The organism is Nakamurella endophytica (assembly GCF_014646215.1).
Classification (GTDB): Bacteria; Actinomycetota; Actinomycetes; order Mycobacteriales; family Nakamurellaceae; genus Nakamurella; species Nakamurella endophytica.
Map to the genome: position 1 here is coordinate 256827 of NZ_BMNA01000004.1, position 81253 is coordinate 338079.

86 protein-coding genes and 1 pseudogene (1 of these 87 running past the window's edge) are annotated in these 81253 nt (G+C 74.2%); 19 read left to right on the top strand and 68 right to left on the bottom strand.

Annotated features, from left to right (window positions below):
* Positions 1–75, top strand: partial view of a magnesium transporter CorA family protein gene (locus tag IEY37_RS11665; protein ID WP_188941728.1) — the 3' end only. Its footprint begins 987 nt before the window's first position; 75 of the gene's 1062 nt are visible here — the last part of the coding sequence; its start codon lies beyond the left edge, outside the window; its stop codon occupies positions 73–75.
* Here IEY37_RS11665 and IEY37_RS11670 read toward each other — a convergent pair.
* The gene (locus tag IEY37_RS11670; RefSeq protein ID WP_188941729.1) at positions 72–1301 is read right to left on the bottom strand and encodes a YihY/virulence factor BrkB family protein; all 1230 of its coding nucleotides are present in this window, start codon (positions 1299–1301) and stop codon (positions 72–74) included. The genes IEY37_RS11665 and IEY37_RS11670 overlap by 4 nt on opposite strands.
* A 165-nt stretch (positions 1302–1466) precedes the next feature.
* Here IEY37_RS11670 and IEY37_RS11675 point away from each other — a divergent pair, with 165 nt between their 5' ends.
* Positions 1467–3815 carry an MMPL family transporter gene (locus IEY37_RS11675; RefSeq protein WP_188941730.1) on the top strand — a complete coding sequence of 783 codons (2349 nt, stop codon included), beginning with the start codon at positions 1467–1469 and terminating at the stop codon, positions 3813–3815.
* A 6-nt stretch (positions 3816–3821) separates the two neighbouring features.
* Here the strand turns inward: IEY37_RS11675 and IEY37_RS11680 are convergent, their stop codons facing one another.
* Positions 3822–5006 carry a GuaB3 family IMP dehydrogenase-related protein gene (locus tag IEY37_RS11680; RefSeq protein ID WP_188941731.1) on the bottom strand — a complete coding sequence of 395 codons (1185 nt, stop codon included), beginning with the start codon at positions 5004–5006 and terminating at the stop codon, positions 3822–3824.
* A gap of 237 nt (positions 5007–5243) precedes the next feature.
* Here IEY37_RS11680 and IEY37_RS11685 point away from each other — a divergent pair, with 237 nt between their 5' ends.
* Positions 5244–5642, top strand: a complete 399-nt coding sequence (locus tag IEY37_RS11685) for a VOC family protein (protein ID WP_188941732.1) — start codon at positions 5244–5246, stop codon at positions 5640–5642.
* A gap of 122 nt (positions 5643–5764) precedes the next feature.
* Here the strand turns inward: IEY37_RS11685 and IEY37_RS11690 are convergent, their stop codons facing one another.
* Positions 5765–7105 (bottom strand): MFS transporter, encoded by a 1341-nt coding sequence (locus IEY37_RS11690; RefSeq protein WP_188941733.1) that lies wholly within the window; start codon positions 7103–7105, stop codon positions 5765–5767.
* Positions 7106–7194: 89 nt separating this feature from the next.
* On the opposite strand from IEY37_RS11690, the gene IEY37_RS11695 reads away from it, so the two are divergent.
* Positions 7195–7554 carry an ArsR/SmtB family transcription factor gene (locus IEY37_RS11695; RefSeq protein WP_188941734.1) on the top strand — a complete coding sequence of 120 codons (360 nt, stop codon included), beginning with the start codon at positions 7195–7197 and terminating at the stop codon, positions 7552–7554.
* A 24-nt stretch (positions 7555–7578) separates the two neighbouring features.
* Here the strand turns inward: IEY37_RS11695 and guaB are convergent, their stop codons facing one another.
* The 3 genes from guaB to shbA form a co-directional block, all read right to left on the bottom strand.
* Positions 7579–9183: an IMP dehydrogenase gene (gene guaB / locus IEY37_RS11700; RefSeq protein ID WP_188941735.1), complete on the bottom strand. Its 1605-nt coding sequence runs from the start codon at positions 9181–9183 to the stop codon at positions 7579–7581.
* 86 nt (positions 9184–9269) lie between these two features.
* A complete protein-coding gene (locus tag IEY37_RS11705) occupies positions 9270–10862 on the bottom strand; it encodes a hypothetical protein (RefSeq protein ID WP_188941736.1) in 1593 nt (530 codons plus the stop codon).
* Positions 10859–11401, bottom strand: a complete 543-nt coding sequence (shbA, locus tag IEY37_RS11710; protein ID WP_229674325.1) for an RNA polymerase sigma factor ShbA — start codon at positions 11399–11401, stop codon at positions 10859–10861. The genes IEY37_RS11705 and shbA overlap by 4 nt, the downstream gene beginning before the upstream one ends.
* Between shbA and IEY37_RS22120 the strand changes: the two genes are divergently transcribed.
* On the top strand, positions 11354–11596 hold the full coding sequence (locus tag IEY37_RS22120; RefSeq protein ID WP_229674427.1) for a hypothetical protein: 243 nt from the start codon (positions 11354–11356) through the stop codon (positions 11594–11596). The two genes, shbA and IEY37_RS22120, sit on opposite strands and share 48 nt — an antisense overlap.
* Positions 11597–11765: 169 nt before the next feature.
* On the opposite strand, the gene IEY37_RS11715 is transcribed toward IEY37_RS22120, so the two are convergent.
* Positions 11766–12362, bottom strand: coding sequence for a response regulator transcription factor (locus IEY37_RS11715; RefSeq protein ID WP_188941738.1), 597 nt, complete (start codon positions 12360–12362; stop codon positions 11766–11768).
* Between the two features lie 730 nt (positions 12363–13092).
* On the opposite strand from IEY37_RS11715, the gene IEY37_RS11720 reads away from it, so the two are divergent.
* On the top strand, positions 13093–13383 hold the full coding sequence (locus IEY37_RS11720) for a WhiB family transcriptional regulator (protein WP_188941739.1): 291 nt from the start codon (positions 13093–13095) through the stop codon (positions 13381–13383).
* Between the two features lie 98 nt (positions 13384–13481).
* On the opposite strand, the gene groL is transcribed toward IEY37_RS11720, so the two are convergent.
* From groL to tsaB, 6 genes are all read right to left on the bottom strand, one after another.
* A complete protein-coding gene (gene groL / locus IEY37_RS11725; protein ID WP_188941740.1) occupies positions 13482–15107 on the bottom strand; it encodes a chaperonin GroEL in 1626 nt (541 codons plus the stop codon).
* A gap of 256 nt (positions 15108–15363) precedes the next feature.
* The gene (gene groES, locus IEY37_RS11730; RefSeq protein WP_188941741.1) at positions 15364–15663 is read right to left on the bottom strand and encodes a co-chaperone GroES; all 300 of its coding nucleotides are present in this window, start codon (positions 15661–15663) and stop codon (positions 15364–15366) included.
* A 246-nt stretch (positions 15664–15909) separates the two neighbouring features.
* Positions 15910–16338, bottom strand: coding sequence for a DUF4259 domain-containing protein (locus IEY37_RS11735; RefSeq protein ID WP_188941742.1), 429 nt, complete (start codon positions 16336–16338; stop codon positions 15910–15912).
* 78 nt (positions 16339–16416) lie between these two features.
* Positions 16417–17526 carry a tRNA (adenosine(37)-N6)-threonylcarbamoyltransferase complex transferase subunit TsaD gene (gene tsaD, locus IEY37_RS11740; RefSeq protein ID WP_229674326.1) on the bottom strand — a complete coding sequence of 370 codons (1110 nt, stop codon included), beginning with the start codon at positions 17524–17526 and terminating at the stop codon, positions 16417–16419.
* Positions 17523–18059 carry a GNAT family N-acetyltransferase gene (locus IEY37_RS11745; RefSeq protein ID WP_229674327.1) on the bottom strand — a complete coding sequence of 179 codons (537 nt, stop codon included), beginning with the start codon at positions 18057–18059 and terminating at the stop codon, positions 17523–17525. Before IEY37_RS11745 ends, tsaD begins: the two co-directional genes overlap by 4 nt.
* Positions 18056–18811: a tRNA (adenosine(37)-N6)-threonylcarbamoyltransferase complex dimerization subunit type 1 TsaB gene (tsaB, locus tag IEY37_RS11750; RefSeq protein ID WP_188941743.1), complete on the bottom strand. Its 756-nt coding sequence runs from the start codon at positions 18809–18811 to the stop codon at positions 18056–18058. Before tsaB ends, IEY37_RS11745 begins: the two co-directional genes overlap by 4 nt.
* A 93-nt stretch (positions 18812–18904) precedes the next feature.
* On the opposite strand from tsaB, the gene IEY37_RS11755 reads away from it, so the two are divergent.
* From IEY37_RS11755 to IEY37_RS11770, 4 genes are read left to right on the top strand one after another with little or no spacing between them, the layout of a single operon-like run.
* On the top strand, positions 18905–19645 hold the full coding sequence (locus IEY37_RS11755; RefSeq protein ID WP_188941744.1) for an SDR family oxidoreductase: 741 nt from the start codon (positions 18905–18907) through the stop codon (positions 19643–19645).
* A gap of 58 nt (positions 19646–19703) precedes the next feature.
* Positions 19704–22598 (top strand): FAD-binding and (Fe-S)-binding domain-containing protein, encoded by a 2895-nt coding sequence (locus IEY37_RS11760; RefSeq protein WP_229674328.1) that lies wholly within the window; start codon positions 19704–19706, stop codon positions 22596–22598.
* Positions 22599–22623: 25 nt separating this feature from the next.
* Entirely contained in the window at positions 22624–23715 is a 1092-nt protein-coding gene (locus IEY37_RS11765; protein WP_188941746.1) for a LacI family DNA-binding transcriptional regulator, read from the top strand.
* On the top strand, positions 23712–25418 hold the full coding sequence (locus tag IEY37_RS11770; RefSeq protein ID WP_188941747.1) for an amidohydrolase: 1707 nt from the start codon (positions 23712–23714) through the stop codon (positions 25416–25418). Before IEY37_RS11765 ends, IEY37_RS11770 begins: the two co-directional genes overlap by 4 nt.
* A 69-nt stretch (positions 25419–25487) precedes the next feature.
* Here IEY37_RS11770 and IEY37_RS11775 read toward each other — a convergent pair whose 3' ends face one another.
* Genes IEY37_RS11775 through IEY37_RS11785 form a run of 3 tightly spaced genes read right to left on the bottom strand, consistent with a single transcriptional unit; the run spans position 25488 to position 29250 of the window.
* Complete coding sequence (locus IEY37_RS11775; RefSeq protein WP_188941748.1) at positions 25488–27623, bottom strand: xanthine dehydrogenase family protein molybdopterin-binding subunit; 2136 nt, start codon at positions 27621–27623, stop codon at positions 25488–25490.
* A complete protein-coding gene (locus IEY37_RS11780) occupies positions 27620–28636 on the bottom strand; it encodes an FAD binding domain-containing protein (protein WP_188941749.1) in 1017 nt (338 codons plus the stop codon). Before IEY37_RS11780 ends, IEY37_RS11775 begins: the two co-directional genes overlap by 4 nt.
* A complete protein-coding gene (locus tag IEY37_RS11785; RefSeq protein ID WP_188942340.1) occupies positions 28633–29250 on the bottom strand; it encodes a 2Fe-2S iron-sulfur cluster-binding protein in 618 nt (205 codons plus the stop codon). The genes IEY37_RS11780 and IEY37_RS11785 overlap by 4 nt, the downstream gene beginning before the upstream one ends.
* A gap of 213 nt (positions 29251–29463) precedes the next feature.
* On the opposite strand from IEY37_RS11785, the gene IEY37_RS11790 reads away from it, so the two are divergent.
* Positions 29464–29856 (top strand): hypothetical protein, encoded by a 393-nt coding sequence (locus tag IEY37_RS11790; protein ID WP_188941750.1) that lies wholly within the window; start codon positions 29464–29466, stop codon positions 29854–29856.
* Positions 29857–29925: 69 nt separating this feature from the next.
* On the opposite strand, the gene tsaE is transcribed toward IEY37_RS11790, so the two are convergent.
* The 9 genes from tsaE to glmS all read right to left on the bottom strand — a co-directional run bounded on the left by tsaE (position 29926) and on the right by glmS (position 39019).
* The gene (gene tsaE / locus IEY37_RS11795) at positions 29926–30585 is read right to left on the bottom strand and encodes a tRNA (adenosine(37)-N6)-threonylcarbamoyltransferase complex ATPase subunit type 1 TsaE (RefSeq protein WP_188941751.1); all 660 of its coding nucleotides are present in this window, start codon (positions 30583–30585) and stop codon (positions 29926–29928) included.
* Entirely contained in the window at positions 30582–31694 is a 1113-nt protein-coding gene (locus IEY37_RS11800) for an alpha/beta fold hydrolase (protein WP_188941752.1), read from the bottom strand. Before IEY37_RS11800 ends, tsaE begins: the two co-directional genes overlap by 4 nt.
* On the bottom strand, positions 31691–32905 hold the full coding sequence (alr, locus tag IEY37_RS11805; RefSeq protein ID WP_188941753.1) for an alanine racemase: 1215 nt from the start codon (positions 32903–32905) through the stop codon (positions 31691–31693). Before alr ends, IEY37_RS11800 begins: the two co-directional genes overlap by 4 nt.
* Before the next feature lie 58 nt (positions 32906–32963).
* Positions 32964–33173 carry a hypothetical protein gene (locus tag IEY37_RS11810; protein ID WP_188941754.1) on the bottom strand — a complete coding sequence of 70 codons (210 nt, stop codon included), beginning with the start codon at positions 33171–33173 and terminating at the stop codon, positions 32964–32966.
* A gap of 76 nt (positions 33174–33249) precedes the next feature.
* On the bottom strand, positions 33250–34683 hold the full coding sequence (locus IEY37_RS11815) for an NAD(P)H-hydrate dehydratase (protein WP_188941755.1): 1434 nt from the start codon (positions 34681–34683) through the stop codon (positions 33250–33252).
* 112 nt (positions 34684–34795) lie between these two features.
* On the bottom strand, positions 34796–35755 hold the full coding sequence (sigJ, locus tag IEY37_RS11820; RefSeq protein WP_188941756.1) for an RNA polymerase sigma factor SigJ: 960 nt from the start codon (positions 35753–35755) through the stop codon (positions 34796–34798).
* Positions 35752–36543 (bottom strand): SDR family oxidoreductase, encoded by a 792-nt coding sequence (locus tag IEY37_RS11825; protein WP_229674330.1) that lies wholly within the window; start codon positions 36541–36543, stop codon positions 35752–35754. The genes sigJ and IEY37_RS11825 overlap by 4 nt, the downstream gene beginning before the upstream one ends.
* A 169-nt stretch (positions 36544–36712) precedes the next feature.
* On the bottom strand, positions 36713–37123 hold the full coding sequence (locus IEY37_RS11830) for a holo-ACP synthase (protein WP_229674331.1): 411 nt from the start codon (positions 37121–37123) through the stop codon (positions 36713–36715).
* A 36-nt stretch (positions 37124–37159) separates the two neighbouring features.
* Positions 37160–39019 carry a glutamine--fructose-6-phosphate transaminase (isomerizing) gene (gene glmS, locus IEY37_RS11835; protein WP_188941757.1) on the bottom strand — a complete coding sequence of 620 codons (1860 nt, stop codon included), beginning with the start codon at positions 39017–39019 and terminating at the stop codon, positions 37160–37162.
* A 174-nt stretch (positions 39020–39193) separates the two neighbouring features.
* Here glmS and IEY37_RS11840 point away from each other — a divergent pair, with 174 nt between their 5' ends.
* Complete coding sequence (locus IEY37_RS11840; protein WP_188941758.1) at positions 39194–39757, top strand: 2'-5' RNA ligase family protein; 564 nt, start codon at positions 39194–39196, stop codon at positions 39755–39757.
* A 24-nt stretch (positions 39758–39781) separates the two neighbouring features.
* Here IEY37_RS11840 and IEY37_RS11845 read toward each other — a convergent pair whose 3' ends face one another.
* Positions 39782–41434: a Ycf46 family AAA ATPase gene (locus IEY37_RS11845; protein WP_188941759.1), complete on the bottom strand. Its 1653-nt coding sequence runs from the start codon at positions 41432–41434 to the stop codon at positions 39782–39784.
* A gap of 166 nt (positions 41435–41600) precedes the next feature.
* On the opposite strand from IEY37_RS11845, the gene IEY37_RS11850 reads away from it, so the two are divergent.
* Complete coding sequence (locus IEY37_RS11850; RefSeq protein ID WP_188941760.1) at positions 41601–42473, top strand: dienelactone hydrolase family protein; 873 nt, start codon at positions 41601–41603, stop codon at positions 42471–42473.
* A gap of 124 nt (positions 42474–42597) precedes the next feature.
* Here IEY37_RS11850 and glmM read toward each other — a convergent pair whose 3' ends face one another.
* From glmM to infA, 12 genes are all read right to left on the bottom strand, one after another.
* Complete coding sequence (gene glmM, locus IEY37_RS11855) at positions 42598–43947, bottom strand: phosphoglucosamine mutase (protein ID WP_188941761.1); 1350 nt, start codon at positions 43945–43947, stop codon at positions 42598–42600.
* Between the two features lie 6 nt (positions 43948–43953).
* Positions 43954–44400, bottom strand: coding sequence for a 30S ribosomal protein S9 (gene rpsI, locus IEY37_RS11860; RefSeq protein ID WP_373298330.1), 447 nt, complete (start codon positions 44398–44400; stop codon positions 43954–43956).
* Between the two features lie 185 nt (positions 44401–44585).
* Positions 44586–45029: a 50S ribosomal protein L13 gene (rplM, locus tag IEY37_RS11865; RefSeq protein WP_188941762.1), complete on the bottom strand. Its 444-nt coding sequence runs from the start codon at positions 45027–45029 to the stop codon at positions 44586–44588.
* A gap of 281 nt (positions 45030–45310) precedes the next feature.
* Positions 45311–46732: a DUF7373 family lipoprotein gene (locus IEY37_RS11870; RefSeq protein ID WP_188941763.1), complete on the bottom strand. Its 1422-nt coding sequence runs from the start codon at positions 46730–46732 to the stop codon at positions 45311–45313.
* 125 nt (positions 46733–46857) lie between these two features.
* Positions 46858–47697, bottom strand: a complete 840-nt coding sequence (truA, locus tag IEY37_RS11875) for a tRNA pseudouridine(38-40) synthase TruA (protein ID WP_188942346.1) — start codon at positions 47695–47697, stop codon at positions 46858–46860.
* Between the two features lie 168 nt (positions 47698–47865).
* On the bottom strand, positions 47866–48690 hold the full coding sequence (gene rplQ / locus IEY37_RS22665) for a 50S ribosomal protein L17 (RefSeq protein WP_188941764.1): 825 nt from the start codon (positions 48688–48690) through the stop codon (positions 47866–47868).
* A gap of 131 nt (positions 48691–48821) precedes the next feature.
* Positions 48822–49892, bottom strand: coding sequence for a DNA-directed RNA polymerase subunit alpha (locus IEY37_RS11885; protein ID WP_188941765.1), 1071 nt, complete (start codon positions 49890–49892; stop codon positions 48822–48824).
* Positions 49893–50117: 225 nt separating this feature from the next.
* Positions 50118–50723: a 30S ribosomal protein S4 gene (gene rpsD / locus IEY37_RS11890; protein ID WP_188941766.1), complete on the bottom strand. Its 606-nt coding sequence runs from the start codon at positions 50721–50723 to the stop codon at positions 50118–50120.
* Between the two features lie 19 nt (positions 50724–50742).
* Entirely contained in the window at positions 50743–51153 is a 411-nt protein-coding gene (gene rpsK, locus IEY37_RS11895) for a 30S ribosomal protein S11 (RefSeq protein ID WP_188941767.1), read from the bottom strand.
* A gap of 6 nt (positions 51154–51159) precedes the next feature.
* The gene (rpsM, locus tag IEY37_RS11900) at positions 51160–51537 is read right to left on the bottom strand and encodes a 30S ribosomal protein S13 (RefSeq protein ID WP_188941768.1); all 378 of its coding nucleotides are present in this window, start codon (positions 51535–51537) and stop codon (positions 51160–51162) included.
* Positions 51538–51733: 196 nt separating this feature from the next.
* Entirely contained in the window at positions 51734–51847 is a 114-nt protein-coding gene (rpmJ, locus tag IEY37_RS11905) for a 50S ribosomal protein L36 (RefSeq protein ID WP_188941769.1), read from the bottom strand.
* Between the two features lie 198 nt (positions 51848–52045).
* Positions 52046–52267, bottom strand: a complete 222-nt coding sequence (gene infA / locus IEY37_RS11910) for a translation initiation factor IF-1 (protein ID WP_029136093.1) — start codon at positions 52265–52267, stop codon at positions 52046–52048.
* Between the two features lie 376 nt (positions 52268–52643).
* Between infA and IEY37_RS11915 the strand changes: the two genes are divergently transcribed.
* Positions 52644–53723: a phosphatase PAP2 family protein gene (locus tag IEY37_RS11915; RefSeq protein ID WP_188941770.1), complete on the top strand. Its 1080-nt coding sequence runs from the start codon at positions 52644–52646 to the stop codon at positions 53721–53723.
* 4 nt (positions 53724–53727) lie between these two features.
* Here the strand turns inward: IEY37_RS11915 and IEY37_RS11920 are convergent, their stop codons facing one another.
* The 26 genes and pseudogenes from IEY37_RS11920 to rpsJ all read right to left on the bottom strand — a co-directional run bounded on the left by IEY37_RS11920 (position 53728) and on the right by rpsJ (position 69479).
* Positions 53728–54129 (bottom strand): YbjQ family protein, encoded by a 402-nt coding sequence (locus IEY37_RS11920; RefSeq protein ID WP_188941771.1) that lies wholly within the window; start codon positions 54127–54129, stop codon positions 53728–53730.
* Positions 54130–54141: 12 nt separating this feature from the next.
* Positions 54142–55806, bottom strand: a complete 1665-nt coding sequence (locus tag IEY37_RS11925; protein WP_188941772.1) for a glycosyltransferase family protein — start codon at positions 55804–55806, stop codon at positions 54142–54144.
* Between the two features lie 147 nt (positions 55807–55953).
* Entirely contained in the window at positions 55954–56805 is an 852-nt protein-coding gene (map, locus tag IEY37_RS11930) for a type I methionyl aminopeptidase (RefSeq protein WP_229674333.1), read from the bottom strand.
* Positions 56806–56808: 3 nt separating this feature from the next.
* Positions 56809–57372, bottom strand: coding sequence for an adenylate kinase (locus tag IEY37_RS11935; protein WP_188941773.1), 564 nt, complete (start codon positions 57370–57372; stop codon positions 56809–56811).
* Positions 57372–58715, bottom strand: coding sequence for a preprotein translocase subunit SecY (gene secY, locus IEY37_RS11940; protein ID WP_188941774.1), 1344 nt, complete (start codon positions 58713–58715; stop codon positions 57372–57374). The genes IEY37_RS11935 and secY overlap by 1 nt, the downstream gene beginning before the upstream one ends.
* A 188-nt stretch (positions 58716–58903) precedes the next feature.
* Positions 58904–59350, bottom strand: a complete 447-nt coding sequence (gene rplO, locus IEY37_RS11945) for a 50S ribosomal protein L15 (RefSeq protein WP_188941775.1) — start codon at positions 59348–59350, stop codon at positions 58904–58906.
* The gene (rpmD, locus tag IEY37_RS11950; protein ID WP_188941776.1) at positions 59347–59559 is read right to left on the bottom strand and encodes a 50S ribosomal protein L30; all 213 of its coding nucleotides are present in this window, start codon (positions 59557–59559) and stop codon (positions 59347–59349) included. Before rpmD ends, rplO begins: the two co-directional genes overlap by 4 nt.
* 1 nt (position 59560) lies before the next feature.
* The gene (rpsE, locus tag IEY37_RS11955; RefSeq protein WP_188941777.1) at positions 59561–60208 is read right to left on the bottom strand and encodes a 30S ribosomal protein S5; all 648 of its coding nucleotides are present in this window, start codon (positions 60206–60208) and stop codon (positions 59561–59563) included.
* Between the two features lie 103 nt (positions 60209–60311).
* Positions 60312–60680, bottom strand: a complete 369-nt coding sequence (gene rplR, locus IEY37_RS11960) for a 50S ribosomal protein L18 (RefSeq protein ID WP_188941778.1) — start codon at positions 60678–60680, stop codon at positions 60312–60314.
* Positions 60680–61216 (bottom strand): 50S ribosomal protein L6, encoded by a 537-nt coding sequence (gene rplF / locus IEY37_RS11965; protein WP_188941779.1) that lies wholly within the window; start codon positions 61214–61216, stop codon positions 60680–60682. The genes rplR and rplF overlap by 1 nt, the downstream gene beginning before the upstream one ends.
* 11 nt (positions 61217–61227) lie before the next feature.
* On the bottom strand, positions 61228–61626 hold the full coding sequence (gene rpsH / locus IEY37_RS11970) for a 30S ribosomal protein S8 (protein ID WP_188941780.1): 399 nt from the start codon (positions 61624–61626) through the stop codon (positions 61228–61230).
* A 178-nt stretch (positions 61627–61804) separates the two neighbouring features.
* Positions 61805–61990, bottom strand: coding sequence for a type Z 30S ribosomal protein S14 (locus IEY37_RS11975; RefSeq protein WP_188941781.1), 186 nt, complete (start codon positions 61988–61990; stop codon positions 61805–61807).
* Positions 61991–61992: 2 nt separating this feature from the next.
* Positions 61993–62577: a 50S ribosomal protein L5 gene (gene rplE / locus IEY37_RS11980; protein WP_188941782.1), complete on the bottom strand. Its 585-nt coding sequence runs from the start codon at positions 62575–62577 to the stop codon at positions 61993–61995.
* A complete protein-coding gene (gene rplX / locus IEY37_RS11985; RefSeq protein WP_188942350.1) occupies positions 62577–62897 on the bottom strand; it encodes a 50S ribosomal protein L24 in 321 nt (106 codons plus the stop codon). The genes rplE and rplX overlap by 1 nt, the downstream gene beginning before the upstream one ends.
* A gap of 2 nt (positions 62898–62899) precedes the next feature.
* Positions 62900–63268 (bottom strand): 50S ribosomal protein L14, encoded by a 369-nt coding sequence (rplN, locus tag IEY37_RS11990; protein WP_188941783.1) that lies wholly within the window; start codon positions 63266–63268, stop codon positions 62900–62902.
* A gap of 473 nt (positions 63269–63741) precedes the next feature.
* On the bottom strand, positions 63742–64068 hold the full coding sequence (gene rpsQ / locus IEY37_RS11995) for a 30S ribosomal protein S17 (protein WP_188941784.1): 327 nt from the start codon (positions 64066–64068) through the stop codon (positions 63742–63744).
* Positions 64065–64322 (bottom strand): 50S ribosomal protein L29, encoded by a 258-nt coding sequence (gene rpmC / locus IEY37_RS12000; protein ID WP_188941785.1) that lies wholly within the window; start codon positions 64320–64322, stop codon positions 64065–64067. The genes rpsQ and rpmC overlap by 4 nt, the downstream gene beginning before the upstream one ends.
* Positions 64322–64741 carry a 50S ribosomal protein L16 gene (rplP, locus tag IEY37_RS12005; RefSeq protein ID WP_188941786.1) on the bottom strand — a complete coding sequence of 140 codons (420 nt, stop codon included), beginning with the start codon at positions 64739–64741 and terminating at the stop codon, positions 64322–64324. Before rplP ends, rpmC begins: the two co-directional genes overlap by 1 nt.
* A 3-nt stretch (positions 64742–64744) precedes the next feature.
* Positions 64745–65587: a 30S ribosomal protein S3 gene (gene rpsC, locus IEY37_RS12010; RefSeq protein ID WP_188941787.1), complete on the bottom strand. Its 843-nt coding sequence runs from the start codon at positions 65585–65587 to the stop codon at positions 64745–64747.
* Entirely contained in the window at positions 65587–66054 is a 468-nt protein-coding gene (rplV, locus tag IEY37_RS12015) for a 50S ribosomal protein L22 (protein ID WP_188941789.1), read from the bottom strand. Before rplV ends, rpsC begins: the two co-directional genes overlap by 1 nt.
* A 13-nt stretch (positions 66055–66067) precedes the next feature.
* Positions 66068–66349, bottom strand: a complete 282-nt coding sequence (rpsS, locus tag IEY37_RS12020) for a 30S ribosomal protein S19 (protein WP_188941791.1) — start codon at positions 66347–66349, stop codon at positions 66068–66070.
* A 68-nt stretch (positions 66350–66417) separates the two neighbouring features.
* A complete protein-coding gene (gene rplB / locus IEY37_RS12025; RefSeq protein ID WP_188941792.1) occupies positions 66418–67257 on the bottom strand; it encodes a 50S ribosomal protein L2 in 840 nt (279 codons plus the stop codon).
* Positions 67258–67275: 18 nt separating this feature from the next.
* The gene (gene rplW, locus IEY37_RS12030; protein WP_188941794.1) at positions 67276–67569 is read right to left on the bottom strand and encodes a 50S ribosomal protein L23; all 294 of its coding nucleotides are present in this window, start codon (positions 67567–67569) and stop codon (positions 67276–67278) included.
* A 158-nt stretch (positions 67570–67727) separates the two neighbouring features.
* Positions 67728–68414: pseudogene (rplD, locus tag IEY37_RS12035) on the bottom strand (50S ribosomal protein L4); the annotation flags it as partial.
* A complete protein-coding gene (rplC, locus tag IEY37_RS12040; RefSeq protein WP_188941798.1) occupies positions 68414–69100 on the bottom strand; it encodes a 50S ribosomal protein L3 in 687 nt (228 codons plus the stop codon). The gene rplC and the pseudogene rplD, both read right to left, overlap by 1 nt.
* Before the next feature lie 73 nt (positions 69101–69173).
* Complete coding sequence (gene rpsJ, locus IEY37_RS12045; RefSeq protein ID WP_003938093.1) at positions 69174–69479, bottom strand: 30S ribosomal protein S10; 306 nt, start codon at positions 69477–69479, stop codon at positions 69174–69176.
* Between the two features lie 551 nt (positions 69480–70030).
* Here rpsJ and IEY37_RS12050 point away from each other — a divergent pair.
* Genes IEY37_RS12050 through IEY37_RS12060 form a run of 3 tightly spaced genes read left to right on the top strand, consistent with a single transcriptional unit; the run spans position 70031 to position 72830 of the window.
* Positions 70031–72070, top strand: coding sequence for a glycosyltransferase family 2 protein (locus IEY37_RS12050; protein WP_188941800.1), 2040 nt, complete (start codon positions 70031–70033; stop codon positions 72068–72070).
* Positions 72067–72399, top strand: a complete 333-nt coding sequence (locus tag IEY37_RS12055; protein WP_188941802.1) for an STAS domain-containing protein — start codon at positions 72067–72069, stop codon at positions 72397–72399. The genes IEY37_RS12050 and IEY37_RS12055 overlap by 4 nt, the downstream gene beginning before the upstream one ends.
* A complete protein-coding gene (locus IEY37_RS12060; RefSeq protein WP_188941804.1) occupies positions 72396–72830 on the top strand; it encodes an ATP-binding protein in 435 nt (144 codons plus the stop codon). Before IEY37_RS12055 ends, IEY37_RS12060 begins: the two co-directional genes overlap by 4 nt.
* A gap of 455 nt (positions 72831–73285) precedes the next feature.
* Here the strand turns inward: IEY37_RS12060 and tuf are convergent, their stop codons facing one another.
* From tuf to rpsL, 4 genes are all read right to left on the bottom strand, one after another.
* A complete protein-coding gene (gene tuf / locus IEY37_RS12065) occupies positions 73286–74479 on the bottom strand; it encodes an elongation factor Tu (RefSeq protein ID WP_188941806.1) in 1194 nt (397 codons plus the stop codon).
* A 200-nt stretch (positions 74480–74679) separates the two neighbouring features.
* The gene (gene fusA / locus IEY37_RS12070) at positions 74680–76776 is read right to left on the bottom strand and encodes an elongation factor G (protein WP_188941808.1); all 2097 of its coding nucleotides are present in this window, start codon (positions 76774–76776) and stop codon (positions 74680–74682) included.
* Positions 76777–76918: 142 nt separating this feature from the next.
* Complete coding sequence (gene rpsG / locus IEY37_RS12075; RefSeq protein ID WP_188941811.1) at positions 76919–77389, bottom strand: 30S ribosomal protein S7; 471 nt, start codon at positions 77387–77389, stop codon at positions 76919–76921.
* Between the two features lies 1 nt (position 77390).
* Complete coding sequence (gene rpsL, locus IEY37_RS12080; protein WP_188941813.1) at positions 77391–77765, bottom strand: 30S ribosomal protein S12; 375 nt, start codon at positions 77763–77765, stop codon at positions 77391–77393.
* A gap of 877 nt (positions 77766–78642) precedes the next feature.
* On the opposite strand from rpsL, the gene IEY37_RS12085 reads away from it, so the two are divergent.
* Together IEY37_RS12085 and IEY37_RS12090 are read left to right on the top strand one after the other, a co-directional pair.
* Positions 78643–79422, top strand: coding sequence for a DeoR/GlpR family DNA-binding transcription regulator (locus IEY37_RS12085; protein ID WP_373298316.1), 780 nt, complete (start codon positions 78643–78645; stop codon positions 79420–79422).
* A gap of 197 nt (positions 79423–79619) precedes the next feature.
* On the top strand, positions 79620–81197 hold the full coding sequence (locus IEY37_RS12090; RefSeq protein ID WP_188941817.1) for an ABC transporter substrate-binding protein: 1578 nt from the start codon (positions 79620–79622) through the stop codon (positions 81195–81197).
* Positions 81198–81253: the final 56 nt, after the last annotated feature.

Sequence of the window (81253 nt, forward strand, 5' to 3'; positions counted from 1 at the left end):
CTGGCCGCGATGGTGGTGATCATCGTCGCGGTGATCGGGCTCTACGTGGTGTTCAAGCGCAAGGACTGGCTCTAGCCGGCGGGCGGAGACCCCGCCGCGGGCGGCACCGGTCGGCCGTTCGACCGCGCCGCCCGGTCGGCATGCCGGTCGGGCACGGCCACCGCGCCGGCACGGTCGGGTGCGCGGTCGCGGTCGGGTGCGCCGTCGCCGTCGGGTGCGCCCTCGCCGTCGGGTGCGTGCGCTCCGCCGCCGGCGCCGGCGGTCGCCGGCGCCTCCCCGGTCAGCCGCCGGCGGGCCCGCGGCCGCAGCGGGTAGTGCTCGAGCAGGGCGTTGTTGAACTGGGCGCCGACGATGATCGCCATCGCGGCGAAGTAGTAGAAGAGCAGGAAGGTGATCGGCGTCGCGAGCGCCCCGTACGTCAGGCCGTGCGCGTAGACGTACGCCAGGTACAGCCGGAGCCCCAAGCTGGCGACCAGGAACACCACTGCGGCCAGCAGCGCGCCGGGCAGCCCGCGTGCCCACGGGTGCCGGCGTTTCGGCGCGACCTTGTAGAGGGTGGCCAGCGCCAGGATCAGCAGGACCGCCGTCACCGGGTAGTAGCTCACCGAGATCGCGGTGGTCACCGTGTCCCGCAGCCGCTCCGGGAACAGCCGGACCAGGTACTCCGGGCCGATGGCGAGCAGCGGCAGCACCACCAGACCGATCACCAGGGCGCCCAGGTACAGCCCGAGCGCGAAGAACCGCTCGACGACCGGGTGCCGCACCTCGTGCTGGCGGTAGGCGATCGTGATGGCCTCGACGAACGCCGACATGGCCGACGACCCGGCCCACAGCGCGACGACCAGGCCGACCGAGACGACGTCGCCGCGACCGGCCTGCAGGATCGTCCGGACGGTGTCCCCGACCAGGTCGTTGGCCACCTCGGGATTGAAGACGCCGTGCAGGAACCGGTCGATCTGGGTGTGCAGGATGTCGAGGGTGTCCGGCCCGAACAGCGGTGCGATGAAGCCGGACAGCCCGAGCAGCGCCAGCAGCATCGGCGCGGTGGACAGCGCGCACCAGAACGCCGCCTGCGAGCTCAGGCCGAAGAGCGAGTCGCCCCAGGCCTTGGACAGCGTCCGGGCCGCCACCCGCCGGTAGCGGTGATGCCGCGCCGGCGGCTCGTCGCCCTCCCGGAACTCGTGCCAGGCGACGATCGGCCGGCCCTCGGCCTGGGGCGGATCGTTCGGCAGCAGCGGGCGGGACCCGCGCACCCGCCGGGCGATCCCGGACGAACCGTCACTCACCGCGGCGCCGGACATGTCCTGATCATCCTCGGGACCGCTCACGGGTGCGCGCCGGGTCTCTCACCCCGACCCGGCCCCTGCCGGCACCCGGCCGAGGTCAGGGTCGGTTCCGGGACGCTCGGGGTTGCCCCGGCCGCCACCGACCCGGTCTGCTGGACCGGACCAGGAAAGGGGTAGGCGATGGCGCGACAGGGACGGTCCGAACAGCACCGGGGCGACGGCGCGAGCGACGGCGCACCGGGCGGCGGCGCACCGGCGCGCCGGGCCGGCCGGCTGCCGCGTGGCGTGCCGTACTTCGCCGTGCTGGCCCTCGCGGTCGTCGCGCTGCTGGCCGGGGGCGCCGGAGGCGTGTTCCAGGGCAAGCTCTCCGAGGTCCAGCAGAACGACAACACCGCCTACCTGCCGGCGTCGGCCGAGTCCACGGTGGCGGGCAACGAGGCGGCGCGCTTCTCGGCGTCCACCACCCTGCCCGGCTTTGTCGTCTTCCACCGGGACGGCCGGCTGACCGCGGCCGACCGCGCCGCCGTCCAGGCCGCCGTCACCGCCATCCGGTCCGTCCCCGGCGTCGCGGCCGACACGGTGTTCGCGAGCTACTCGGCGGACGGCACCGCCGCCGCCGTCTACGCGCCACTGATCGCCAAGCAGGGCGGGACCGCGGTGTCCGGCGACGACCTGTCCGCCACGGAGAACGCGGTGATCGACGCCGGCCGCCGGGCACCGCCGGCCGGGCTGCAGGTCGACCCGGCCGGTCCCGCCGGCCTGCTCGTGGCGTTCATCGGCGCCTTCGCCGGGCTGGACGGCACGCTGCTCTACACCGCCGGCGGCATCGTCGTGCTGATCCTGCTGCTGGTGTACCGGTCCCCGGTGCTCTGGTTCTTCCCGCTGTTCTCCGCGGTGCTCGCTTTGGGCCTGTCCGCGATGGTGGTCTACGCGCTGGCCCGCAGCGGCGCCGTCACGCTCACCGGGCAGAGCCAGGGCATCCTGTCGGTGCTGGTGCTCGGCGCCGGCACCGACTACGCGCTGCTGTTGATCTCCCGCTACCGCGAGGAGCTGCACCGCTACGAGCGCCGCTCCGACGCGATGATCCGGGCCTGGCGGCAGTCCGCCCCGGCGATCTTCGCCTCGGGCGCCACGGTGATCATCGGCGTGCTGTGCCTGAGCTTTTCGGAGCTCAACTCCAACAAGAGCCTGGGGCCGGTGTCGGCCATCGGCATCGCCTGCACCCTGCTGGTGATGACGACGTTCCTGCCGGTCGCGCTGGCCCTGGCCGGGCGGTGGGTGTTCTGGCCCCGCCGGCCGACGGTGACGGCGCCGGTCGCGCCCGGGGCCACCGGCGCGGAGCCCGGTGACCCGGCCGAGCTGTCCGGCGGCCTCTGGGGCAGGATCGCCGGGTTCGTCGGCCGGCACGCACGCCCGGCCTGGATCACCGCGCTGGTGCTGCTGGCGGTCTGCCTGATCGGCCTCGGCGGGCTGAACACGGGGGGTTTGTCGACGGCCCAGGGCTTCACGAACCGGCCGGACGCGGTGGTGGGCCAGGAGATCTACGACGCCCGCTTCCCGCGCGGCACCGGCGCCCCCGCGGTGGTGGTCACCGACGTGGCGGCCGTCGAGCAGGTGCGGGCGGCCGCGGCCCGGGTCCCGGGCGTCTCGACGGCCGCGGGCAGCGTATGCGTCCGCACCGATCCCGCGAAGCTGTCCCGGATTCCGATTACCAGGGGCATCCAGGGGCTGTCCGGCAGCCCGCAGGACTGTCCCCCGCCCGCCTTGCAGGTCACCCCGATCGACGGCCGCACCGTCGTCGACGTCGTCCTCGCCGACGCCTACGACTCCCCCGCCGCGTTCGACACCGTCGCCCGGCTGCGCGCGGCGGTGCACGCCGTCCCCGGCGCGGACGCGCTGGTCGGCGGGACGACCGCCGCCGACCTCGACGTGCGGCAGGCGTCGGTGCACGACCGCAACCTGATCATCCCGATCGTGCTGGCCGTCATCCTGGTGATGCTCGCCCTGCTGCTGCGGGCCGTGCTGGCGCCGGTGCTGCTGGTCGCCACCGTGGTGCTGTCGTTCCTGGCGACCCTGGGCGTCTGCGGGTGGCTGTTCGGGCCGGTCTTCGGCTTCGCCGGCGCGGACCAGTCGTTCCCCTTGTTCGCCTTCGTCTTCCTGGTGGCGCTGGGCATCGACTACAACATCTTCCTGATGACCCGGGTGCGCGAGGAGACGCTGCACGTCGGGACCCGGCGCGGCGTGCTGCGGGGGCTGGCCGTCACCGGCGGCGTGATCACCTCGGCGGGCGTCGTGCTGGCGGCCACCTTCGCGGTGCTCGGCGTGCTGCCGCTGGTGTTCCTGGCCGAGCTCGGCTTCGCGGTCGCCTTCGGGGTGCTGCTGGACACCCTGCTGGTGCGGACGGTGCTGGTGCCGGCGCTGGTGCACGACATCGGCCGCGCCGTGTGGTGGCCGTCCCGGCTGTCCCGGGGCAGGCACCGGTCCGCCACCGGCGGGACGGAGCCCGAACTGGTCACCGCCGGCCGGTAGCCGGGCTCAGCGCAGCACGGTCAGGCCGACCTTCTGGAACTCCTTGAGGTCGGAGTAGCCGGCCTTGGCCATCGCCCGCCGCAACGCGCCGAACAGGTTGGTGGTGCCGTCGGCGCTGGTGGCCGGCCCGAGCAGGAGCCGCTCGAGCGGCACGTCGGCCAGCCCGCACGGCCCGCCGAACCCGCGCGGCAGCACCGGGTGCGCCGCGGTGTTCGGCCAGTACCACCCCCGCCCGGGCGCCTCGGCCGCCTCGGTCAACGCCTCGCCGAGCATGACGGCATCGGCGCCGCAGGCCACCGCCTTGGCGATGTCGGCGCTGGTCTCCAGGTCGCCGGCGGCGATGACGTGCACGTAGCGGCCGCCGGTCTCGTCCAGGTAGGACCGGCGGGCGGCCGCGGCGTCGGCGATGGCGGTGGCCATCGGGACGGTGATGCCCAGCACGTCCGACGTGGTCGAGTGCGAGCCGCTGCCCATCCCGACGATCACGCCGGCGGCGCCCGTCCGCATGAGGTGGGTGGCGGTCTGGTAGTTCGTCGCCCCGCCGACGACGACGGGCACCTCGAGGTCGGCGATGAAGCTCTTGAGGTTGAGCGGCTCGCCGCCCTGCTGGACGTGCTCGGCGGAGACGATGGTGCCCTGGATGACCAGGATCTCGGCGCCGGCGGCGAGGACCGGCCCGGCCAGCGTCCCGGCGTTCTGCGGCGAGACCCGTACCGCCACCGTGCCGCCCGCCGCCCGCACGCTGCCGATGGCCTCGGCCAGCAGGTCGGGCTGCACCGGCGCCGAGTACGCCTGCTGCAGCGCCGCGAGCACCGCGTCCGCGTCGAAGCCGTCCTCGTCGTCGATGTCGTCGGTGCCGTGCGTACCACCCGCGCCGTCCGGGTCCCCCGGATCCCGGCCGACGATCGATGCGATGACCGCCGCCGGATCGGCGTGCCGGGACCACAGCCCCTCGGCGTCGAGCACCCCGAGGCCGCCCAGCCGGTTCACCTCCGCCACGCTGGCCGGCGAGGCGACCGCGTCGGTCGGCTGGGTGAGCAGCGGGATCTCGAACCGGTAGGCGTCGATCTGCCAGGCCGTGGACACCTGCGACGAGGACCGGGTCCGGCGCGACGGCACGATCGCCACGTCGTCCAGCCCGTACACCCGCCGGGCCGTCCGGCCCATGCCGATCTCCACGGTGTCCTGCACGCCACTCCCCTGTCGTCCGTCCGGCTCACGGCCGTCCGCATCCGGACTGCCCGGAGCCTGGGCCGGGACCCGGACGGCCCTCCACACCCAACACCATGGGGGACGGCCGGTGCACCTGCCGCCCCGCCCGCCGGGCGGCCATCCGGCGGCCGGGACGGCGGTCCTGGCAGTCCGGCGGTCCGGCGGTCCGGGTCGACCGATCCGTCGGTACGCCGGCCGCGGTCGTCGCGTGACCCCATGGTGCGGGACCCGCAGATCAACCTGTACGTCGCCGACATCCCCGCCGCGGTCGCCTTCCACCGGGACCTGCTCGGCTTCACCGAGACCTTCCGGACACCGGTCGACGGGCCGCCGGTGCACGTCGAGCTGCGGCTGGGCGCGCTCGTCCTCTGCCTGGCCCATCCGGACAATGCGCTGCGGATGCACGGCCTGAGGGTCGGCGCTGGCGGGTCGCCGCGCGCCGAGGTGGTCCTGTGGTGCGACGGCGTCGACGCCGACCACGCCCGGCTGGTGGCGGCCGGTGCACCGTCGCTCGGCCCGCCGCACGACTTCCTCGGCCGGCTGCGCGCGGCCTGGGTGGCCGATCCGGCCGGCAACCCCGTCGAGCTGGTGCAGCAGCGGCACGAGGGACACTGACCGGCACCTCGCGCCGGGACGCATCCGGCCCGAGCGCCGCCGGTCCGGCACCGGGTCGGGCGGCACCGCACCGCACCGCACCGGCGACGGATTCGGAACGGCGGCGACCTGGAACGGCCGGGTCAGCCCCGGGCCGCTGTCGCCGGCCGCCGGGCCGCGCGGGACGCCAGCAGCAGGCTGACCACGGCGAGCACGCCGACCAGGCCGGCGTACCAGAGTGCGGTGGCCCGCAGGCCCAACTCGGCGATCAGCTCGCCGGCCACCACGGCCGGGACGCTGAACGCCAGGTAGCTGACGACGTACACCGCGGACAGCAGGCCGGCCCGCTCGTGCGGCTGGGCGAGCCGGGTCACCGACCGCAGGGCGCCGAGGAACGCCGCGCCGAACCCTCCGCCCGCCACCACGGCCGACACGACGAACAGCGGCAGGGACCCGGCGGCCAGCGCGGCGGCGAACATCCCGGTCCCCGCGGCCAGCGCGGCGCTGCCCGACAGCGCGGTGACCGCCGGTCCGAGGTCGCGGGCCAGCACGGCGGCGACCGCGCCGAAGGCGGCGAACAGGCCGAGGACGGCGCCCACCACCGCGTGGTCGGTCTGGCCGAACACCACCCCGAGCAGCGACCCGCCGACCGAGAGCACCAGGCCGCCGAGCGCCCAGGTGGCGACCATCGTCGGGACCGCGCCGAGGAACGCCCGGCGGGCCGCCCGCGGCACGGACACCCGCGGCCGCAGCGCCGACCACGCCCCGGGCACCGGCGCGACGGTCTCGGGCAGCACCGCGACCAGCGCGGCGAGCACCAGGAACAGGCCGGTGAAGACGGCGAAGACCAGGTGCGTTGGGCTGGGCGCGTACTGCACCAGCAGCCCGGTCACGGCAGCGCCCACCCCGAGGCCGGCGGTCGGCGCGGCGCTGTTGACCAGCGAGCCGAGCCGGGACCCGTCCGCGGGTTGCAGGTCCAGCAGGTACGCCCCGACGACGCCGACCGCGGCCCCGGTGGCCACGCCCTGCACCACCCGCGCGACGACCAGAGCGCCGACGCCGTCCGCCGACAGGAACACCACCATCGCGGCCGCGTCCACCAGCAGCGCCGCGGCGAGCAGCGGCCGCCGGCCGACGTGGTCGGACAGCCGGCCGACGGTCAGCAGGCTGGCCAGCAGCGCGAGCACGTAGACGGCGAAGACCACGGTGAGCGTCGACGAGGAGAACCTGAACCGCGCCTGCAGCACCGGGTAGAGCGGGCTCGGCGCGCTGGAGGCGGCGAGCAGGGTCGACGTCGTGACGGCGACGAGCCAGAACGCCGCCCGACGGGACAGCACGCCGCGCCGCGGGCGCGTTGCCCCGGTGCCGCCGCGGGCGGCCGAGGTCCGCGTCGGCGCGCCGCCGGCGACCCGGGGATCCCGTGTTCGGGTGGCGGGTGCGACCGCACCGGCGGCAGGGTGTGAGCTGGACAGCACACCGGACATGACGGGCTCCGATCGACGTACCGTTCGAGTTGTATCGAACGGTCGCAACCGTGCGGCCCGGAGATTAGTTCCAAGAAAGTCGAACTGTGATGGCCGCCACGCGGATGCTGCCCCACCCCGACGCGCACGACGTGCACCTGACCGACGTCCTGTTCGCCCTCAGCGACCCGGCCCGACTGGACCTGGTCCGGCTCATCGCGCAGGACGGGCCGCAGACCGTGGCGCAGTGCCAGGGACTGGAGCCCGGTACGCCCAAGTCGACGCTCTCGCACCACCTCAAGACGCTGCGCGAGGCCGGCGTCGTCCGCAACGTCCCGTCCGGCCGGCAGCGCACCATCTCGCTGCGCCGGGACGACCTGGACGGGCGGTTCCCCGGCCTGCTGGACGCCGTGCTGGGCACCGCCGGCGACGCCGACCTCGCAGACAGCGGCCGCGGGCAGCAATCCTGACCAGCTGCCCGGACGGGTGTCCGGTCAGTGGTCGAAGTAGTTGGGCGCCTCGGTCGTGATGGTGACGTCGTGCGGGTGCGACTCCTTGAGTCCCGCCGAGGTGATCCGCACCAGCTTGGCCTGCTGCAGCCGCGCGATGGTGCGCGAGCCGGTGTAGCCCATCGCGGCGCGCAGACCACCGACCAGCTGGTGCGTCACGCCGGCCAGCGGGCCGCGGTAGGGCACCCGACCCTCGATGCCCTCCGGGACCAGCTTGTCGTCGGACAGCACGTCGTCCTGGCCGTAGCGGCCCTTGGAGTACGCCTTGGTCTGCCCGCGCGAGCGCATGGCGCCGAGCGACCCCATGCCGCGATAGGCCTTGTACTGCTTGCCGTTGACGAAGATCAGCTCGCCGGGCGACTCGGCCACGCCGGCCAGCAGGGAACCCAGCATCACGGTGTCGGCGCCGACCGCCACCGCCTTGGCGATGTCGCCGGAGTACTGCAGCCCGCCGTCACCGATCAGCGGCACGCCCGCCGGGCGGCACGCCTTGGCAGCCTCGTGGATGGCCGTGACCTGCGGCACGCCGATGCCGGTGACGACGCGGGTGGTGCAGATCGAGCCGGGCCCGACGCCCACCTTGACGGCGTCCGCGCCGGCGTCGATGAGCGCCTGCGCGCCGGCCCGGGTGGCCACGTTGCCGCCGACGATGTCGACCCGCCGGCCCACCTCGCGCTGCAACCGGGCGACCTGGTCGGCGACCGCCCGCGAGTGCCCGTGCGCCGTGTCGACCACGAGCACGTCCACGCCGGCGTCCGCCAGGCCCATGGCACGCTCGAACGCCGGCTGCCCGACGGACACCGCGGCGGCCACCAGCAGCCGGCCGTCGGCGTCCTTGGTGGCCATCGGGTACTGCTCGGTCTTGGTGAAGTCCTTGACGGTGATCAGGCCGCGGAGCCGGCCGTCGCCGTCGACCAGCGGCAGCTTCTCGATCTTGTGCTTGCGCAGCAGGTTCAGCGCCACCTCGCCGGTGCATCCGACAGGGGCCGTCACCAGGGGCATCGGTGTCATGACCTCGCGCACCGGCCGGCTGAGGTCCACCTCGAAGCGCATGTCCCGGTTGGTGATGATGCCGACGAGCCGCCCGGACGGATCGGTCACCGGGACGCCGGAGATCCGGTAGAGGCTGCACATGGCGTCGGCCTCGGCGATGGTCGCGTCGGGCGAGCAGGTGATCGGGTCGGTGATCATCCCGGCCTCGGACCGCTTGACGATCTCGACCTGGGTGGCCTGGTCCTCGGCCTGCATGTTGTAGTGCAGGACGCCGATGCCGCCCTGCCGGGCCATGGCGATGGCCATCCTCGACTCGGTGACGGTGTCCATGGCGCTGGAGACCAGCGGGATCCGCAGGCTGACGTTGCGGGTGAGGCGGGTGCCGGTGTCGGCCTCGCTGGGCACCAGGTCGGAGGCGTCGGGCAGCAGCAGCACGTCGTCGTAGGTGAGCCCGACGAGCGCGAACTTGTCGTCGCTGGGCGGGGTCCGGTCGAGTTCGGGTTCCGCTCCGGCACCGGCGGCACCATCAGCACCGGTCAGGCTCCGCAGGTCGTCGGCACCCAGCTCCGGCGTGTCCAGCTCCCGTACCACCGACATCCCGCTACCTCCCGAACACTGCCGACCGGCGGCACCGGATCCGCTGCCGTCCATGGTAGGTGAGCCGGAGGGGCTCCCCCGCGCCGTCAGGAGCCGTCGGTGTCGTCCTGGACGCCGTCCTGGACGCCGTCCTGGTCGCTGCCGTCCGACCCGTCGGGCGGCGGTGTGGTGGTCGCCACGGTCTCCTGCTGCAGCGTCGCGCCGCCGTCGGGCCGGTCGCCGTTCCCGGCGCCGCCGAGCCCGAGACCGGGGCCGCTCCCGTCGCCCTGGCCGTTCCCGTCGCCCTGGCCGGGGCCGTTCCCGTCGCCCTGGCCGTTCCCGTTCCCGTTGCCGTTCCCGTCGCCCTGGCCGTTCCCGTTTCCGTTCCCCTGGCCGTTTCCGTTGCCCTGGCCGTCGCCCGGGACACCACCCTCCGGCGTGTCCAGTCCGCCGGACGTCGGCACGCCCGGGGACGTCTGGGTCGACGGCGGCGGGGACGTCGGCACGTCGGTGTCGGTCTGGTCGCCGCCGCCGCCGGGCAGGGACGGGTCGGACGGCTGCGACTGGCTCGGCGGGGTGGTGACGCCGCCCTGGTCGCCGGGATCGGTCGTGGTCGGCGGCGGGGTCGTGGTGGTCGGCGGCTCGGTGGGCCCCGTGGGGGTCGGCGGGACCGGCGGCGTCGTCGGGGTGCCCACCGGAGCGGTCGGGGTGGGTGCGGGTGGCATGACGCCGCCGCTGGTCAGCGGTACCGACGGCGCCGGCGCGGTGGCCGGCGCGGTGGTCGGCGCGGTGGCCGGCGCGGTGGGCCGCGGCCGCGGGACGGTCGGCGTCGACGGGCGGGCCGTGGTGCCCGGCGCGGACGACGCGGTCCCGCCGGTGGTCCCGGACGGTCGCGCCGCCGACGAACCGGCGGTGGTGCCGGGATCGGCCACGCCCGGCAGCGTCGTGCCCGGTGCGTCCGTGGACACCGTGCCGTCGGCACCGCCCGCCGTGGTCCCGGCGAGGCTGGACGACGCCTGGCTGACCAGGTCCTGGTAGGTCTTCCGGATCTCCTCCGAGCCGTCCTGCGGCTGCACCTGGGCCAGCACCGGGGACACCGACGTCAGCACCACGATCGCCTTGTCGGGTGCCCCGGTGGCCAGCTCGCGCTGCGCCCGGGTGAGCTCCGTCCGGACCTGCTGCCCGGCCTCGACCGACGCGACCCGGTCGGTCCACAGCATGGCCGTCACCGGCCACAGGATGTCGCCGGGCTGCGCCGCGCGGGACCCGAACGCCGCGCTGCCGATCATCAGCAGGCCGATCGAGGCCGCGATGGCGACCGCCGACCGGGCGCTGCCGCGACGCGCCCGGCGGATGACCCAGTCGGCCCGGCCGACGGACGGCACCGGGGGCAGGTCGCCGAGCCGCAGAGCGGCCCGCCAGTCGGTCAGCAGCTGCTCGAGATCGTCGGGCGTGTCCAGGATGTCGGCCCCCGCGCGACCGGTGCCGGCCCCGTCCAGGGCACCGGCGCCGAGCAGGTCGAGCAGCCGGTCGTCGGCGACGACGGCCGCCACGTCCACCGAGCGGTCCTCGGGCACGTCGGCCGGTACCCGGCGGTCGTCGGAGTGCCGTCCGGTCGGGACGGCGCCCTCGGCGGCCGGTCCGGTCGGATGCGGCGGGGTCTGCCGTCCGGGCGGCGGGGTGGGGCGGTGCGCGCTCACAGCAGTTGCTCGCTGAGGGATCGGTCCGCGTCGACCAGCGCGCGGAGCTTGGCAAGGGCACGGTGCTGGGCGACCCGGACGGCTCCGGCCGTCATGCCGAGCGCGTCCGCGGTCTCCTCCGCGCTGAGCCCGACGGTCACCCGCAGCCGGAGGATCTCCTGCTGCGCCCTGGGCAGCCGGGCCAGCAGGGCGTCCATCGTGCCGGCCACCGAGCGGCTCACCGCCTGGTGCTCCGGACCCGGCTCGACCGCGGGGCCCTCGGGCACCTCGGCGACCGGCACGGACCGTGAGCGGCCGCCGGAGCGGTGCGCGTCGATCACCTTGTGACTGGCGATGCCGTACACCAGCGCCAGGAACGGCCGGCCGTCGCGCCGGTAGGTGGGCAGCGCGGTGATGACGGCCATGCACACCTCCTGGGCGACGTCGTCGGCGGTCGACAGGGACCGGTGCCCGGCGGCGAGCCGGGCGCGGCAGTAGCGCACCACCAAGGGATGGAGCACCTGGAGCAGACGGGCGAGAGCGGCGCGGTCCCCGGCCACGGCACCGTCGACGAGCCCGTCGACGGCATCGAGGTCGACTCCCGTGTGCTCGGCCCGCCGGCCACCGCCGGTGCCGGCCCGGACAGCGTGTCGGCCCGATCCACCGGCGAGGTCCGAAAGCCGCCCAGCACGGACGGGCCCGTCGTTCTCACTCTGTTCCATCGTGTCGACAGACTCGTCCGTTACAAATCGTGAGGGACCGTGTGTCCGGCGACACCCGCCGACGGGGTCGCCGCCCCGGAAGGGCTCCCCGATGGTAGCCAGCACCGGCGCCGGGGCGCCCGGCCCGGCGCGGGCGTACCCCGAACGGGACTCGACCAGGCGCGTCCGGGTCCCCCGGTCAGCGCGCGGGCACGAGAGGTGGTCAGGCCACCAGGCCCCGGCGGAAGCCCACGGCCACGGCCTGCGCCCGGTCCCGCGCACCCAGCTTGCGGAACAGCCGCCGCGCGTGCGTCTTGATGGTGTCCTCGGACAGGAACAGCTCCTTGCCGATCTCCCCGTTGGACTGCCCCTGGCTCATGCCGCGCAGCACCTGCAGCTCACGCTCGGTCAGCTGCGACTGGCCCTCGCCGGCGTCCCGCGGGAAGGGCAGCCGGGGGCTGGTCAGGGTGTCGGCCAGGGCTGCCACGATCTCCGGCTGCGTCGCGTCCCACCGCAGGAAACCCCTTGCGCCGCAGGCGATCGCCGCGGCGATCGAGGCGGTGTCGTCCGGCGACCCGAACACGATGACCACCGCGGACGGGTGGATCGCCAGCAGCCGGCGGGTGGCCTCGATACCGCTGGTGAGCGCCCGCTGGGTGCCGATGAGCACCACGTCGGCCGCCTCGCGCCCGTACCGGCTCAGCAACTCGTCGCCGCTGCCCACGGCGTCGACCGAATCCACGGAGGGGACCGAGGCCATCACGCGGTTCAGGCCGTCCCGGGCGCTCCGCCTTTCGTCACAGATCAGCACGCTCGTCACGTCAGACCGTCTCCCTCTCACTCCACGGTCCACCGGTGCCGGACCGCTGCCCCAAACCCCTCAGCGCGCGCACCGCACGATTCTGTAACACCCGATGGAGGCATGATCCCCGAATCGGCGTACTCCACACCCCGACAACGAAGTTGTGATCCGCCAGCAGCCCCTGGTCTGACGGAGTGTAGCCAGGCACCAACGATGGGTTCGCCGAGAGTGGCCGCCGATACTCAATCGTGATCAAAGAGCCCGCCATGCTCCACCCGCGGAGTGATGTGCACCTGACCGGCGAAGCGGTGCGCTTCGGCACGAAGAGAACCACCGGATCGACGACCCGGCCGTCCGGGCGCGCGCGCCCCGCCGACGGCCACCACCGACGGCGCACCGGCGCGGGCGGCGTCCCCCGGTGGTGGCAGCGTCGCCGCCCGGTCCGGTGACGGTCGGTGCAGGTGGGGTGGCCCGCAGCGGCCCCGCCGACGCGCTGGGGACCCACCCGCACAGCGGCGCGGGTCGCGGCAGGGGCACGCCACCCGTTCGCGCCGCCCAAGATCCACGACGGGACCCTTGATAGGCACCGGCCGGGCCTCTAAGGTCATGATCACAGAAGGGTCGACGATCAACGGGGATCGCCGCCCGCTGGCAGGTGTCCGGCCGTCGCCGGCCACCTGCCACGTCGGCATCCCCGTGCTTTCGACACACAGTGCGAATCACTTAGTGCGAATGCGGAGGCGACGACATGGCCGACACCCGGCGACTCCCCGGGCCCAACGCCGATCTCTGGGACTGGCAGCTGCACGCCGCCTGCCGCGGCATGGCCAGCTCCTACTTCTTCCATCCCGAGGGCGAACGCGGGCCGGCCCGTGCCCGGCGGGAGGCCAAGGCCAAGGCCGTCTGCCAGCAGTGCCCCGCACTGCAGGCCTGCCGGGCCCACGCCTTGGAGGTGCACGAGCCCTACGGCATCTGGGGCGGGCTGTCCGAGGGCGAGCGCCAGCAGATCCTCGGCGCCTCCGTCCGCGCCGCGGGCTGACCGCCCCGCCGGACGACCGGGGGCGGCGCCGCGACGGCGCCGCCCCCGATGTGCCCGTGTGCCGGCCGGACCGGCCGCCGGGTCCCCTCAGGGTCGCGTCAGTGCGCGTGCCCGTGATGGCCGCCGGCCGGCGCCGCCGGCTCGGCCTTGGGGATGTCGGTGACCGTGGTCTCCGTCGTCAGCACCATGCCGGCGATGGACGCGGCGTTGGCCACCGCCGCCTTGGTCACCTTGACCGGGTCGATGATCCCGGCGGCGACCAGGTCGCCGTAGGTGCCGGTGGCGGCGTCGAAGCCCTGCCCCGGGGGCAGGTCCGCGATGCGGGACACCACGACGGCGCCCTCCTCGCCGGCGTTGGCGGCGATCCAGTAGGCCGGCGCGGTCAGCGCCTGGCGGACGATGGTGACCCCGGTGGCCTCGTCGCCGGACAGCTCCTGCTCGAGCTCGCCCAGTTCCGCGGCGGCGTGCACGAGAGCGGAACCGCCGCCGGCGATGATGCCCTCGGCCACGGCCGCCTTGGTCGCCGCGACGGCGTCCTCGATGCGGTGCTTGCGCTCCTTGGCCTCGGTCTCCGTGGCCGCGCCGACCTTGACGACGGCGACGCCGCCGGCCAGCTTGGCCAGCCGCTCCTGCAGCTTCTCGCGGTCCCAGTCCGAGTCGGTCCGCTCGATCTCCTGCTTGATTTGCTCGGCCCGCTCGCGGACCGCGTCGGCGCTGCCGCCGCCGTCGACCAGGGTGGTGTCGTCCTTGGTGACGGTCACCCGGCGCGCGCTGCCGAGCACGTCGAGGCCTGCCTCGGAGAGCTTGAGACCGACCTCGGGCGAGACCACCTCGGCACCGGTGACGACCGCCAGATCTTGCAGGAAAGCCTTGCGGCGGTCGCCGAAGTACGGCGACTTGACCGCGACGACCTGGAAGGTCTTGCGGATGGTGTTGACCACCAGGGTGGACAGCGCCTCGCCCTCGACGTCCTCGGCGACGATCAGCAGCGGCTTCTTGGCCTCGAGCACCTTCTCCAGCAGCGGCAGCAGATCGGCCAGCGCGGAGACCTTGTCGCGGACCAGCAGTACCAGCGCGTTCTCCAGGACGGCCTCGCCGGCCTCCGGGTCGGTGGCGAAGTACGGCGAGACGTAGCCCTTGTCGAACTGCACGCCGTCGGTGTAGTCCAGCTCGACGCCGGTGCCGCTGTGCTCCTCGACGGTGACGACGCCGTCCGCGCCGACCTTGGAGATGGCGTCGCCGAGCAGGGCTCCGATGGCGCTGTCCCGGCTGGCGATGGTGCCGACGTTCGCGATGGCCTCGGTGTCGCCGGCCACCGGGGTGGCGCGCGAGTCCAGCACCTCGGCGACCTTGGCGGCGGCCTTGGCGATGCCGGACCGCAGCGCCAGCGGGTCGGCGCCGGCAGCGACGTTGCGCAGGCCGCGGGTCACCAGCGCCTGGGCCAGCACGGTGGCGGTGGTGGTGCCGTCGCCGGCGACGTCGTTGGTCTTGGTGGCGGCGGTCTTGGCGAGCTGGGCGCCGAGGTTCTCCTCGGGGTCGTCGAGCTCGATGTCGCGGGCGATCGTCACGCCGTCGTTGGTGACGGTGGGGCCGCCGAACTTCTTGTCCAGGACCACGTACCGCCCGCGGGGGCCGAGGGTGATCTTGACGGCGTCGGCGAGGTGGTCGACCCCGCGCTGCAACGCCGACCGGGCGGTGGCGTCGAAAGTGATCTGCTTGGCCATGTGTGCCTCTTCTGGTGTCGCTCGGGGAGGTCGGACGCGCGCGGGTGCACCGCCGGCCGGCAGGACCGCACGGGTCGCGCACACCGGTGGCGCACGGTGCCGGCGCCGGGGCCGCCGAGGTCGGTGGAAAGCAGCTCGCCCCGGCCCGCGATGCGCAGGACCGGGGCGAGCGGGACGTTCGAGGTCCGGCACCGGGCCGGACCGGGGCCGCGCGGACGGGGGCCGGCGGAGCCGGCCCCGGTTCACGCGGCAGGGGTCACTTGGTGACCTTGGCCAGCACGTCGCGGGCGGACAGGATCAGGTACTCCTGGCCGGAGTACTTGACCTCGGTCCCGCCGTACTTCGAGTAGATGACGACGTCGCCCTCGGCGACGTCCAGCGGGACCCGGTTGCCGTTGTCGTCGACGCGGCCGGGGCCGACGGCCAGGACCGTGCCCTCCTGCGGCTTCTCCTTGGCGGTGTCCGGGATGACGATGCCGGACGCGGTCGTCGTCTCGGCCTCGTTGGCCTGAACGAGGATCTTGTCCTCGAGCGGCTGGATGTTCACGCTCGCCACGGTGTACCTCCCCTTCGGGGGTTGTCGCGTACCTGTTGAGTACTCGCTGCCTGTGTCGGATGACCAGCTGCGCGCAGCTGGGTAGCACCTGCCGGCCGGCGGGTCCGCGGACCCGGCGATCGGTCGGGAACGTCACGCGCGCAGGGCCGTCGTCGCGGGTGCCGGCCTGCGCTGCACCGTTCGACTAGCACTCTAACCATGCGAGTGCCAGAGCTCAACCGGGGGCCGGCCGGCGTGGCGGGCCGGTCAGGCGGGGTCGGCCAGCAACGCCGCGATACGTCGCGCGGCGGCCACCGACGGGCCGTCGCCGGCCGCGGCGAGCCAGGCGTTCGCCTGCGGCAGCAGGATCCTGGACAGCGCCGCCTCGGCCACCAGACGGCGGCCCGGGGTCAGCGTCACGTCGAGGGCGGCGAACCACTGCGCGACCGGGTCCCGGTCGGGCAGGCCGTCGAGCAGGTCCGGCTCGGTGTCGGCGAGCAGCAACGCGGCCGCCGCCAGCGCGGTGACCGCCGTCTCCGGCGACAGGTCGCCCTCCTCGTGGTGGGCCGCCGCCTGCAGCGCCGCGGACACCCGGTCCCCCACCTCGGTCTCCGGCCCGGACCGCAGCCGCTCGACGAAGGCGCCGGCCGCCGGCTCGCCGAAGATGCCCGTCCCCACGCCACCGGGGTTGCCCATGTCGCCTCCGTGCTGCTCCGTCGGTGCGCGGCCGCCGCCGGCGGCCGCCCTGCCCAGGGTAGGGACCGTCCCCAAGGGTCAGGCCACGAGCACCGTGGACACCGGCAGCGCCGGATCCCCGCCCAGGTACGGGCCGGACGGCGCGCCGCCCGCCCTTGCCACGTGTGCCCCTACCGCGGCGATCATCGCGCCGTTGTCCGTGCAGAGTCCCGGGCGGGGCACCCGCAGGGAGAGCCCCGCCGCCGCGCACCGCTGGGCGGCGAGTGCCCGCAACCGGCCGTTGGCCGCCACCCCGCCGGCGACGACCACGGTCCCGATCCCCAGGTCCGTGGCCGCGCGCACGGTCTTGCCGGTCAGCACGTCGACCACCGCCTCCTGGAAGGAGGCGCAGACGTCGGCCACCGGGACCGGCCGCCCGGCGGCCAGCAGTCCCTCGACGTGCCGGGCGACGGCCGTCTTCAGCCCCGAGAACGAGAAGTCGTACGGGCTGTCGCGCAGGTCGCGCGGTCCGGTCAGGCCCCGCGGGAACGGGATGGCGGCGGGGTCGCCGTCGGCGGCCATGCGGTCGATCACCGGGCCGCCCGGGTAGCCGAGGCCGAGCAGCCGGGCCACCTTGTCGTAGGCCTCGCCCGCGGCGTCGTCCAGCGTGGTGCCGATCTCGGTGATCGGCGCGGGACCCCGGCCGCCCAGGTCGTCGATGCGCAGCAGCTGCGTGTGCCCGCCCGAGACCAGCAGGGCCAGGGACGGTGTCGGGAGCTCGCCGTGCTCCAGGGTGTCCGCGGCGACGTGGCCGGCCAGGTGGTTGACGCCGAACACCGGCACCCGCCAGGCGGCGCCGTAGGCCTTGGCCGCCGCGACGCCGACCAGCAGGGCGCCGGCCAGGCCGGGACCGGCGGTCACCGCGACGGCGTCGACGTCGGCGTGCCGCAGCCCGGCGGCGTCGAAGGCGCCGCGGACGATCCCGGTCATCGACTCCAGGTGCGCACGCGAGGCGATCTCGGGCACCACGCCGCCGAACCGCGCGTGCTGGTCGGAGCTGGAGGCCAGGGCGTGGCCGAGCAGTTCCGGCGCCCCGTCGGTGATCCGCACCAGCCCCGCGCCGGTCTCGTCGCAGGACGACTCGATGCCGAGGACCACGGCACCCGGACCCAGCGAGGGCGTCGGCCCGGCGTGCCGGGGGCCGGTCACCGCTCGCCCCCGGAGGCGGCGGAGGCGCCGGCCGGACGCTCCATCGTCCAGGCGTCCGCGCCGCTGGGCTGGTAGTAGCCCCGCCGCACGCCCATGCGCCGGAAGCCCTCCGACTCGTACAGCGCGATGGCCGGGGCGTTGTCGGTCCGCACCTCGAGCAGCACCCGGCGCGGGCCGGCCGCCCGCAGCAGGTCCCGGAGCAGCACCCGGCCCAGCCCGGCGTGCTGCCGGTCCGGCCGCACCCCGATCGTCTGCACCTCGGCCTCGTCGTCCGTGCGGGCCAGGCCGGCGTAGGCCAGCACGTCCCCGGTTCCGTGCGCGCTGCCGTCCGCACTGACCTCCGCGCTGCCCTCTGCGGCTCCTGCCGGTTCGCGCACCACCACGTAGTGGTGCCCGGCGGCCAGCTCGGACCAGAACATGGCCGCCGTCCACGGCGAGTCACCCGGGAAGAGCAGCTCCTCCAGCCGGACCAGGGCCGGGATGTCCCACCAGCGCACGGGTTCCGGCCGCAGCGTCACGGCGGTCGCGGTCACGACGCGGCTCCGGCCGGCGCGACGCCGATCGGCGTCCTCGGGACCGTGGCGTCCGGCCGGCGCAGGTAGAGCGGCACCAGCGGGCCGGGCACGGCGCCGGTGACCAGGGCGCGGGCCGCGGCGGCGGCCAGCCCGGCCGGCAGGTCCAGCAGGGCGTCCCACCCGGGCAGCTCGAGGTGGCCGTCGAGCAGGCCGGCACCGCGGCCGGCGGCGAGCACGGGCCGGATGCCGTGCTCGGCCAGCACACCGGCGACCGCGGCCGGGGAGAGCACCTGCGGCCCGAGCAGCCGGCGACCGTCCGACCCGTACGCCGACAGGTACACCTCGCGCCGCCGGGCGTCGGTGACCACGACGAACGGCCCCGGGACCGCAGCCGGCGCGGCGGTGCCGCCGCGCCCGGCGAGCACCGCGCGGGCCACGCCGTCGTGTCCCGGGACGCCGTGCACGGCCACCCCGAGCCCGTCGCCGAGCGCCTGGGCGGTGGCGATGCCGACCCGCAGGCCGGTGTACGGACCGGGCCCCAGCCCGACGACGACGGCGTCCACCTCGCGCAGGTCGCGGCCGGCGCCGTCCAGCACCCGGGTGACCAGCGGCAGCAGCTGTTCCGCGTGCCCGAAGGCGTCCACCACCTCGGCGGCGGACACCGTCTCGACCGGGCGCCCGGCGCCGCCGACCAGTTCGTGGGGATGGCGCACCGTGACGGCGCCGGCGGTGATCGCCGGTGTCGAGGTGTCCACGGCCAGCACCAGCACGGAGCCGATCCTAGGTGCCCGCGCCGGACCTCCGTGGCGACGCCGCCGGCACCGTCCCTGCGGCCCGGCCCGGCCCCGTGGGACAGTGGGCCGATGCCTGCCGAGAAACGCGACCTGACCGGCTCCGTCGTGCTGGTCACCGGCGCCGGAGCCGGCATCGGCGGCGCCGTCGCGGACCTGCTCGTCGAGGCCGGCGCGTGCGTCGTGGCCTGCGACGTCGACGCCGAGCGGGCCCGGCAGCGGCTCGCCGCGCTCCCGGCGGACCAGGTCCTGGTGCAGCGCACGGACGTCCGCTCCCCCGCCGACCTGGCCGCCGCGGTGCAGGGTGCCGTGCAGCGGTGGGGGCGGCTGGACTCCGTGGTGGCCAACGCCGGTGTGGGGGTGTTCGGCAGCATCCTGGACTACCCGGACGAGACCCTGCAGCGCATCGTCGACACCAACCTGCTCGGCACGGTGTGGGCCGTGCGCGCCGCGGTCCGCGAGTTCGACCGCGGCGGGGCGGGCGGCGACGTCGTCGTGCTGGCCTCGGTCGCCGGGCTCGGCACCGCCGGCGGCAACGAGACCGTGTACGCCGCCAGCAAGTTCGGTCAGGTCGGCTTTGCCATCTCGCTCGACCGCGAGGTCCGGCACCGCGGGATCCGGGTCAGCACCATCGCTCCCGCGGCGGTCGACACCGGTTTCGCCGACGGCGTCGGCAGGGTGTCCGGCGACCCGGTCAAGCAGAGCTACCTGCGGCCGGCGGACGTCGCGGCTGCCGTGGTCACCGTGCTGGAGCAGCCGCGCCGCATGCGCACCGCGCTGTGGAGCATGTGGAGCATGTCCGAGGACAGCTGATGCCGTCCCGTCCCTGCTCCCGGAGCACCCGGTGCCGCCGGTGCCGCCGGTGGGATCCGTGACGGACCCCGGAACGGCCGACGTGGTGGCCGCCCTGCGCCGGGTGGTGCGCGGCGACGTCGACGCCGGCACCCGGCGCCGGGCCGAGTACTCCACCGACGCCAGCAACTACCGGGTCGTGCCGCAGGTGGTCGTGCAACCGCTCGACACCGACGACGTGCTCGCGGTTCTCGACGTCGCCCGGACCACCGGGACCCCGCTCACCTGCCGCGGCGGTGGAACCTCCGTCGCCGGCAACGCCGTCGGTCCGGGCATCGTGCTGGACCTCTCGCGGCACCTGCACCGGGTGCTGGAGGTCGACCCGGAGGCCGGGACCGCCCGCGTGGAACCGGGTGTCGTCCTCGCCGCGCTGCAGCGCCGGGTGGCGCCGCACGGACTGCGGTTCGGGCCGGACCCGTCCACCCACGCCAGGGCCACGCTCGGCGGCATGATCGGCAACAACGCCTGCGGGCCGCACGCGGTGGCGCACGGCCGGACCGCCGACAACGTCGCCGCTCTCACCGTCGCCGACGGCCGCGGCCGGGTCCTCGACACCCGGACACCGGACGCCGTCCCGGGTCTGGCCGAGCTGGTCGACCGGAACCTGGCCACCGTCCGCACGTCGTTCGGCCGGTTCGGCCGCCAGGTGTCGGGCTACTCGCTGGAACACCTGCTGCCGGAACGCGGACGCGACCTGTCCCGGGCGCTGGTCGGCAGCGAGGGCACGCTGGCCGTCGTCCTGGACGCCACGGTGCGCCTGGTCCGGCGGGTGCCCGCCACCGCGCTGGCCGTCCTGGGCTACCCCGACATGCCGGCCGCGGCGGACGCCGTGCCGGCGCTGCTGCGGCACCGCCCGGAGGCGGTGGAGGGCCTGGACTCCCGGCTGGTCGACGTCGTGCGCCGGCACCGGGGCGCCGCCACGGTGCCGGCGCTGCCGCGCGGCGCGGGGTGGCTGATGGTCGAGACGGCCGGGGCCACGGAGGCCGAGGCGGTGGCCGGGGCGCGGGCGGTCGCGGCCGCCGGTGCGCCGCTGGACAGCCTGGTGGTGCCGGCCGGGCCGGTGGCGACGGCGCTGTGGCGCATCCGCGAGGACGGCGCCGGGCTCGCCGGCCGCACGCCGGGCGGGCGGCCGGCGTGGCCGGGGTGGGAGGACGCGGCGGTACCCCCGGACCGGCTGGGCCGCTACCTGCGGGAGTTCGACGAGCTCGCCGCCGCAGCGGGTCTCACCGGGATCCCGTACGGGCACTTCGGCGACGGCTGCGTGCACGTGCGTCTCGACCTGCCGCTGCACGACCCGGCCCGGGCCGCCGGCGACCTCACCGGTTTCGTCCGGGCGGCCGCGGAACTCGTGGTGCGGCACGGGGGTTCGCTCTCCGGCGAGCACGGCGACGGCCGGGCCCGCGGCGACCTGCTGCCCCTGATGTACCCGCCGGCGGCGATCGAGCTGTTCGGCGCGGTCAAGGCGCTGTTCGACCCGGCCGACGTCCTGAACCCGGGCGTGCTGGTCCGTCCGGACCCGGTGGGCGCGGCGCTGCGGCGGCCCGCCGCCCGGCCGACCGTCCCGGTCGGCGGCTGGGCGCTGCGCGAGGACGGTGGCGACCTGACCACCGCCGTGCACCGCTGCGTCGGGGTCGGCAAGTGCCGGGCCGACAGCACGGCCGCCGGCGGCTTCATGTGCCCGTCCTACCTGGCGACCCGGGACGAGCGGGACAGCACCCGCGGCCGGGCGCGGGTGCTGCAGGAGCTGACGAACGGCACCCTGGTCCGGGACTGGACGGGTCCGGAGGTGCAGGAGTCGCTGGAGCTGTGCCTGTCCTGCAAGGCCTGCGCCACCGACTGCCCCGCCGGGGTGGACATGGCCCGCTACAAGTCCGAGGCGCTGTACCGCCGGTACCGGGGCCGGCGCCGGCCGGCGAGCCACTACAGCCTGGGCGCGCTGCCCCGCTGGCTGGCGGTCCTGGACCGGTTGCCCCGCGGCACCGCCGCGGTGGCGAACCGGGCGCTCTCCGGCGCCCGCACCGGCGCGTTGCTGCGTCGCGCGGCCGGCATCGACCCGCGGCGGGCCCTGCCCGCGCTCCCGGCGCGGAGCTTCCGCCGGCGCGGCGGGGGACGGCGCGACGCGGCGGCCGGCGGCCCCGCACCGCTCGGGCCGGCGCTGCTGTGGGTGGACACCTTCTCCGGCGGGCTGGACCCGGACGCGGCCGCGGCGGCCGTCACCGTGCTGACCCGCGCCGGCCACCGCGTCGAGTCCCCGGCCAGGGCGGCCTGCTGCGGGCTGACCTGGATCACCACCGGGCAGCTGGACACCGCCCGCCGCCGGCTGCGCGGCCTGCTCGACGTGCTCGGTCCGGCCGTCGCCGACGGTATCCCGGTGGTCGGGCTGGAGCCGTCCTGCGTCGCCGCGGTCCGCTCCGACCTGCCCGAGCTGCTGCCCGACGACCCGCGCAGCGCCGCGGTGGCCGGCGCCGTCCGCACCCTGGCCGAGCTCCTCGCCGGGGCACCCAGCGCCGCCGGCTGGCGGCCGCCGGACCTGTCCGGGCTGCGCCTGGTCGTGCAGCCGCACTGCCACCACCACTCGGTGCTGGGCTGGGACGCCGACCGGGCGCTGCTGGCCCGGACCGGGGCCGAGGTGGAGGAGCTGGCCGGCTGCTGCGGACTGGCCGGTAACTGGGGCATGGAGCGAGGGCACTACGAGACCTCGGTCGCCGTGGCCCGGACCGCGCTGCTGCCCGCCCTGGAGCGCCGGTCGGGCAGCACCGGGCCGGGCGGCGGGACCGTCGTGCTGGCCGACGGCTTCTCCTGCCGCACGCAGATCGACCAGCTCGCCGGCGTCCCGGCGCTGACCCTGGCCCAGCTGCTGGCCGCACCACCCGGGCCGCCGGGACCGCCGGGACCGGCAGGACCCGCAGGGTGAGCGACCTGGCGTCTACGGTGGGCCGATGCCCGGACCCGTCACGCTCGCCGACGTGGCGAGGGCGGCCGGTGTCTCGCTGGCGACGGCGTCCCGAGCGCTGAACGGCGCGCCCGGCCGGCGGGTCGGCGGCGAGCTGCGGTCCCGGGTGCTGCTGGCCGCCGCCCGGCTGCACTACTCGCCGAACGCCAATGCCCAGGCCATGGCCCGGGGCACCAGCGCCACCGTCGGCCTGGTCGTGCACGACATCGCCGACCCGTTCGCGGCGTCGGTGGCCAGCGGGGTGATCGAGGCGGCGGCCGAGCGGGACCTGCTGGTCAGCGTCTCCGCCACGCAGTGGGACCCGGAGACCGAGATCCGGCACGTCGAGGCGCTGCGCCGGCAGCGGGCCCGGGCGGTGATCCTGGCCGGCAGCCGGTGGGCCGACGACGAGGTCGAGGAGCGGCTGGTGGCCCAGCTGGCGGGCGTGGTGGCCGCCGGCGGGCACGTCGCCGTCGTCGGCCAGCGGCTGGCGTCGGTGAACAGCCTGGCGCTGGGCAACGCCGCCGGCGCCCGGCGGCTGGCCCGGGTGCTGTGGACCCTGGGCTACCGGCGGTTCGCGGTCCTCAGCGGCTCCGAGCGGCAGGTGACCAGCGAGGAGCGGCTGACCGGTTTTCGCGACGGGCTGGCCGACTGCGGTCACCGGCTCCCGGACGAGAACGTGATCGCCACCCAGCCGACGCGGGACGGCGGCTACGTGGCGATGACCGAGCTGCTGGACCGGGAGATCGACGTCGAGGCGGTGTTCGCGATCAGCGACGTGATGGCCGTCGGCGCCATGGCCGCGCTGCGCGAGCAGGGCTACCGGGTGCCGCAGGACATGGCGCTGGCCGGCTTCGAGGACATCCCGGCCCTGCGCGACCTGCAGCCGCCGCTCACGTCCGTGCGGATCCGGCTGGACCAGCTGGGCCGCCGGGCCCTGGACCTGGCGCTCGGCGCACCGTCCACCGGGGCGCCGGCGCCGACGAGCTCGCCGCCGTCCGCGGGGTCCGCCGCCGACCCCGTGCACCTGGTGGTGCAGGGCGAAGTGGTCGTCCGGGCCAGCACCCCGGTGCGCACCGTCGCGGGGGGTGCCGGATGACCGCCGACGGCGGGCCGGCCGACCTGGTGGTGCTGGGCCCGGTGCACCGGGTCGACGCGGCGGGCAGCCGGACCGACGCCCTCGCCGTGCGCGGCGACCGGATCGTCGCCCTCGGCAGCGCGGACGTCCGGCCGCTGGTCGGGCCGCGCACCGACGTGGTCGACGCCACCGCGGGTCTCGTGCTGCCCGGGTTCGTCGACGCGCACGTGCACCCGGCCACCGCGGGCCGCAACACGCTGACCGCGGACCTGGCCGGGCTCGACGGCCCGGAGGCCTACCTGGCGGCGGTGGCCCGGTACGCCGACGCCCATCCGGACCGGCCGTGGATCACCGGCGGCGGCTGGAGCATGGAGCACTTCCCCGGCGGCCTGCCGCGGCGCGAGGACCTGGACCGGGTGACCGGCGACCGGCCGGCATTCCTGTTCAACCGCGACGTGCACGGCGCCTGGGTGAACACGGCCGCACTCCGCGCCGCGGGCATCACCGCCGCCACCCCGGACCCGGTGGACGGCCGGATCGAGCGCGACCCGGACGGAGAGCCGACCGGGATGCTGCACGAGGGAGCCGCCTACAGCCTGGAGACCGACGTGCTGCCCGCGCCGGGGCACCGGGAGTGGTGCGCCGCCGTGCTGGCGGGTCAGGCACACCTGCACCGGCTCGGCATCACCGGCTTCCAGGACGCCTGGGTGACCCCGGACCTGGAGCGGGCCTACCGCAGCGTGGACGCCGACGGTGCCCTCACCGCCCGGGTGGTGGGCGCGCTGTGGTGGGACCGGCACCGCGGGCTCGACCAGGTCGACGACCTGCTCGACCGGCGGGCGGCGGGTCCCGGGCGGCCGGGCGGCGCCTTCCACCCCGGCACCGTCAAGATCATGATCGACGGGGTGCTGGAGAACGGCACCGGCGCGCTGCTCGCCCCGTACTGCGGTCACCACCACGGCCCGGACGGTGCGGCCGCAGCGGCGGGCGCAGCGGCGGGCACGGGCGGTACGGACGGCGGGGACGGCGCGAACAGCGGGCTGGTCTACGTCGACCCTGCCGTGCTGCAGGAGGCGGTGACCCGGCTGCACGGCCACGGATTCCAGGTGCACCTGCACGCCATCGGCGACCGGGCGGTGCGGCTGGCGCTGGACGCCGTGGCCGCGGCCCGCCGGCGGCACGGCCCCGGCGACCACCGCCACCACGTCGCGCACGTCCAGGTCGTCGACCCGGCCGACCTGCCGCGGTTCCGGGACCTCGGGGTGACGGCCACCCTGCAGGCCTTCTGGGCGCAGCACGAGCCGCAGATGGACGAGCTGACGGTGCCGTTCCTGGGTCCGCGGCGCAGCGCCTTGCAGTATCCGTTCCGGTCGCTGGCCGCATCCGGGGCGACGCTGGCGATGGGCAGCGACTGGGGCGTCACCACCGCCGACCCCCTGGCCCAGCTCGAGGTGGCGGTCACCCGCCGCGGGCCCGACCGGCGTGACGGCCCGAGCTTCCTGCCCGCGGAACGGTTGTCGCTGCCCACGGCGGTGCGGGCATTCACCGCGGGCTCGGCCTGGGTCAACCACGACGACGACGCCGGCACGCTGTCGGTGGGACGGCGGGCCGACCTGGCGGTGCTGGACCGCGACGTGTTCGCCGACCCCGACGCCCGGGTCGCCGACGCCCGGGTCACCTGCACCGTGGCCGCCGGCCGCGTGGTGCACCGCGACGGCCGCTGAGGCCGGTCCGCACCGCACCGGGAGCGCCGAGGTCGGCCCGTCCACCGCACCGGGCGCAACCCGGCCCGATCACCTCGCCCAGGACGCGACGTCCTCGAGGTGGACGGGCAGCGACCGCACCCGGATCCCCGTCGCATGGTGCACCGCGTTGGCCACCGCCGCCGCCGCGCCGACGATGCCGATCTCGCCGATGCCCTTGGTCCCCATCGGGTTGACCTGCTCGTCGTGCTCGTCGATCCACTCCACGTGGATGTCCCGGATGTCCGCGTTCACCGGCACGTGATACGTGGCCAGGTCGTGGTTGGCGTAGTCGCCGAAGGCGGCGTCCATGACGCCTTCCTCCAGCAGCGCCATCCCGACGCCCATCGTCATCCCGCCGAGGAACTGCGACCGGGCGGTGACCGGGTTGACGATCCGGCCGGCGGCGAAGACGCCGACCATCCGGTCCAGGCGGATCTCGCCGGTGACGTCGCTGACCCGCACCGTGGCGAACTGCGCGCCGAAGGCCTGCCGGGTCACGTCGGCCCGGTCCTGCAGGTCCTCCTCGGTGGACGCCTGCACGGTCAGGTCCTCCGCCGGCCCGTCGGGGAAGCGGTCCTCGAGCTCCGCGCGCAGGGCGGCGCAGACCTTGGTCACGGCCCACCCCCAGCTGGCCGTGCCCATCGACCCGCCGGCCACCCCGGCCTCGGGCAAGTCCGAGTCCCCGATCAGGATCCGCACCCGGTCCCGGGCGGCGCCGAGGGCCTCGGCGGCCAGCACCAGCAGCGCGGTGCGGGCCCCGGTGCCGATGTCCGTCGCGTTGACCCGGACGGTGTACCCGCCGTCGGGGTGCGCGGTGGCGCTGGCCGAGGCCGGTGAGGCGTACGCCGGGTAGGTCGACGACGCGACACCCGTCCCGATCCACCACTCGCCCTCCCGGCGGCTGCGGGGACGCGGGTCCCGGTCCGCCCAGCCGACCAGATCCGCACCCCGACGCAGGCACGCCACGAGGTTGCGACTGGAGAACGGCGTGCCGCGCTCCGGGTCGGTCGCCGGTTCGTTGCGGATCCGCAGCTCGACGGGGTCCATGCCCAGCCGGACGGCGAGCTCGTCCATGGCGGACTCGAGCGCGTACATGCCGGGGCACTCGCCCGGCGCCCGCATCCACGACGGGATCGGCACGTCCAGGACGGCGACGTGGTGGTCGGTGCGGCGGTGCCGGGCGGCGTACATGACCCGGGTGGCGACGCCGACCTGTTCGGCGAACTCCTGGTGCGTCGCCGTCTGGACGACGGCGCGGTGGTCGATGACCTGCAGCCGCCCGGTGCGGTCCGCGCCGAGCCGGACCCGCTGGATCGTCGGCGTGCGGTAGCCGACGAGCGCGAACATCTGCTGCCGGGTCAGTGCCATCCGCACCGGGCGGCCGACGTGCCGCGCGGCCAGCACCGCCAGCACCACCTGTGGGCGGGGGGTGCCCTTGGAACCGAAGCCGCCACCGACGTGCGTGCTCACCACCCGCACCCGGTCGCGCGGCAGCTCGAACACCTGGCAGACCGCGTCGCGCACCGGCGTGCTGCCCTGGTTGGAGTCCCACAGCGTGACCCGGTCGTCCGTCCAGACGGCCGTGGTGGCATGCGGTTCCATGGCGTTGTTGTGCAGACCCGGTGTCCGGTAGACCTCGTCGACCCGGACCTCGCTGCGCTCGAAAGCAGCGTCCGGGTCACCCATCTCGCTGGTCGTCGGGATGCCGGCGTTGAGCTGCTCGGGCCGGTACAGCGACGGGTCGTCCTCGGTCAGCACGCTGCGGTGCGGCTCGGTCGCGTAGTCCACGCGCACGAGGCCGGCGACCTCCCTGGCCTGCTCGGCGGTCGTGGCCACCACGACCGCCACGACCTCCCCGCGGAAGTGCACCCGGTCGGACTGCAGCTGGTCCTGCATGGCGTCGCCGGTCGAGGCCATCCTGGGCGCGTTGCCGTGCCAGAGCACGGCCAGCACGCCCGGCAGCCCCATGGCGGCGTCGACGTCGACGTGCCGCACCCGCCCGTGCGGAACGTCGGCGCACACCGCCCAGGCGTAGGCCACCTCGTCGACCGGGTACTCGTAGGCGTAGTGCGCCCGCCCGGTCACCTTCTCGCGTCCCTCGACCCGGTGCGCCGGCGCGGAGGTGCGCCCGCCGGTCTGCTCGGCGGTCTGCTCGGTGCTGGGCGCCGCCACGGTCCCGGTCATGCGCCGTCCTCCGTCCGTCCGCCGTCGGTCCCGAGCCCGGCGAGCCGGCTCAGCTCCGCCACCGCCACCGCCCGGATCAGCGGCACCTTGAAGGCGTTGTCCGGCAGGGGTGTGGCGGCCGCCAGCTCCCGGTCCAGCGCCGCGCCGAACGCCGCCGCGGTGGCCGGGCCGCCGCGCAGCGCCGCCTCGGCGACCCTGGCCCGCCACGGCCGGTGCGCGACCGCCCCGAAGGCCAGCGCCACGTCGACGACCGTGCCGCCGTCGACCACCAGGCCCGCGGCCACCGACCCGACGGCGAACGCGAAGGACGCCCGGTCGCGGACCTTGCGGTACACCGACGAGGACGAGAGCGGGGACGGCGGTGGCAGCTGCACCGCCGTGACGAGTTCGCCGTGCTGCAGGACGGTGTCGCGGTCGGGTTCGTCCCCCGGCAACCGGTGGAAGTCGTCGAGCGCGAGGGTCCGGTCCCCGGCGGGACCGGTGGTGAGCACGGTCGCGTCCAGGGCGGCCAGCGCCACCGCCATGTCCGACGGGTGGGTGGCGATGCACGCCTCGCTGGTGCCCAGCACCGCGAGATCCCGGTGCACGCCCTGCCGGGCGGGACAGCCGCTGCCCGGGACGCGCTTGTTGCACGGCTTGGTGACGTCCTGGAAGTACAGGCAGCGGGTGCGCTGCAACAGGTTCCCGGCGGTCGTCGCCATGTTGCGCAGCTGCCCGGTCGCGCCCGCGAGCAGGGCCTGGCTCAGCGCCGGGTAGTCGCGGCGGACGGCGGGATGGGCGGCGAGGTCGCTGTTGCGCACGGCGGCACCGATGCGGAGGCCGTCCGGGCCGTCCTGCACGGTGTCCAGCGGCAGCCCGGAGACGTCGACCAGGCGGCCCCGCCGCGCCACGCCCAGCCGCAGCAGGTCGACGAGATTGGTCCCGCCGCCGAGGAACTGGGCCTCGTCGTCGTCGCGGAGCGCGCCGACGGCCTCGGCCACCGACGCCGCGCGGACGTACTCGAACGCCCTCACGACCGGGCGCCGACCGCACCGCCGTCGGAACCGTCCGCACCGGCACCGGCGGTCGCCGCCGCCGCGTCGAGGACGGCCGGGACGATGTTGGCGTAGGCGCCGCACCGACAGATGTTGCCGCTCATCCGCTCCCGGACCTCGGCGGCATCGAGGCCGGCTACCGACCCGTCGGCGCCGTCGCGCCCGGGCGGCGTCACCGCGCTGGGCCACCCGGCGGCCGCCTCGGCGAGGACGCCGACGGCGGAGCAGATCTGGCCGGGCGTGCAGTAGCCGCACTGGTAGGCGTCCCGGTCGAGGAACGCCTGCTGGACCGGGTGCAACCGGTCGCCGGCGGCCAACCCCTCCACGGTCGTCACCGGACGGCCGGACGCCGCGACGGCGAGGACCAGGCAGCTGTTCACCCGGCGGCCGTCGAGCAGGACCGTGCAGGCGCCGCACTGCCCGTGGTCGCACCCCTTCTTGGAACCGGTCAGCCGCAGCTCCTCGCGCAGCGCGTCCAGCAGCGAGGTGCGGTTGTCCAGCCGCACGGTGCGGGACCGCCCGTTGACCACCAGCTCGACGGTCGAGGCGGGCGGCCCGCCCGATCCGGAACGCGGGGACGGGGAGGGCGGCATGGCGGCGGTCACCCGTGCACGGTCACCCGACCGCGCCGCGGGGAAACGGCCGGACCGGCGATCGTCGCGCGGGACCGGCGAGCCGCGGTCGGAGCCGCACGGGAGCCGGCCATCCGGTGTGCTCGGCCGTCCCTGCCCTCGCCGTCGGCGCGCACAGCGACCGCTCAGCGGAGCGACAGCGGCCACCCGGCACGGCCGACCACCGTCGTCCGCATGGACACCACCACCGCTCCCACCGCCCCGCCGGCCACCATCGCCAACCCCGCCCGGACCGTGCTGCGCCGGCTCCCCGCCGGCTCCGTCGCGGCACCGATCCCGCGACCCGCGGCCGGCGCCGTGCCGACCGCAGGGCCGGCAGCCGGCGCCGTGCCGACCCCACGCCCGGTGGCGGACCCGCCGCGGCGCCCGGCCCGGTGGCGCCGGCTGTCCGCCGGACTCGCCGCCGGAGCCCTGCTCGCGGTCGCCCCGCTGGCCACCGCCGCGACCGTCACCGCCGCCGCGCCGGCGCCGAGCCCGGTGCTGGTGTCCGCGGTCGACGGCCCGAGCTCGACCGCCCCGTCGAGCACGGTGCTGACCACCCGACGCACCGGCTCCGTGCTGCTCTGACGGCGGGCAGGGCCGGCGGTGGGACGGGCGCGCGGGCGCGCCGCCGCGCGGGGCGGGACACGCCGCCGGTCAGTCGCCGGCGAGCACGTCGCCCTCCGGCACGCCGGCGCCCGTCCCACCCGCCGGCTCGTCCGCGACCGTCAGCTGCGCCGCCGCCACCACGGCGGCCACCCGCTCCGGCCAGTCGCCACCCACCGCGGACACGGTGGCCAGCCGGGTGTCGTCGGGCCGCCGGTCCAGGTCGACGTGCAGGTACACCGGCCCGAGCCGCTCGGCCAGCCCGCTGCCCCACTCCACGACGACGGCCGCCTGCGCCAGGTCGGTGTCCAGGTCCAGGTCGTCCAGCTCCGCCGCCCCGCCCAGCCGGTAGGCGTCGACGTGCACCAGCACGACGCCGCCGGGCTCCGCCGGCGGGTGCACCCGCGCCAGCACGAACGTCGGCGAGGCCACCGTGCCGCGCACCCGCATCCCCGCCCCGATCCCGCGGGTCAGCGCCGTCTTGCCGGCACCGAGCGCCCCGGACAGCAGCAGCAGGTCACCGGCCCGCAGCACCGCGCCGAGCCGGCGGCCGAGCCGGTCGGTGTCCGCGGCCGTGGCGAGCCACCAGCGGCCCAGCAGCCGCTCCGCACCGGGATCGGCACCGGGACCGGCACCGGGATCAGCACCGGGATCAGCACGGTGATGGTCACGGGGATCGGCACCGGGATCACGGCCGGGGACGGCGGTCATGCCGACACCGGCCGGTGGGTCCGCTCGGCGTAGGTCACGGCCCGCACACACATCCGGCGCAGCGCGGCGTTGACCTCCTCCGGCGCCTCCAGGGTCGCCATGTGCCCGGCCTTGGCGATGATCACCAGCTCGGCGTCGGGCAGCGCGTGCGCGAGGAACTCCGACCGGACGGCGGGCGTCATCCGGTCCGAGTCGCCGCAGACGATGACCGTCGGGATGCCGGCCAGCGCCGGCAGCGAATCGGCTTCGTCCATCATCACCAGCGCGGGTGCGAAGTCGGCGATGACGTCCACCGGCGTCCCGGAGATCATCTCGTCCAGGTAGTCGACGACCGCGGCGGGCACGTCGGTGCGGGCGAAGCCCAGGGTCCGGGTGAGCAGCCAGACCGCGTCGTGGGTGCCGGCCCGGCCACGCTCGATCAGCGAGGTGTAGCGGCCGGCGGTGAGCGACAGCAGGCGCAGCAGCGGGCTCGTCGTCCCGGCGAGCAGGGTGTTGCCCAGGCCCGGGATGCCGAAGCGCTGGGCGGCGGTGGACACCAGCCCCACCCCGACCACCCGGTCGGCGAACAGCTCCGGCTGCCGCCCGGCCAGCGCGATCAGGGCCATGCCGCCCATCGAGTGGCCGACGAGGACCAGCGGTCCCTCGGGCGCCGCCGTGGCGATCACCGCCGCCAGGTCGCCGGCCAGCGCGTCCAGCGTCGAGCGGCCCGGTGCCGCCCGGGACGACCGGCCGTGCGACCGCTGGTCGTAGAACACCATGCGCGGGGTCGGGCCGTCACCGGTGCCGAACCCCGGACCGGCGAGCCCGAGCCGCTGGTAGTGCCACGCCCCGGAGCGCAGGGTCCAGCCGTGCGCGAAGACCATGGTGATCGGCGCGTCCGCCGGCCCGGCCTCCTCGACGTGCAGCGCGACGCCGTCCTCGGCGACCACCGAGTAGGTGCGGTCGGCGACCAGCGCCCCGTAGGCCTGCTGCGGGTCCGCGTCGCCGGCCGCGCTGCCGTGGAGTCGCCGCACCGCACGCCGCTGGGCGGTGATCCCGCCGAGCGCCGCGGCCCCGAGGACGCCGGCGGTGATCGAGGCGGTGCCCAGCACGCGACCCCAGGTGCTCACCAGCGTCCTCCTTGCTCCGTCCGGTGCGCCCCGCGGTCGCTGCCGGACACGTGGCGGCGCGGCACCCGGGGTCCGACCCGGGTGACGATCTCGTAGTCGATCGTGCCGCACGCCACCGCCCACTCCGACGCGGTGGGCTCGCCGCGGTCGCCGGGGCCGAACAGCAGGACCTCGTCGCCCGCGGCCACCGGGTCGTCCCCGCAGTCGACGACGAACTGGTCCATGGCCACCTGGCCGGCGACGGTGCGGCGCCGGCCGGCCAGCCACACCTGGGCCCGGTTCGACGCGGCCCGCGGGATGCCGTCGGCGTAGCCCAGCGGCACCAGGGCCAGGGTGGTCTCCCGCGTGGTCCGGTAGGTCCACCCGTAGGACACGCCGTGGCCGGCCGGGACCCGCTTGACCAGCGCGACGGCGGCCCGCAGCGTCATCGCCGGCCGCAGCGCCACCGGATGCTGCCGCTCGCCGCCGCCCGGCGGCACCGGGTCGAGCCCGTACAGCCCGATGCCGCAGCGCACCAGGGTGCCGACGGTGGCCGGGTGCACGAGCGTCGCGCCGGTGTTGGCCAGGTGCTCCCAGCGCGGGGCCAGCCCGGCGGCGCGCACGGCGCGCCGGGCGCGGTCCCACACCGCGAGCTGGTCGGCGACCGACGGGTCCTCGGGCACCTCGCCGTTGGCCAGGTGGCTCATCAGGCCGACCACCTCGACCCGGCCGGCGAGCCGGGCCGCCGTCACCGCGGCCAGCAGCTCGGGCAACGCGGCCGGCGCGACACCGCCCCGGCCGAGGCCGGTGTCCACCTTGACGTGCACCGGCACCGGCCCGCCACCGGCCGCGGCACCGGCCTGGTCGAGCAGCGCGGCGAGCTGCTGCGTCGACGACACGGTCAGCTGCACCCCGGCGGCCAGCGCCGGCCGCAGGTCCTCGCCCGGGACCCACAGCCAGGCGACCACCGGAGCGGCGATGCCGGCGTCGCGCAGCTGGACCGCCTCGCCCGGCGTGGCCACGCCGAGCACCGCCGCGCCGGCCGCGACGGCCTCCCGGGCGACGGGGGCGGCGCCGTGCCCGTACCCGTCCGCCTTGACCACCGCCATCAGCTCCGCACCGGGGGCGGCGCGCCGCGCGGCCGCCAGCAGGGCCCGGGTGTTGGCCCGCACCGCCCACAGGTCGACGACCGCGACGGCACGCTCGCGCGAGCCGGGCGGCGGGGTCTCCATGACCAGATTCGACCACGAGCCACGGAGGACGGTCGCCGGCCGCGCCGCCGCCCGGGTCCTACCCGAGGTCCCGGAGGGTGAGTGCGGCACCGACGACCGAGGCGCCGATCAGCACGACCAGGGTGACGACGTAGATCCACGCCGGCCAGTGGGTCGTCATCACCAGCACCGTCTCGGCGATCAGGCACGCCACCACCAGCAGCCCGCCGGCCAGCACGGTGCGCTTGCGGGCGCGTTCGAACGCGGCCTCGTCGTGCGGCTCGGGCATGGGCGCACGGTCACCGCACGGGGACGGACGGAAACGTCGCGGGACGGTCGGCGCCGCTCCGGCCGCATCCGCGGGATCAGCGCTGCACCGGCACCCGGAGCAGGTCCCACAGCTGGTGGGCACCGGCGGCGCGCAGCGCGGCCGCCCGCTCCCCCGCGCGGCCGTGCAGGTGCGCGCCCGCCGCGGCGGCGGTGGCCGGCGATAGGCCGGCCGCCAGCAGCGAACCGATCACACCGGACAGGACGTCGCCGGACCCCGCGGTGGCCAGCCACCCCGACCCGGTGGTGTTGACGGTGACCGTCCCGCCCGGCTCGGCGACCAGCGTCCGGTGTCCCTTGAGCAGCACCGTCACGCCGGCCAGGGCGGCCGCCCGGCGGACCGCCCCGAGCCGGTCGGCCAGGTCCAGGTCGGGGAAGATCCGCGCGAACTCCCGCTCGTGCGGGGTTAGCACGGTGGGCCGGTCCCGCCGGGCGGCCAGCAGCTCCGGGTGGCGGGCGAGCAGGGTCAGGCCGTCCGCGTCGACGAGCACGGGCGCGTCGGCGTCCACCACCGTGCGGAGCCGGTCCAGCGCGGCCTCGTCGGTCCCCATCCCGGGACCGGCCACCCAGGCCTGCACCTGGCCGGCCCGGGACGGGTCGTCCCCGGCCACCACCTCGGGCCAGCGCGCGACGACCGCCGCGGCCTGGGGCCCGGCGTAGCGGACCATGCCGGGCCGCACCCGGACGGCGCCGCCGACGCACAGCAGCGCAGCGCCCGGGTACTGCGCCGAGCCGGCGACGATGCCCGGCACCCCGCCGGTGTACTTGTCCGAACCCGTCCGCGGGTCCGGCAGCAGGGCCTCGACGTCCAGGTCGGTGAGCACCTCCACCCGCGCGTCCGCGGGCTTGGGCGCGAACCCGACGTCGGCCACCAGCACTGTCCCGGCCACGTCGTCGGCCAGCAGCAAGCCGGGCTTGAGACCGCCGACGGTGACGGTGACGTCGGCGGTGAACACCGGACCGGCGTGCGTCCCGGTGTCGGGGTCCAGCCCGCTGGGCACGTCGACCGCGACCCGCAGCGCCGCCGCCGGCACCAGGTCCACCCACCGGGCGGCGTCCGGCCGCAGCGGTCCGCGGGCGCCGATCCCGACGATCCCGTCGACGACGACGTCCGCCCGTTCCAGCACCCCGGCGACGGCGCCGCCGCCCGCGCCGTCGACGGCGAGCACCCGGCCACGGCGCGCCCGGAACGCGGCCAGCCCGCCGGCGTGCGCCCGGCCCGGGTCGAGCAGCACCGCGGTGACGGCCATCCCGCGCCGGCGCAGCAGCGCGCCGGCGTGCAGCGCGTCGCCGCCGTTGTTACCGGCGCCGACGAGCAGCACCGCTTCCGCACCGGTGACCGGGTCCAGGCGGTCGCACACCGCCCAGGCGACGTGCCCGGCGGCACGCCGCATCAGCTCCTGGTCACCGGTCCTGGCCAGCGCCGCGGACTCGGCGGCGCGGATCTGCTCGACGGTCCAGGCGTGCAGCACGGGCGACCTCCGGTTCACGGGGCCGGCGGCCCCCGCGGCATTGTGCCCGCGGGGTGGCGTCCCGATGCGCGGCGGCCGGCGGGCGGCGGCCTCCCGGTGCGAGCGGGCTCGCCTACCGCCCGTCGCCGCCGGCGGTCCCGACGCCCGGCGCGACCCGCGGCAGCTTGACCGGTGAGCGGATCATGTCGACCCGCCGGACCAGCCCGCCGGAGACCGTCAGCGACAGCACCGTGGTCAGCGTCCGGTCGGCGAACAGCGCCAGCCCGAGGGCGCCGTTGACCGACACCAGCTCGGCCTGCTGCCCCTGGCCGAAGCGGTGCTGGGTGCCGAGCAGGAAGCGCGCCACCTTGTCGCGGCCGCGCACCGGCCGGCGGGCGGCGCTGACGTGCCCGCCGCCGTCGCTGGTCAGCACCACGTCCGGGTCCAGCGCACGCATCAGCGCCGCCAGGTCTCCGCCGGCGGCGGCCTCGAGGAACCGGGTCACCGCCGCCGTGTGCTCGGCCCGGTCGACGCCCACCCGCGGAGCGCCGGCGGCGACGTGCCCGCGGGCCCGCGCGGCCAGCTGCCGGACCGCGGCGGGCGTCCGGCCGACGGCGGCGGCGACGTCGGTGAACGGCAGGCCGAACAGGTCGTGCAGCACCCAGGCGGTGCGCTCGGCCGGCGTCAGGGTCTCCAGGACGACGAGCAGGGCGTACCCCACCTCGTCGTCCAGGGTGACCCGGTCGGCCGGGTCCGCACCGGCGTCGGCTCCCCCGGCCGGCGGCCAGCTGCCCAGCACCGGCTCGGGCAGCCACGGACCGGTGTAGACCTCGCGGCGGACCCGGGCCGACCGGAGCGCGTCCAGGGCGGCCCGGGCGACGGCCACGGTGGCCCAGGCCTCGACGTCCAGCACGGGGTCGCGACGGTCGGCCGCCACCAGGCGCAGCCAGACGTCGGACACCACGTCCTCGGCCTCGGCCCGGCTGCCCAGGATCGCGTACGCCACCCGGACCAGGTGGTCGCGGGAGGACTCGTAGTCGGCCGCGAGCGCGGCCGACCGGTGGGCCGGATCCGCGGCCGGGTGACCGCTCACCCGGCCCGGCCCTCGGTCGACGGCGCGACGCCGGGCACGCCGGCGGCAACGCGGGCGTCGCTGCACAACCAGTCGTCGAAGGTCTGCGTGCCCAGGGTGGCGCCGCCCGTCGGCAGCAGCCCGGTGCCGGCCATCTCGCGGCCGACCGCGCCGGGGAAGCGCAGCCGCAGCACCGGCCGGCGGTCCCGGCGCAGGTGCGCCAGCCGGCGGATCATCGCGTCCATCCACTCGGGCTGCGGGCCGGCCAGGTCCGGGGCGTGGCCGACCGGCGCGGCGGCGGCCAGCTCGACCAGCCGGCGGGCCACTTCCCGGGCGGCCACCGGCTGGCTGTGCATCCGCGGCGCCAACACCAGCGGCCCGCGCCGGGCCAGCATCTGCGCGGCGAACTCGTGGAACTGGGTGGCCCGCAGCACGGTGGCCGGCACCGGGCCGGACAGCGCCGCCGCCTCCTGCGCCTGCTTGCCGTGGTAGTAGCCGGACGGCACCCGGTCGATGCCGACGATCGACAGGCTGACCAGGTGCCCGACGTCCGCCCGGGCGCCCGCGGCGGACAGCCGGTCGGTGACCGTGCGGAAGAAGGTCTCGGCGGACCGGCGCCGCAGCGTGGCGATGTTGCTGACGTCGACGACAGCGTCCGCACCGGCCAGCGCGGCGTCGAGTCCGGACCCGGTGACCAGGTCGACGCCGGTCGACCGGGCGACCACCACCGGCGTGTGCCCGGCCGCCCGCGCCTCGTCGACGACGAGCCGCCCCACCCAGCCGGTGCCACCGGCGATCGCGATCCTCATTCCGACACCTCCGGGTGCTGCGCGCCGGCGGTGCCGGCGGCGGGTCGGGTACCAGGGTGGACCGGCCGGTCCGGGCCGGCGAGCGGGGTCTGTACGTGGGTCATACGGACAGGACGGTGCAGGGCACCCGCGGTGTGACATCGCCGCCGGGCGCGCCCGCCCACGCGGGTCAGCCGGCCGCCGGCCCGAGGCCCAGCACGACGGCCGCGGCGATCCCGGCGTCGTGGGACAGCGAGATCCGCCAGTCGGCCACGCCCGCGGCGTCGGCGGCCGCCCGGACCGTCCCGCGGGTCGCCAGCACCGGCCGTCCCGAGGCCTGCGAGACCACCGAGCAGTCGTGCCAGTCCATGCCGCGCGGCACCCCGAGCGCCTTGGCCACCGCCTCCTTGACCGCGAACCGGGCGGCCAGCGACGCGGACCCGCGCGGCGCTCCGGACGGCGTGACGAGCTCGTCGGGCCGGAACAGCCGCGCCGCCAGCGACGGGGTGCGGCGCAGCGACTCGGCGAACCGCTCGACGGCCACCACGTCGATGCCCACGCCCACCACCGCGGCGCCGGCCGGGACGTCCGGCACGGTCACCGGTCCCCCGCCCGCGGCGCGGGGATCACCGGCGACTCACTCGACCGTGACGGACTTGGCCAGGTTCCGCGGCTTGTCGATGTCGTACCCGCGGGACCGCGCGATCTCGGCCGCCAGCACCTGCAGCGGGACGGTGGCCACCAGCGGCTGCAGCAGCGACGGCACGCGGGGCAGGCTGACCAGCACGTCGGCGAACGGGGCCACGGTGTCGTCGCCCTCCTCGCTGATCACGATCGTGCGGGCGCCGCGGGCCTGGATCTCGCGGATGTTGGACAGCAGCTTGGCGTGCAGCAGCGGCATGGACTTGGGCGACGGCGTCACCACGACGACCGGCAGCCCCTCCTCGATCAGAGCGATCGGGCCGTGCTTGAGCTCGCCGGCGGCGAAGCCCTCGGCGTGCATGTACGCCAGTTCCTTGAGCTTGAGCGCGCCCTCCAGCGCCACCGGGTACCCCACGTGCCGGCCCAGGAACAGCACCGCCCTGGACCCGCCGATCTCCCGGCCGAGCTCGCGGACCGGATCCATGAGCTCCAGGGTCTGCTCGACCGCGGCCGGCATCTCCTGCAGCGTGGCGAACTCGCGGGCCACCTCGTCGGGGTACTTGGTGCCGCGGGCCTGGGCGAGCGCCAGCCCGACGAGGTAGTTCGCGGTCACCTGGGCCAGGAACGCCTTGGTGGACGCCACCCCGACCTCGGGTCCGGCGTGCGTATAGAGCACGCCGTCGGACTCGCGCGGGATCTGCGACCCGTTGGTGTTGCACACCGCCAGCACCCGGGCGCGCTGGCGGCGGGCGTGCCGGACGGCCTCCAGGGTGTCGGCGGTCTCGCCGGACTGGCTCACCGCGACGACCAGGGTGTCCCGGTCCAGCACCGGGTCCCGGTAGCGGAACTCGCTGGCCAGCTCGACCTCGACCGGCAGCCGCGTCCAGTGCTCGATGGCGTACTTGGCGACCAGCCCGGAGTGGAACGCGCTGCCGCAGGCGACGACGAACACCTTGTCGACGGTGCGCAGCTCGTCCTCGCCCAGGCGCTGCTCGTCGAGCACGATGCGCAGGCCGTCGAAGTGGCCCTGCAGGGTCTGCCGGACCGCGGCGGGCTGCTCGGCGATCTCCTTGTCCATGAACGTCGGGTAGCCGCCCTTCTCGGCGGCGGCCAGGTCCCAGTCGACGGTGAACGCCCGGTAGTCCGGCTCGCCGCCGCTGAACGACTCGACCCGGTAGCCCTCGGCGGTCAGCGTGACCAGCTGGTCCTGGCCGAGCTCCACGGCGTCCCGGGTGTGCGCGATGAACGCGGCGACGTCGCTGGCGACGAACATCTCGCCGTTGCCGACACCGACCACCAGCGGCGAGTTGCGGCGGGCGGCGACGAGCACGCCCGGCGCGTCGGCGTGCACGGCGACCAGGGTGAAGGTCCCCTCCAGCCGTCGGCACACCGCGGCCAGCGACGCCGGGAGGTCCCCGGCCGTCGGGCCGGTCGCGAAGGTGGCGCCCAGCAGGTGAGCGACGACCTCGGTGTCGGTGTCGCTGGACAGCTCGACACCGTCCCGCTCGAGCTCGGCGCGCAGCGGCGCGAAGTTCTCGATGATGCCGTTGTGGATGACCGCGGCGCGGCCGGCGGTGTCGGTGTGCGGGTGGGCGTTGCGGTCCGTGGGGCCGCCGTGCGTCGCCCACCGGGTGTGCCCCATGCCGGTGTGACCGTCCAGCGGGACCAGCCCGGCGTCCACCTCGGCGACGAGGTTGCGCAGCTGGCCGGCCTTGCGGGCGGTGTGCAGCTCGGACCGGTCGTCGACGACGGCGACGCCGGCCGAGTCGTAGCCCCGGTACTCGAGCCGCTCCAGCCCGCCGAGCAGCAGGGGGAGCGCCTGACGGGGGCCGGTGTAGCCGACGATGCCGCACATAGCGGCCAAGGCTATCGGCGCGCGGGGTGACGCCGGGGTGTACCGATGCCGGGACACCCGTCCGCGCGTCGCGGCCACGGGCGGTGACCGGGACAGGCGTCCCGTGGCCGGCGCCGCGCGGCCGGGCGCGTCCCCCGTCGTCCGGGGACGGTGCGACCGGGGGAGGATGCCGCGGTGGTGCACTCCGTGGAGCTCCTGCTCGATCCGGCCCTCGACGCGGCGGTGCGCGAGCAGTGGGCCGCGCTGGAGGGCGCCGGGGTCCGCAACGCCGGCCGGCACACCGGGCCGAGCAACCGCCCGCACGTGACGCTGGCCGTGGCGGCACGGGTGCCGGCGGACCGCGAGGAGGTCATCGCGGCGGCCGCGGCCGGTGTCCCCCGTGCGACGGCGGCGACCGCGGCCGGGGTCGGAGCCGAGCCGGGCCTCGACCTCCCGCTGCTGCTCGGCGGCCTGGTGCTCTTCGGCCACCGGGACGAGTTCGTGCTGGCCCGGCTGGTCGTGCCCTCGGCCGAGCTGCTCGAGCTGCAGCGCCGGGTCGTCGCCGCGGTCGGCGACGACGGGCTCGGTCACGTCCGCCCCGGCGAGTGGACGCCGCACGTGACGCTCGGCCGCCGGCTGCGGCCGCCGGACGTCGCGGCCGCGCTGGCGGTGCCGGGACTGGCCGCCGAGCGCCGCGGCACCGGGGTCGCCGTGCGGCGGTGGGACTCGGAGGCCCGCCGGGACTGGGTGATCGCGTGACCGGCCCCGGCGGGTCCCGCCGGGTCAGCTCGGCACCGGCCGCCCGCCGCGGCTGAGCACCGCCTCGGGGGACACCGCGGGGCGCTCGGCCTCCGCCGGGGTGACGTAGCCGGTGCGGTCCTCCGGCGCGGACGCCGCGACCGCCCGCACGTCGGCCCACTCGCGGAGCGCGGTGATCTGCTCGGCCTGGGTGACGGACAGCGGGACGGTGTTCCGGACGGCGTGGAACAGGTCGTCGGCGGTGAGCGCCCGGCGGCCGTCGAAGGCGTCGAAGCAGGCCGCGACCACGGCCTGCTCGATCTCGGCGCCGGAGAAGCCCTCGGTGGCGTCGGCGAGGCCGCCCAGCAGCCCGTCGTCGACGGCGAGCCGCCCGAGCGCCGGTCCGGCCTGCAGCCGGGCCGCCAGGTGGACGGCGAAGATCTGCCGGCGCTCGCTGTCGGTCGGCAGGTCGACGAAGAAGATCTCGTCGAACCGGCCCTTGCGGAGGAACTCCGGCGGCAGCAGGCCGATCTGGTTGGCGGTCGCCATGACGAAGACCGGCGCCGTCTTCTCCTGCAGCCAGGTCAGGAAGGCCCCGAACACCCGGGCGGACGTGCCCGAGTCGCCGCCCCCGGACGCGCCGGACGCGAAGCCCTTCTCGATCTCGTCGATCCACAGCACGCACGGGGCCACGGCCTCGACGGTGCGCATGGCGGTACGCATGTTCTGCTCGCTCTGCCCGACCAGGCCGCCGAACACCCGGCCGATGTCCAGCCGGACGAGCGGCAGCGACCACGCCGAGGCCATCGCCTTCGCGGTGAGCGACTTGCCGCAACCCGGGACGCCGGTGACGAGCACGCCCTTGGGTGCCGGGAGGCCGTAGTCCCTGGCCTCGTCCAACCACGAGCCGCTGCGCTTGACCAGCCAGGTCTTGAGGTTGCCCAGGCCGCCGATGTCGTCGAGCCGGACCGTGCCGGAGACCATCTCGAGCACCCCGGACTTGCGGATCGTCTGGGCCTTCTCGGCGGTGACCACGGTGACGTCGGCGGCGGTGAGCCGGCCGTCGTCGACCATCGCCCGGGCGAAGGCGTTCTCCGCTTCGAACAGGGTCAGGCCGCGCGCCGCCTTGGTCAGCCGCTCCCGGGCGTCGTCGGACTCGTCGACCGTCAGGGCGCCGTTGCGGGTGTTCCGCTCGATCATCCGGTCCAGCAGCGCCCGCAGCTCGGCCTCGTCGGGCAGCGCGAAGTCGACGACGGTGACCAGCGCCTCGAGCTCCGGCGGGATGTGCGGCGTGACCGAGACCAGGATCAGCGTGCGCGGCACCGACCCGTCGCGGTACAGCCGGACGGTGTCCTTGAGGGCCCGCACCACCTGGGTGTCCGCGGGCGCCTGCCCGGCGCCCAGCCACGGGTGCAGGTCCAGCAGGACGACCGCGCTGGGCACTGTCAGCGCCGTCGCGGCGGCCAGCGCCGCCAGCGGCGTCCGGGTCTCCGGGGACCCCGGCTGACCCAGCGCCGCGAAGCCGTCCGACGTGGACCACAGGTACACCTGCCGCGGCGGGACGACCTGCGACCGGTCCCCCAGCACCCCGGCGATCACGGCCAGCACCCGGGACTCCTCGGCCGTCTGGACGGACAGCAACGGGAAGCGGGCCCGGACCAGCCGGCGCAGGGTTGCGGTGAAGTCGCTGCTGCTCATGACCCTTCCCGGGTGTCGGGCCGGCCGGCGGTCTCCGGCCGTCCGGGGAGCGGTACCCCGGCGCTACTCTACGAACGCCCGACACGGCCCGGTCGCGGGTGTGCGCCGCAGCCGGTGGCGGGCACGCGCGACGCACCCGCGGCCGTGCCCCGCCGAGGAGAGGACCGTGGTGGCCGGATCGAAGGCGCCGAGCATCGACCGGCCCACGCTGGACTACTTCGAGTTCCGGGGTCCGCACCGGGTCGCCGGCGGGCGGCTGGAGACGGCCGGCATGCCGGGGCTGGTGTTCGCCCCGGCCAGCGGCCGGGACCTGCCGGTGGTGGCGCTGGCGCACGGCTGGCTGCAGCCGGTGCACCGCTATGCCGACACGCTGCGGTTCCTGGCGTCGTGGGGCATCGTCGCGGTAGCGCCGGACACCCAGCGGGGACCCGTGCCGGCGCCGGCCGAGCTGGCGCAGGACCTGCGGACCGCGGTGGACCTGGTGGCGTCGGCGCGGCTGGCCGGCGGCCGGCTGCGGGTGGACGCCGCGCGCTACGGCGTGCTGGGCCACTCCATGGGCGGCGGCGCCGCGGTGCTGGCCGCCGCCTCGGACTTCGACGTGGCGGCCGTGATGACGGTGACCGCGTCGGCCGGGCAGCCGTCCGCGGTGAGCGCGGCGGCCCGGGTCCGGGTGCCGGGGCTGCACGTGGTGGGTGGCGACGACGAGATGGCCGAGGGCGACGGCGCGTCCATCGCGGCCGCCTGGGCCGGACCGTGCCAACTGCGCACCGTCAAGGGTGCCGGCCACCTGTCGCTGGCCGAGGGCAAGCACTGGACGTCGACCTTCAGCGGCTCGTCCCCGCAGACCAAGCTGCAGCGGGCCGTCCGGTCACTGGCCGCGGCGTTCTTCCTGCGGCACCTGCGCGCCCAGGACCAGCTCGACGACGACCTGAAGGGCAAGATCAAGCGCACCGCGCTCGAGGACCTGGCGCAGGTTCGCCACGAACTCGACCGGGGCAAGGGCCCGTCGGCCGCCGTGGAGCTGCGCAAGCAGGCCTGATCCGGGACGGAGCCGCACCGGCAGACCGGAGCCGGCAGCGGACCGCGCCCACGGCCCTGACCCGGACGGTCCGTGCAGGTCGACCGGACCCGGAGCGGTGCCGCCCGCTCCGACCCGACGGGTGTCAGGCCGGCGACGTCCCGGCGACCACCCGGGCCACCCGGTCCGCGACCTCCTGCGCCTGGTCCGCCGTCGGCGCCTCCACCATGACGCGGACCACCGGCTCCGTGCCCGACGGCCGCAGCAGCACCCGGCCCGCACCGTCCAGCTCGGCGACGGCGGCCCTGACCGCGTCCTGCACCGCCGGGCTGTCGGCCACGGACTTGTCGGCGGTCCGGACGTTGACCAGCACCTGGGGGAAGCGCTGCACCACGCCGGCCAGCTCGGCCAGGGACCGGCCCGTCTCCGCCATGCGGGACATGACCTGCAGCGCGGTGAGCACGCCGTCACCGGTCGTCGCATGGTCGGCGAGGACGACGTGCCCGGATTGCTCGCCGCCGAGGGTGTAGCCGCCGGCGCGCATCTGCTCCAGGACGTACCGGTCGCCGACCGCGGTGGTCACCACGGCGATGCCGGCGGCCTCCATCGCCTTGTGGAATCCGAGGTTGGCCATGACGGTCCCGACCACCGTCCCGCCGGCCAACCGGCCGGCTCCGTGCAGCGCGCCGGCGAGGATGGCCAGGATGGCGTCGCCGTCGACGGTGGACCCGTCCGCCGCGACCGCCAGGCACCGGTCGGCGTCGCCGTCGTGGGCGATCCCCAGGTCGGCGCCGTGCTCGACGACCGCGGCCCGCACGTGGTCCAGGTGCGTCGACCCGACGCCGTCGTTGATGTTCAGCCCGTCCGGCTCGCCGGCCACCACGTGCACGGTGGCGCCGGCGCGGCGGTAGGCCAGCGGGGCCACGTCGGAGGCCGCACCGTTGGCACAGTCGACGACGACCGTCAGGCCGGTCAACGGGTGCGGGGTCGCGGCCACCAGGTGGTCGACGTAGCGGGCCACCTCGTGGTGGGCCGGGCGCAGCCGGCCGACGGCAGCCCCGGTCGGCCGGGCCGCGGTGTCCGTCGGCAGGGCCATGTCGGCCTCGATCGCGTCCTCGACGGCGTCCTCGAGCTTGTGGCCGCCGCGGGCGAAGATCTTGATGCCGTTGTCCGGCATCGGGTTGTGCGACGCCGAGATCACCACACCCAGGTCGGCACCGAGCTCGCCGGTCAGATAGGCGATGCCGGGCGTCGGGACGACGCCGAGCTGCAGGACGTCCACGCCGGCCGAGGCCAGACCGGCGGACACCGCGGCCTCCAGCATCTCGCCGCTGGCCCGCGGGTCACGCCCGACGACGGCGACCGGACGGCCCGGGCCGCGGTGCGACGGGCGCAGGACGCGCGCCGCCGACGCCGCGAGCCGCAGGGCCAGGTCCGGTCCCAGTTCGGCGTTCGCCAGCCCTCGGACGCCGTCGGTGCCGAAGAGCCGTGGCACGCCGGGTCAGCGCTTGGAGTACTGGGGCGCCTTGCGGGCCTTCTTCAGGCCGTACTTCTTGCGCTCCTTGGCCCGGGCGTCGCGGGTCAGGAACCCGGCCTTCTTCATGGCCGGCCGGTCGGTCTCGTCGAGCTCGACGAGCGCCCGGGCGATGCCGAGCCGCAGCGCGCCGGCCTGGCCGGTCACGCCGCCGCCGGACAGGCTGGCGAAGACGTCGTACATCCCGTCCTTCTCCAGGGTCACCAGCGGCTCCTTGACCAGCTGCTGGTGGACCTTGTTCGGGAAGTAGCCGTCCAGCGTCCGCCCGTTGAGGGTGAACGTGCCGGTGCCGCGGACCAGGCGCACCCGGACCACGGCCTCCTTGCGGCGGCCGACGGTCTGCACCGGACGCTCGCCGGCGCGGACGACCGACGGCACCACGACCGGCACCTCGACCTCGACGCCGTCGGGGATGTCCAGCACGTCGACCAGGTCCTCGACACCGCCGTCGGTGTCGGGACCGACCTGGTCGGCGTCCTGCTCCGGCAGGTCGTACTCGGCGTTCTCGCTCACGTACTCGCTCTTCTCACTGATGGTGGTGGTGACGACGGTGGGGTCCGGCGGACCGTCCGGGCCGCCCCGGGCGGGGCGGCCGGCGGTCACTGGGCGATCTGGTGCAGCTCGAACGGCTGCGGCTGCTGCGCGGCGTGCGGGTGCTCGGGACCGCTGTAGACCTTGAGCTTGCGGCCCATGGCCCGGCCCACCGAGTTGTGCGGCAGCATGCCCAGCACGGCCTTCTCGATGAGCTTGTCGGGGCGGGTGTCCAGCAGCTGCCCGGCGGTCTGCGCCCGGAGGCCGCCCGGGTAGCCCGAGTGCCGGTACAGGATCTTGGTGTCCCGCTTGTTGCCGGTCAGCGCGACCTTGTCCGCGTTGACGATGACGACGAAGTCGCCGGTGTCCATGTGCGGGGCGTAGATCGGCTTGTGCTTGCCGCGCAGGAGCTGCGCGGCGTGGCTCGCCAGCCGCCCGAGCACGACGTCCGTCGCGTCGATCACGTGCCAGGCGCGGGTGATGTCGCCGGGCTTGGGGCTGTACGTGCGCACGGTTCTGCCTCTTCGTCTGTTGCCGGTCGGGGTGCGTCCCGAGCCAGCCCGGGCCGCGGGCTGCCACCATCGGTGGCAGCACGTCGCGTGCCGCGCCAGGTCCACCGAGGGGCGGGCCGTCGCGCACAGCACAAAGGAGCCGCGTGAGCGGCACTCCGACCTTCGAGGTTACCGCGCAGTCCCGGCAGGTGCAAAAAGCTCGGCCACCGTCACGGGACCGCCTCCGCTCCGGCCTTTGCCCGGGACGCCGGCCCGACGGCCCGGCGGGCGGTGCACCGGGATCAGAACGTGCCCAGCAGGTCGTACTGGGCGGCCAGCGCGGCCTCCAGGTCGGACTCGCTCGACGCGCTGACCTCCATGGCGTACCGGTCCCGGGTCGACATGCAGTAGAAGACCGAGTTGAGGGTCTGCTGCAGGCACCGGGTGCCGGGCACCGGGCCGGTGTAGTCGAAGTCCTCCCAGGGGTCCTGCCCCTGCGCCTGCGCCTGCGCCACGGACTGTGCGATGAACGAGTCCCGGACGGCCCGCGCACCGGCCGCGTCCCGGGCCCGGTAGACGTTCACCCGGCCCAGGCTCACCCGGTCGACGCCGGTGGCGTCGAACAGCTTGCGCGTGCCGACCGGGTCGGTGTCGTAGTTCAGCTCGCCGGCCCCGGAGTACAGCCCGTCGACGACTGTCAGGTCCTCCCCCACGTTCGGGACGGTGCGCGCCAGCAGGCCGTCCGGATCCACCTGCTGGTCGGCCAGCTGGGACTTGCGCAGCGGCTTGAAGGCCTTGGCGGCCGCCACCTCGACGGTGAACGCCGACCGGGCCAGGGCAGGCAGCGAGGACGCGGCGGACGTCGGACCCTGCGTCCACACGTAGAGGACCAGCGACCCCTGCGGCAGGAAGGCGTGCAGGTAGGCCCGCGTGCCGCTGCTGGTGGTGCTGCGGCCGGTCCAGCCGGCCGCCCCGGCGAAGCCCGGGACGGCGGCCTTGCCGGTGTCGCCCTTCTTGTCCTGGGCGGCGCCGACGAGGGCCTTGGCGCCGGCGGTGGCCGCGGCCGGGGTGTCGAACTCGAAGAGCGCGACGACCATGGACGCGGAGCCGTCGGTGGTGCTGCGGCTGCTGGCGAACCCGGCCAGCATGCCGGCCCGCGCGGCGACCGAGTCGGCGGGCGAGACCAGGATCTGGGTGATCGCGGCGGGGCTCTTGAAGGGCAGCGTGGACAGCGACGCCAGCTTGGTGAACCGCGGGTCGATCAGCGTGGGCGGGACGACGGCGCCGGCCAGTCGCTGCGACTCGAGCAGGGTGGCCCCGGCGGCGGACGGTCGCTCCGGGATGCTGCGCGGGGTGGTCGCGTAGGAGCCGGTCCCGGACCCGGACGACCCGCTGGTCGAGGTGGAGGTGTCCGAGCTGCTGGTCGAGCTGCCGGTGCTGCCGGTGCTCCCGGTGCTCTCCGTGCTGCCCGTGCTGCTGCTGTCCGTGGTCTCCGTGCTGTCCGTGGAGCTGGTGTCGGCCGTGGTGTCCGGCGTCGACGTGTCCGTGCTGTCGCCGGTCGACGGCACCGTCACCGACGGCGTGCTCGCCGCCGTCGACGGGATCGTGGCGCCGGCGACGGTGGTCGGTGAGCCGGCGATCGTCGACGCGCACCCGGCGACCAGTGCCGCGGTCAGCGCCGCCGCCGCGGCGGCCACCAGTCTGTTTCTGCCGCTCGCCCGCACGTCCGCCTCCTCGCCGGCGTCCCGCCACCGACGGCGGACCGCACGGCCGTGACGGTACCCGGCGGGACCGGGCGCGGGCTGCGGACCGAGCGATGGGCGGCCGACCTCCGGGCTGCCCGACGGGCTCACGACCCGACGGGCGACCGGACGGCTCGGGTGGCGGCGGCCCGGGCGGCCAGACCGTCCGGGGCCGGGTAGTCGACGGCGACCAGCGTCAGGCCGCGGGCGGGTGCGACGGTGATCTCCGCCGTGCGCAGCCCGGCCGCCAGCAGCGCGGCCGGGCGCTCGACCGGGGCCCGGCCGGACCCGACGGCCAGCAGGGCACCCACCAGCGCCCGCACCATCGAGTGGCAGAAGGCGTCGGCCGAGACGTGCAGCACCACCTCGTCCGGCGCACCGGTGACGACGTCCAGCCGCTGCAGGTCCCGGACGGTGGTCGCGCCGGGCCGCGGCCGGCAGTAGGCGGCGAAGTCGTGCAACCCCGTCAACGCTGCGGCCGCGCGCTGCATGAGCGCCGCGTCCAGCGGCCGGCGGTACGCCAGCACGTCGGCCCTGGCCAGCGGGTCGACGCCCCACTCGGCCGTCGACACCCGGTAGCGGTAGTGCCGGCGCAGCGCGGAGAACCGGGCGTCGAAGCCGTCCGGCGCCGCGGTGACGGCCCGGACGCGGACGTCCGGCGGCAACAAACCGGACAGCCGCCGCAGCAGTCCGAGCAGGCCGGCGGACTCCTCCGCCGGCCGGTCCCGCGGCGTCAGGCCGGGTAGCAGGTCCGACGGCACGTCGACGTGCGCCACCTGGCCGGTCGCGTGCACGCCGGCGTCGGTGCGGCCGGCCACGACCATCGGTACCGGCCGGCGCACCACCAGCTCGAGCGCGTCACCGAGCAGGCCGGCGACGGTGCGCCGGCCCGGCTGCACCGCCCAGCCGGCGAAGTCCGTGCCGTCGTAGGACACGTCCAGCCGCAGCCGCGTGCACCCGGGTGGGACGGCCGACGTCCGGACGCCCGCCGCCCCGTGGTGCGGAGACGACGGATCCCGGCCCGCAGCGACCGTGGTCTGCTGCGGAGCCGGGATCGGCGGTGCGTCGATGTCGGTCGGCGGGTCGTGGTCCGCGCGGGCGCGGACCGGCGGCCGTCAGGCCCGCGAGGTCCCGGCGGTGTCGTCGCCCTCGGCCTGCGCCTCGGTGCCGGCCTGCTCGGTCTGCGCCGACGTGGTGTCCTCGGCCGGGGTCTCCCCCGCCTCGGTGGCGGTGCCCTCGGCGTCGACCGCGGGACCCTCCTCGACCGGCGCGGCGGTGCTGGCAGCCGGGGTGCTGGCAGCCGGGGTGCTGGCGACCGGGATCGCCGGGGCGGCCGGCACGGCGGCGGCCGCGGTGTCGCCCGCGGTGTCGTCGCCCTCGGCCTGCGCCTCGGTACCGGCCTGCTCGACCTGGGCCGACGTGGTGTCCTCGGCGGGGGTCTCCCCCGCCTCGGTGGCGGTGGTCGAGGCCGGCGCCACCAGCGGCGCGGCGACCGCGGCCGTGGCCGGGGTGCTGCCGGTGCGCGCGGAGGACCGGGTCCGGGCCGCACGGCGGGCCGTCCGGGTCGCCGCGGCGGAGACGGTCTCCTCGGCGATGAGCTCGATCAGCGCCATGGGTGCGTTGTCGCCCTTGCGCGGCGCGGTCTTGATGATCCGGGTGTAGCCGCCCTCGCGGGTGGCGAACGACGGGCCGATCTCCGCGAACAGCTTGTGCAGCACATCCTTGTCACGGATGACCTTGAGCACCTCCCGCCGGGAGTGCAGCGTGCCGCGCTTGGCCGAGGTGATCAGCTTCTCGGCGAACGGACGCAGCCGCTTGGCCTTGGCCTCCGTCGTGGTGATCCGGCCGTGCTCGAACAGCGACTGGGCCAGGTTGGCCATGATCAGCCGCTCGTGCGCCGGCGACCCGCCGAGTCGGGGACCCTTGGTGGGCGTGGGCATCTGCTGCTCCTTGCGGTGGTGATGTCTGGTGGTCCGCCGCCGGTGCGGCCGGGCGGCCTGGGAGGGTGCCCGGCCGGAGGCCGGACAGGTCCGCCGGCGCGCCGCCTGGACGGTGCACCGGCGGACCGGGGTCAGATCTGCTCGGTCTCGGCGTAGTCCTCGTCGGTGCCCGACGAGAACCCGGAGAACGTGCTGCTGGAGTCGTCCCCCTCGCTCCAGTCGTTGTCGCCGTAGGCCTGCGCGGCGGCCACCGGGTCGAAGCCGGCCGGCGAGTCCTTCAGCGACAGGCCCAGGCCGTGCAGCTTGACCTTGACCTCGTCGATCGACTTCTGCCCGAAGTTGCGGATGTCGAGCAGGTCGGCCTCGGTGCGCGAGACGAGCTCGCCCACGGTGTGGATGCCCTCGCGCTTGAGGCAGTTGTAGGAGCGGACGGTCAGGTCCATCTCCTCGATCGGCAGCGCGAACGCGGCGATGTGGTCGGCCTCGGCCGGGCTCGGCCCGATCTCGATGCCCTCGGCCTCGGAGTTCAGCTCGCGGGCGAGACCGAACAGCTCGACCAGGGTGGTGCCGGCGGACGCCACCGCGTCGCGCGGGGTGATCGACGGCTTGGTCTCGACGTCCAGCACCAGGCGGTCGAAGTCCGTGCGCTGCTCGACACGGGTCGCCTCGACGCGGTAGGTGACCTTGAGGACCGGCGAGTAGATCGAGTCGACCGGGATGCGGCCGATCTCGGCGCCGACGACCTTGTTCGGGGCGGCCGGGACGTAGCCGCGGCCGCGCTCGACGACCAGCTCGATCTCGAGCTTGCCCTTCTTGGTCAGGGTGGCCAGCGCGAGGTCGGGGTTGTGCACCTCCACGCCGGCGGGCGGGGCGATGTCGGCCGCGGTGACCGGGCCAGGGCCCTGCTTGCGCAGGTACATCGTCACGGGCTCGTCGTCCTCGGACGAGACCACGAGCTCCTTGAGGTTCAGGATGAGCTCGGTGACGTCCTCCTTGACGCCCGGCACGGTGGTGAACTCGTGCAGCACGCCGTCGATGCGGATGCTGGTGACGCTCGCGCCGGGGATGGAGGACAGCAGGGTGCGCCGGAGCGAGTTGCCCAGCGTGTAGCCGAAACCGGGCTCGAGCGGCTCGATGACGAACCGGGAGCGGGTCGGGGTCAGCGGTTCCTCGGTGAGGACGGGACGCTGCGAGATGAGCACGGGGTACCTCTTTCGGACAGGTGGCGACCGCCATATGACGCCACACGGGGTACTGCTGCCGGTCGCCGCACGGTGACGACGACCGGGTGCTGCCGCGACCGCCGGGGAGCCGGCCGGTCGGGTGTCCCGCGGACCCGGCGGAGCCCGGCCCCGCGCGCCGCACCGGAGTGTCCGGGGTGGCGCGCGGGTGACCGGGATGCCGCCGTGGTCAGCGGGCCGGGCAGGTCACTTCGAGTAGTACTCGACGATCAGCTGCTCGGTGATCTGGGAGTCGATCTGCTGCCGGACCGGGAGCTGGTGCACCAGGATCTGCAGCGAGTTCGGGACCACCTGGATCCACGCGGGGACGGGACGGTCGCCGAACGTCTGGCGGGCCAGCTCGAACGGGAACGTCTCGACCGACTGCTTGCGGACGGTGATGATGTCGTACTGCTCGACCCGGTAGGACGGCACGTCCACGCGCTGGCCGTTGACCTCGAAGTGGCCGTGGGTGACCAGCTGCCGGGCCGCCCGCCGGGTGCGGGCCAGGCCCGCGCGGTAGACGACGTTGTCGAGCCGGGACTCGAGGATCTGCAGCAGGGTCTCGCCGGTCTTGCCGGGACGGGACGCCGCCTCCTTGTAGTACCGGGCGAACTGCTTCTCCATGACGCCGTAGGTGAAGCGGGCCTTCTGCTTCTCCTGCAGCTGCGTCAGGTACTCCTTCTCCTTGGTCCGCGCACGGCCGTGCTGGCCGGGCGGGAAGGGACGGCGCTCGAACGCGACGTCGCCGCCGACCAGGTCGGTCTTCAGACGCCGGGAGATCTTGGTGACAGGTCCGGTGTATCTCGCCATTTCTCTTCTCCTCCCGGTGTCAGACCCGGCGCCGCTTGGGCGGCCGGGTGCCGTTGTGGGCCTGCGGGGTGATGTCGGCGATCGCCCCGACCTCGAGGCCGGCGGCCTGCAGGGAACGGATCGCGGTCTCGCGGCCCGAGCCCGGGCCCTTGACGAACACGTCGACCTTGCGCATGCCGTGCTCGATCGCCTTGCGGGCCGCGTTCTCGGCGGCCATCTGCGCGGCGAACGGGGTCGACTTGCGCGACCCCTTGAAGCCGACGTGGCCGGCGGACGCCCAGGAGATCACGGCACCCGTCGGGTCGGTGATGGAGACGATGGTGTTGTTGAACGTGCTCTTGATGTGCGCGTGGCCGTGGGAGACGTTCTTCTTCTCCTTGCGGCGGACCTTCTTGACGGCCGCGCCGCCCTGGCGGGTCTTCGGGGGCATGGCGGATTACCTGGCCTTCTTCTTGCCGGCGATGGTCTTCTTGGGGCCCTTGCGGGTGCGGGCGTTGGTCTTGGTCCGCTGCCCGCGCACGGGCAGGTGCCGGCGGTGGCGCAGGCCCTGGTAGGACCCGATCTCCATCTTCCGGCGGATGTCGGACTGCACCTCGCGGCGCAGGTCACCCTCGACCTTGATCTCCGCGGCGTCGATGGCGTCGCGCAGGGCGAGCACGTCGTCGTCGGTCAGATCCCTGGATCGCAGGTCCGGGCTGATCCCGGTGGCCTTCAGGAGCTCCGCCGCACGCGTGCGGCCGATCCCGTAGATGTAGGTCAGTGCGACCTCCATCCGCTTGTCGCGGGGGAGATCCACACCGGACAGTCGTGCCATCAGGCGCGTCCTCGTCTCGTCGTGTCACAGGTGTCGGACGCGTCCCGTCCCCCACCCGCGGGCGAGGGCCCCGGCCTGTGGTCCGGGGGTGGACCCGGCCTCACGGGCCGGGATGGTGACGCGCTGTTCTCGTGGTGCCGCCCCGCGGTGTGGTGCGGTGCGGCGGTCGCGGCGCGGTGGCCGCGGACGCCCGGGGTCAGCCCTGGCGCTGCTTGTGGCGCACGTTCTCGCAGATGACCATGACGCGGCCGTGGCGACGGATCACCTTGCACTTGTCACAGATCGGCTTGACGCTCGGCTGGACCTTCACGTCCGTGCCTCTTTCTCTCCCTGACCCGCCGGATGACGGGTCACGCGCACCGGTCGGGTGCGCTCCCTACCGGTCCCCGGTCGGGGCCGGTCGAAGCCGGGCCATCCGGGCCCGGCCCCACCCCCGAGGCGGGGGCGGATTTCGGTGGTGCGGTGGTGCGGTGGTGCGCGGTGGTGCCGGTGCGGCTGCCGGACCGGCCTACTTGTAGCGGTAGACGATCCGGCCGCGGGACAGGTCGTAGGGCGACAGCTCGACGACCACGCGGTCCTCCGGGAGGATGCGGATGTAGTGCTGCCGCATCTTGCCGCTGATGTGCGCGAGCACGCGGTGCCCGTTCTCCAACTCCACCCGGAACATGGCGTTGGGGAGCGGTTCGACCACGCGGCCCTCGACCTCGATGGCCCCGTCCTTCTTGCCCATGCCCCTCCAGAGTCGTGTCGACAGGTACCGGTGCACCTGCTCCGACCACGGCACCGGACACCGTCGACCGTGGTCGCGGTTTCCAGGGCTCGGCCACCAGGAGGATCCGCGCGGGACGCGGCTCCGACGGCGGGCGGCACGCCGTCCGAACCTGGACAGCACGCAGCGCCGGGCAGAAATGCACCGACCGTCTACTGTACGCCGGGATGACGTCGGCTTCAATTTCGCCCGGACGGCGGCAGGGTGCGGCGGCCGGATCCCGGCCGCGAGGCCCCGCTCCGCGCGGCGGCCGGACCCATGGTCACCCAGCGGACCCGTCGCGGCAAGGGCACGCGCCGGACCGGGCGGACCGGCCGGTGCGGACGGGGGTGCCGCGGTGAACGCCTACGGCTACGTCTGGATCTCCTACGCCGTGGCGGCCGCCGTACTGGTCGCGCTGGGCGCCACGGTGCTGGTACGCCGCCGCCGCGGCGTGCCCGGTGCGGCCGAGGTGCTGGTGCTCCGCGGTCTGGTCCTCGGCGTGCTGGCGGTGGTGATCCTGCGGCTGGCCGACGCCGCCGAGGAGGACGACGGGCTGGCGTCCTACGACCGGCCGGTGTGGCACTGGGCCGTCGACCACCGCTCCCCCGCACTGACCGGGGCGTTCCGGGTGGTCACCACCGTCGGCAGCACGCTGGTCATGTCCGTGCTGGCGACGGTGGCGGTGGCCGTCCTGGCGGCGCGCCGGCGGTGGTGGGACGCCGGGCTGGTGGCCGTGGTCGGCGTCGGCGCCGCGCTGCTGGTCACCGTGGGCAAGCACGTGGTCGGCCGCACCCGGCCGCCGGTCGCCGAGCGCCTGGTCGTCGAGACCAACCAGTCGTTCCCGTCGGGGCACGCGCTGGCGTCGGCGGCGGTGCTCGGCGTGCTGGTGGTGGTCCTCGGGCGGTGGTGGGCGCCGGCGACCCGGCTCGCCGCGACGGTCGCCGCCGTCCTCGCGGTGCTGCTCATCGGTGCCAGCCGGGTCTACCTGGGCGTGCACTGGGCGACGGACGTCCTCGGCGGCTGGCTCACCGGGGCCGCGTGGCTCTTGCTGTGCTGCACGGTCCGGCTGGTCCTCGCCCGCCGCAGCGCGGTCGGGTTGCCCTCCGGCGGGACCACCCCGGCGGACGATGCGCGCCCGCTGCCCGCCACGCTCCGGCCGGCCGCCGACGGGAGCCTGCAGCGCGACGGCGCCGACATAGCCCGGGGCGGGGAGCAGGCACGGCCGGCCGGCCGGGATCGGGCGTCGCGGGCCGGGAGCCGGCCGGCGGGGACCCCGGGCGCCCCGGCCGGACCGCCCGGTGCCGCCGGTGCTCGCGATGCGGGCCCTGCGGCGGATGCCTCCGTTGCGGCACCGCCGGGTGACGGGCCGGGTGCCACGCCGACCCGGGACGCCGGCGCAGCGCCGGTCCGCGAGGACGGCGCCGGCGCACGGTGACCGGTCAGCCCTGCTGGTAGCCGCCCTGCTGGTACCCGGCCGGCTGGCCGTAGCCGAGCTCGGCCGCCGTCTGCCGGGCGCCGTCCGTCACCGGGACGGCGACGACGGCGGTGCCGTACGCGCAGATCTCGGTCCAGACATCGCCGATCTCGCTGGTGTCGAACCGCATGCCGACGATGGCGTTGCCGCCGCGGGCGCGCGCCGCCTCCAGCAGCCGGCCCATGGCCTCGTTGCGGCTGTCGCCGAGGTTCTTGGTCATGCCCTGCAGCTCGCCGCCGAACATGGCCTTGAAGCCGGCGCCCATCTGCGAGAACGCGTTGCGCGAGCGGACGGTGAGGCCGAACACCTCGCCGCAGACCCGCTGGATCTCCCAGCCGGGGAGGTCGTTCGTCGTCACTGCCAACATCGGGGACTCCTGCTAGGTCGAAGGTGCCGCCGGCCCGCTGACCGGCTGCGGCCGGCGCTCCGGATCCGTCCCGGCACTGTCGGCGAGCTGATCGTGGCACGCGGTGACCGCGCTGTCCGGCGTTGTGCCGAGCTGGTGCCCCTTGCCGCGCGGGCCCGGAGTCCGGGCCCTGCCCGTCCCGTCCGCCGAGCTGTCCACCGCCCCGCCCGCCGGACCCTTCCGGCAGGTCGGGCGGCCGCTCGCCCACACCGGCCGCGGCGCCGCCTCGGCCCCGAGGAAGGCGACGAAGAGTCCCACCAGCAGCGCCGCTCGTCCCCACACGCCGATCATCAGGGCCTGCGCCGCCAGGGAGTCGTACACGCCGCTGGGCTTGCCCTGGTAGAGCAGGTACTGCCAGCGGAAGAAGCCCACGCCCATCGCGACGTCCGCGACGAGATAGGCCAGGATCCAGCCGGCCCGCACCCGCAGCAGCACGAAGAACGGCAGCAGCCACAGCACGTACTGCGGCGAGTGCACCTTGTTCAGCAGGAGGTAGGCGGCCAGCATCGCGGCGCCGACCTGCAGCCACGGGTAGGCGCCGACCCGGCGCGCCCGCCAGGCACCCCCCAGCAGCGCCAGCACCATGCCGACCGCGGTGCTCACCGTGGACAGCGTGCCGAGCTTGCCCTGCAGCGCCAGGTTGTCCGCGTTGCCGTCCGGGCGCGCGCCCCAGAACCAGATCGAGTTGGTCGTGACGTCGATCGGCCGGGACCACTGAAACCGGAACGAGGCCCACCAGCCGTCGAACCCGGCGATCATGAACGGCAGGTTCGCCAGGGCGAAGACGGTGGCCGTGGTGAGCAGCACCCCGACCGCCCAGGTCCAGCGGACCTGCCGCTCCCCCGACCCGTCCAGCACGCTGCGCCGGGCCGGTGCCGTGGCCGGCAGCGCAGGCCTCCCGGGTGTCGAGCTGGCCGCGCCGGCGTCCGGGCCGTCCAGTCCGTCCGCGGCGGCCGGTGCCGGCACCCGGGTGCGCGCCGACCGCTCCGGCGCCAGTCCGGCGCCGACCCACAGCGCGATGGGGGCGGCGAACATCAACGGGTAGAACTTCAGGGCGCCGCCCACGCCGAGCAGCACGGCGCAGCCCAGCAGCCGGAGTCCGGGGTGTCGCGACCGGTCCAGTCCGGACAGCAGCGCGAACGCGCCGACCACCGCGGCGACGGCGAGCAGGTCCCAGTTCAGGTACGCGTACAGCACCAGCGGCGGCCCGAGCGCGTACCACCAGGCCCGGATCCCGGCCAGGCGGTGCAGCAGCACCGCCACCAGCAACCCGCACAGGGCGAGCACCGGGGCATTCCAGGCCAGGAACTCCGCGTCGTCGTGCGACGGCAGCGAGGTGAGCCAGATGACCACGCCGGTGAGCACCGGGTACTCCAGCGTCCCGCCGGAGATCTGCCGGGTGACCGGGTCGTACGAGCCGTGCAGGTACGGGAACCGGTGCAGGTACAGCTCCCGACCGGTCCACAGGTACTGCAGGTCCGTGTAGCAGACGTCCCGGGTGATGCGCAGGGTGAGGTCCGGCTCGCTCTGACCGACGGCGGTGAACTCGGGACCCACGCAACGCTGCTTGTTGACGTACCCCAGGGTCAGCGTCAGACCGGTGAACAGCAGGGTGAGCACCAGCAGCGCCGCGGGCACCGCCCGGCGGACGGGCGGCCGGTCAGCGCGCTCCCGGACACCTGGTGTGCCAGCGCCCGGGGGCACCCGGGTTCGCGGGGACGTGGCCGTGCCGGGTCCGCCGCGGCCGTCGTCCGTCCCGGCCGGCGGCCGCCCCGACGCCACCCGTCAGTCCAGCGACACGGGCACGACGCCGTAGGGCGCCAGGCCGGCGGCGCCGCCGTCCCTCGCGGTCAGCACGCACACGCCGTCCGCGAGCACCGCCACCGAGTGCTCGAAGTGCGCGGAGCGGGCGCCGTCCCGGGTGGACACCGTCCAGCCGTCGGGCAACTCGACGGTCGAGGCCTTGCCCAGGGCCAGCATCGGCTCGATGGCCAGCGCCATGCCGGCCGCCAGCCGCGGTCCCTTGCCGCGCCGGCCCTGGTTGGGCACGAACGGCTCCATGTGCATGGCGCGGCCGATCCCGTGACCTCCGTAGCCCTCGACGGAGCCGTAGCGCCGGCCGTCCAGGTGCCCGGACCGTTCGGCCGAGGACTCGATGGCGTGGGAGACGTCGCCGAGCCGGCCACCGTCCCGGATGGCGGCGATGCCGGCCCACATCGCGGACTCCGTGGCCCGCAGCAGGTCGACCTCCGCCACCGACGGGGGCTCGCCCACGTGCACGGAGAAGGCGGAATCGGCGTGCCAGCCGTCGAGGACGCAGCCCGCGTCCACCGACAGGAGGTCGCCGTCGACCAGGATCCGTGACCGCGACGGGATGCCGTGGACGATCTCGTCGTTCACCGAGGCGCAGATCGTGGCCGGGAACGGGTTGTCCGGGTCGCCGTAGCCCAGGAAGTTGCTGGTGGCGCCGTGCTCGGCGAGGACCGCGGCGACGGCGTCGTCCACGTCGGCGGTGGAGACACCGGGCCGGATCACCGCCCGCGCCGCCTCCAACGCCTCCGCGAGCACCAATCCGGCCGCACGCATGGACTGCAGCTCGGTGCGGGTCTTGTACTCCACTCCGCCGGACCGGCCCACGGGTCAGTCCCCCGCGTGGAGCGCGGCGTCGATCGCCTTGCGCAACCGCTGCTGGACCTCGTGCACCTCGCCGACCCCGTCCACCCGGACGGTCTTGCCATCGTAGTAGTCGATCATCGGCACGGTCTCGCGGTGATAGATCGCCAGCCGGCGGGAGATGGCCTCGGCGGTGTCGTCCGACCGCCCGCGGGATAGCAGCCGGTCGAGCAGCACCTCGTCGGGCGCCTCCAGCAGCACCGCCAGGTCGAGCGGCTCCTCGCGCTCCTCCAGCAGCGCGTCCAACCACCGGGCCTGGGTCAGGTTCCGCGGGAACCCGTCGAGCAGCCAGCCGGCGTGCGCGTCCGGGGCGGCCAGCCGCTCGGTGACCATCTGCTGGGTCACCTCGTCCGGCACCAGCGCGCCGGAGTCGGTGAAGGCCTTGATCGCCAGACCGAGCTGCGAGCCCGACGCGATGTGCTCGCGGAACAGGTCACCGGTGGACACGTGCGGGATCCCGTACCCCTGGGCCAGCAGCGTGGCCTGCGTCCCCTTGCCCGCACCCTGCGGCCCGATGATCAGCAGGCGCATCAGCGGAGGAACCCTTCGTAGTTGCGCTGCATCAGCTGGGTCTCGATCTGCTTCACGGTGTCGAGGCCGACACCGACCATGATCAGCACCGCCGTGCCGCCGAACGGGAAGTTCTGGTTGTTCCCCTCCCCGGTGATGGACAGGAACATGTTCGGCAGGATCGCCACGATGCCCAAGTAGAGCGAGCCGGGCAGGGTGATGCGGGACAGCACGAACTGCAGGTACTCGGCCGTCGGCCGGCCCGGGCGGATGCCGGGGATGAAGCCGCCGTACTTGCGCAGTTCCTCGGCCCGCTCGGTCGGGTTGAAGGTGATCCCGACGTAGAAGTAGGTGAAGAAGATGATCAACGCGAAGTACAGCAGGACGTGCACCCAGCTGGACTGGTTGATGATGTATTGGTTCAGCCACTGGGCCACGCCCGAGTAGGTGGCGACCCCGGTCACCGCGTCGGCGGTCGGCGTCCCGAACAGCTGCACCAGCAGCGACGGGATGTACAGCAGCGACGTGGCGAAGATGACCGGGATGACGCCGGCCTGGTTGACCTTGAGCGGCAGGTAGGTCGAGGTGCCGCCGTACATCTTGCGGCCGATCATGCGCTTGGCGTACTGCACCGGCAGCCGGCGCTGGCCCTGCTCGACGAAGACCACCGCGGCGATGATCGCCAGGCCGATGAACAGCACGACGGTGAAGACCAGGCCGCCCTGGCTGGCCAGGATGTTCTGGCCCTCGGCCGGGATCCGCGCGGCGATCGAGGTGAAGATCAGGATCGACATGCCGTTGCCGATGCCGCGGTCGGTGATCAGCTCACCCATCCACATGATCGCGGCGGTGCCGGCGGTCATCGTGATCACCAGGGTGATCAGGGTGAAGGCGCCGGTGTCCGGGACGATCTGGTCGGCCACGCTGCAGCCGCTGAACAGGCCGCCGTTCAGCGCCAGCGCCAGGAACGCCGTCGACTGCAGGATGCCCAGCCCGATCGTCAGGTACCGGGTGTACTGCGTCATCCGCGACTGGCCGGCCTGGCCCTGCTTCTTCAGCTGCTCGAACCGCGGGATGACCACGGTGAGCAACTGGATGATGATCGACGCGGTGATGTACGGCATGATGCCGAGCGCGAACACGGACAGTTTCAGCAGCGCCCCGCCGGAGAACAGGTTGAGCACCGTGGTCAGGCTCGTGTCCTGCCCGTTGGACTCCGTGAGGCACTGGTTCACCGCGGAGTACGAGACCCCCGGCGAGGGCAGGGTCGCACCCAGCCGGTAGATCGCCACCAGCGCCAGCGTGAAGAGGATTTTCTTCCGCAGATCTGGGGTCTTCAGCGCCGAGACGAAAGCGGCGAGCAAATGGTCCTCCTGTGCACGGACGCCGAACGCGTGCACGCCGGTGCACCGGCGTCGCTCGACGGGTGGGCAGCGTGCAGGCAGGAGCCGACAGGACGGCCCTGGCCTGCACGACTCTAACGCACGATCCCCCGGACCCGGCCGCCCTCGAGAGGGCGGTCCCGGTCCGGGGGATCAGCCGACAGCCGAACTCAGTCGGCGACCTGCGTGCTCCCGCCGGCGGCGGCGATCTTCTCGCGCGCCGAGCCGGAGAAGGCGTCCGCGGTGACCTGCAGCGCGACACCGGCCAGGTCCCCGTCGCCGAGGACCTTCACCGGCTCGCCGGAGCGCACCGCGCCGGCGGCGACCATGTCCGTCACGGCGACGGCGCCGCCCGCCGGGAACAGCGTCGCCAGCTGGCCGACGTTGACCACCTGGTAGGTGGTGCGGAACGGGTTCTTGAAGCCCTTGAGCTTCGGCAGCCGCATGTGCAGCGGCAGCTGGCCGCCCTCGAAGCCCGGGGACACGCCCTTGCGGGCGCCGGTGCCCTTGGTGCCGCGACCGGCGGTCTTGCCCTTGGAGCCCTCACCGCGACCCACGCGGGTCTTGGCGGTCTTGGCGCCCGGGGCCGGGCGCAGGTGGTGGACCTTGATGCTCACTGTTCGTCACTTCCCTGGAGACGCTCGCCGGCGACCGGCTCGACCACCAGCAGGTGCGTGGCCGACCGGATGTAGCCGCGGACCGCCGGGCTGTCGTCGACGACGACGCTGTGGTGGATCCGCTTCAGGCCGAGCGAGCGCACCGACTCGCGCGCGTTGCGCTTGTTGCCGATGGTCGAGCGGACCTGGGTGATCTTCAGCTGGGCCATGTCACGCCCCCTGTCCGGCTCGGGCACGGAGCATGGCGGCCGGGGCGACGTCCTCGATCGGCAGCCCACGGCGGGCGGCGATCGACTCCGGACGCTGCAGGCCCTTGAGGGCCGCGATGGTCGCGTGCACGATGTTGATCGGGTTGTCCGAGCCGAGCGACTTGCTCAGCACGTCGTGGATGCCGGCGCACTCGAGCACGGCACGCACCGGCCCACCGGCGATGACACCGGTACCGGGGGACGCCGGGCGCAGCAGCACGACGCCGGCCGCGGCCTCGCCCTGGATCGGGTGCGGGATCGTGGAGGCGATCCGCGGCACCTTGAACATGTGCTTCTTGGCCTCCTCCACGCCCTTGGCGATGGCGGCCGGGATCTCCTTGGCCTTGCCGTAGCCGACACCGACGCTGCCGTCGCCGTCACCGACGACGACCAGCGCGGTGAAGGAGAACCGCCGGCCGCCCTTGACGACCTTGGCGACGCGGTTGGTGACGACGATGCGCTCGAGCAGCGGGTTCTTCTCCGCGACGGCGTCCCGACGGCCGTCCCGGCGGTCGCCGCGGCCGCCACGGCGGTCGCCGCGGTCGGAACCGCCGCGGTCGCCGCCGAAGCCGCCGCCGAAGCCGCCGCCCTGTCGTGCGGGTCCGGGCATCAGATGTCCCTCTCGATCTGCTGGTACTGCGGGCGCACGGTCGCGGCGGCCGAGGGGACGGCCACCGTGCCGGACGCGCGGGTGGGGGTGGGTCGGGTCATGGTCAGAACTCCAGCCCGGCGCCGCGGGCGCCGTCGGCCAGGGCCGCGATCCGGCCGTGGTACTTGTCGCCACCGCGGTCGAACACCACCGAGGTGACCCCGGCGGCCTTGGCCCGCTGGGCGATCAGCTCGCCGACCTGCTTGGCCTTGGCGCTCTTGTCGCCCTCGCCGGACCGCAGGTCCGCCTCGAGGGTGGACGCCGAGGCCAGCGTGCGGCCGGCGGAGTCGTCGACCAGCTGGGCGGCGATGTGCCGGGCCGACCGGTTGACCACCAGACGCGGCCGCGCGGCCGTGCCCACGACCTTCTTGCGCAGCCGGAAGTGACGCGTGGCACGCGCCTGCCGACGTGCGGCGGAGACACTGTTCGCCATCACTTGCCCTTCTTCCCTTCCTTGCGCCGCACGACCTCGCCGGCGTACCGCACGCCCTTGCCCTTGTAGGGCTCCGGCTTGCGGATCCGGCGGATGTTGGCGGCGACCTCACCGACCAGCTGCTTGTCGATGCCCTCGACCCGGAACCGGGTCGGCGTCTCGACGACGAACGAGATGCCCTCCGGCGCGGTCACCGGCACCGGGTGCGAGAAGCCCAGCGCGAAGACCAGGTTCCGGCCGTCGGCCGTGACCCGGTAACCGGTGCCCTGGATCTCCAGGCTCTTGGTGTAGCCGGTGGTGACGCCGATGACCATGTTGTTGACCAGGGTCCGGGTCAGCCCGTGGCGCGCGCGGGAGTCGCGCTCGTCGTCGGGCCGGGTCACCAAGAGCTCGCCGTCCTGGCGGGCGACCGAGATGGGCTCGACCACCGTGTGGGTCAGGCTGCCCCGCGGGCCCTTGACCGTCACCTGCGAGCCGTTGATCGTCACGTCGACCCCCGCGGGAACGGGGATCGGCAGTCTTCCGATTCGCGACATGTGGTCCTGCCTTACCAGACGTAGGCGAGGACTTCCCCGCCCACCTTCTTCTTGGCGGCCTGCCGGTCGGTCAGCAGACCGGTCGAGGTCGAGATGATGGCGATGCCCAGGCCGCCGAGGACCTTGGGCAGCTCGGTCGAGCGGGCGTAGACCCGCAGGCCCGGCTTCGAGACACGCCGCACACCGGCGATCGAGCGCTCGCGGTTCGGGCCGTACTTGAGCTTGACGACCAGCGACTTGCCGACGGGCGCCTCGCCCGTCGTCCAGGAGCCGATGTAGCCCTCCTTGACCAGGATGTCGGCGATGTTGCCCTTGAGCTTGGAGTAGGGCATCACCACCTCGTCGTGGTAGGCGGTGTTGGCGTTGCGGATCCGGGTCAGGAAGTCCGCGATCGGGTCGGTCATGACCATGGTGGGTGGTGCCTTTCTCGCCCGGTTCCGCTGCCGGTGGCAGGGCCTGTGACGTGGCCGCTCGCGCCCGGTGGCGCGGCGAGGTCCGAAGAGGGGTGCGGCGCCGGGCGCCGTGACGGCGCCCGGCCGGTGGCCGGGAGGGCGGCAGGGGTGGCGGTGGCCGGCCCCTGCCGCGCGGTCACCAGGAGCTCTTGGTGACGCCGGGCAGCTCGCCGGCGTGCGCCATCTCGCGGACGCAGATCCGGCACAGGCCGAACTTGCGGAACACCGAGTGCGGCCGGCCGCAGCGGTTGCAGCGGGTGTAGGCCCGCACCGCGAACTTGGGCTTGCGCTTGGACTTGTTGATCAGGGCGGTCTTGGCCACTGTCAGTTCTCCTTGAACGGGAAGCCGAGGTGCCGCAGCAGCGCCCGACCCTCGTCGTCGGTGGTGGCCGTGGTGACGACCGTGATGTCCATGCCGCGGGGCCGGTCGATCCGGTCGATGTCGATCTCGTGGAACATCGACTGCTCGTTCAGGCCGAACGTGTAGTTGCCGTTGCCGTCGAACTGGGCCGGCGACAGCCCGCGGAAGTCGCGGATACGGGGCAGCGCGATGGTGACCAGCCGGTCCAGGAACTCCCACATGCGGTTGCCGCGCAGGGTGACCTTGGCGCCGATCGGCATGCCCTCGCGGAGCTTGAACTGGGCGACCGACTTGCGGGCCCGGCGGACCAGCGGCTTCTGGCCGGTGATCAGCGACAGGTCGCGGACGGCGCCCTCGATCAGCTTGGCGTCCCGGGCCGCCTCGCCGACGCCCATGTTGACGACGACCTTGACCACGCCGGGGATCTGCATGACGTTGGCGTACGAGAACTGCTCGTTCAGCGCGGGCCGGATCGTCTCGACGTAGCGGGCCTTCAACCGCGGCGCCGGGGCGGCGGTGTTCTGGGTCTCGGTGACTGCCGTGGTCATCACAGGTCCTTCCCGCTGCGACGGCCGAACCGCACGCGCCGTCCGTTCTCGTCGGCGCGCTTGCCGACCTTGGTCGCCTTGTTGTCGGCGTCGACGACCATGACGTTGGAGATGTGGATCGCCGCCTCCTGCGTCACGATCCCGCCAGACTTGGCGCCCCGCTGCGTCGTCGAGACCTTGGTGTGCTTCTTGATCCGGTTGACACCCTCGACCAGGACCCGCTGCGTCTCGGGGTAGGCCTGGATGACCTTGCCCTTGGCGCCCTTGTCCTTGCCGGCGATGACCAGCACGGTGTCGCCCTTCTTGACCTTCAGACCCATGGTCACAGCACCTCCGGCGCCAGCGAGATGATCTTCATGTAGCGCTTGTCGCGCAGTTCCCGGCCCACCGGGCCGAAGATGCGGGTGCCGCGCGGGTCACCGTCGTTCTTGATCAGGACGGCGGCGTTCTCGTCGAACCGGATGTACGACCCGTCCGCCCGCCGCTTCTCCTTGACCGTGCGCACGACGACCGCCTTGACGACGTCGCCCTTCTTGACGCCGGCGCCCGGGATCGCGTCCTTGACGGTGGCGACGATGATGTCGCCGATCCCGGCGTACCGGCGCGACGAGCCGCCGAGCACCCGGATGCACAGGATCTCCTTGGCGCCGGTGTTGTCGGCGACGCGGAGTCTGGACTCTTGCTGAATCACAGCCAGCCCGTCTTTCTGCTCATGCACGTCCTGCGGTTCCGTCCGCGGCCCCCCGGCACGGGCCGGCACATGCGAAAAGACAAGAGGAAGTACGGGCTTCCCGGGACGGACCCGGGGCTGCCCGGCGATCTCGAGGATCCCCGGGCGACGACCCGCCTTTTCGCTCTTGCCGTCGGCATGCGCCGGGCGCCGCTGCACTGCAGCGACGCCGTGAGGTGGTGCGGACGAGGTCCCGACAGGATTTCCGACCCTGCCGGGCCTGTGCTGAGGCCCGGTTCTCTCGTTCCGGGCACCAGCCGCCCACAGTACCCGATCGGAGCCGGTGCTTCAACCGCGCCGACGCCTTCTCCGCAGGTCAGCGGGGACGCCGGCGGGCCGCCACCGGGCCCGCACCCGCCCCGGGTACGACGGAGCCCCCGTCGCCGCGGTGCGGGGACGGGGGCTCCGTGATCCGGCTCAGCGAGCCGGAGAGGTCACTTGGCCTTCTCGAGGACCTCGACCAGCCGCCAGCGCTTGGACGCCGACAGCGGACGCGTCTCGGCCAGCAGGACCCGGTCGCCGATGCCGGCCAGGCCGGCCTCGTCGTGGGCCTTGACCTTCGAGGTCCGGCGGATGACCTTCGAGTACCGCGGGTGCTTCACCCGGTCCTCGAGCTCGACCACGATGGTCTTGTCCATCTTGTCCGAGACCACGTAGCCCTCGCGGACCTTGCGGTCGCCGCGGGCCGGCGCGCCGGTGGTCCCGGTCGCCGTGGTGGCCTCAGGGGCCTCGGTGGTGCCGGTGGTGTCCGGAGTGCTCATGCCACACCTCCCTGGGTGCTCGCGTCGCCGTCAGGACCGACCGACAGCCCGAGCTCGCGCTCGCGCAGGACGGTGTAGATCCGGGCGATGTCGTGCCGGACGCTGCGCAGCCGGCGGTTGTTGTCCATCTGGCCGGTCGCCATCTGGAAGCGGAGGTTGAACAGCTCCTCCTTGGCCTCGCGCAGCCGGGTGGCCAGCTCCTCGGCACCCAGCTCGCGGAGCGAGTTGGCGGCGGACGTCGACGTGGCGGCCATCAGCTCTCACTCCCTTCCCGGGTGACGATGCGGCACTTCATGGGCAGCTTGTGGATCGCGCGGCGCAGGGCCTCGCGGGCCACGGCCTCGGTCGGGTAGCTCATCTCGAACAGCACCCGACCCGGCTTGACGTTGGCGACCCACCACTCCGGCGAACCCTTGCCGGAACCCATGCGGGTCTCGGCCGGCTTCTTGGTCAGCGGGCGGTCCGGGTAGATGTTGATCCAGACCTTGCCGCCACGCTTGATGTGCCGGTTGATGGCGATACGGGCGGACTCGATCTGCCGGTTCGTCACGTAGGCGGGCTCGATGGCCTGGATGCCGTAGTCACCGAAGGTGACCTGGGTCCCACCGGTGGCCAGCCCCGTCCGGTGCGGACGGTGCTGCTTGCGGTGCTTGACCCGGCGTGGGATCAGCATGCGTCAGCCCTCCTCGGGGGTGCTCGCGGCCGCGGCGACCTCGGGGGTCCCCGCGCCGGTGTCGGCGGCGGCCCGACCGGCGTCCGTCGACGTCGGGGTGGTGCCCGAGGCGCCGGAGCGGCGGCGCGGACGGTCGTCGCGACCGTCCCGGCCACCGGTGCGGCCGGCACCGGCGCGCTGGGCCGCGAGGGCCTCGGCGGCCTTCTGCTCGGCCAGCGTGCCGGTCTTGTCGCCCTTGTAGATCCAGACCTTCACGCCGATGCGGCCGAAGGTCGTCTTGGCCTCGAAGAAGCCGTAGTCGATGTCCGCGCGCAGGGTGTGCAGCGGCACGCGACCCTCGCGGTAGAACTCCGACCGGCTCATCTCGGCGCCGCCCAGCCGGCCCGAGCACTGGATCCGGATGCCCTTGACGGCACCCGAGCGCTGGGCGGACTGCATGGACTTGCGCATCGCGCGGCGGAAGCTGACCCGGTTGGACAGCTGCTCGGCCACACCCTGGGCGACCAGCTGGGCATCGGACTCGGGGTTGCGGACCTCGAGGATGTTCAGCTGGACCTGCTTGCCGGTCAGCTTTTCGAGCTGGCCGCGGATGCGGTCGGCCTCGGCTCCGCGGCGACCGATGACGATGCCCGGGCGCGCGGTGTGGATGTCGACGCGGACCCGGTCACGGGTGCGCTCGATCTCCACCTTGGCGATGCCGGCCCGCTCCATGCCCTTGGCCATGAGCTTGCGGATCGCCACGTCCTCGGCGACGTACTCCTTGTAGGACTTGTCGGCGTACCAGCGCGAGCTCCAGTCGGTGGTGATGCCGAGCCGGAACCCGTGCGGGTTGATCTTCTGACCCACTAGCGGGTCCCTCCCTCGGTGGCGGTGGCGGCGGCGCGGCCACGGCCGGCCTCGGTGCGGCCGCGACGCGAGCGGCCGGTGCCGGCGGTCTCGGCGGTGGCCACCGACACCAGCTCGATGGTGATGTGGCAGGTGCGCTTGCGGATCCGGAACGCGCGGCCCTGGGCCCGCGGCTGGAACCGCTTGAGCGTCGGCCCCTCGTCCACGTAGATGCGGTCGACGAGCAGCGTGTCGGGGTTGAGACCCTGGTTGTGCTCGGCGTTCGCGACGGCGGAGGCGAGCAGCTTGGCGACCGGACCCGCCGCGGCCTGCGGCGCGTACCGCAGGATCGAGGCGGCCGACGCCGCGTTCGTGCCACGGATCAGGTCGACGACGCGGCGAGCCTTCATCGGAGTCATCCGGACGTGCCGGGCCTGCGCCCGGGCGCGCGGCAGCGCCTCGGTCGCCTCGGCCTTCTTGGCGTTCATCTGCTGTCCTCTCTCAGCCGCGCCGCGAGCGGCGGTCGTCCTTGACGTGACCCTTGAAGGTGCGCGTCGGGGCGAACTCGCCGAGCTTGTGGCCGACCATCGACTCGGTGACGAACACCGGGACGTGCTTGCGCCCGTCGTGCACGGCGATGGTGTGGCCGAGCATGTCGGGGATGATCGTCGACCGGCGGGACCAGGTCTTGATCACGGACTTCGAGCCCTTGTCGTTCGCGTTGTCCACCTTCTTGAGCAGGTGGTCGTCGACGAACGGGCCCTTCTTCAGGCTGCGAGGCATCTGGTTCTACCTTCCTGCTCGCTGGTGGGTGGCGGTGTGGCGGGCGGTGGCTGTCTTCGGTGCGGAGATCAACGCTTCTTGCCGCCCTTGCGCCGGCGACGGACGATCAGCTGGTCGCTCGCCTTGTTCGGCCGCCGGGTGCGGCCCTCGGGCCGGCCCGCCGGGTTGACCGGGTTCCGGCCACCCGAGGTCTTGCCCTCGCCACCACCGTGCGGGTGGTCGACCGGGTTCATGGCCACACCACGCACGGACGGGCGCTTGCCCTTCCAGCGCATGCGGCCGGCCTTGCCCCAGTTGATGTTGGCCTGCTCGGCGTTGCCGACCTCGCCGACCGACGCGCGGCAGCGGACGTCGACGTTGCGGATCTCGCCGGACGGCATGCGCAGCTGCGCGTACGGACCGTCCTTGGCGACCAGCTGGACGCGGGCACCGGCCGAGCGGGCGATCTTGGCGCCGCCGCCGGGCCGCAGCTCGATGGCGTGGACCACGGTGCCGACCGGGATGTTGCGCAGCGGCAGGTTGTTGCCCGGCTTGATGTCGGCACCCTGACCGGTCTCCACCCTGTCGCCCTGGCTCAGCCGGTTCGGCGCGATGATGTAGCGCTTCTCGCCGTCGGCGTAGTGCAGCAGCGCAATCCGCGCGGTGCGGTTGGGGTCGTACTCGATGTGCGCGACGGTGGCGGGCACGCCGTCCTTGTCGGCACGGCGGAAGTCCACCAACCGGTAGGCGCGCTTGTGGCCGCCGCCCTGGTGCCGGGCGGTGACCCGACCGTGCACGTTCCGGCCGCCCTTGGAGTGCAGCGGTCGGACCAGCGACTTCTCCGGCTGGTCACGGGTGACCTCGGAGAAGTCCGCGACGGAGGAGCCGCGCCGGCCCGGCGTCGTCGGCTTGTACTTGCGGATAGGCATGTCTGTTCAGTCCCTCGCTCAGGCGCCCTGGAACAGGTCGATCGACTTGCTGTCCTTGGACAGCGTGACGACGGCGCGCTTGGTGGACTTGCGCTGCCCGTACCCCGCGCGGGTCCGCTTGCGCTTGCCCTGCCGGTTGATCGTGTTCACCGAGACGACCTTGACGTCGAAGATCTTCTCGATCGCGATCTTGACCTGGGTCTTGTTGGCGTCCGGGTGCACCAAGAAGGTGTAGCTGCCCTGCTCGAGCAGGCCGTAGCTCTTCTCGGAGACGACCGGGGCCAGGATGATGTCCCGCGGGTCGGCGGTCACTGCGCGTCCTCCTCGTCGGTCTGGGCGGCGGCGTCGTCCGCGGCGGCGAGCTCCACGGCGGTGACCGGGACGGAGCCCGCGGTCACCGCGCCACCCGCCACGCCGGCACCGGTGGTGCTGGTCTCCGTGCCCGCGGCCGGCTGCTCGATCGTGCTCACCGTGCTGACGGTGCTCGCCGTGGCCGAGCCGCCGTCCTGCGGCGCGAGCTGCGCACCGGCGGCCGCGACGTACTCCTCCAGCGCGGCGCGGGTGAACACCACGTCGTCGCTGACCAGCACGTCGTAGGTGTTCAGCTGGTCCGCCGCGATCAGGTGCACCGACGGGACGTTGCGCAGGCTCTTCCAGCCCAGCTCGTCGTCGCGCTGCACGACCACCAACACGTTGCGGCCGGTGGCGCCGGTCAGGCCGGCGAGGGCCTTGACCGCCTGCTTGGTCGACGGCGTGCCGCTGATGCCGAGCCCGGACAGCACGTGCAGGTGCCCGTCCCTGGCCCGGTCGGAGAGGGCGCCGCGGAGCGCGGCCGCCTTCATCTTCTTCGGGGTCCGCTGCAGGTAGGTGTGCGGCACCGGGCCGTGCACCGTGCCACCGCCGGTGAACTGCGGCGCGCGGGTCGACCCCTGGCGGGCCCGGCCGGTGCCCTTCTGCCGGTACGGCTTCTTGCCGCCGCCGGAGACCTCGCCGCGGTTCTTGGCCTTGTGCGTCCCCTGGCGGGCGGCCGCGAGCTGGGCCACCACGACCTGGTGCATCAACGGGATGTTGGCCTGGACGTCGAACAGCTCGTCCGGCAGCGCGACGGTCGTCGCGCCGCCGTCACCGGTGACGTCGGTGATCTGGACCGAAGGCATCAGCTGGCACCCTTCGCGGAGTTGTCGGCACGGACCGCATCCGGGCCCTTGACGGCGGTCTTGATGAACACCACGCCGCCCTTGGGTCCGGGGACGGCGCCCTTGATCAGCACGAGGCCCTTCTCGGCGTCGACCGCGTGCACCGTCAGGTTCTGCGCGGTGACCTTGACGTTGCCCATCCGGCCCGCCATGCGCAGGCCGCGGAACACCCGTCCGGGGGTCGAGCAGCCGCCGATGGAACCGGGCGCGCGGTGCTTGCGGTGCACGCCGTGACCGCTGGACAGGCCGCGGAAGCCGTGGCGCTTGACCACGCCCGCGGTGCCCTTGCCCTTGGACGTACCGGTGACGTCGACGACGTCGGTGGCGGCGAAGACCTGGTCGGCGGTGAGCTCCTGGCCGACCTCGTAGTCGGCGACGTCGTCGGTGCGCAGCTCCGCCACGTGGCGGCGGGGCGTCACACCGGCCTTGGCGAAGTGCCCGGCGACGGGCTTGCTGACCTTGCGGGGGTCGACGGCGCCGAAGGCGAACTGCACGCCGGTGTATCCGTCCGTCTCGGGCGTGCGCAGCGCGGTGACGACGACCGGGCCGGCAGCGACGACGGTCACCGGGACGACCCGGTTGGCGGAGTCGAAGACCTGGGTCATGCCGAGCTTGTGGCCCAGGATGCCCTTGATCGTGGTGGCCATGGTGGGGAAGACCTCTTGTTCTGCAGGTGCGGATGGGCAGCGGACGACCGGCGCCGGAACGCCGGACCGGGCGCTACTGGATGTTGACGTCGACCGACGCCGGCAGGTCGATCCGCATCAGGGCGTCGACGGTCTTGGGCGTCGGGTCGAGGATGTCGATCAGCCGCTTGTGCGTGCGCATCTCGAAGTGCTCCCGCGAGTCCTTGTACTTGTGCGGCGAGCGGATGACGCAGTACACGTTCTTCTCCGTCGGCAGCGGCACCGGGCCGACCACCCGCGCGCCGGTCCGGGTCACCGTCTCGACGATCTTGCGCGCGGACGCGTCGATCGCCTCGTGGTCGTAGGCCTTGAGCCTGATGCGGATCTTCTGTCCCGCCACGCTTGCCGTCCTCTGTGTCGTCTGTTCGTCGTCTGCACCGGACGGCCGTGGCCGCCCGACACACCGCCCCGCCCGGCGTGGCCGCACGGGGCGCGGATGTCACTCCGCCGCTGTTCTGCTGTCGCCCTGCCGGGCGCGGTGCACCGGTCCACGCGGTCGGGCGTGTCGCCCGCCCTCCCCGGCCGGCGAGCGGCGCGGTGGACCGATCGCGCTCGCGGAGAGCGCGCGGTACAACGGTCGTGCTGTCTGTCTGTGGCTGCCGAGCCCGGTGTCCGACCCGGCGGGCCGCCGTCACGCAGGACGACGGGCCGCCTCGGCCACCGCACCCGGGGGCACACGGACGCAGCCGTGCGACGACCCGAGCCAGGGCAACCCGACAAGTATGCCCCAGTCCTGGCGGCGGTTCAAATCCACCCCGACGGGCGAGGTTCCGGTCACCGTGTGGTTGCGCACGGTGGTCGTCACCGGCGTTCGGCGCACGGTGCGCGGCCAAGGGGTGAAGACGGCGTCCGGACCTCGCTGAGTAATCGGATGTTGCTTACAGTAGTTGCATGCAGAGGGGGACCCGAGAACGACGGCGGCTGGCCGTCATCCGCATCCTGGTGGTGCTGACCACCGTCACGGCCGTCGACTACATCGTCTGGCGCTGGTTCGAGTCGGTGAACTGGGCGGCCTGGTGGATCGCCGTGCCGCTCGTCGCGGTGGAGACCTACAGCGTCGTCGACTGCCTGCTCTTCGGCATCACGGTCTGGCGGCTGCGCGAGCGGCCGGCCCCTCCCCCGCCACCGGCCGACGCCACCGTCGACGTCTTCATCACCACGTACAACGAACCGGTCGACCTGGTCATGACGACCGCCACCGCAGCCGTCGCGATCACCCACCCGCACCGCACCTGGATCCTGGACGACGGCGCCCGCGACGAGATGCGCGCCGCGGCGGAGGCGGCCGGCGTGGGGTACGTCACCCGGTCCGGCGACTGGGCCGGGCACAGCCGGCACGCCAAGGCCGGCAACCTGAACAACGCGCTGGCCGCCACGGACGGCGAGTTCATCCTGATCCTGGACGCGGACCAGGTACCCGAGCCGGAGATCCTGGACCGCACGCTCGGCTACTTCGCCGACCCCGAGGTCGCGCTCGTGCAGACGCCGCAGTTCTTCGTCAACGTCCCCGACGAGGACCCCCTGGGCAGCCAGGCGCCGCTGTTCTACGGCCCCATCCAGCAGGGCAAGGACGGCTGGAACGCCGCGTTCTTCTGCGGCTCGAACGCCGTCCTGCGCCGCGAGGCGATGATGCTGATCGGCGTCCGCGGGTACGTCGACCAGGTGGAGCGCTCGGTGGCCGCGGCCCTGCGCACCGCCGACAAGGTGCTGGCGCGGGCCCGCCGGTCGGCCCGCGCTGACCTGCGGGCGGTGGCCGCGCTCAACCGGGTGGCGGCGGCCGTCACCGTGGCCCGCGGCCGGCTCGCGCAGGGCGAGCCGCTGGGCGAGGTCACCTACGCGTTCCAGCGCCGGGTCGAGGAGGCGGCCGCCGGCCTGGTGGCCGACGACCTGGCGACGCTGCAGGCCGACCTCGCGGAGATCGAACGCCTCGGCCTGGCCGCCGGGCCCCACGCCGGTCCGGACGCCACCGCCGGCGGCCCTGCCGAGCCGGCCGAGGCGGGCGAGGCAGCCGTGACGGCGCTGACCCGGCGCGACTGGTCGCCGCTCGGCGCCCTGGAGTCGGTCCGGGCGCTGGTCGCCGCGGTGGACGTGGACCGCTCCGGCGAGGCGCAGGCCGTGATGCCCATGGCGACCATCTCCGTCACCGAGGACATGGCCACGTCGATGCGGCTGCACGCCCACGGCTGGCGCACCGTCTACCACCACGAACCGCTCGCCTTCGGCCTGGCACCGGAGGACCTGGGCACCATGCTGACCCAGCGGCTGCGCTGGGCGCAGGGCACGATCCAGGTGATGCTGCGCGAGAACCCGTTGCTCCAACGAGGTCTCAGCGGCACCCAGCGGCTCATGTACTTCGCGACGATGTGGAGCTACCTGTCCGGCTTCGCGGCGCTGGTGTACCTGGCCGCTCCGGTCATCTACCTGTGCTTCGGCGTCCTCCCGGTCACCGCGTTCAGCGTCGACTTCTTCGCCCGGCTGCTGCCCTTCCTGCTGGTGAACCAGCTGCTGTTCCTGGTCATCTCGCGGGGTCACCGCACCTGGCGCGGGCAGCAGTACAGCCTCGCGCTGTTCCCCGTGTGGATCCGGGCGTGCACCACCGCCGTCCGCAACGTGGTCTTCGGCCGGCCGCTCGGCTTCGCGGTCACCCCGAAGGTCCGGCAGGAGTGGCGGCCGCAGTGGCGCCTGGTGCGGGTCCAGCTCGTCACGATGGCCGTGCTGGTCGTCGCCGCCGTCGTCGGCACCGCCCGGATGGCGGCCGGCGTGGCCACCGTCAGCGGCACCCTGGTCAATCTGCTCTGGGTCGCCTACGACGTCGTCCTGCTGTCCGCCGTGGTCAAGGCGGCGCGCTACCGCGGGCACGACGCGCCCGTCCCGGCCGGATCCGTCCCGGCCGTCCCCACCGTCAGTGAGAAAGAGGCACAGCTGTCATGAACTTCGACGTGGACTACCCCACCGACGGGGCCGCCGTCATCACCGCCGCGGGTCGGCTCAACATGGTGGCCGCACCCAAACTGCGGGAGCTGATCGCCACGACGGTCACCGAGCACCACCGCCCGACCGTCGTGGTCGACCTGGGCGCCACGGACTTCATCGACTCGTCGGGCCTGGGCGCCCTGATCGCGGGGCTGAAGACGGCCCGGTCCGCCGGCGGCGACCTGCGCATCGCCCGGCCGGGCAAGCAGGTCACCACCGTGCTGCAGCTGACCAACATGCTGCGGGTGCTGCGCCCGTACCCGAGCGTCGCCGAGAGCCTGGCATGACCGCGGGCACGCCGGTCGCGCTCCGCCTGCAGCGCTGCACGGACGTGGAGAGCCTGGACCGCGTGCACCTGCTGCTGGACGAGCTGTGGTCGCAGCTGGACGACCTCGACGACACCGACCGCATAGGCTTCGAGCTGGCCGTGCTGGAGGTGGCCGGGAACATCGTGGCGCACAGCCGGCGTGGGCCCGAGTGGTCCTTCGACCTGGCGGTGCAGGCCGACTCCGCGGTCCTGCAGGCCGATTTCAGCGACTCCGGGACGCCGGTGCGGCTCGACCTGTCCCGGGTGCACATGCCCGACGAGATGGCCGAGAGCGGCCGCGGACTGGCGATGGCCCGGGCGGCCGTCGACGAGCTGCACCACCGCCCCACGGCCGACGGCAACACCTGGGTCATCCGCCGCCGCCGGCGGCGGGTCCGTTCCGCCCGCTGAGCGGCACCGGTCGGCTCTGCTGTCCGTCCGCCACGCCCGCGAAGTGCACCGGCGTCGCCGGGACGGCCGCGCCCCCCGGATGCCGCCGGGCGGGCCGGGCCGTCCTCGGGGCTTTCCTCCAGGCGCTGCAGCCCGTGAGTCGCGAAGCCGCCCTCGGCGGTGCTGCTCCGCGGTGACCGACCACTGCCTCGGGCGGCCGGTGCGTGGGGATGCGCTGCCCTCCGACCGGCTACGGCGGGGGACGGGCCACCGACGACCTCGCTCGGGCTGTGCGGTGTCGGCACGGTCCGCCCGCGCATTGCTGACCCGCTCGCGCACGTCGGCGCCGACACCGCCGGGGACCGCACCGCGGCCCCTCGACCCGCACCACCGCTCGCCCCGTTGAACGGCAGAGGCCCCGCCGTGACGAGCACGGCGGGGCCTCTGCGCTGTTCCGTCCGGGGACGGCGGGGGTACTACTTGACGATCTTGGTGACCGAGCCGGCACCGACGGTGCGGCCGCCCTCGCGGATGGCGAAGCGCAGGCCTTCCTCGATGGCGATCGGCTGGATCAGCTGGACCTTCATCTCGGTGGTGTCGCCGGGCATGACCATCTCGGTGCCCTCGGGGAGGTTCACCACGCCGGTCACGTCCGTCGTCCGGAAGAAGAACTGCGGGCGGTAGTTGTTGAAGAACGGCGTGTGCCGGCCGCCCTCGTCCTTGCCCAGGATGTAGACCTGGGCCTCGAACTCGGTGTGCGGGGTGATCGAGCCCGGCTTGACGACGACCTGGCCGCGCTCCACCTCCTCGCGCTTGGTGCCGCGGAGCAGCAGACCGGCGTTGTCGCCCGCCTGCGCCGAGTCGAGCAGCTTGCGGAACATCTCGATGCCGGTGACCGTCGTCTGGAAGGACTTCGGCTTGATGCCGACGATCTCCACCGTCGAGTTGACGTTGATCGTGCCGCGCTCCACCTTGCCGGTCACCACGGTGCCACGGCCGGTGATGGTGAAGACGTCCTCGATCGGCATCAGGAACGGCTTGTCGGTGTCGCGCTCCGGCTCCGGGATCGACTCGTCGACCGCGTCCATGAGCTCCTCGACGGTCTTGACCCACTGCGGGTCACCCTCGAGGGCCTTCAGACCGGAGGTCCGGATGACCGGGGCGTCGTCGCCGGGGAACTCCTGCGAGGACAGCAGCTCGCGGACCTCGAGCTCGACGAGCTCCAGGATCTCCTCGTCGTCGACCATGTCGGCCTTGTTCAGCGCGACCAGGATGTAGGGCACACCGACCTGGCGGGCCAGCAGCACGTGCTCCTTGGTCTGCGGCATCGGGCCGTCGGTCGCCGCGACCACGAGGATCGCGCCGTCCATCTGGGCCGCGCCGGTGATCATGTTCTTGATGTAGTCGGCGTGACCCGGGGCGTCCACGTGGGCGTAGTGACGCTTCTCGGTCGAGTACTCGACGTGCGCGATGTTGATGGTGATGCCGCGCTGCCGCTCCTCGGGGGCCTTGTCGATCTGGTCGAAGGCCGAGGCGGTGTTGATGGTCGGGTACTTGTCGGCCAGCACCTTGGTGATGGCGGCCGTCAGCGTGGTCTTGCCGTGGTCGACGTGACCGATGGTGCCGATGTTGACGTGCGGCTTGCTCCGGTCGAACTTCGCCTTCGCCACTGCTTGTCCTCCTCAGGACTCTTGCGCCTTGCGTCTGGGTCAGACCGCGGGGCGTGGGTGGGTAGATCTGGACCGGCCGCTCTGTGCACGACTCCGGACCCTTGGTGCGGCGGCTGGCCGCCGCACCGCGTCTGTGTGGGGCAACGCCCCGGGCTGTGCCGCCCCGGCGGGACTGTTCCCGCCGGGAGCGGCACGGGCGATCACTCGCCGGTCGCCTTCGCGATCACTTCCTTGGCCACGTTCTGCGGCACCTCGGCGTACGAATCGAACACCATGGAGTAGCTCGCGCGACCCTGGGTCCGCGACCGCAGGTCGCCGACGTAGCCGAACATCTCCGAGAGCGGCACCAGCGCGGTCACCACGCGGGCCCCGGACCGCTCGGACATGGCCTGGATCTGGCCACGCCGGGAGTTCAGGTCGCCGATCACGTCGCCCATGTTGTCCTCGGGCGTGACCACCTCGACGCTCATCATCGGCTCGAGCAGGACCGGCTTGGCCTTGCGCGCGGCCTCCTTCATCGCCATCGAACCGGCGATCTTGAAGGCCATCTCCGACGAGTCGACCTCGTGGTAGGCGCCGTCCATCAGGGTCAGCTTGACACCGAGCATCGGGTAGCCGGCGAGCACGCCGTACTGCAGCGCGTCCTGGGCGCCCGCGTCGACCGAAGGGATGTACTCCTTCGGGATGCGGCCACCGGTGACCTCGTTGACGAACTCGTAGGTCGCCCCCTCGGCGGCGGCCATGTCCAGCGGCTCGACCTTGATCTGCACCTTGGCGAACTGGCCGGAGCCACCCGTCTGCTTCTTGTGGGTGTAGTCCAGCCGGTCCACCGTGCCGCGGATGGTCTCCCGGTAGGCGACCTGCGGCTTGCCGATGTTGGCCTCGACGCTGAACTCCCGGCGCATGCGGTCCACCAGGATGTCGAGGTGGAGCTCGCCCATGCCGGAGATGACCGTCTGGCCGGTCTCCTCGTCGTTGCGGACCTTGAAGGTCGGGTCCTCCTCGGCCAGCTTCTGGATGGCCGTGCCCAGCTTCTCCTGGTCCGACTTGGTCTTCGGCTCGATGGCGACCGAGATGACCGGGTCGGGGAAGCTCATGCTCTCCAGCACAATCGGGTGCGCCGGATCCGCCAGGGTGTCCCCGGTGGTGGTCTGCTTCAGACCCATCACCGCGCAGATGTCGCCGGCGCCGACCGACGACAGCTCCTCACGCTTGTTCGCGTGCATCTGGTAGATCTTGCCGATCCGCTCCTTGCGGTCCTTGGTCGCGTTGACGACCTGGGTGCCGCTGTTGAGCGTGCCGGAGTACACGCGGACGAAGGTCAGCTTGCCCAGGTGCGGGTCGGTCGCCACCTTGAACGCCAGACCGGAGAACTCGGCCTTGGGGTCGGGCTCGCGCTCGGCCGGGGTCACGCCGTCCTGCAGAGTGCCGTGGACCGCACCGATGTCGATCGGCGACGGCAGGTAGGCCACCACCGCGTCGAGCATCGGCTGGACGCCCTTGTTCTTGAACGCGGACCCGCAGAGCACGGGGTTGACCTTGCCGGCGATGGTCGCCCGGCGCAGCGCCGCGGTCAGCTCCTCGACCGAGAGCTCCTCGCCCTCGAGGAACTTCTCCATGGCCTCGTCGTCGTTCTCGGCGATGGTCTCGACCAGCTTGTCGCGGTACTCGCGGGCCTGGTCGGCCAGGTCGGCCGGGATCTCCTCGACCGTGTAGTCCTCACCCTTGACGGTCTCGCCGCGCCAGGTCAGCGCCCGCATGTGCAGCAGGTCGACCACGCCGATGAAGTCCGCCTCGTTGCCGATCGGCAGCTGCAGCACCGCAGGGGTGGCGCCGAGCCGCTCGACCATCATGTCGACGCAGCGGAAGAAGTTCGCACCGGTGCGGTCGAGCTTGTTGACGAAGCACATCCGCGGCACGTGGTACTTCTCCGCCTGCCGCCAGACCTGCTCGGTCTGCGGCTCGACACCGGCGACACCGTCGTAGACCGCCACCGCACCGTCCAGGACCCGCAGCGACCGCTCGACCTCGACCGTGAAGTCGACGTGGCCGGGCGTGTCGATGATGTTGATCTTGTGGCCCTTCCATTGGGCCGTGGTGGCGGCGGAGGTGATGGTGATCCCCCGCTCCTGCTCCTGCTCCATCCAGTCCATGACGGCGGCGCCCTCGTGGACCTCACCGATCTTGTAGGTGCGGCCGGTGTAGAACAGGATGCGCTCGGTCGTGGTGGTCTTGCCCGCGTCGATGTGCGCCATGATCCCGATGTTGCGGACCTTGTCGAGGGCGGTGGGTGCCACTGCGGTGTCTACCTCGTCTTCAGAAGGGGGTGCCTGTCCCCGGGGTGGTGGGGCGGCACCGGGTACAGCGCCGGAACGTCCTCGATTGTTCCCGAACGTCCCAGGTCAGGACACTCGGGCAGGACGCTCCGGCGCCGGTGTGCTACCAGCGGTAGTGGGCGAACGCCTTGTTCGACTCGGCCATCTTGTGGGTGTCCTCGCGACGCTTGACCGAGGCGCCGAGCCCGTTGCTGGCGTCCAGCAGCTCGTTCATCAGCCGCTCGGTCATCGTCTTCTCGCGGCGGGCCTTGGAGTAGCCCACCAGCCAGCGCAGCGCCAGCGTGGTCTGCCGCGGGGTGCGGACCTCGACCGGGACCTGGTAGGTCGCGCCGCCGACGCGGCGGCTCTTGACCTCCAGCGCGGGCTTGACGTTGTCGAGCGCACGCTTGAGCGTCGCGACGGGGTCGGTGCCGCTCTTCTCGCGGCAGCCCTCGAGGGCGCCGTAGACGATCGACTGGGCGATCGAGCGCTTGCCGTCCTGCAGCACCTTGTTGACCAGCTGGGTGACCAGCGGGGAGTTGTAGACCGGGTCGGCCATCAACGGCCGCTTCGGCGCGGGACCCTTGCGGGGCATGTCAGCTCTTCTCCTTCTTCGCGCCGTACCGGCTGCGAGCCTGCTTGCGGTTCTTGACGCCCTGCGTGTCCAGCGAGCCGCGGATGATCTTGTAACGGACGCCGGGGAGGTCCTTCACCCGACCGCCGCGGACCAGCACGATCGAGTGCTCCTGCAGGTTGTGGCCCTCGCCCGGGATGTAGGCGGTCACCTCGACCTGGCTGGTCAGCCGGACGCGCGCCACCTTGCGGAGCGCGGAGTTCGGCTTCTTCGGCGTGGTGGTGTAGACGCGGGTGCAGACACCGCGGCGCTGCGGGCTCCCCTTGAGGGCCGGCGTCTTGGTCTTGGTCGTCTTGTCCTGGCGACCCTTACGGACCAGCTGCTGGATCGTGGGCATCGGAGCGGAGCTTCTCTTTCCTTCGTCCGGGTCGGTCGGCGCGGAGCGCGGCCGGGGACCCGGTGCTGTCCCGCCGCGGTTGTGGCTGGGGCGATCGAGTGGTGCCCGGCCGGGCGGGACCCGGCCGGTGGACCCACGGGCGGTGGGTCCGAAGGTGCAGCGGTGGTGCGGTCGCGGCGGCGGAGCGGCGCCGCGTCGACCGGCCCGGGGACCGCGACGACCCGACCGGGCGCCTGCCGACCGAGGCCGTCCTGCGCACGCGCGACTAGCCCAGCGTGAGGGCCGACGTGCCAGCCTACCGGATCCGAGGGACCCGGTGTGCCGATGACCGCTCACAGGCTGGGCACCACGGATGTGGTGCCGGCCCGGCTCCCGTGCGCGACCGGGACGGTCACGACGGCAAGCCAGACCACAGCGCTGGGACCGGGTCAGTCTACCCGGCCGGCGCCCCGGCGGCGTCCGACCGCCCGGTTCGGCCCCGCCACGTGCGCGACGACCGTGTCCGACGCGTGTCCGACGACCGTGTCCCGCCGGCCGGCAGAGAACCGTGATCGATCCGAGACCACGCCCCGCCCGCCACGGAGCGGGCGCCGAGGTGTCCGGTTCCGGCCCAGCGCCACAGCAAACGATCAGCAGGGCCGGTCCGATCGGGCGGTCGATCGGCCCACCACAAGAGTTGACCTGCACTGATGCCAGCGAGCACTGCCCGTTTCCGGGCAGAAACTGGTCACCGGATGTGGGCACCCCCACTGGACCGGTGTGATCCATGTTTGTTGTGATGGTGCCGCGGCGATGTGGCCCAGCACACATCGGAGGTCGACACTGGTCGGACCCTCGGATGTGGCCCGCGGTCGCCGGAGTCGTCGAGACGGGAGGGATGCACATGTCGGGTCGCCCGGGCGACGAGCGCCGGCGGCACATCCTGGCCCAGGCCCGCGGCGCCGGGCACATCGCCGTCACCGACCTCGCCGACGAGCTGGACGTGGCCGCGGAGACGGTCCGCCGCGACCTCAAGGTCCTGGAGGACCACGGCCTGCTGCGCCGCACCCACGGCGGCGCCTACCCCGTCGAAGGTGCCGGCTTCGAGTCCAACCTCGCCCGCCGGTCGGAGTCGCTGGTCGCCGAGAAGCGGCGGATCGCCCGCGCGACGGTGGAGCAGCTCGGACCGGCCGAGACGGTCTTCGTCGACGAGGGCTTCACGCCGGCGCTGGTGGCGGAGGAGCTGACCCGGCTCGGCCGCGCGATGACGGTCGTCACCGCGTCGCTGTCCGCCGCCGCCACGCTGGCGCAGAGCCCGCAGATCGAGGTGCTGCTGCTCGGCGGCCGGGTGCGTGGCGGCACCCTCGGCACCGTCGACCACTGGGCGACCGCGATGCTCGGCCAGTTCGCATTGGACCTGGCCATCCTCGGCGCCAACGGGATCAACCGGGACCGCGGGCTGACGGTTCCCAGCACGGCCGTCGCCGAGGTCAAGGCCAAGGCCGCGGCGGTGTCCCGCCGGCGGATCTTCGTCGGCGTGCACACCAAGTTCGGCGTGACGAGCTTCTGCCGGTTCGCCGACGTCCACGACTTCGAGTCCCTGGTCACCGACACCGGACTGTCCGCCCACGAGGCGCACCGGTACAGCGCACTCGGACCGCAGGTGGTCCGCGTGTGAGCCCCCCGGGCGCGCGCCGCCGCTGTCCCGGCGCCGCCCTGTCCCCCGGCCACCGCCGCCCGACAGCACCCGCCCGGTCCGGTCGCCCACCAGGACCCGACCGGGCCCGCAGGTCCCACCCCCGTCCCGGCCCCGCGCCGGCTGTCCGTCCACCCCGCCCGCCCGGGCGGGGACCCCAACGAAAGGAAGCAGCATCCATGAGATGGAAGAAGGCACCGCACGTCGTCGCGGCAGCCGGCTGTGCCGTCCTGCTGACCGTCACCGCGGCGTGCGGGTCGAGCGACAACTCCGGGGGCAGCTCGTCGTCCTCGGCCTCGTCCTCGTCCTCCTCCGAGTCGTCCTCGTCGTCCTCGTCGTCCGCTGACACCGGCTCCGGTTCGGCGACCGCGTCGGGGTCGGACACGGCGTCCTCGTCGGCCGGCTCGGTCGCCTCGTCCGGCGGCTCCGGCTCCGGCTCGTCCTCGGCGCCCACCTCCGGCGGCGGCACCGGTGGCGGCGGCGAACCGACCCGCAACCCGAACACCGACGGCAAGACCATCAACGTGCTGATGGTCAACAACCCGCAGATGATCGACCTGCAGAAGCTGACCGAGGCCAACTTCACAGCCAAGACCGGCATCAAGGTCAACTACACCGTGCTGCCCGAGGGCGACATGCGGGACAAGGCCTCGCTGGAGTTCAAGAACCAGTCCGGCCAGTACGACGTCGCGACGCTGTCCAACTTCGAGATCCCGATCTACGCGGGCAACGACTGGATGGCCGACCTGACCGAGTACGCCAAGAACGACGCCGGCTTCAACCAGGCGGACATCTTCCCGGCGTTCACCAACTCGCTGACCGTCGACGGCAAGCTGTACGGCGAGCCGTTCTACGGCGAGTCGTCGTTCCTGATGTACCGCAAGGACGTCCTGCAGTCCAAGGGCATCACCCTCAAGGACACGCCGACCTGGGACGAGGTCGCGGACGCGGCCGCCAAGGTCGACGGCGCCCAGCCCGGCATGAAGGGCATCTGCCTGCGCGGCAAGCCCGGATGGGGCGACTTCGGCGCCCCGCTGACCACCGTCATCAACACCTTCGGTGGCACCTGGTGGGACAAGGACTGGAACGCCCAGGTGACGGCCCAGCCCTTCAAGGACGCGGTCAACTTCTACGTCAACCTGGTCAAGCAGCACGGTGAGGTCAGCCCCGACCAGGCCAGCTTCCCGGAGTGCCTGAACGCGCTGCAGCAGGGCAAGGTCGCGATGTGGTACGACGCGACCTCGGCCGCCGGTTCGCTGGAGGCCAGCGACTCGCCGGTGAAGGGCAAGATCGGCTACGTCCAGGCCCCGGTCAAGGAGACCAAGGCCTCCGGCTGGCTGTACGCCTGGTCCTGGGCGATCGAGAAGGCGTCGAAGAACCAGGACGCCGCCTGGCAGTTCATCTCGTGGGCGTCCTCGTCCGCCTACGAGAACGAGGTCGGCACCCAGCTCGACTGGGCCCGCGTCCCGGCCGGCAAGCGCACGTCGCTGTACTCCAACCCCAAGTACACCGCCGCCGCCGAGGCCTTCGCCCCGGCCACGCTGACCGCGCTGAAGAACGCCGACCCGACGAACCCGGGCACCCAGCCGCGGCCGACCGTGGGCATCCAGTTCGTGGACATCCCCGAGTTCACCGACTTCGGCAACAAGGTGACCGGCACGCTGGCCGCCAACGTCCTGGCGGGCAACGGCTCGGTCGACGACTGGGCGAACGACACCCAGTCGCAGGCCCAGGCGATCGGCGACACCTACAAGTGATGTGACGGGTCCCCTGCGGCCCGGCCGGGCGTCCGGCCGGGCCGCCGGTCGGCCCA

Excerpts from the sequence above, each read along its gene's own strand:
- IEY37_RS11670 (WP_188941729.1), bottom strand. The coding sequence starts at position 1,301 with ATGTCCGGCGCCGCGGTGAGTGACGGTTCGTCCGGGATCGCCCGGCGG.
- IEY37_RS11675 (WP_188941730.1), top strand. The coding sequence starts at position 1,467 with ATGGCGCGACAGGGACGGTCCGAACAGCACCGGGGCGACGGCGCGAGC.
- IEY37_RS11685 (WP_188941732.1), top strand. The coding sequence starts at position 5,244 with ATGGTGCGGGACCCGCAGATCAACCTGTACGTCGCCGACATCCCCGCC.
- IEY37_RS11690 (WP_188941733.1), bottom strand. The coding sequence starts at position 7,105 with ATGTCCGGTGTGCTGTCCAGCTCACACCCTGCCGCCGGTGCGGTCGCA.
- IEY37_RS11695 (WP_188941734.1), top strand. The coding sequence starts at position 7,195 with ATGGCCGCCACGCGGATGCTGCCCCACCCCGACGCGCACGACGTGCAC.
- guaB (WP_188941735.1), bottom strand. The coding sequence starts at position 9,183 with ATGTCGGTGGTACGGGAGCTGGACACGCCGGAGCTGGGTGCCGACGAC.
- IEY37_RS22120 (WP_229674427.1), top strand. The coding sequence starts at position 11,354 with ATGGAGCACCTGGAGCAGACGGGCGAGAGCGGCGCGGTCCCCGGCCAC.
- IEY37_RS11720 (WP_188941739.1), top strand. The coding sequence starts at position 13,093 with ATGGCCGACACCCGGCGACTCCCCGGGCCCAACGCCGATCTCTGGGAC.
- groL (WP_188941740.1), bottom strand. The coding sequence starts at position 15,107 with ATGGCCAAGCAGATCACTTTCGACGCCACCGCCCGGTCGGCGTTGCAG.
- IEY37_RS11735 (WP_188941742.1), bottom strand. The coding sequence starts at position 16,338 with ATGGGCAACCCCGGTGGCGTGGGGACGGGCATCTTCGGCGAGCCGGCG.
- IEY37_RS11755 (WP_188941744.1), top strand. The coding sequence starts at position 18,905 with ATGCCTGCCGAGAAACGCGACCTGACCGGCTCCGTCGTGCTGGTCACC.
- IEY37_RS11765 (WP_188941746.1), top strand. The coding sequence starts at position 22,624 with ATGCCCGGACCCGTCACGCTCGCCGACGTGGCGAGGGCGGCCGGTGTC.
- IEY37_RS11770 (WP_188941747.1), top strand. The coding sequence starts at position 23,712 with ATGACCGCCGACGGCGGGCCGGCCGACCTGGTGGTGCTGGGCCCGGTG.
- IEY37_RS11775 (WP_188941748.1), bottom strand. The coding sequence starts at position 27,623 with ATGACCGGGACCGTGGCGGCGCCCAGCACCGAGCAGACCGCCGAGCAG.
- IEY37_RS11785 (WP_188942340.1), bottom strand. The coding sequence starts at position 29,250 with ATGCCGCCCTCCCCGTCCCCGCGTTCCGGATCGGGCGGGCCGCCCGCC.
- IEY37_RS11790 (WP_188941750.1), top strand. The coding sequence starts at position 29,464 with ATGGACACCACCACCGCTCCCACCGCCCCGCCGGCCACCATCGCCAAC.
- tsaE (WP_188941751.1), bottom strand. The coding sequence starts at position 30,585 with ATGACCGCCGTCCCCGGCCGTGATCCCGGTGCCGATCCCCGTGACCAT.
- alr (WP_188941753.1), bottom strand. The coding sequence starts at position 32,905 with ATGGAGACCCCGCCGCCCGGCTCGCGCGAGCGTGCCGTCGCGGTCGTC.
- IEY37_RS11810 (WP_188941754.1), bottom strand. The coding sequence starts at position 33,173 with ATGCCCGAGCCGCACGACGAGGCCGCGTTCGAACGCGCCCGCAAGCGC.
- IEY37_RS11825 (WP_229674330.1), bottom strand. The coding sequence starts at position 36,543 with ATGAGGATCGCGATCGCCGGTGGCACCGGCTGGGTGGGGCGGCTCGTC.
- glmS (WP_188941757.1), bottom strand. The coding sequence starts at position 39,019 with ATGTGCGGCATCGTCGGCTACACCGGCCCCCGTCAGGCGCTCCCCCTG.
- IEY37_RS11845 (WP_188941759.1), bottom strand. The coding sequence starts at position 41,434 with ATGAGCAGCAGCGACTTCACCGCAACCCTGCGCCGGCTGGTCCGGGCC.
- rplQ (WP_188941764.1), bottom strand. The coding sequence starts at position 48,690 with ATGCCCACGCCCACCAAGGGTCCCCGACTCGGCGGGTCGCCGGCGCAC.
- rpsD (WP_188941766.1), bottom strand. The coding sequence starts at position 50,723 with ATGGCGAGATACACCGGACCTGTCACCAAGATCTCCCGGCGTCTGAAG.
- rpsK (WP_188941767.1), bottom strand. The coding sequence starts at position 51,153 with ATGCCCCCGAAGACCCGCCAGGGCGGCGCGGCCGTCAAGAAGGTCCGC.
- rpsM (WP_188941768.1), bottom strand. The coding sequence starts at position 51,537 with ATGGCACGACTGTCCGGTGTGGATCTCCCCCGCGACAAGCGGATGGAG.
- infA (WP_029136093.1), bottom strand. The coding sequence starts at position 52,267 with ATGGGCAAGAAGGACGGGGCCATCGAGGTCGAGGGCCGCGTGGTCGAA.
- IEY37_RS11920 (WP_188941771.1), bottom strand. The coding sequence starts at position 54,129 with ATGTTGGCAGTGACGACGAACGACCTCCCCGGCTGGGAGATCCAGCGG.
- IEY37_RS11935 (WP_188941773.1), bottom strand. The coding sequence starts at position 57,372 with ATGCGCCTGCTGATCATCGGGCCGCAGGGTGCGGGCAAGGGGACGCAG.
- rpmD (WP_188941776.1), bottom strand. The coding sequence starts at position 59,559 with ATGGCCCAGCTGAAGATCACCCAGGTCCGCTCGACCATCGGCAACAAG.
- rpsE (WP_188941777.1), bottom strand. The coding sequence starts at position 60,208 with ATGCCCGGACCCGCACGACAGGGCGGCGGCTTCGGCGGCGGCTTCGGC.
- rplR (WP_188941778.1), bottom strand. The coding sequence starts at position 60,680 with ATGGCGAACAGTGTCTCCGCCGCACGTCGGCAGGCGCGTGCCACGCGT.
- rplF (WP_188941779.1), bottom strand. The coding sequence starts at position 61,216 with ATGTCGCGAATCGGAAGACTGCCGATCCCCGTTCCCGCGGGGGTCGAC.
- rpsH (WP_188941780.1), bottom strand. The coding sequence starts at position 61,626 with ATGGTCATGACCGACCCGATCGCGGACTTCCTGACCCGGATCCGCAAC.
- rplE (WP_188941782.1), bottom strand. The coding sequence starts at position 62,577 with ATGACCACGGCAGTCACCGAGACCCAGAACACCGCCGCCCCGGCGCCG.
- rplX (WP_188942350.1), bottom strand. The coding sequence starts at position 62,897 with ATGGGTCTGAAGGTCAAGAAGGGCGACACCGTGCTGGTCATCGCCGGC.
- rpsQ (WP_188941784.1), bottom strand. The coding sequence starts at position 64,068 with ATGAGCACTCCGGACACCACCGGCACCACCGAGGCCCCTGAGGCCACC.
- rpmC (WP_188941785.1), bottom strand. The coding sequence starts at position 64,322 with ATGGCCGCCACGTCGACGTCCGCCGCCAACTCGCTCCGCGAGCTGGGT.
- rplP (WP_188941786.1), bottom strand. The coding sequence starts at position 64,741 with ATGCTGATCCCACGCCGGGTCAAGCACCGCAAGCAGCACCGTCCGCAC.
- rplV (WP_188941789.1), bottom strand. The coding sequence starts at position 66,054 with ATGAACGCCAAGAAGGCCGAGGCGACCGAGGCGCTGCCGCGCGCCCGG.
- rpsS (WP_188941791.1), bottom strand. The coding sequence starts at position 66,349 with ATGCCTCGCAGCCTGAAGAAGGGCCCGTTCGTCGACGACCACCTGCTC.
- rplB (WP_188941792.1), bottom strand. The coding sequence starts at position 67,257 with ATGCCTATCCGCAAGTACAAGCCGACGACGCCGGGCCGGCGCGGCTCC.
- rplC (WP_188941798.1), bottom strand. The coding sequence starts at position 69,100 with ATGGCCACCACGATCAAGGGCATCCTGGGCCACAAGCTCGGCATGACC.
- IEY37_RS12050 (WP_188941800.1), top strand. The coding sequence starts at position 70,031 with ATGCAGAGGGGGACCCGAGAACGACGGCGGCTGGCCGTCATCCGCATC.
- IEY37_RS12055 (WP_188941802.1), top strand. The coding sequence starts at position 72,067 with ATGAACTTCGACGTGGACTACCCCACCGACGGGGCCGCCGTCATCACC.
- IEY37_RS12060 (WP_188941804.1), top strand. The coding sequence starts at position 72,396 with ATGACCGCGGGCACGCCGGTCGCGCTCCGCCTGCAGCGCTGCACGGAC.
- rpsG (WP_188941811.1), bottom strand. The coding sequence starts at position 77,389 with ATGCCCCGCAAGGGTCCCGCGCCGAAGCGGCCGTTGATGGCCGACCCG.
- rpsL (WP_188941813.1), bottom strand. The coding sequence starts at position 77,765 with ATGCCCACGATCCAGCAGCTGGTCCGTAAGGGTCGCCAGGACAAGACG.
- IEY37_RS12085 (WP_373298316.1), top strand. The coding sequence starts at position 78,643 with ATGCACATGTCGGGTCGCCCGGGCGACGAGCGCCGGCGGCACATCCTG.
- IEY37_RS12090 (WP_188941817.1), top strand. The coding sequence starts at position 79,620 with ATGAGATGGAAGAAGGCACCGCACGTCGTCGCGGCAGCCGGCTGTGCC.